Origin of the sequence: Hymenobacter psoromatis (genome assembly GCF_020012125.1) — a bacterium.
Taxonomy (GTDB): Bacteria; Bacteroidota; Bacteroidia; order Cytophagales; family Hymenobacteraceae; genus Hymenobacter; species Hymenobacter psoromatis.
The window spans coordinates 4237027-4352369 of the sequence record NZ_JAIFAG010000001.1 but is presented as its reverse complement, the minus strand read 5'-3'; the positions used below and the strand labels follow the sequence as shown (position 1 = coordinate 4352369).

90 protein-coding genes, 3 tRNA genes, 2 pseudogenes and 1 riboswitch (2 of these 96 only partly in view) are annotated in these 115343 nt (G+C 62.2%); of the genes and pseudogenes, 59 read left to right on the top strand and 36 right to left on the bottom strand.

From position 1 onward, the window contains the following. Window positions 1–9, top strand: the 3' portion of a protein-coding gene (locus LC531_RS18785) for a hypothetical protein (protein WP_223653019.1). Its footprint begins 2175 nt before the window's first position; only the last 9 of its 2184 coding nucleotides appear in the window; the start codon falls outside the window, past its left edge; it ends in the stop codon at window positions 7–9. A gap of 211 nt (window positions 10–220) precedes the next feature. Here the strand turns inward: LC531_RS18785 and LC531_RS18780 are convergent, their stop codons facing one another. Continuing rightward, window positions 221–1294 carry a hypothetical protein gene (locus LC531_RS18780; protein ID WP_223653017.1) on the bottom strand — a complete coding sequence of 358 codons (1074 nt, stop codon included), beginning with the start codon at window positions 1292–1294 and terminating at the stop codon, window positions 221–223. A gap of 494 nt (window positions 1295–1788) precedes the next feature. On the opposite strand from LC531_RS18780, the pseudogene LC531_RS18775 reads away from it, so the two are divergent. Beyond that, a pseudogene (locus tag LC531_RS18775) lies at window positions 1789–1953 on the top strand (Fic family protein); the annotation flags it as partial. 86 nt (window positions 1954–2039) lie between these two features. Next, window positions 2040–3890 (top strand): AAA family ATPase, encoded by a 1851-nt coding sequence (locus LC531_RS18770; protein ID WP_223653013.1) that lies wholly within the window; start codon window positions 2040–2042, stop codon window positions 3888–3890. A 428-nt stretch (window positions 3891–4318) separates the two neighbouring features. Here LC531_RS18770 and LC531_RS18765 read toward each other — a convergent pair whose 3' ends face one another. Together LC531_RS18765 and LC531_RS18760 are read right to left on the bottom strand one after the other, a co-directional pair. Then, a complete protein-coding gene (locus tag LC531_RS18765; protein WP_223653012.1) occupies window positions 4319–5761 on the bottom strand; it encodes an RNA-binding domain-containing protein in 1443 nt (480 codons plus the stop codon). Window positions 5762–5876: 115 nt separating this feature from the next. Continuing rightward, entirely contained in the window at window positions 5877–10007 is a 4131-nt protein-coding gene (locus tag LC531_RS18760) for a metallophosphoesterase (protein WP_223653011.1), read from the bottom strand. A 185-nt stretch (window positions 10008–10192) separates the two neighbouring features. Between LC531_RS18760 and LC531_RS18755 the strand changes: the two genes are divergently transcribed. Together LC531_RS18755 and LC531_RS18750 are read left to right on the top strand one after the other, a co-directional pair. After that, complete coding sequence (locus LC531_RS18755; RefSeq protein ID WP_223653010.1) at window positions 10193–11467, top strand: Pycsar system effector family protein; 1275 nt, start codon at window positions 10193–10195, stop codon at window positions 11465–11467. 22 nt (window positions 11468–11489) lie between these two features. Then, window positions 11490–11564: transfer RNA gene (locus tag LC531_RS18750), tRNA-Arg, on the top strand. A gap of 103 nt (window positions 11565–11667) precedes the next feature. On the opposite strand, the gene LC531_RS18745 is transcribed toward LC531_RS18750, so the two are convergent. Both LC531_RS18745 and LC531_RS18740 read right to left on the bottom strand, forming a co-directional pair. After that, window positions 11668–12972, bottom strand: coding sequence for a hypothetical protein (locus LC531_RS18745; RefSeq protein ID WP_223653009.1), 1305 nt, complete (start codon window positions 12970–12972; stop codon window positions 11668–11670). A 129-nt stretch (window positions 12973–13101) separates the two neighbouring features. Then, window positions 13102–14091 carry an NAD-dependent epimerase/dehydratase family protein gene (locus LC531_RS18740; RefSeq protein ID WP_223653008.1) on the bottom strand — a complete coding sequence of 330 codons (990 nt, stop codon included), beginning with the start codon at window positions 14089–14091 and terminating at the stop codon, window positions 13102–13104. 191 nt (window positions 14092–14282) lie between these two features. On the opposite strand from LC531_RS18740, the gene LC531_RS18735 reads away from it, so the two are divergent. The 4 genes from LC531_RS18735 to LC531_RS18720 all read left to right on the top strand — a co-directional run bounded on the left by LC531_RS18735 (window position 14283) and on the right by LC531_RS18720 (window position 17504). Continuing rightward, window positions 14283–14594: a hypothetical protein gene (locus LC531_RS18735; RefSeq protein ID WP_223653007.1), complete on the top strand. Its 312-nt coding sequence runs from the start codon at window positions 14283–14285 to the stop codon at window positions 14592–14594. A gap of 327 nt (window positions 14595–14921) precedes the next feature. After that, window positions 14922–15521, top strand: coding sequence for a PH domain-containing protein (locus LC531_RS18730; RefSeq protein ID WP_223653005.1), 600 nt, complete (start codon window positions 14922–14924; stop codon window positions 15519–15521). 21 nt (window positions 15522–15542) lie between these two features. Beyond that, entirely contained in the window at window positions 15543–16748 is a 1206-nt protein-coding gene (gene kbl / locus LC531_RS18725; protein ID WP_223653003.1) for a glycine C-acetyltransferase, read from the top strand. A 111-nt stretch (window positions 16749–16859) separates the two neighbouring features. Next, window positions 16860–17504, top strand: coding sequence for a response regulator transcription factor (locus LC531_RS18720; RefSeq protein WP_223653002.1), 645 nt, complete (start codon window positions 16860–16862; stop codon window positions 17502–17504). Window positions 17505–17661: 157 nt separating this feature from the next. Here the strand turns inward: LC531_RS18720 and LC531_RS18715 are convergent, their stop codons facing one another. Then, on the bottom strand, window positions 17662–17967 hold the full coding sequence (locus LC531_RS18715; RefSeq protein WP_223653000.1) for a KGG domain-containing protein: 306 nt from the start codon (window positions 17965–17967) through the stop codon (window positions 17662–17664). Window positions 17968–18316: 349 nt separating this feature from the next. Here LC531_RS18715 and LC531_RS18710 point away from each other — a divergent pair, with 349 nt between their 5' ends. After that, complete coding sequence (locus LC531_RS18710; protein WP_223652998.1) at window positions 18317–18748, top strand: STAS domain-containing protein; 432 nt, start codon at window positions 18317–18319, stop codon at window positions 18746–18748. Between the two features lie 24 nt (window positions 18749–18772). Here LC531_RS18710 and cdaA read toward each other — a convergent pair whose 3' ends face one another. Then, window positions 18773–19582 (bottom strand): diadenylate cyclase CdaA, encoded by an 810-nt coding sequence (gene cdaA, locus LC531_RS18705; protein WP_223652997.1) that lies wholly within the window; start codon window positions 19580–19582, stop codon window positions 18773–18775. 88 nt (window positions 19583–19670) lie between these two features. Then, window positions 19671–20576: a dihydropteroate synthase gene (gene folP / locus LC531_RS18700; RefSeq protein ID WP_223652995.1), complete on the bottom strand. Its 906-nt coding sequence runs from the start codon at window positions 20574–20576 to the stop codon at window positions 19671–19673. Window positions 20577–20742: 166 nt separating this feature from the next. Between folP and LC531_RS18695 the strand changes: the two genes are divergently transcribed. The 5 genes from LC531_RS18695 (at window position 20743) to LC531_RS18675 (ending at window position 24989) form a co-directional block, all read left to right on the top strand. Next, window positions 20743–21288, top strand: a complete 546-nt coding sequence (locus LC531_RS18695; protein WP_223652992.1) for a DUF1599 domain-containing protein — start codon at window positions 20743–20745, stop codon at window positions 21286–21288. A 30-nt stretch (window positions 21289–21318) separates the two neighbouring features. After that, entirely contained in the window at window positions 21319–22458 is a 1140-nt protein-coding gene (locus LC531_RS18690) for a BT_3928 family protein (RefSeq protein WP_223652990.1), read from the top strand. A gap of 79 nt (window positions 22459–22537) precedes the next feature. Continuing rightward, window positions 22538–23599, top strand: coding sequence for an ABC transporter permease (locus LC531_RS18685; protein WP_223652988.1), 1062 nt, complete (start codon window positions 22538–22540; stop codon window positions 23597–23599). Window positions 23600–23731: 132 nt separating this feature from the next. Then, entirely contained in the window at window positions 23732–24277 is a 546-nt protein-coding gene (locus LC531_RS18680) for a shikimate kinase (protein ID WP_223652986.1), read from the top strand. A 55-nt stretch (window positions 24278–24332) separates the two neighbouring features. Beyond that, on the top strand, window positions 24333–24989 hold the full coding sequence (locus LC531_RS18675; protein ID WP_223652984.1) for a sterol desaturase family protein: 657 nt from the start codon (window positions 24333–24335) through the stop codon (window positions 24987–24989). A 140-nt stretch (window positions 24990–25129) separates the two neighbouring features. Here LC531_RS18675 and LC531_RS18670 read toward each other — a convergent pair whose 3' ends face one another. Then, a complete protein-coding gene (locus tag LC531_RS18670) occupies window positions 25130–25318 on the bottom strand; it encodes a hypothetical protein (RefSeq protein WP_223652982.1) in 189 nt (62 codons plus the stop codon). A gap of 165 nt (window positions 25319–25483) precedes the next feature. Here LC531_RS18670 and galK point away from each other — a divergent pair, with 165 nt between their 5' ends. Both galK and LC531_RS18660 read left to right on the top strand, forming a co-directional pair. After that, on the top strand, window positions 25484–26650 hold the full coding sequence (galK, locus tag LC531_RS18665) for a galactokinase (RefSeq protein WP_223652980.1): 1167 nt from the start codon (window positions 25484–25486) through the stop codon (window positions 26648–26650). Window positions 26651–26830: 180 nt separating this feature from the next. After that, window positions 26831–27889 carry a UDP-glucose--hexose-1-phosphate uridylyltransferase gene (locus LC531_RS18660; protein ID WP_223652979.1) on the top strand — a complete coding sequence of 353 codons (1059 nt, stop codon included), beginning with the start codon at window positions 26831–26833 and terminating at the stop codon, window positions 27887–27889. 78 nt (window positions 27890–27967) lie between these two features. On the opposite strand, the gene LC531_RS18655 is transcribed toward LC531_RS18660, so the two are convergent. Continuing rightward, window positions 27968–29428 carry an FG-GAP repeat domain-containing protein gene (locus tag LC531_RS18655; protein WP_223652978.1) on the bottom strand — a complete coding sequence of 487 codons (1461 nt, stop codon included), beginning with the start codon at window positions 29426–29428 and terminating at the stop codon, window positions 27968–27970. Window positions 29429–29575: 147 nt separating this feature from the next. On the opposite strand from LC531_RS18655, the gene LC531_RS18650 reads away from it, so the two are divergent. Both LC531_RS18650 and LC531_RS18645 read left to right on the top strand, forming a co-directional pair. Further along, window positions 29576–30373, top strand: a complete 798-nt coding sequence (locus tag LC531_RS18650; protein ID WP_223652977.1) for a HipA family kinase — start codon at window positions 29576–29578, stop codon at window positions 30371–30373. Beyond that, the gene (locus LC531_RS18645; RefSeq protein ID WP_223652976.1) at window positions 30351–30746 is read left to right on the top strand and encodes a DUF3037 domain-containing protein; all 396 of its coding nucleotides are present in this window, start codon (window positions 30351–30353) and stop codon (window positions 30744–30746) included. The genes LC531_RS18650 and LC531_RS18645 overlap by 23 nt, the downstream gene beginning before the upstream one ends. Before the next feature lie 112 nt (window positions 30747–30858). Here the strand turns inward: LC531_RS18645 and LC531_RS18640 are convergent, their stop codons facing one another. The 3 genes from LC531_RS18640 to LC531_RS18630 form a co-directional block, all read right to left on the bottom strand. Beyond that, window positions 30859–31821, bottom strand: coding sequence for an ABC transporter ATP-binding protein (locus LC531_RS18640; RefSeq protein ID WP_223652975.1), 963 nt, complete (start codon window positions 31819–31821; stop codon window positions 30859–30861). Window positions 31822–31909: 88 nt separating this feature from the next. Beyond that, entirely contained in the window at window positions 31910–32881 is a 972-nt protein-coding gene (locus LC531_RS18635) for a PorP/SprF family type IX secretion system membrane protein (protein WP_223652974.1), read from the bottom strand. 75 nt (window positions 32882–32956) lie between these two features. Further along, window positions 32957–37579 carry a T9SS type B sorting domain-containing protein gene (locus tag LC531_RS18630; RefSeq protein WP_223652972.1) on the bottom strand — a complete coding sequence of 1541 codons (4623 nt, stop codon included), beginning with the start codon at window positions 37577–37579 and terminating at the stop codon, window positions 32957–32959. A gap of 608 nt (window positions 37580–38187) precedes the next feature. Between LC531_RS18630 and LC531_RS23050 the strand changes: the two are divergent. Beyond that, window positions 38188–38308 (top strand): annotated as a pseudogene (locus LC531_RS23050) (IS481 family transposase); the annotation flags it as partial. A gap of 357 nt (window positions 38309–38665) precedes the next feature. Here the strand turns inward: LC531_RS23050 and LC531_RS18625 are convergent. From LC531_RS18625 to LC531_RS18610, 4 genes are all read right to left on the bottom strand, one after another. Next, window positions 38666–41188: a T9SS type A sorting domain-containing protein gene (locus LC531_RS18625; protein WP_223652970.1), complete on the bottom strand. Its 2523-nt coding sequence runs from the start codon at window positions 41186–41188 to the stop codon at window positions 38666–38668. A 410-nt stretch (window positions 41189–41598) separates the two neighbouring features. Continuing rightward, window positions 41599–41931 carry a hypothetical protein gene (locus tag LC531_RS18620; RefSeq protein ID WP_223652968.1) on the bottom strand — a complete coding sequence of 111 codons (333 nt, stop codon included), beginning with the start codon at window positions 41929–41931 and terminating at the stop codon, window positions 41599–41601. Then, entirely contained in the window at window positions 41928–42479 is a 552-nt protein-coding gene (locus LC531_RS18615; protein WP_223652966.1) for a dual specificity protein phosphatase family protein, read from the bottom strand. The genes LC531_RS18620 and LC531_RS18615 overlap by 4 nt, the downstream gene beginning before the upstream one ends. Before the next feature lie 386 nt (window positions 42480–42865). Then, window positions 42866–42938: transfer RNA gene (locus LC531_RS18610), tRNA-Gly, on the bottom strand. An 89-nt stretch (window positions 42939–43027) separates the two neighbouring features. Between LC531_RS18610 and LC531_RS18605 the strand changes: the two genes are divergently transcribed. From LC531_RS18605 to LC531_RS18595, 3 genes are all read left to right on the top strand, one after another. Next, a complete protein-coding gene (locus LC531_RS18605) occupies window positions 43028–43270 on the top strand; it encodes a hypothetical protein (protein ID WP_223652964.1) in 243 nt (80 codons plus the stop codon). 67 nt (window positions 43271–43337) lie between these two features. Continuing rightward, window positions 43338–43889: a GNAT family N-acetyltransferase gene (locus LC531_RS18600; protein WP_223652963.1), complete on the top strand. Its 552-nt coding sequence runs from the start codon at window positions 43338–43340 to the stop codon at window positions 43887–43889. A 75-nt stretch (window positions 43890–43964) separates the two neighbouring features. Next, window positions 43965–44951, top strand: coding sequence for a hypothetical protein (locus LC531_RS18595; RefSeq protein WP_223652962.1), 987 nt, complete (start codon window positions 43965–43967; stop codon window positions 44949–44951). A gap of 136 nt (window positions 44952–45087) precedes the next feature. Here the strand turns inward: LC531_RS18595 and LC531_RS18590 are convergent, their stop codons facing one another. Further along, complete coding sequence (locus LC531_RS18590) at window positions 45088–47439, bottom strand: B12-binding domain-containing radical SAM protein (RefSeq protein ID WP_223652961.1); 2352 nt, start codon at window positions 47437–47439, stop codon at window positions 45088–45090. Window positions 47440–47548: 109 nt separating this feature from the next. Here LC531_RS18590 and LC531_RS18585 point away from each other — a divergent pair, with 109 nt between their 5' ends. After that, window positions 47549–48271, top strand: coding sequence for a zinc ribbon domain-containing protein (locus LC531_RS18585; protein ID WP_223652960.1), 723 nt, complete (start codon window positions 47549–47551; stop codon window positions 48269–48271). Window positions 48272–48523: 252 nt separating this feature from the next. Here the strand turns inward: LC531_RS18585 and LC531_RS18580 are convergent, their stop codons facing one another. The 7 genes from LC531_RS18580 to LC531_RS18550 all read right to left on the bottom strand — a co-directional run bounded on the left by LC531_RS18580 (window position 48524) and on the right by LC531_RS18550 (window position 55336). Then, window positions 48524–48973: an META domain-containing protein gene (locus tag LC531_RS18580; RefSeq protein WP_223652959.1), complete on the bottom strand. Its 450-nt coding sequence runs from the start codon at window positions 48971–48973 to the stop codon at window positions 48524–48526. 25 nt (window positions 48974–48998) lie between these two features. Then, window positions 48999–49418 (bottom strand): hydroxyisourate hydrolase, encoded by a 420-nt coding sequence (gene uraH, locus LC531_RS18575; RefSeq protein ID WP_223652958.1) that lies wholly within the window; start codon window positions 49416–49418, stop codon window positions 48999–49001. 27 nt (window positions 49419–49445) lie between these two features. Next, a complete protein-coding gene (locus LC531_RS18570) occupies window positions 49446–49964 on the bottom strand; it encodes a GlcG/HbpS family heme-binding protein (RefSeq protein WP_223652957.1) in 519 nt (172 codons plus the stop codon). 428 nt (window positions 49965–50392) lie between these two features. Beyond that, the gene (locus tag LC531_RS18565; protein WP_223652956.1) at window positions 50393–50551 is read right to left on the bottom strand and encodes a hypothetical protein; all 159 of its coding nucleotides are present in this window, start codon (window positions 50549–50551) and stop codon (window positions 50393–50395) included. A gap of 44 nt (window positions 50552–50595) precedes the next feature. Next, window positions 50596–51081, bottom strand: a complete 486-nt coding sequence (locus LC531_RS18560; RefSeq protein ID WP_223652953.1) for a hypothetical protein — start codon at window positions 51079–51081, stop codon at window positions 50596–50598. Between the two features lie 101 nt (window positions 51082–51182). Beyond that, the gene (locus LC531_RS18555) at window positions 51183–53636 is read right to left on the bottom strand and encodes a TonB-dependent receptor (protein ID WP_223652951.1); all 2454 of its coding nucleotides are present in this window, start codon (window positions 53634–53636) and stop codon (window positions 51183–51185) included. Window positions 53637–53959: 323 nt separating this feature from the next. Beyond that, window positions 53960–55336, bottom strand: coding sequence for an Nramp family divalent metal transporter (locus LC531_RS18550; protein WP_416138546.1), 1377 nt, complete (start codon window positions 55334–55336; stop codon window positions 53960–53962). Between the two features lie 213 nt (window positions 55337–55549). On the opposite strand from LC531_RS18550, the gene LC531_RS18545 reads away from it, so the two are divergent. Beyond that, window positions 55550–56545 carry a cation diffusion facilitator family transporter gene (locus LC531_RS18545; protein WP_223652949.1) on the top strand — a complete coding sequence of 332 codons (996 nt, stop codon included), beginning with the start codon at window positions 55550–55552 and terminating at the stop codon, window positions 56543–56545. 85 nt (window positions 56546–56630) lie between these two features. On the opposite strand, the gene LC531_RS18540 is transcribed toward LC531_RS18545, so the two are convergent. Beyond that, window positions 56631–57269, bottom strand: a complete 639-nt coding sequence (locus LC531_RS18540) for a DNA-3-methyladenine glycosylase (protein ID WP_223652947.1) — start codon at window positions 57267–57269, stop codon at window positions 56631–56633. Between the two features lie 91 nt (window positions 57270–57360). Then, window positions 57361–57582, top strand: a riboswitch (cobalamin riboswitch). Window positions 57583–57746: 164 nt separating this feature from the next. Here LC531_RS18540 and LC531_RS18535 point away from each other — a divergent pair. Both LC531_RS18535 and LC531_RS18530 read left to right on the top strand, forming a co-directional pair. Continuing rightward, window positions 57747–59804 carry a TonB-dependent receptor plug domain-containing protein gene (locus LC531_RS18535; RefSeq protein WP_223652945.1) on the top strand — a complete coding sequence of 686 codons (2058 nt, stop codon included), beginning with the start codon at window positions 57747–57749 and terminating at the stop codon, window positions 59802–59804. A gap of 149 nt (window positions 59805–59953) precedes the next feature. Next, window positions 59954–61048, top strand: a complete 1095-nt coding sequence (locus LC531_RS18530) for a DUF5074 domain-containing protein (protein ID WP_223652943.1) — start codon at window positions 59954–59956, stop codon at window positions 61046–61048. Window positions 61049–61198: 150 nt separating this feature from the next. Here the strand turns inward: LC531_RS18530 and LC531_RS18525 are convergent, their stop codons facing one another. Further along, window positions 61199–61465 (bottom strand): hypothetical protein, encoded by a 267-nt coding sequence (locus LC531_RS18525; protein WP_223652942.1) that lies wholly within the window; start codon window positions 61463–61465, stop codon window positions 61199–61201. A 156-nt stretch (window positions 61466–61621) separates the two neighbouring features. Between LC531_RS18525 and LC531_RS18520 the strand changes: the two genes are divergently transcribed. Then, the gene (locus LC531_RS18520; RefSeq protein ID WP_223652941.1) at window positions 61622–61969 is read left to right on the top strand and encodes a hypothetical protein; all 348 of its coding nucleotides are present in this window, start codon (window positions 61622–61624) and stop codon (window positions 61967–61969) included. Window positions 61970–61978: 9 nt separating this feature from the next. Next, window positions 61979–62551 carry an AraC family transcriptional regulator gene (locus LC531_RS18515; RefSeq protein WP_223652940.1) on the top strand — a complete coding sequence of 191 codons (573 nt, stop codon included), beginning with the start codon at window positions 61979–61981 and terminating at the stop codon, window positions 62549–62551. A 51-nt stretch (window positions 62552–62602) separates the two neighbouring features. Here LC531_RS18515 and LC531_RS18510 read toward each other — a convergent pair whose 3' ends face one another. Further along, window positions 62603–62938, bottom strand: coding sequence for a four-helix bundle copper-binding protein (locus LC531_RS18510; RefSeq protein ID WP_223652939.1), 336 nt, complete (start codon window positions 62936–62938; stop codon window positions 62603–62605). A gap of 235 nt (window positions 62939–63173) precedes the next feature. On the opposite strand from LC531_RS18510, the gene LC531_RS18505 reads away from it, so the two are divergent. Together LC531_RS18505 and LC531_RS18500 are read left to right on the top strand one after the other, a co-directional pair. Further along, on the top strand, window positions 63174–64577 hold the full coding sequence (locus LC531_RS18505) for an OprO/OprP family phosphate-selective porin (protein ID WP_223652938.1): 1404 nt from the start codon (window positions 63174–63176) through the stop codon (window positions 64575–64577). A gap of 97 nt (window positions 64578–64674) precedes the next feature. After that, complete coding sequence (locus tag LC531_RS18500; protein ID WP_223652937.1) at window positions 64675–67011, top strand: S9 family peptidase; 2337 nt, start codon at window positions 64675–64677, stop codon at window positions 67009–67011. 125 nt (window positions 67012–67136) lie between these two features. Here LC531_RS18500 and LC531_RS18495 read toward each other — a convergent pair whose 3' ends face one another. Further along, window positions 67137–68456, bottom strand: coding sequence for a DASH family cryptochrome (locus LC531_RS18495; protein ID WP_223652935.1), 1320 nt, complete (start codon window positions 68454–68456; stop codon window positions 67137–67139). A gap of 80 nt (window positions 68457–68536) precedes the next feature. Further along, on the bottom strand, window positions 68537–69685 hold the full coding sequence (locus LC531_RS18490) for a hypothetical protein (protein ID WP_223652933.1): 1149 nt from the start codon (window positions 69683–69685) through the stop codon (window positions 68537–68539). Between the two features lie 136 nt (window positions 69686–69821). Between LC531_RS18490 and LC531_RS18485 the strand changes: the two genes are divergently transcribed. Beyond that, window positions 69822–71240, top strand: coding sequence for an alpha/beta hydrolase family protein (locus LC531_RS18485; protein WP_223652931.1), 1419 nt, complete (start codon window positions 69822–69824; stop codon window positions 71238–71240). Between the two features lie 79 nt (window positions 71241–71319). Here the strand turns inward: LC531_RS18485 and LC531_RS18480 are convergent, their stop codons facing one another. Then, entirely contained in the window at window positions 71320–72312 is a 993-nt protein-coding gene (locus LC531_RS18480) for an aspartate-semialdehyde dehydrogenase (RefSeq protein WP_223652928.1), read from the bottom strand. 157 nt (window positions 72313–72469) lie between these two features. Here LC531_RS18480 and LC531_RS18475 point away from each other — a divergent pair, with 157 nt between their 5' ends. Beyond that, window positions 72470–72862 (top strand): VOC family protein, encoded by a 393-nt coding sequence (locus tag LC531_RS18475; protein WP_223652920.1) that lies wholly within the window; start codon window positions 72470–72472, stop codon window positions 72860–72862. 530 nt (window positions 72863–73392) lie between these two features. Here LC531_RS18475 and LC531_RS18470 read toward each other — a convergent pair. From LC531_RS18470 to LC531_RS18460, 3 genes are all read right to left on the bottom strand, one after another. Then, window positions 73393–73815, bottom strand: a complete 423-nt coding sequence (locus LC531_RS18470; RefSeq protein ID WP_223652918.1) for an STAS domain-containing protein — start codon at window positions 73813–73815, stop codon at window positions 73393–73395. 87 nt (window positions 73816–73902) lie between these two features. Further along, window positions 73903–76254 (bottom strand): PAS domain-containing sensor histidine kinase, encoded by a 2352-nt coding sequence (locus LC531_RS18465; RefSeq protein WP_223652917.1) that lies wholly within the window; start codon window positions 76252–76254, stop codon window positions 73903–73905. A gap of 247 nt (window positions 76255–76501) precedes the next feature. Further along, window positions 76502–79531 (bottom strand): CheR family methyltransferase, encoded by a 3030-nt coding sequence (locus LC531_RS18460; protein WP_223652915.1) that lies wholly within the window; start codon window positions 79529–79531, stop codon window positions 76502–76504. 304 nt (window positions 79532–79835) lie between these two features. On the opposite strand from LC531_RS18460, the gene LC531_RS18455 reads away from it, so the two are divergent. Continuing rightward, the gene (locus LC531_RS18455) at window positions 79836–80849 is read left to right on the top strand and encodes a chemotaxis protein CheB (RefSeq protein WP_223652913.1); all 1014 of its coding nucleotides are present in this window, start codon (window positions 79836–79838) and stop codon (window positions 80847–80849) included. Between the two features lie 63 nt (window positions 80850–80912). Here LC531_RS18455 and LC531_RS18450 read toward each other — a convergent pair. Then, window positions 80913–80985: transfer RNA gene (locus LC531_RS18450), tRNA-Met, on the bottom strand. Window positions 80986–81283: 298 nt separating this feature from the next. Between LC531_RS18450 and LC531_RS18445 the strand changes: the two genes are divergently transcribed. The 15 genes from LC531_RS18445 to LC531_RS18375 all read left to right on the top strand — a co-directional run bounded on the left by LC531_RS18445 (window position 81284) and on the right by LC531_RS18375 (window position 98116). After that, window positions 81284–82537 carry a TCR/Tet family MFS transporter gene (locus LC531_RS18445; protein WP_223652911.1) on the top strand — a complete coding sequence of 418 codons (1254 nt, stop codon included), beginning with the start codon at window positions 81284–81286 and terminating at the stop codon, window positions 82535–82537. A gap of 179 nt (window positions 82538–82716) precedes the next feature. Next, entirely contained in the window at window positions 82717–83082 is a 366-nt protein-coding gene (locus tag LC531_RS18440) for a BlaI/MecI/CopY family transcriptional regulator (protein WP_223652909.1), read from the top strand. Window positions 83083–83084: 2 nt separating this feature from the next. Continuing rightward, entirely contained in the window at window positions 83085–84449 is a 1365-nt protein-coding gene (locus tag LC531_RS18435) for a M56 family metallopeptidase (protein ID WP_223652907.1), read from the top strand. Window positions 84450–84485: 36 nt separating this feature from the next. Further along, window positions 84486–85037 (top strand): hypothetical protein, encoded by a 552-nt coding sequence (locus tag LC531_RS18430; RefSeq protein ID WP_223652905.1) that lies wholly within the window; start codon window positions 84486–84488, stop codon window positions 85035–85037. A 107-nt stretch (window positions 85038–85144) separates the two neighbouring features. After that, window positions 85145–85558: a hypothetical protein gene (locus LC531_RS18425; RefSeq protein WP_223652903.1), complete on the top strand. Its 414-nt coding sequence runs from the start codon at window positions 85145–85147 to the stop codon at window positions 85556–85558. 100 nt (window positions 85559–85658) lie between these two features. Then, window positions 85659–86084 carry a TonB-dependent receptor gene (locus LC531_RS18420; protein WP_223652901.1) on the top strand — a complete coding sequence of 142 codons (426 nt, stop codon included), beginning with the start codon at window positions 85659–85661 and terminating at the stop codon, window positions 86082–86084. Window positions 86085–86193: 109 nt separating this feature from the next. Further along, a complete protein-coding gene (locus tag LC531_RS18415) occupies window positions 86194–89679 on the top strand; it encodes a DUF4175 family protein (RefSeq protein ID WP_223652899.1) in 3486 nt (1161 codons plus the stop codon). A gap of 185 nt (window positions 89680–89864) precedes the next feature. Further along, on the top strand, window positions 89865–90302 hold the full coding sequence (locus LC531_RS18410; protein WP_223652897.1) for an ATP-binding protein: 438 nt from the start codon (window positions 89865–89867) through the stop codon (window positions 90300–90302). Continuing rightward, the gene (gene ybeY, locus LC531_RS18405) at window positions 90299–90766 is read left to right on the top strand and encodes an rRNA maturation RNase YbeY (protein ID WP_223652895.1); all 468 of its coding nucleotides are present in this window, start codon (window positions 90299–90301) and stop codon (window positions 90764–90766) included. Before LC531_RS18410 ends, ybeY begins: the two co-directional genes overlap by 4 nt. 21 nt (window positions 90767–90787) lie before the next feature. Then, window positions 90788–91510 carry a GNAT family N-acetyltransferase gene (locus LC531_RS18400; RefSeq protein WP_223652893.1) on the top strand — a complete coding sequence of 241 codons (723 nt, stop codon included), beginning with the start codon at window positions 90788–90790 and terminating at the stop codon, window positions 91508–91510. Between the two features lie 169 nt (window positions 91511–91679). Next, window positions 91680–93548, top strand: a complete 1869-nt coding sequence (gene mnmG / locus LC531_RS18395) for a tRNA uridine-5-carboxymethylaminomethyl(34) synthesis enzyme MnmG (RefSeq protein WP_223652890.1) — start codon at window positions 91680–91682, stop codon at window positions 93546–93548. A gap of 60 nt (window positions 93549–93608) precedes the next feature. Then, window positions 93609–94529: a class I SAM-dependent methyltransferase gene (locus tag LC531_RS18390; protein ID WP_223652888.1), complete on the top strand. Its 921-nt coding sequence runs from the start codon at window positions 93609–93611 to the stop codon at window positions 94527–94529. A gap of 71 nt (window positions 94530–94600) precedes the next feature. Beyond that, complete coding sequence (locus LC531_RS18385) at window positions 94601–96292, top strand: Ig-like domain-containing domain (protein ID WP_223652886.1); 1692 nt, start codon at window positions 94601–94603, stop codon at window positions 96290–96292. Between the two features lie 659 nt (window positions 96293–96951). Continuing rightward, window positions 96952–97446, top strand: coding sequence for a DUF4385 domain-containing protein (locus LC531_RS18380; protein WP_223652883.1), 495 nt, complete (start codon window positions 96952–96954; stop codon window positions 97444–97446). Between the two features lie 178 nt (window positions 97447–97624). Next, on the top strand, window positions 97625–98116 hold the full coding sequence (locus LC531_RS18375) for a hypothetical protein (RefSeq protein ID WP_223652882.1): 492 nt from the start codon (window positions 97625–97627) through the stop codon (window positions 98114–98116). Between the two features lie 257 nt (window positions 98117–98373). Here LC531_RS18375 and LC531_RS18370 read toward each other — a convergent pair whose 3' ends face one another. Then, complete coding sequence (locus LC531_RS18370; protein WP_223652880.1) at window positions 98374–99777, bottom strand: inorganic phosphate transporter; 1404 nt, start codon at window positions 99775–99777, stop codon at window positions 98374–98376. Between the two features lie 154 nt (window positions 99778–99931). On the opposite strand from LC531_RS18370, the gene LC531_RS18365 reads away from it, so the two are divergent. The 10 genes from LC531_RS18365 to LC531_RS18320 all read left to right on the top strand — a co-directional run. Next, the gene (locus tag LC531_RS18365) at window positions 99932–101443 is read left to right on the top strand and encodes a glycine--tRNA ligase (RefSeq protein ID WP_223652878.1); all 1512 of its coding nucleotides are present in this window, start codon (window positions 99932–99934) and stop codon (window positions 101441–101443) included. Between the two features lie 58 nt (window positions 101444–101501). Then, on the top strand, window positions 101502–101750 hold the full coding sequence (locus tag LC531_RS18360) for a DUF433 domain-containing protein (protein ID WP_223652876.1): 249 nt from the start codon (window positions 101502–101504) through the stop codon (window positions 101748–101750). Between the two features lie 66 nt (window positions 101751–101816). Then, window positions 101817–102152 carry a DUF5615 family PIN-like protein gene (locus LC531_RS18355; RefSeq protein ID WP_223652874.1) on the top strand — a complete coding sequence of 112 codons (336 nt, stop codon included), beginning with the start codon at window positions 101817–101819 and terminating at the stop codon, window positions 102150–102152. Between the two features lie 20 nt (window positions 102153–102172). Then, window positions 102173–104608: an efflux RND transporter permease subunit gene (locus tag LC531_RS18350; RefSeq protein WP_223652872.1), complete on the top strand. Its 2436-nt coding sequence runs from the start codon at window positions 102173–102175 to the stop codon at window positions 104606–104608. A gap of 171 nt (window positions 104609–104779) precedes the next feature. Continuing rightward, complete coding sequence (gene ileS, locus LC531_RS18345) at window positions 104780–108247, top strand: isoleucine--tRNA ligase (RefSeq protein ID WP_223652870.1); 3468 nt, start codon at window positions 104780–104782, stop codon at window positions 108245–108247. 164 nt (window positions 108248–108411) lie between these two features. Further along, window positions 108412–109074, top strand: coding sequence for a lipoprotein signal peptidase (locus LC531_RS18340; RefSeq protein ID WP_223652863.1), 663 nt, complete (start codon window positions 108412–108414; stop codon window positions 109072–109074). Window positions 109075–109117: 43 nt separating this feature from the next. Continuing rightward, the gene (locus LC531_RS18335; RefSeq protein ID WP_223652862.1) at window positions 109118–110920 is read left to right on the top strand and encodes an ABC transporter ATP-binding protein; all 1803 of its coding nucleotides are present in this window, start codon (window positions 109118–109120) and stop codon (window positions 110918–110920) included. 191 nt (window positions 110921–111111) lie between these two features. Further along, entirely contained in the window at window positions 111112–113673 is a 2562-nt protein-coding gene (gene rnr, locus LC531_RS18330; protein ID WP_223652861.1) for a ribonuclease R, read from the top strand. A 127-nt stretch (window positions 113674–113800) separates the two neighbouring features. After that, window positions 113801–114772, top strand: a complete 972-nt coding sequence (locus tag LC531_RS18325) for a polyprenyl synthetase family protein (RefSeq protein ID WP_223652857.1) — start codon at window positions 113801–113803, stop codon at window positions 114770–114772. A gap of 21 nt (window positions 114773–114793) precedes the next feature. Then, a protein-coding gene (locus tag LC531_RS18320; protein ID WP_223652855.1) for a rhomboid family intramembrane serine protease crosses the window boundary here: on the top strand, window positions 114794–115343 show its 5' portion. The gene runs 95 nt beyond the window's last position; only the first 550 of its 645 coding nucleotides appear in the window; it begins with the start codon at window positions 114794–114796; its stop codon lies beyond the right edge, outside the window.

The following is a 115343-nucleotide window of genomic DNA, read 5'->3' as shown; positions in this document are numbered from 1 at the left end:
ACCCGCTAGCACGCGGCCGCCGGGGTGGCCTACGGCCAGGTAGGCGTGTACCACGGGTCGAACTACGTTGTAATGGCCTTCGCGAACGCGCTGATGGCCGAAAAGCGCGCCGCTTGCATGTGTTGCGCCACCTGCCAAAGCCTCGGAGGCCGCTTAGCGCCTCATCGGCTTTGGCAGGCAGCAACCCACTAAAACTGACGGGGTAGGCTACCGGGCCTGCTTAGCGGTTGCCCTGCACTATTTTCAGCAGGTCGGCATACGGGTCGGGGTAACCCATCGCAATGCTATCGATAGAAAACGTCTGCGGGTCGAGCGAGTCGTAGCGCAGGGGTAGTTGGGTACCCACGGGCGTGATGCGGGCCACGCGCTCCTGGGTGAGTAGCGAGATGGTGAGGGTGGCCGGGTAGGCGGGCGTGCCGTTTGCGGGCGTTATGGTAATGCCCATCTCCCACTTGGTAATGCCCTTAGCCGCCAGGGCGGCATCGCCGAGCGGCACCTCCTGGGAGCTGGTTACGAGGCCGCTGGCCTTGGCACCGTCGCGCAACATCTGGGGGCCGAGCACCAGCGGGTCGAGGCGGTTGGCCCCAGTCGGCAGCGTGTGGCCAGCCAGCAGCGAGGGCGGCACTAGGGCCAGGATAGCCGGATTATTCTGGTCAATGAACACGTAGTTGCGGGTGCCGGCGGCGGGCACCGGCCCGTGTACTACCTGCGTGAAGGTAACGCGCCGGGGCGGCTGGCCGATGGCCTCTACATCGGCCACAAACTGGGTAGCACCGCCCCCCATTGGGGTTACGCTCACCAGCTTCACTACGCCCAGCTTGCCGGTTTTTTGCAGCTCTGGCGTCAGGGCCATCATGTCCTGCGCCTGGTCGGTGGTAAGGGCAGGAATTTGCAAAGCGGTGCCCTGCGTGGCTGCCGGACTGGTCGACAGCAGCGTATTAATCTGGCCCGCCGTGCCGGGCGGGGCGATGATGACGTTGGCCGGGTTGGCCGGGTCGGTAAGTGTATACACCCGGTCGCCGGCGCGGGGGATGCTGCCCAGGTCGAATATCTGTTTGATTTCGACTTGGCGCGGAGTGCCACCCACGTTTTCCAGGTTGACTACCACCCGCATTTCGGGCTGACTATTGACAGTAACGCCGGTTTGGGAGCACGATACAACGTCGCCCACGCCCAAGTCACCCTGCCGCAGGAGCCGGCGGGAATTGCGGTAGCGCAGAAAAATACGGCCGAAAAAGACAACAAAAAAAATCGTCAGGATGATGGGCAGCCAGGAAAGCGAGGTATCAAACATAGCATTTGAAAGAAGGGAGAAAGAAATAGCTTCCCAGCTACCCAAAGCCTTCGCTTTGGCCCAGGCCGCTATTCCTAACGAGCCTTTTTGCAACGGGTTGCGCAGTTAATACCCAGCTTAACCAAGTTACTAAAATTTACGCACGGGCGCATATTCTGGCGCAAGATTTAGCGCTTCTCAACACAAACCGAAGGCATGGATTTCGTAGTCAGCGACGACCCACATACATCTTTTCAGCCTGGGCGTGGCGCTGCGGGCCAACAAAATTCCCTTCGAGTTTCACGTTGCGCCCAAAGGCGGCCACGGCTACGGCCTGCGTAAAGGCAACCCGGCCGCGGAGGCGTGGCCCGGCTTGGCGCAGAGTCAGTTGAATGGGTTTTCATAGGGGTAGGGGCTTCATGTGAAGAAAAGGCCGGTTTGCTAGGCACATGTTGCCACTCATGTAAAGCAAACCAGCCTTTTCTTTACATGAAGCCCTACCCTACCCCTACACCCGTGTCGAGTTCGTGCAGCAAAAACTGAAAGTGAGCCACCTCACCGCCGCCAACTACCTCAACCAGCTCGCCGAACCCGGTGGCCTGCTGCAAAAACACAAGCTGGGCAAAAGCAACTACTACGTCAACCAGCCGCTGTTTGAGCTGCTGGCGCGGCTGGGGTAGATGGGGGTAACTGGGTTGGTTTCCTTCAATAGCTGACACGTACTTTCGTCTCACGCCCGCCGCCCCTAACTAGCGTTTTTTTACCCATGATTACTCGACTCACTATTGATAATTTTAAGCGACTTGAACATGTTGCCTTTAACCTGACAGAACGAGTAGTTCTTATTGGGCCTAACAACTCAGGCAAGTCGTCCATTTTGCAGGCTCTTACTCTATGGGAAGCCGCAGTCCGAAAGTGGACAGGTCGGCAGATGCCTGGACCGGGTACTAAAATTACTGGGGTAGTGCTTAACAGAAAAGACTTACTTAATCTTCCGGTTCCTTCTACTCGACTTCTCTGGTTTCGCCAGCAAGTGCGTGCTCCTACCGGCAAAACCCGCACTACTCGTAAAGTTCGCATTCAAGTTTTGGTCGAAGGGATTACCACCAGCACCCCAACTATTGATGGTTCTGACAGCTCGGTCCAAGTTTTTGAACGTGCTTGGCGTTGCGGATTTGAATTCGATTTCGCCAATACAGAGTCGCTTACCTGCCGCCCTCTATTTGATGAAATTACCCAAACCTGGCTCCTCGACCCAGCCGCTACCGCTGAGCGCGTAGCCTATTTACAGCCCATGTCGGGTCTGGCCGTTCGTGAAGATTACTACGTGCCAGGTACCATCAATGCCCGTATTGGCGAAGGCAAAACTGCCGATGTACTACGGAACATTTGCTTTGGTCTATGGCGCGAGTCAGAAGAAGCTAGTTTTTATTCGCATCTTTCAGAAGAGGAAATCCGCCAGAATGGCTTCCGCGAGTCTTTACCTGGATGGAACTACTGGAATCAAGTAAAGGCCCATATGAAAACCATGTTCGGCGTAGAGTTAGGGACGCCGCAACTGATTGAAGAAAATGGTACTATTGAGCTTACTTACCGGGAGCAGGGTAATACCTACGACCTAAGTAGCGGCGGGCGCGGCTTTCTACAAACCCTGTTGCTGCTGGCTTATCTTTATTCGGCCCCTCGCCAAGTAGTGCTACTCGATGAACCCGATGCCCACCTAGAAGTCATTCGCCAGCGCGAGATTTTTGAGTTGCTCAAATCTGTGACCACAGCTTTGGGTTCTCAATTGCTCATTGCTAGCCATTCCGAAGTAGTGCTCAATGAAGCTGCTGGGGCCGACACTGTGGTGGCCGTTATAAATAACCAAACTCGAACACTCAACGAACCTAGTCAACGCAAGTACTTGCAGAAGGCACTGGCTGAGATTGGCTGGGAGAAGTATTATCTCGCTACCTTACGTGGCCACGTTCTCTACCTAGAAGGTAGCACCGACAGCCAACTGCTTCTGGCCTTAGCCCGTCGCCTCGACCATCCCGTAGCCGACTTACTGCCCGAGGCCAATATTCAGTATGTTTCCCTCAACCGACCAGCCCACGCAATTGGCAATTTCCAAGCACTAAAAGCCAATTTGCCTCATCTAAGGGGGCTAGCATTGTTTGACCGCCTTGATACAGGAATTTCTCCAGACGCTCCCGTAACCGTACTTCAATGGGAGCGCCGTGAAATCGAGAATTATTTCGCTACCCCTACTGTCTTGCGTCGTTACGCACAAGGCACCCGCCCCGACTTATTCAGTGAAAGCCGGGTGAAAGTGATGGAAAAAGCTATTGAACAGAACGTAGCACCTCGTTACTTAGCGGACCTAGATTCTACTTGGTGGCATACAGCTAAACTCTCGGATGATTTCCTCGACCCAGTGCTGGGTTATTATGCGCAACAATTGAAGTTGTCCACTCGTCTATTCAAGACTAATTTTTATGAGTTGATTCCTTTTGTTGAGCCAGCGGAGCTTGACCCAGAAGTCCGTATCAAACTTGACATGCTTTATGATTTTTTGCAACCTAGTCCACCGCTTACCCCTCACACCGTTCCTCCTGCGATTGACACTGAATGATAGATTAATAACTAACTGCCAGTGTGAGTTTTGGAAGCTGGAATATTCTGCTACTAAGCAGTGTTTAAAGGGTGAGATTCGTAGTATTGATTGCGTTTGATGATGAATTAGCAACAGGAAGCCCCGGCCGCCCCTCTGGCCGCCGGGGCTTCCTGTTGCTACTCACAAGCCGCTACACGCCAGCCAGCAGTACGACGGTCAAGAAGGACACGGAGTAGGACACGATGTCCGTGTATGCGTCCGAAGCGGACACGTAGTAAAACAGGGCTTTCAGTGCGCGGGGCCGGTTAGGCGGCGGCTGATGCTGGTAGCTACTTGGTGTGTAGGCAGCGACTTGGGTGCCAACTGTAACAAGGAGTAGTGCCAACTATGACAACTATGACAACCGTGACACCAGTAGTGTCAACTAAGCCAGCGCTCGGGCGGCCTCACTCAGCCAAGCGGTAATAGCCGTAGGTGCCGGTAGTCTCGATGAGGCCAGCCTCGCGCAATAGCTGAAAATCCCGATACACCGTGCGGGGAGTGACACCTAAGCGCGTGGCTACTTGAGGCGAAGTCAGGGACTCTCCCGCCAAAAAATAGGCTAGCTCTATGGATAATCGGTGCTCAACGCTGGCCGACAGACCCAGCGCAAGCAGCCGTTTCGAATACGGCTCCGTCACAGTCAGCCGATTGAGCGGCACCGGGGCGGCCTCGGACACCGGCACGGGAATTATCGTGCGGAAAACATCTTCCTCCACAAACTCGGCGCGGGCCCCCGGCCGGTAGCTTTTGAGGTAGCGCGTCACGTTGCGCACGCCCGAGCCCAGCTCCTCGACCCGGCCTAGCTGCACGAAAAACTTGGCAATAGTGGGGTTTTTGGGGAACGGCGAAAACCGCTCGGGGTTGATGGGGCCGTGGCCAATGGGCTTGTTGGCATTATCGACCTCCACGCGGTCGGTGTAGATGATGAAGCGGGCCGGGGTGGCGTTGGTGTACTCGCGGTGAACCAGCAGGTTGGCCACCACCTCCCGGAATATCTTTTCGCGCAGGCTCACCCGCTGCGCCCCTTCCAGGTGGAAGGAATCGGGCAGGTGCTTGGCCACGAAAGCCATGAGCTGGTCGTAGGCATCGAGCAGGTTGGTGCGAATGTCGAGCCGGTCGTCGTAGCGGTCCAGGTCGTGGCGGCGCACGAGGGCATCGATGCGGAAGTGGGGTAGGATATCCTGAATTACTTCGTCGCGGCCCAGCAGCAGGGCGGCGGCCAGGGTGTAGCCCTGCTCGCCGGTCAGGAAATCGGTTTTGTAGAGCCCGGCACTCCGCAGTAGCTCTTTGTCTTCGAGGGCCAGCCAGGGGTGGTCGGGCCGGTAGCTGCGGATGAGCGTGCGCGCCCGGTCGAGCAGGCCCGGCTTGAAAGCCGAAGCCCCCAGAAATGGGAAAATGCGCGCCTCCGAAAAGTAGCCGCTTTTGCGGGCGTAAAGCTGGCTGATGTGCGTGTCGTCGAGCACCCGAAAGTCGCCCTCGTGCCCGCGGTCAAACACCACGCCGCCCGAGCGATGCACCTGGGAGCTTTGCGGCACATACACGTACAGCAACAGCAGGCCACGCACCCGTACCGGTTGCAATTCGAGCAAGAACACCGGTTGCAGCTTGTTTGGATTATTGCTGAGGGACGCAAAGTCACGCTGGAGCGCGTCAGACGCTTCTTCGGTTATCCCTACCGGCGTGCCATCGTTGCGCACGCCAAGTACCAAATGGCCACCCTGCCGGTTCAAAAAGGCGCAGACACTTTCAAATATATCAGTCGGCAAGCCGCTACGCGCTTGCTTAAACTCCAGGTTAAGGCTCTCGGGCTGGCTTAGCAGGCGCTCTATTATATCGGGAGTGGTCATGCAGAAGCCAGAATAATCATCCTCACTAACAAAAAGACAAAATTATAAAGAAAAAGTCCCGGCCGCCATGCTGGCAGCCGGGACTTTCTTTTACCCGCTCAAACCCCTACCCCCCTCAAAACAGGAAGTCGAACCCCACGAACACCAGGCACTCCTCGCCCACTGAATAGGTGGCGTTTATTACGGCCTGGTCGAGGATGTTGACGAACGCGCCGCCGCCAAAGCCGGTGTGGAAGGCCGCCAGGCCGGTGCGGGTATCGTTGCCGGAGTACACGCGGCCCGCGTCGGTGAGGCCCATGATGCCGAAGGTGCCGGGGAAGAGGTAGGCATTGAACTTGAAGAGGTGCAGGCGGGCCTCGAAGTTGCCGTAGAGCGCGTCGCGGCCCGCGAAGCGGGTGCGGCGGTAGCCGCGCAGGTTGGTGGTGCCGCCCAGGGTGTTGGCCTGGTAAAAGCGGTAGTCGCCGATGTTGTGCTGGTAGCCTACCCGGCCGGCGTAGGTGAGGCGGAAGGGGAAGTTGGGCGTGAGGTACGCCTTTAGCTCGGTGGCCAGGCGGCCGTAGCGCAGGCCATTAGTACCAAGCTGGAAATTGTACTGCGCCTCGTTGTGCCACTTGATGCCGATGCGCGGGTCTTTGGGCGTGGACTGCGCCCCGAAGTCGAGGTAGAACAGGCCGCCCAGGTAGGTATTAATCTGAAAATCGGAGCGGCGGATGCCGAAGCGCTCGTTCTGGTACGCGCCGCCGGCCGCGTTGATGCTATCGGCGATGACCGCGCCGATGGGCGACTCCTGCACCCGGAAGCGGTCGAGCTGCGGCCCGAAGCCCACCTTGCCGAAGGTGAAGAGCTTGCGCTCCAAAGTCGGGGCCAGGTAAAGGCGGTCGAAGCGCACCCGGTAGTCGCGGTTCACCGAGCGGTTTGTCGGCCGGTCCTCGTGCTCCACGGCGTAGTTCTGGGTATTATTACCGATGCCGAAGAAGTTATACAGCAGCTGCGGGCCGTAGAACTGCGCCGCCACGTGCAGGTCGGTTTTGCCCCCGAACACGCTCGTAAACTGCCCCATGTAGCGCAGGTTATACGCCTGGCGGGCGGGGGCGTAGTTGGCTTCCAGCGTCTGCTCCGAGGCAAAAGGCTCGCGCCGGAAGGCGTAGCGTCGGTGCGTCACGCCACCCCCAATTAGCAGGCCATCGTCAATATTATACCCCAAAAAGAGCGCCGGCCCGGTGTAATTGAGGCGGTAGTCTTTGAGGTCGAAGCGGTGCGGGTGGTCGTAGCGACTCACCTCTACCCCCGGCTCCAGGCGCAGGCGGGCCTCACCGCGCCGGTTCAGGATAACGTTGCCCGTGTCGGCATCGTAAATCTGGGTGCGGTGGCGCACGCCCGCCACCCTGGAGTCGTCGGTGATAGTATCGCGCCCCGTGCCGCCGACAATCCGGATTTTGTGGCCCTGGCGCTGGTCGCCGGTCAGCGTGTACACGTCGTGCCCACTGATGCCGTAGAGGCGAATCTCGTCCGTCTTGCGGTCGAAGGTGCGGTCGTAGAGCACCTTGCTCAGCTTACCCTGTTTGCTGATTTTCTGCACCAGCACCCGCGTCTGGTGGTGGGGTAGGCGCGTCACGGTAAACTGCTCGTTCTTCTGCGAGCCGCGCACCTCCACGGTGCGGGCCAGCAGGTCGGCGTACTTGCCGGCCACGTCGGGCAGCAGGGCGCGGCGGCTCTTGAGCTTGGCCACGATTTCGGCCCCGTGCAGGGCGTATATCTGCTTGGGCCAGCGCTCGGCGAAGGCTTTTTCAATCACCGAATCCGGGAGCTGGGCCTGCATGATTTTGGCCTGCTTTATCCACTCCGCGCGAGTCACGGCGCTCAGGTACAGCCGGTCGTTGCTCAGCCCGGTCTGGTTGAGGCCCTTGTAGTCGCCGTAGTCGTAGCCGAAATTCTGCAAGTTGCGCACCCCGAACTTCTTGGAGGCCAGCGTCGGCAGCACGCCATCACCCTTGAAAAAGGCAATGTCGCGGTCCTCCGGCACGGCGGTGTAGGTCTTGTCGCCGTCCTCGTTCTTGTGCTGCGCCCAGCGCCACTGGTCCTCGTGGCGGTCCCAGTCGCCAATCCACATATCAAACAGCCGCGAGCGCGCAAACGCCGCCTGGTCTACCTGGTTGTCGTTGTCGTCGAGCAGGTTTTCGAGCATCTTATCGGTGCTCACCAGCTTGGTGGCGAAGCCCAGCGAGGCATCCTGGCTCTGGCTGCCCTTAGCATCTTCTTCGAGGGCGGCGGGCGTGTTGGCAAATTTCTCGCGGTACTGGCCCAGGGCCGGGTCGTTGGGCACGTACACGTAGTGCGGGTTCAGGTGCAAAATGCCCGCCGCCGTGGCCAAGGGGGGTAGCACGAACGCCGCGTAGGGGTGCTGCGCCGACACCTGGTCCTGAAGCACGGCCAGTGCCAGGCCGGTGCGGAAGCCCTCGGGCAGCACGGCCGCGGGGTCTTTGTCGATGCCGCGCACGCTGAAGTAGCGGCCCGCCTCGTTGCGCACTTTTAGCGAGGCAGTTTGCTTGCCGCCGCCCATTTTATACGGAATGAGGCCGCCCTCCGCAGTCTGGATATCGAGCACCGGGAAGGTCACCGGCGTCGCCCACTCGGCGCGGTAGTGACTACCCAGCAGCCAGTTGTGAAACTTACCGTGCTGGTTGTAGCTCGGGTCCACGGCCACGGTCACGGTGCTGTTGCGGTAGTCGGGCCGCTTTTCGGTCGAGGTTACCACGGGCGCGCCGGTGGGCTGGGCGCGTTTCAGGGAATCTTCGGCGGCGGTCAGGGCGGCCCGCGAAGCGGCCCGGTCCAGGGCATCCTGGCTTTGGTTGCCCTTGCGGGTCTGGGCCAGGCCGGCCGGGGCGCGGGTGCCCTGCACCGGGCCGGGGTCGGGCTGCAAAGGGCTGATGGGCGCGCCGGGGCCGCCAGTCTTGGCGGCGGCCGGGCCGCGGTCCAGGGTCTTGTACACGCGCTGGCGGTAGGCCAGATGGGCAGTTTTGCCGTGGTCGCTGTCGGTGGGAATTACGTACTCGACCCACACCTGGCCGTCGGCGTAGTAGTTCAGCCGGGCAAAGCCCTTTTCCTTGTCCGAGAACAGGGCCCCGCCGCCCGGCCCGTCCTTCACGTGCTGCGTTTTGCAGCCCGAGCCGCTGGTGATGAAGTGCGCCCGCGCACCCTCATCCTCAAAGTATTGCAAGTTGTGCTCGTGCCCGTTGGCGTAAATAATATTCGGGTACTTGGCAAAAATGGCCAGTAGGTTTTTCTTGTAATCCTGGTAGGCGGGGTAGGCCAAATCCTGCGAAATGCCACCGTACTTGCGCGCCAGCGGATAAATGGAGCCAATGCCCGGCAGCGGCAAAAAGGCGTATTTAGCCACTATGCTGAGGGGAAATACGTGGTCGGCGAACGTGAAGTACCCGCCGTGAATACCATCCGAGTACAGCGGGTGGTGCGTCACGATGAGGATGTGCTTATCCTTGTTGCGCTTGATGATTTCTTCCAGCTGCGCGTACACCTCGTCCTCCGTATCGGCCCCGCAGGCGTCGCCGTAGGGCCGGTTTTGCTGCTCGGTGAGGAACCACTGCGAGTTGAGGGCAATCATTACCAGGTCGTCGCGCAGCCGGATTTCGTAGGGGCCGGGGCAGCCGTCGCGCGGCACCATAAAGTCGCCGGTGTAGGAGAAGGCCGCCGAATCCTGGGCCAGGTAATGCTCGGCGTACACCTGCTCGCGTACCACCTGCGCCAGCCCGTCCTTCGAGCCCTGAATCCAGTCGTGGTTGCCGGGTGTCATGTACTTCTCCCCTTTGTAGCCTCGCAAGATATCCAGCTGCTCATTGAGGCGGCTCTCGGCCGTTTTGCGGTCGTAGGCATCCTCGGGCGGCATGCCCTGGTTATAAATATTATCGCCCAGGAAGATGGTGGCGCTATTGCGGCCGGCGTGCAGCATCTCGCGCCGCATGAGATTGAGCGACGGCTCGCCGCCCCGGCCGGCCGAAATGGGGCTGCCCACGTCGCCAATCAGAAACACTGAGTAGCGCAGGCGGCTGGAATCGGGCGGCAGATTTTTTTCCCAACCCAGGGCCTTGCCCCGGTAATTCGGCTTGGGGTTGAGGGGGTTGACGTCGGACTCGCCGGCCTCGCCCAATTCCTCCAGCTGCGCGGCGGCGGTCAGGGGTAGGGCGGCAAGCAGGCTCAGGCAGAACAACAGGCGTAGCAGTAGCGTCATGAAGACAAAATTAAGGCGGATGCGGGCGGCGGGGGTAGGGTACGGGGCTTACCCCCGCCCGGCGCTGCACGAAACGGGCGCAAAACGCGCAACGGTGGGCGGGGACAAGCCCCGCACCCTACTAATTTTGCCTTCTCCTACCTCCTAGCCCAACCCGGCCCGGCGTTTGTTTCTTGCGCTGACTTATGGCAACCCCTACCCTCCCGGCCGCCGCCGAAGCCGCTGCCTCTACTACCAAGCCGCCCCGCTCGGCGGTGTCGGCGCTGGTGCAGCGGGCGCAGGCGCAGGTTGAGTCCCTGCTCCGGGCCGGCCTCAGCCCGCGCCTCACTTACCACACGCTGGCCCACACGGCCTACGTGGTGAAGCAGGCGCACGCCCTGGCCGATGCCGCCGCCCTACCCCCCCCGCAGGCCGAAGAGCTGCTGCTGGCCGCCTGGTTTCATGACACGGGCTACCTCGATACCTACGACGGCCACGAGTACCGGAGCATGGAGCGCGCCGCCGCTTGGCTGCGCGAGCAGGGGGTAGCCCCCACCCGCATCGAACTGATAAAGAACCTTATCCGGGCCACGCACCGCAACGAGCCGGCCACCACGGAGCTGGAAAAGTTGCTGGTCGATGCCGATATGAGCAACCTGGCCGCTGCCGACTTCCGGGGCCGCGCCGAGCTAATTCGCGCCGAATGGGAGCTGGCCCTCGATAAATCGTACGCCGATACCGAGTGGGCCGAGCTGCAGCTCAATTTCATGCTGGCCCACCACTACCAGTCGGAGGCGGGCAAAGCGCGCTACAAAAAAGCCCTCAAAGCCAACATCGACGAGCAGCGCGCCCTGCTGAAGAAGGCCGCCAGGAAAGAGAAAAAGAGGAAGAAAAAGGCCACCGATACCTTCGCCGAGCCCAAGCGGGGCATCGAGACGATGTTTCGCACCATGTATTCCAACCACATGCGGCTTTCGGCAATGGCCGACAAAAAGGCGGGCATGATGATTCAGCTCAACGCGGTTATCTTATCAGTGATAATCACGTATTTGGGGGCTAAATCGTCGCACCTGGTGACGGGCGACGCCAACTTTGCCCGCAACCCTATCCTGGCCGTGCCGATGGGCGTGCTGCTTATTACGGCTTTAGGCTCCGTGACCTCGGCCATCCTCTCAGCGCAGCCCGACGTGACGAGCTTTAAGTGGCTGAAGAAGAACCCCGCCATTGCCACCAACCGGCGCGTTAACCTGCTCTTTTTCGGGCAGTTCACCAAGCTCAGCCTCCAGCACTTCCAGGAGGGCATGCGCGAGCTGATGCGCCAGAAAGACACGCTCTACACCAACATGGTGACCGACGTATATTACCTCGGCGAAGTGCTCGACCGCAAGTATAAGCTGCTGCGGGTGAGCTACTCCATTTTCATGGTCGGGCTCATCCTCACGGCGCTCTCCTTCGGCATCGTGCTCGCCTATAAGCTGTAGCCGCGCCGTACCTTTGGGGCTTGGCTGCGTAGTTCAAGGGATAGAATAGGCGTTTCCTAAACGCTTGATAGCAGTTCGAATCTGCTCGTGGCTACCAGCAGCAACGGCTGGCCTCCCGCGCGGGAGGCCAGCCGTTGCTGCTGGTAGCGGGCGCGTTCAGCGGGGGTAGGAGCAGGCGGCCCCTACCCCCGCCGGGTGGCTCAGGGCTGGGGGCGGGCCGCGTCGTCGGTGTTGCGGCCCAAGCGGTAGCTCAAGCCGAAGCGGGCGGCCCAGCTGCTACCAAATAACACGTTGCCCAGCCCCGTATCGTCGTGTTGGTAATAAAGCTGGCCGCTGAGGTTAGCCGTCAGGCGCTGGCGCCGCCAGCCCAGCTCCAGGCCCGGCAGCAGGGTGGGCACGGCAAAGGCATTGCCAAAAAAAGCGTACCCATAGTCTTTAATGGGCGACGCGGGCGACTGCACCAGCACGGTATTGTACTCGTAGCCAGCGCCCAGCAGCAGCTGCTGGTCGTGGGGCAGCGGAAAGAAGTGACGCAGGCCCAGCCGGGCCGTGCCCAGCGCCGCCCGAAACCCCGATACCTGATACTGGGTATTGCCCGTGGTAGGGTCGTAGCCCACGTAGTACGCGTCCTGGCTTCGAAACGAGCTGAGGCTCAGCTCGCCATAAATAGCCGTGGTGCGGCCCGGCAGCAGCAGCTCGGCGTAGAAGCCCCCGTAGGGATGGGGCAGGCAGTCGGTGCAGCTGCCCTCCACCAGCCCCGAGGCGCTGCCAATGTGGTTGTAGCGCCCGCCTGCCAGCACGCCCCCCCGCAGCGCGGTGCGCCGCCGGAGCCGGGCCTGCGCCAGCCAGCTGCGGGCCGGCGGGCCGGTAGGAGGGGCGCAGTTGCGGGCGTAGGCCTGGGCCACCGCGCCCAGCCCGCCCGCCGTAAACGCCACCCGCTGGGCCACCTGCCCGGCGGCCGGGCAGTCGATAAAGTACATGTCGAGCTGGCTGCGGTAGTTGTTGCCGTCGGTTACCTGCCAGCTTCCGGTGTCGGTTTCGCGCAGGTACTGCCGCTGGCTGAGGCGCAGCGGCGGCTGGCCGGCGCGGCGCATCTCGTAGTGCACCGCGCCCGGCAGCACCACCCGCAGCAGCTCTACCGGACCAGTCAGCAGCACATCGGCCAGCACCGAGTCGGGCTCCATAGTTACGTAGCTTCCCCGCGGCAGGTACGCCAGGCGGGTTTCGGCCGATTGGTCCAGCAGCAGCACTTCGTAGCGAAAAAACCGTCCGTTCGTGAAGCTAACGGCCCGCAGCTGACGCGGCTGAAACAGTTGGCTAGTGCCGCCAGCCGCCGGCCGAAAGCGAATAAACGTGGGCGGCTGGTCCCAGAAGGCATTTTCGATTTCACCCCGCAGCGTGTCGCCGGTGCTGCGCACCAGGTAGCCAGGCTCGTAGGTCTGGGCCAACAGCCGAGCAGAGCAGCCCAGGCAAAAGATGACGAGATAAAGTAAGCGTGCTAGCATAGAATAAACAGAAGTAACCCCTAAAAGTAGGAGTTATTTTCATGCTTTATCCATACTATCTCACCTTTTTATAGCCCCCTTTTTAAAGTCCCAGCCTCTCTGTTTACAATCCCGTCAGCCGCCTTATCCTCAAGCCGCTACCGGCTCGCGCAGGTGGGCCAGCATGTCGTGCGTCATCCTGGCCAGGTCATATTCAGGCTGCCAGCTCCAGTCCTGGCGGGCGGCCGCATCGTCGATGCTGGCGGGCCACGAGTCGGCGATGGCTTGGCGGCCATCGGGCTTGTACGTGACGTGGAAATCGGGCATTTCCTGCTGGATGCTGGCCGCGATTTCTTCCGGCGAGAAGCTCATAGCGGCCAAGTTGTAGCTGGTGCGCACCCGGATGCACTCAGCTGGGGCGTGCATCAGGTCGAGGGTAGCCTTCAGCGCGTCGGGCATATACATCATGGGTAGGCGCGTATCGGGCCGCAGGAAGCACTCGAAATCCACGGCGGCCACGGCTTGGTGGTAGATGTCCACGGCGTAGTCGGTGGTGCCGCCCCCTGGCAGGCTCTTGTAGCCAATGAGGCCGGGGTAGCGCAGGCTGCGCACATCGAGGCCGTAGTGGCGGTGGTACCACTCGCACCACTGCTCGCCGGCCAGCTTGCTGATGCCGTACACCGTGTTGGGATTCATGATGGTGGTCTGGGGCGTGTGCTCGCGGGGCGTGTCGGGGCCAAACACGGCGATGGAGCTGGGCCAGTACACCTGCGGCACCTGGTATTGCACGGCTAAGTTCAGCACGTTCAGTAGGCCATCCATATTGAGTTTCCAGGCAAAGCCAGGGTCCTTTTCGGCGGTGGCCGAGAGCAGGGCGGCGAGGTGGTAAATCTGTACCGGGCGGTACTGCCGCACCAAGGCTTCGAGGCGGGGCTGGTCTAGCACGTCGAGCAACTCGAAGGGGCCGCCAGCTAGGGCGGCGGGGTTTTGGGGCGGGCGCACGTCGGCCGCAACGACAGATTCGGGGGCGTAGCGCTGGCGCAGGGCGGCCGTCAGCTCCAGCCCGAGCTGGCCGCAGGCGCCGATAACGAGCACGTTGCCGGGAGTAGGGGGGGTAGGGCCGCTGGGCGGGGTAGTCATAAACGAAAGCTGAGGGGGTAGGGAGGGGGAGGCAGAGCAGGCTGCAAAGATACGGCCAGGCCCAAGGCAGTGTCTTGGCTATCCCGGCCCCGACCCGCTACTTTTGGTACTTGGCGCAGGCTCCGGTGGTCGGGTGCCTTTTGCCCGGCAGCTTATTCATGAAATTTACCGGCACCAGCTTTTCTTGTGAGGTGGCAATTTTCCGAGACGGGGCCGACCTGGTGGTCAGGTTCTACGACCAGGCCAAAGAGCACACCCCGGCCCAGCTGCACGACCTCGTTATTGCCAACCCCGGCTACGGCTACCTCTGCCTGAAGTTTATTGGCCCGGATGCCCTGCTAACGGGGTTTCTGGACGAAGCCGTTTTTGCTACCGATGCGCTGGTGCTCGAAGCCATTGACTGGGTTGAGCGCCTCGCCCCCGGCGCGGCCGGGGCTTACATTCCGCACCACGTGCGCCGATTTACCAGCACCAGCTTTGTGGAGTACAACGGCGAATACTAATCCGGTCAGCCTTCACAATAAAGCAGTAAAATGCTTTCTACTTGGTTGCTACTGCGCTTTCTGCTGTTGTGTCTACTTCTTTTAACTGCTCTCGCTGGCCAATTATCCCATTACCCTGTTTAATAAGCCGCGCTACCTACCCGCTGGCTACCCGGTCCTCGAATACCTTACCCCCGTGCAGCCTACCAGCTGGCAGCGCACCATCAGCATCAATTTTCTGGAGTTCAGCACCCGCATTAAGTGGATTCTAGCCGTACAAAAGCAGTAGCTAATGCCCAACGGACAGGCGTTTTTGCTGCGTGCGGCAAGGTCAGACGACCTCGGAGTATGTTAGTAGTACTGGCTCTTGTGCTTTTGCTATTTCTTTTAGGAACACCTTATGCGTTGTATTTTGATAGCCAGAAGCTTGATAAACCCATTGTGGTGTTTACCACGCGTATTTGGCGGGTTGCGTATTGTTTGCTTATAACTATTGTTTTCGCAGGTTTTTTGCTGATAATCGCTGGCCTGCTGGCAACGCGGCCCAACGTGGGGGTAGCCGGCTTGCTGGGCGCGCTGGCGCTGTTTAGCCTGGGCTGGAGCTTCCTCGTACTACGCCTGCATCTCAGCTATTGGCGACACGACCAGGATGCTACGTTGACGGTTCACCGTCAGGAGTCGCGGGCTGAGTATTGTAACAACGGTATTTTTTTACGCTTTGCCCTGGCCGATGCAGTGCAGATAACAGAATACGCTACTCGTGGCTTTAGAGGTGTTTATTCTTACCAGATTTTTATCCTGCAAGACGGCACTGAACTGCTGGTGACCTGTTTGATGTATTCTTTTCTTGGTCCCCAAGAGCTTATGCCGGCCGCTGCCCGCCATACGGTGCCGCGCACCATCTGCTGGCAACCCGGCGACGAGCTAATTTTCCCAACTTTGTTTTAAAATTATCCCCTACCCCACCCCATGTACGGTACCCTGCAAGCTGACCTTCAGCAGACGCTTCAAGAGATAAAAGACAATGGCCTCTATAAAAAGGAGCGCGTGATTACCTCGCCCCAGGGCGCAGAAATTGATACCCGCGAGGCGGGCGACGTGCTCAACTTCTGCGCCAATAACTACCTGGGCCTCAGCTCGCACCCCGAGGTCATCAAGGCCGCCAAGGCGACTATTGACTCGCACGGCTACGGGCTGTCATCGGTGCGCTTTATTTGCGGCACCCAGGACATTCATAAAGAGCTGGAAGCCAAGCTCGCCGAGTTTCTGGGCACCGAGGATACCATTTTGTACGCAGCGGCCTTCGATGCCAACGGTGGGGTATTCGAGCCGCTCTTTGATGAGCGCGACGCCATTATTTCGGACGCGCTCAACCACGCCAGCATCATCGACGGCGTGCGCCTGTGCAAGGCCCAGCGCTACCGCTACGCCCACAACGATATGGCCGACCTCGAACAGCAGCTGCAAGCCGCCGTGGCCAAGGGCACGCGCCACCGCATCATCGTCACCGATGGCTCGTTTTCGATGGATGGCACCATCGCGCAATTAGATAAAATCTGCGACCTGGCCGATAAGTACCAGGCCCTGGTGATGGTAGACGAGTGCCACTCAACCGGCTTTTTGGGCCGCACCGGGCGCGGCACCCACGAGCATCGCGGCGTGATGGGCCGCGTAGATATCATCACCGGCACGCTAGGCAAGGCCCTAGGCGGCGCGATGGGCGGCTTCACCAGCGGCCGCCGCGAGATAATCGAGCTGCTGCGCCAGCGCTCGCGGCCCTACCTATTTAGCAATACGCTGGCCCCGGCCATTGTGGGCGCGTCGCTGCGCGTGCTGGAATTATTGACCGCAAGCACCCAGCTGCGCGACCAGCTGGCCGAGAACACGCAGTATTTCCGCCAGCAGATGACGGCCGCCGGCTTTGATATTACGCCCGGCGAGCACCCCATTGTGCCCGTCATGCTCTACGACGCCAAGCTGGCCCAAGAGTTTGCGGCCCGAATGCTCGATGAGGGTATCTACGTGGTGGGTTTTTACTACCCCGTGGTGCCGCAGGGCAAGGCCCGCATTCGGGTGCAGCTGAGCGCGGCCCACACCCGCGCGCAACTGGATAAGGCTATCGCGGCCTTCACGAAGGTGGGTAGGGAGCTGGGGGTGTTGCAGCCGGCCGCCTAGCCGAGTGCCGGCCGCCATGCGACCGGTGCGGACTACCCGTTGGCCTTCAGCCGTTTCGGCTCGTGCGCCGTACACTGTCGGGCTGCTATACTCTTTGCTTTTCTATCCGTTATGAATCGGGTTTTTTTAGTCGATGACCATACCATCGTGCGCGATGGGCTGCGGGCGCTGCTGGCCCACGAGCCCGGCATTGAGGTAGTGGGCGAGGCCGGCAACGGCCAGGAGCTGCTCGACCTGCTGCCCACCACGCCCGCCGACGTGGTGCTGCTCGATGCCAACATGCCCGTGCTCGACGGCCTGGCCACTACCCAGCGCCTGCGCATCGAGTATCCGCAGGTGCGGGTGCTCATCTTGAGTATGTTGGCTCACGAGCGCTACATTGGCCAGCTCTTCGACGCGGGCGCTTCGGGCTACGTGCTCAAGAGCGCCGAAAAGGCCGAAATTCTGGTGGCTATCCAAACGGTTATCGCGGGCCGGCAGTTTTTGTGCAGCGACCTGGGCCTGAATATGCTGCGCAAGGTGCTGGCCAAAGAAGAGGAGCCCGAGGAAACCAATAAAGTCAGCCGGCTGTCGCGGCGCGAAACTGAGGTGCTTCAGCTGCTATCCGAGGGCCTTACTACTAACGAGATTGCCGAAAAGCTCTTCACCAGCAAGCGCACTATTGAGACGCATCGCCAGAACATTCTGGAAAAAACCCAGACCAAAAATACGGCCGCCCTCATTCGCCTGGCCGTGACGCAGGGGCTACTTACGTAGCCCTACCCCCCCAAAAAAGCCCGGTCCCCACGCAGGTGCGCAGGGGCCGGGCTTTTGCAAATGCCAGTATCAGCTGGCCAATTTATTTAGAAAATAGTTGGGAATTAAGAGTTAAAATCTTTTCAGAAAGGTATTTAACTCTTAATTCCCAACTGACTTACTTAGTGGCTTTTGCAGCCTTGGCGGGGGCAGCCCCGGTAGGGCGGCTGGGGCCCCGGCGGCTAGTGAGGCCTCCTTTGCGGCCGGCCTCGCGGGCCTCGTCGGCCGTCCACTTGTGGCCCTGGCCACTGGCGTGCGAAGCTTTGCCGCCTTCGCTGGCAATGCGGCGCTGCTCGGCGGGGTCCATGCTGGCAAAGCCGCGGCGGCTGGTGCGGCTGCCGTCGCCCACGCGGGCGGCCGGGCGAGTTTTGAATGCCGAAAGGGTGTTGGCAGACGGAGCTGCGGAAGCGAGGGCGTGGTTCATAGGAAAAGGAGGATAAAGGGGTTCAGCATAACAAAAGACCACTTGGCCTTCCGGATACTGAAAGTACGCATACTCGCCTGGCTTCATCTCACTAAAGGCCTTATATTTCAGATAATTACCAACTAATACGGAGCACCTCTGCGTATATTTCCCGCCCCGTTCACGCCTGGTGCCGCTGCTGCTGCGGAAAATACGTAGCTGGACTATTACGCCCCGGAACTTCCTTATTTTCTTACCAAAGCACTTTGGCAAAACACGTAGAACTACTTACTGAAAATCAGTGTTTTGTTCGTTACTTTAAGAGTAGATTCTTTTACCTTTGCGCAGCGGCTGTTTGCCTTTCTCTGCCATGAGCGATGCGTTTTTTCTGCTGATTTTACCTCTGGGCTCGCTTACTATTCATTTGGGCAGCTACCAGCGCAACGTGGGCATGAGCCTGCGTGGCAGCTGCGCTACCCCCGCCAACGCGGTGCACCTGCTGCAAGCGCTGGAGCAGGTGCTCGAAAACCGCCCCCCGCACGCCTGGATTGACTGCCAGCAGCTGCATACCCTCACGCACCTGGGCCAGCAAACGCTGCGGCGCGCCGTAGATTACGCTGGTCGCCTGGGCTCGACGCTGCACTGGTGCGGCCTGCTGCCCACCATGCAGCACGCCTTGCAAGCCACCGGCCACCCTGGCCTGCACCTGCTGCCGGCGGCCGGCTACCAAGGGCCCGGCTTTTTGTTGCCCGAGCGGCTCCAGCATCCTACCCCCATTTTGCCGCCGCTCCTGGCCGCGTAGGGGTGCTGGCGTGCGTGGCGCGGGCTAGGCGGCGGCCGGGGGAGTAGCTTGCAGCCATTCGTGCAAGCGGGCTTTTAACTCGGCGGCGGGCAGGCCCTGGTATATTTCGCCGTGGCGCACCAGGCTCATCTGGCCGGTTTCTTCGCTCACCACCAGCACCACGGCGTCGGAGGCTTCGGTGAGGCCCAGGGCGGCGCGGTGGCGCAGGCCCAGCGAAGCGGGCACCTCAGGGTTCTGGCTCACGGGCAGGATGCAGCGGGCGGCCACCAGCCGGCCCTGGGCCACTATCACGGCCCCGTCGTGCAGGGGCGAGGTTTTGTGGAAAATAGCCAGTAGCAGGCGCTTGCTGGGCTCGGCGTCGAGGCGGTCACCCGATTCGGCGTAAGAGCTAAGGTCGGAGCTGAGGCTGAAGCAGATAAGCGCACCCGTTTCCTTACCCGCCAGGCTCTTGGCCGCTTCCGTGAACGCGGCGATGCGGAGCGCGCCCGCCGCCGGCCGGCCCGGCCGCCGCCACCAGCCCAGCGGCCCGCCGCCCTCCAGCGCTACCTTGCCCACATTGAGCAAAAACCGCCGGATTTCCTGTTGAAACAGGATGATGCTGGCCAGTACGCCCACGCTCATAAACTGCCCCAGAATGGCCGTGAGCAGCCCCAGCCCCAGGGCCTCCACCACCAGGTAGAGCAGGTACACGCTCAGCAGCCCCAGTGCCACGTTGAGGGCCACCGAGCCGCGCAGCAGCTTGTATAGCTGATACAGCAGCCCGGTCACCAACAGCACGTCGGCCACGTCGGTCAGGCCGATGTGCAGAAAGTGAAAAGGGTAGGGAAGCGTCAAATTTAAAGTAATTGAGTAAGCAAAGAACGGCGTGATTCCTTACAAGTTCTCAGTTGCTGGTTCCAGGCGTTTGTCTTGGAACCAGCAACTAAGAACCAGAAAAGCCCGAAACCAGCGCTATCGTTTGCCGGGCCTCGGCCACATCGTGCACGCGCAGCAGGCGCGCGCCGCCTTGCAAAGCCAGCACGTGCAGGGCAGTGGTACCGTTGAGGGCTGTTTCGGGGCCCAGGCCCAAGGGCTTGTACACCATCGCTTTGCGCGAGAGGCCCACCAGCAGGCCGTGGCCCAGGGGGCGCAGCTCGGGCAGGCGGCGCAGCAGCTCATGGTTGTGGGCGGGCGTTTTGGCGAAGCCGAAACCAGGGTCGAGCAGCACGTCGGGCCGGGGCTGGCCGCCGTTGGCCTGGCGCAGCTGGTCGAGCTGGTCGCGAAAAAACCGTAGCAGCGTGAGCACAATATCGTCGTCGTACTGCGCCAGGCTGCGCATGGTTTGGGGCGTGCCCTTGATGTGCATCAGGCAGTAGGGCACTTGCAGGCGGGCCACGGTGGGCAGCATATCGGCATCGAGGGTACCGCCGCCAATGTCGTTCACCATGTCGGCCCCGGCGGCCACGGCGGCGGCGGCTACCTCGGCCCGGAAGGTATCGGCAGAAATAAACGCGGCGGGAAACTCGCGGCGCAAAGCCGCCAGGGCGGGCAGCAGGCGGGCTTTTTCCTCGTCGGGGCTGATGTCGTCGGCTCCCGGCCGTGAGCTGTAGCCGCCCACGTCGAGGGCGGCGGCCCCGGCCGCGAGCATGGCTGCGGCGCGGCGCAGCAGGGCGGCCTCATCGGTGGGGCTTAGGCGCGAGCCGGGGTAGAACGAGTCGGGCGTAACGTTGAGAATGCCCATCACCTGCGGCCGGCGCAGGTCGAGCAGCCGGCCGTGGGGGCTTTTTAGTAAGTGCGTAAAGGAGTTGGTGAGTAAGTCGGCCGGGAGTAGCGCGGGGGCAGTGGGCATCAGCTGGGTGGGGAGGGGTAGGGCGAATGGGGGTTAAATATCCGGCATTGCGGGCGAACTTGCACGGGGTTTCGGCGCGGGTACCAGCTCGCGCAGCGAACGCCGAGGCACACTGCGCCCGCGCCTCCATTCTATTTACTCCCTTACTCCTCTACTTACTTACCGCTTGCAGACCCCCGAACACTACGACCTGATTCTGAGCCGCTGCCGGGCGCTGTTTTTGGCTAAAACGCACGACTATGGCACGGCCTGGCGCATCCTGCGCCTACCCTCGGTCACGGACCAGCTCTTTATCAAGGCCAACCGCGTGCGGACCATTCAGGAAGCGGGCACCCAGAAAATTGCCGACGGCGTGGACGAGGAGTTTGTGGCCATCATCAACTACTGCCTCATTGCCCTGATGCAGCTGCGCCTACCCCCCGCCGCGCCCCTCGACCTGCCCGCCGCCGAAGTGGCCGCCGCCTACGACCACGAAAACGCGCTGAACCGCGAGCTGCTGCTGGCCAAAAACCACGACTACGGCGAAGCCTGGCGACAGATGCGCGTGAGCAGCATTACCGACCTCATCCTCATGAAGATACATCGCATCAAGCAACTCGAAAACCTGGGCGGCGCGGCCCTGGCCAGCGAGGGCGTAGAGGGCGGCTATCGCGACATGCTCAACTACGCCGTGTTCGCGCTGATACTTTTGGAGGAAGTTTCTGGTTCCTAGTTTGAAGCCAGAAATATTTAACTCTACCTTATGCCAATCGACATTCCTAAGCCGATGCGCCAGATTACCCGCTTGTGCTGGGCGATACTGGGCCTGCTGTTTATTTTTTCGGGCCTCATCAAGCTGAATGACCCGGTGGGCACGGCCTATAAGCTGGAAGAATACTTTGAGGTATTTGCCGGCGACGTGCCCGCACTAAGCTGGCTTTTTGACCCGCTCAAAGATGCCAGCCGCTTTTTGAGCGTGGCGCTTAGCTCGCTCGAAGTCATTCTGGGCGTGGCGCTACTGCTGCGCTGGTACCTGCGCCAAACGCTGTATATCCTGCTGGCGCTGCTCGTCTTTTTCACGTTCCTGACTTTCTACTCGGCGGCGTTTAATAAGGTGACGGACTGCGGCTGCTTCGGCGATTTTATTAAGCTCACGCCCTGGACTTCGTTTGGCAAAGACGTATTTCTACTGGTGCTGTGGGCAGTGGTATTCGTGGGGCAGAAGCACCTGCGGCGCGTATTTGTGCGGGGCACGCCGGGGCTGATGGCCATGACCTTTGCCAGCGCGCTGGCCATCGGCATTGGGGTGCGGGCGCTGGGGCACCTGCCGTATTTTGACTTTCTGCCCTACAAGGTGGGCAATAACATCCCGGCGCTCATGAAGCCCGCCGAGGCCCCGCGCTACCAGTACACCTTCACCCGCAATGGCCAGACGCTGACGGCCAAGGAGTTCCCGACCGACACGACCTGGAAATACCAGGATATGAAGGTGCTGAACCCCGAAAAGTCGAAGCCCCTCATTACCGATTTTGTCATCACCGACCCCGACGGCAACGACGTGACGCAGCAAGTGCTAACCGGCAACAAGCTGATTCTCATCGTGCAGAACACCAACAAAACCGACCGCGAGCGCTTCGAGCAGTTCAACCAGCTCTTTGCCGCGGCGGCCAAGTCGCGCAAGCACATCGACGTGCTCACCATCACGAGCACCAGCGCCGGTAAGTTCGACTCGTTTCGGCACGATGTGAATCTGGCTACCCCCTACTACTTCGCCGATGCCACGGTGCTCAAGTCCGTCATCCGCTCCAACCCCGGCCTACTGGTACTGCACAACGGCACCGTGATGGCCAAATATCACTACCACGACATCCCGGCGCTGTATCAGGTCGAGAAAGCGCTATAGGTTGGGGCTTGAAATCGTCTGTCATTGCGTGCGCAACGCAGTGGAGCGCGGCAATGACAGACGGCTTTATTAAGAACCCATGCTCACTTTTCTTCTTCGCCGCCTGGGTCAGGGCCTGCTCGTACTGCTAGGCGTGGCCACGACGGTTTTTTTGCTCTTCAACGTGCTGCCCGGCGACCCGGCGGCCCTGCTGGCGGGGCAGCGCTCGGACGTGGCCACCCGCGCCGCCATCCGGGCCGACCTGGGCCTCGACCAGCCGCTGCCGCAGCGGCTGCTGGGCTACTTGAATGATGCTTCGCCGCTGGGCGTGCACCCGCGCGACTCGGCCGGGCGGGCGCGCTACGGGGGGGTAGGGCTGCTGCCGCTGGGTCACGGGCGGGCGTTGGTGCTGAAGTGGCCCTATCTGCGGCGCTCGTTTCAGAGCAACCAAGACGTGCTGAGCCTCTTGCTCGACCGCTTTCCGGGCACCTTGTGGCTGGCGGTGGCGGCCATGCTGCTGGCCACCGTGGGGGGGGTAGGGCTGGGCGTGGCGGCGGCCCTGCGCCCGCAGTCGTGGCTGGATAGGGTGCTGGTCACGGGTTCGGTGCTGGGCATTTCGGTGCCCTCCTTTGTGGCGGGCATTCTCATTGCCGTCAGCTTCGGCTTTTACTGGAGCCGCTGGACGGGCCTGAGCCTGACCGGGCAGCTCTACGAAACCAACCCCTTCACCGCCGAGCGCCACCTGGCCCTGCGCAACCTGCTGCTGCCGGCCGTGGCGCTGGGCGTGCGCCCGCTGGCCATCATCATGCAACTCACCCGCTCGTCTATGCTCGATGTATTGAGCCAGGACTACATCCGCACGGCCCGCGCTAAGGGCCTGAGCCCCGGCCGCACCGTGCGCCGCCACGCCCTGCGCAACGCCCTGAACCCGGTGGTCACGGCCGTGTCGGGCTGGCTGGCCTCGCTCATGGCAGGCGCGTTTTTCATCGAGTATATTTTCAACTGGAAAGGCCTGGGCACCACGACCTTGCAGGCCGTGCAAAACCTCGATTTCCCGGTCGTGATGGGCGCTACTCTCTTCGTGGCCGCCCTCTTCGTGCTGGTCAATATCGGGGTAGATATGCTCTATGCGCTGCTCGACCCACGGGTGAAGGTGGGGTAGGAAACCGTTTGTCATTGCGAGCAGAGCGAAGCCATCTTCCCTTGTTGTTCGCATCAGTGAATTTGCTACCCTGACGAAAGGAAAGATGGCTTCGCTCTGCTCGCAATGACAAACGATATTAATTCCCAAGAAATGCACCTATACCTGCTGGGCTTGCCGGGCGCAGGCAAAACCACGCTGGGTCGGCAGCTAGCCGAGCACTACGGCCGCGAATTTCTGGACCTGGACGCGGAGATAGTTGCCGCGGCGGGGCAGTCCATCCCAGCCATTTTTGCGGCCGAGGGCGAGGCGGGCTTCCGAGTGCGGGAGGCGGCGGCGCTGCGCGCCGTGGCCGCCCGGCCGGGCCCGCCGCTGGTGGTAGCCACAGGCGGCGGCGCGCCCTGCTTCCACGATAATATGGCCGTGCTGCGGGCCAGTGGCTTCACGCTGTGGCTCGATGTGCCGCTACCCGAATTGGCACGCCGCCTGGCCCGCACGCCCCACGGCCGGCCGCTATTGGCTACCCCCCTACCGCCCGGCCAAACGCCCGTGGCGGCCCTGGTGGCTCACCTCACCCGAACCTTGGTGGCCCGTGAGCGGTTCTACGCACAAGCGCACCTGCGCTACGCCGGAAGCGCTATGGTGGCGGCCGTGGCGGCAGCGTTGGCGGCGGCCGGCTTTGCCCCTACCCCAACCTAAACCACCTGGCCGGCGTAAATTTGTTGGATTACTCCCTGATATTATTCGCTTTCGTATGGAGATGGACACTGTAGCGGCCCGCCCCGCGGCCCCGGCCGCGGCTCCCCGGCCCAAGCATAAAGGCTCGGCGCAGCTCTTTAAAAACCCGGTGCTGGAGCGGCTTTCGCACACGCACATCGCGCTGCCGGTCAGTATTTTCGCTATTACCACGCTCATCAGCTTATATTATGGCTTCACGCACGGCTTCCTGTCGGGCTTGTCGGCGCTGGGGCTGTTTGTGGGCGGCTGGCTACTATTCACGCTGGCCGAATATGTGGTGCACCGCTACCTCTACCATATTGCGGCTACCTCGCCGGGCCGGGCCAAGTTCCAGTACACCATGCACGGGGTGCACCACGAATATCCCAAGGACAAGACCCGGCTGGCCATGCCGCCCATCCTGACGGTGTTCGTGGCTTCGCTGCTGTTCTTTATTTTCCGCTTCGTTTTTGGCACCTGGGCCTTCGGCATTCTGGCCGGCTTCACGTTTGGCTACGCGCTGTACCTGTTTGTGCACTACGCCATTCATGCCTACTCGCCGCCCAAAAACTTCCTCAAAGTGTGGTGGACGCACCACGCCCAGCACCACTACCGGCAGGATGAAATTGCCTTCGGCGTGAGCAGCACCCTCTGGGACCACGTTATCGGCACCATGCCGGGGAAGAAGGATTAATTCAGCAGGGTGCGGGGCTTGCCCCCGCCCGGCGTTGAACGATGCAAATAGGCTTTGTTCAACGCCGGGCGGGGGCAAGCCCCGCACCCTATCAAATCAATAAAAAGGGCCGGCTTCTTTGCAGAAGCCGGCCCTTTTTATTATGCGTTGCCACCACCACCGCCGCTCATCTTACTGACCAGCCACCAGATGACGAGCACGACCAGAAATACGCCGATAACGCCGACCCAGAGGCCACCCTTAAAAATATCGCCCGCCACTGAACAGCCCGTGAGCGTGGAGGCCAGCACGGCGAACATAAACAGCAAAGAAAAACGCGAAGTAGTCATTGGAATAGGCAGAAGGTAAAGTAAATATGAGCTTCTGCCGCACGGCAGATTTCATAGCTTGGCTTACTATAATCTGCGTAAAAAGGTTGACCTGTGAATGGTTGCCTGCTTTTTGGTGAGTAGGCGAGCCCGACATCCCGGCATATCTACCATTTTTGCATTCCCATGACCTACTCCGAGCTTTCGACCGCCTTTGCCCATCGCTTCGGCGAGGCCCCGGCGCTGGTGCTGCGCGCACCCGGCCGCATCAACCTCATCGGTGAGCACACCGACTACAATGACGGCCTGGTGCTACCGGCGGCCATTGATAAGGAAATTCGCTTCGCGCTGCGCCTCAACGGCAGCGACCGCATCCGGCTGGTAGCCCTCGACTTTGACGCTACCTATGAGGTAACCGTGGCCGACCTTGCGCCCCTACCCGGCGGGCACTGGGCCAACTACCAGCTGGGCGTGGTGGCGGGCCTGCTGAAGCGCGGGGCGCAGGTGCCGGGCTTCGACTGCGCCTTTGGGGGCGATATTCCGAGCGGAGCGGGCCTCTCATCCTCGGCCGCGGCCGAATGCGGCGTGGCCTGGGGCCTGAATAATCTGCTCGACTTAAAGCTGGATACGATGACGCTGGCGCAGCTTTCGCAAACCGCCGAGCACGAGTACGCCAAGGTAATGTGCGGGCTCATGGACCAGTTTGCCAGCCTCTTTGGCCGGGCCGGGCACGTGGTGGAGCTGGATTGCCGCTCCCTGGAATACGCTTATTTCCCGTTCGATACCAGCGCCAGCCGCCTCGTGCTCTGCAACTCGGGCGTGAAGCACGCGCTGGCAGACACGGGGTACAACACGCGCCGCGAGGAGTGTGCGGCAGGGGTAGCGATTTTGCAAAAGTACGACCCAGCGATAAAATCGCTGCGCGATGCTACCCTACCCGCCATTGAGGCGGCGAAGGCCGAGCTGGGCGAAGTAATTGAGAAGCGCTGCCGCTACGTGGTGGAAGAAAACCAGCGCGTGCGCGACCTCACGGCCCGCCTGGCCGAGCACCAGTCGCTGACCGAAGTGGGCGAATTACTCTACGCCAGCCACGCTGGCCTGCGCGACCTCTACCAGGTAAGCTGCAAGGAGTTGGACGCGCTCGTGGAGTTGTCGCGCCAGGCCCCCGGCTGCTACGGAGCCCGCATGATGGGCGGCGGCTTCGGCGGCTGCACCCTGAACCTGGTAGACACTGGTCGGGTAAAGGAATTTCTGGCTTACATGAAGCAGGGCTACCACGACCAGCTGGGCCGCGAGCTGGAAACTTACGTTACCAACTTGGCCGATGGGGTAGGCGAGTATCTGGGAGATTAACGTTCAAATTTTCAGGAAATGAAAGCTAAACAGAACGTCATGCAGACCGAAGGGAAGCATCTCGTTTGCTTCGTCGGGAGTATTGTTTCAACGACGTGAGCGAGATGCTTCCCTTCGGTCTGCATGACGTTCTGTTTAGCTTTCGTTTCCTCACATCCTAGCTTTATAATCACCCTCAACATGGATTTAACATCCCAACCCCACCGCCGCCACAATCCGCTGCTTGATGAGTGGGTGCTCGTATCGCCGCACCGCGCTAAGCGGCCCTGGCAGGGCCAGCAGGAAAAGCCGCAGCCCGATACCCGCCCCGCCTACGACCCCACCTGCTACCTCTGCCCCGGTAACCCCCGCACCAGCGGCGCGGTGAACCCGCAGTATGAGCACCAGTTCGTGTTTGACAACGACTTCCCGGCCCTGCTGCCCAACGGCGAAACGGGCTCGTTTGAGGAAGGTGGCCTGCTGCGGGCCGAGGCCGAAACCGGCCACTGCCGGGTGCTGTGCTTCTCGCCGCGCCACGACCTGACACTGCCGGAGATGGAGATTCCGGAAATCCGGCGCGTGGTGGATACCTGGACCGAGGAATTCCGCACGCTGGGCGGCGACCCGAACATTAACTACGTGCAGATATTTGAGAACAAGGGCTTTATGATGGGCTGCTCGAATCCGCACCCGCACGGCCAAATCTGGAGCCAGCGCACCGTGCCCGACCTGCCCTCCAAGGAAACCCGCACCCAGAAGGGCTATTTTGACCGGCACGGCCGCACCATGCTGGCCGATTATTTAGCTATTGAGGAGAAAACCAAGGCCCGCTTCGTGGTCGAGAATGACACCTGGGTGGCGCTGGTACCCTTTTGGGCGGTGTGGCCCTTTGAAACGATGGTGCTGCCGCGCCGCGCCGTGCAGGACCTCACGCAACTAACTGAGCAAGAGCGCGACGGCCTGGCCGATATATTGAGTCAGCTCACCATCCGCTACGACAACCTCTTTGAAATCAGCTTCCCGTACTCGGCTGGCTTTCACCAGCGGCCCACTGATGGCCAGGCCTACCCCGAGTGGCACCTGCACATGCACTTCCTACCCCCCCTGCTGCGCTCGGCCACGGTGAAGAAATTCATGGTGGGCTACGAGCTGCTGGCCAACGCGCAGCGCGACATCACCGCCGAGCAGGCCGCCGACCGGCTGCGGGCGCTGCCGGGCGTGCATTATAAAGTGGCGGCGGCGGCAAATATTCTGCATTAGCCGTTGCTCCTAATCATTGGCAAAATGAATTTAGTTGTTCAGGGCTCAGGAAATTTCTTCATCAAATACCGAGTCTAGTTATCGCACACTCAGATGTTGCGTAGGCAGTGAGCCAACCAACTCACCCCGACCATTATAAGTCACCAAATGCAGCACATACAGGCCTGCAGAAAGGCCCACAGTAGACAGTTCAGTATGGATACTACTTTGGCTAGCTGCTAGTGTTTGCTGATTCACTAATCGACCGGTTTCATCGAGCAGTATAGCTTGTACCTGGGCCACAGTGGTGGGTAGGCCAGTAAGAGTGAGGGTAGTCGCGGCAATAGCTGGATTGGGATGCAGCGTGGCATTAGCACCGGGGATAGCGGCTTGGGCGGCTAAGGGAGTGGGAGTAGTATTAAGTAAAACACTGACCGAAGCGTCATCAATATTGGCTGTCAATACATCAAGTTTACCGTCTCCATTAACGTCAGCTACCGCGACACCTGCAATTCTAGTATAGGCTGCCACTGAATAAGTAGTAGCGGTTTGAAATGTACCATTGCCGTTGCCTTGCAACAGCGCAACTATCTCACTAAATTCATCGCCCATAACCAAGTCAAGCTTGCCATCCCCGTTCATATCGGCAGCAATAATATCGTCAGACCCAGAAATAAGAGCTGGATAAGTAATACAGGGTTGAAAAGTGCCATTGCCATTACCCAGTAATACTCCAACCGAATTTGTTCCTCCATTACTAGAAATTAAATCAATATTTCCGTCTTTGCTTACGTCAGCAGCGGTGATACTCGATGGCGTGCTATTACTCTTTGTTGAGTAAATAGTGGAGGCTTGGAAAGTGCCACTGCCATTACCTAGTAGCACTCCAACCGCATCACCAAAGTAGTTTGCTGTAAGTATGTCAACTTTATTATCCCCGTTGACATCGGCTACGGCAATATTTGTTGGAGAGCTTCCGGGAGTGTTGCCGGTTGAGTAAGCGACTGAATTTTTAAATGTGCCATCGCCATTGCCCAATAGTACATTGACTGTATTTTTATCGTTATCAGGTATGAGTAGGTCAAGTTTGCTATCTCCATTTACATCAGCTACCGCAGTATTTAGGGGCTCACTATATATGCCCGTCGAGTAGGTAGCGGATATTTTAAAAGCCCCATTACCGTTACCAAGCATTATCTCAACGCTACTACTAATTGCGCTGACCGTTATTAAGTCACACTTACTATCTCCGTTTACATCAGCCACCGCAATTTTAGTAGGTTGATGGTAACGCCCTGACGGATAGGCAGAAATGGCCTGAAAAGTACCATTGCCATTCCCTAGCAATATCCCAACCGTATTATCACCTGAATTAGTTGTGAGTAAGTCAAGCTTACCATCGCCATTCACATCAGCAGTGGCAATGCTAGACGGACGGCTCAATATATCTGCTGACGTTGGGTAGCTGACTAGCGAAGCAAAGCTTATCTTTTGGGCATATCCTGTGCTGGCCAGCAGCAGCAGTCCACTTAGACCTGGGAGTGTAAAACGGTTTACCATACGAATGAAGTTGAGATTACAGGTTGCAAGTTAGTTCATTGACCTAACATTTATCTTCTTTAAAAATATTAAAGCATTTTAATAAGAATTAAAATGCTTTAATATTTTTACTTATCACGCGAGTCTGCTAGTTCTATCCCTAATCGCATGCTCCCCATTCTCCTCACCCCGCGCACTGTGGCCGTGACGCGCTACGTGACGCCCTTGCGCGAGGGCGGCTCGCTGCCGGCACTGGTCGAGGCCGACGATGGCTTCCTGTACGTGCTCAAGTTTCGGGGGGCGGGGCAGGGCGTGAAGGTGCTGGTGGCCGAGCTGCTGGTGGGCGAGCTGGCGCGGGCGTTGGGCCTGCGCGTGCCCGAATTAGTCTTCTGTGAACTGGACGAAGCCTTCGGCCGCACCGAGCCCGATGAGGAAATCCAGGACCTGCTGCGGGCCAGCACCGGCCGCAATCTGGCGCTGCACTTCCTGTCCGGGGCCAGCACCTTCGACCCACTGGTGACCACCGTAGAGCCGGCGCTGGCCGCCCTCATCGTGTGGCTCGACTGCCTGACGCTGAACGTGGACCGCACCGCCCGCAACACCAACATGCTGCTCTGGCACCGCGAATTATGGCTTATCGACCACGGCGCGGCGCTCTACGTGCACCACACCGGGCCAAACTGGGTGCAAACCGCCACCCGCGCCTTTCCGCAGGTGAAGGACCACGTGCTGCTACCCGTCACCACGGCCGAGGCCCTGGCGGCTGCCGATGCGGCGGGCCGCGCCCGCCTCACGCCGGCCGTGCTGGCAGGCATCATCGCCGCTATCCCCGACGAGTGGCTGACGGAGCCCGACCAAACGCCCACCGCGCAGCGTGCGGGCTACCAGCAGTTTTTGGAAGCGCGCCTGACCGTTTCCGCCACTTTCACCCAGGAAGCCGACCATGCCCGCCTCGCACTTGTTTGAGTACGCCGTGCTGCGGGTGGTGCCCCGCGTGGAGCGCGAGGAGTTTCTGAACGTGGGCGTGATTCTGTACTGCGGCAGCCAGGGCTTTCTGCAAGCTACCTGCGAGCTGGACGAGGCCCGCCTCGCGGCCTTCGCCGGCGCGCACCTCGACCTGCCCGACGTGCGCGCCCGCCTGCGCGCGTTCGAGCGCATTTGCGGGGGTAGGGCCACGGGCGGGCCCATTGGGCAGCTACCCATCGCCTCGCGCTTCCGCTGGCTCACGGCCCAGCGCAGCACCATTATTCAGACCTCGGCGGTGCACCCCGGCTTGTGCGAAGATGCCGCCGCCACGCTGGCTAGGCTGCATTTACAATTAGTAATAATTAGTAATTAAGAATGAACGTCCTACTGACGAAGGAAGCATCTCTACTGCTTCATTGAACGGCGCAGATGAGGCGGTAGAGATGCTTCCTTCGTCAGCAGGACGTTCTTTAATCAACCATTAATTACTGAACACTCATCCCTACCCCCTCCCCCACCGCGAAGCCCGCGGTGCGGGCCCGCGCCCGCACCAGCGTGCCGGCCGGCAGCTCCACTTCCAGCTCGTAGTAGCTGCCAGAAAACCGCACGGCGCGCACCGTGCCAGCCACCCCGCCCTGGCCGGGCGGCGCTAGGCGCAGCTGCTCGGGGCGTAGCAGTAGGTCGGCCTCGGGCGCGGCGGGGGGGGTAGGGGCCAGGGCCTGGCGGTCGGGGCCGCGCAGCAGGTTGTAGTCGCCGAAGAGGCCGGCCGTGTACTCGTCGGCTGGCTGCTGGTAGAGGTGCTGGGGCGAGCCACGCTGCACCAGCCGGCCGCGGCGCAGCACCAGGATTTCATCGGCCCAGGCGAGCACGTCGGCCGCGTCGTGCGAGACGAGCAGGCAGGTGGTTTTCAACTCACTACCTACCTCCTCAATAATGGCCTGCATGGTGCGCTTGTGGCTGCGGTCGAGGTTGGAGAAGGGCTCATCGAGGAGCAGCAGGCGGGGCTCGCCCAGCAGCAGGCGGGCCAGGGCCACGCGCTGCTGCTCGCCACCCGAGAGCTGGTCGGTGCGCCGGACCAGCAGGTGGTCGATGCGGCAGAAAGTAGCTAGCCGCGCCACCTGCGCGGCGGCCCGCGGCTGGGCGTAGCGCAGCACCTGCTCCACGCGCAGGAACTTGGGCAAGTCCGATTTTTGTGATAAATAGGCCACGCCGGGGTGGCCCGGTACCAGCGCCACGGCCGGCCCGCGTACCCGGCTGCCCGCTATCCGCACCTCGCCGGTGCTGGGCTGCGCCAGCCCGGCAATGAGCTGAAGCAGCGTGCTTTTACCGGCCCCGCTCTCGCCGGCTAAGGCCAGCTTCTGGCCCGCGGGCTGCGCGAAGCTGAGCGGGTGTAGCACCAGCGCGCCGTGCTCCTGAAAGCTGAGGTCCGTAACCGTGAGTAAGTCCATGCGAGAAAATTAAAAGTGATAAATTAAAAATGCAAATAGTTCATTTTTAATTTATCACTTTTAATTTTTGATTCTCCCCCTACCCCCCTTACCAAAACTTATTAACGCACACCTCCTGGTTCTTTTTCTTCAGCCGCAGGCCTATCAGTACCTCGTGGCTGCCGCCGTTGTAGCCGGCCAGCTGGGAGGTGCCGGCATCGTAGGAGTAGCCGATGGTGAACTGCTCGTAGCTGACGCCCACCATCGCCACCACCGCGTCTAGAGCGCGCCACGAGGCCCCGAACCACAGCAGGTCCTTGTACTTGATTTTGGCGTTGAGGTCCACGGAGAGCGGGGCCGGGCTCACGGCCTTCACCAGCACTGAGGGCACCAGCGACCAGTCTTCGGTGAGCGGCAGGCGCACCCCGCCCGTCAGGAAGTAATGCCGCCGCAGCGAGTTGCCGGGCGCGCCCGCGTCGAGCTGACCGGGGCCGTAGGAGAAGTTGAGCCGGTTGCCAAAGAGCTGCGAGCCCGCTAGCCCCACGTAAAAATTAGGGCTGTACACCCACAAGCCGGCCGACGAGTCGAACACCCGCGAGGCGGCGCTGGCCCCCACGGTGGTGGGGTCGTAGAAGTGCAGCAGCTGCCCATCCACGGCAAACTGCTGCATACCCACCGACACGCCCAGGGCCGCCCGAATGGTGCGCGTCAGGCGCAGGTTGTAGGCGTAGGAGCCGTAGACGCTGGTGCGGCTGGTGGGGCCGGTCACGTCATTATACACCAGCCCGCCGATGGCGTGAAAGCCCCGCTGGCGGTCGCGCAGGGGGCGCTTGGCGGTACCGTGCCACCGGCCCAGCGCCGAGCTGGCGCTGAGGTAGTAGGTTTTGGGCGCGCCCTCCAGCCCCACCCACTGCGTGCGGTAGCTGGCCTTGATGTCGATGTAGTCCTCCACACCGGTTGCGCCGGGGTTCAGGATGTAATTATTGTTCATGTACTGGCTGTACTGCGCCTGCTGCTGGGCCAGGGCCGGCGCGGCGGCTAGCAACAGCAGCACCGGCAGCAGCGATAAAATTCTCTTCATAACAATAAATACCTTAATTCTTGACCGAGAAGAAGTTGAATTCGCGTGGGCCAGCACCGCCGGCTGGCCTTTTGATTAATAGAGAACTGTGATGGAGCCGGCGTAGGAACGGCCCAGCGGGCCCTTCGTGACGACGACGTAGTAGTAGGTGCCCACCGGGGCGGGCTGGCCGTTGATGTCGCCGCGCCACTCATTGGCCCGGCTGTAGTTTTCGGCCGAGAAAATCCGGCTGCCCCAGCGGTTGAACACGCTCACGGTGTTGTCGGGGTACTGGTCAATAAACTCAATCTGCCAGGTATCGTCGCGGCCGTCGCCGTTGGGCGTAAAGGCGTTGGGGATGCGGATGGCCGGGTGCACGGTCACGGTCACGTCGTCGGAGGAAGCGCAGCCCCCCGAACCGGCCGAGAGGGTGTAGGTGGTCGTTACTTCGGGCGCAGCCAGGGGCCGCAGCGGGTTATTGCCCGGAAAGGTGAGGCCCAGCGCCGGGGTCCAGGTCACGGGGTAGGTGCCATCGGCGGTGCCTTCCAGCACCACCGACGAGCCGGCCAGAATATCCTTATCGGGCCCGGCATTCACCACCACCGGCGGCTGAATCTCCACCACGATACCGTTGGAAACCACCGTGGCGGGCTGGCCGCAGGCCGTGGTGGTGCTCAGGCGCAGCGTCACGGTTTGGCCGGCGCGCAGCGTGGTGGTGCTGAAAACCGGGGTGGTGGCTCCGGCCACGTCGCGGCCGTCCACCTGCCACTGGTAGGCGGGGGTAGGGCCAATGTCCGTTACGCTAAGAATGCTGAAGGTGAGCGGCGCGCCCAGGCACACCGGCCCGCCCGGCTGCACCGTGATGGCCAGCGTGGGCTGTGGGCTCGGCGTGCGCGTGATGGTGACGGTAGCCGTGGCCGGGCCAGTGCTGCACAGCACCGTGGGCGTGACCACCACCCGCACCTGGTCGCCGGTGACCAGCGTGCTGCTGGTAAACGTCGGCCCGCTGGCCACGGCTGCGTTGTTCACAAACCACTGGATGGTAGGCGCGGGTCCCGCGTTCGTGACCACGGCCGTGAAGGTAAGGGCCGTGCCGGGGCACTGGATGGGCGGGGCCGCCAGGGTCACGGTGGGCGTTAGCACGGGCTGCACGCTAATTGTCACCACGTTGGAAACGTCCGTCGAGCAGCTGCCGGTGCCCGAGGTTACCCGCCGCCGGTAGTAGGTAGTAGCCGTAAGCGCTCCCGGCGCAAACGTGGGGCTGGTCGCACCCGCGATGGCGGTCCAATTGGAGTTATCCGCCGAGGCTTCCCACTGATACGCAAACGTGCCCGTGCCGCCGCCAGCATTGCCGGTGCTGCTGAGGGGGGCAGGCGTAGCGCCCGCGCAGATAGTCTGGTCGGCCGCGATGCTGCCCGCCACCAGCCCCGGCAACACGATAATGGCGACGGAATTTGAGTATACCGGCCCGCAGAGCCCGGAGATTACCTGCCGCCGGTAGTACATGTCTCGGGTGAGCGGACCCGGCGCGTAGCCGGCATCGGTCGCGCCCGCGATATCATCCCAGTTCGCATTATTCCCCGACGACTGCCATTGGTAAACAAACGTGCCCGTGCCGCCACCCGGCCCGGCCGTGCTAGTCAGCGAAGCGGGGGTAGCGCCGGGGCAAATGGTCTGGTCAGAACCGATGCTGCCCGGCGTCACGGCCGGCGTCACGGTGATGGTTACCACATTAGATACCACTGGCGCGCAAGCCCCGTCCGCATTCGCCCGGCGGCGGAAGTAGGTCGTGGCCGTGAGCGCGCCCGGCGCATACGTGGGGCCCGTAGCCCCGCCAATGGGCGCATACGCGCTGTTATCGGCCGAGGCTTCCCATTGGTAAGCGAGGTTGCCCGCACCGCCCGCGGCATCAGTTGTGCTGGTGAGTGGGTTGGCGCTACTCCCCGCGCACAGCGCCTGGTCGGCCGCGATGCTGCCCGCGCTCAGCGCCGGGGTCACCGTGATAGCAACCGAATTAGAAATGACCGGCGCGCAGGCTCCACCCGCGCTCGCCCGGCGGCGGAAGTAGGTCGTGGCCGTGAGCGCGCCCGGCGCATACGTGGGGCCCGTGGCCCCGCCAATGGGCGTCCAGGTCGCGTTATCCGGCGAGGAGTCCCACTGGTAGGCTACCGGGCCCGTGCCGCCGCTGGCATCGCTGGCACTGGCGAGGGGGGTAGGCGTGGCTCCGGCACAAATGGCCTGGTCGGCGGCAATGCTACCCGCCAGCAAGGCGGGTGTGACGGTGATAGTGACGACGTTGGAAATCGCCGGGGCGCAGGCCGCGCCCGAGCTTACCCGCCGCCGGAAATACGTCGTGGCCGTGAGCGCGCCCGGCGCATACGTCGCGCCGGTGGCCCCACTGATGGGGGCAAACGTGCTATTGTCGGCCGAAGATTCCCACTGATATACTACCGTGCCCGCGCCGCCCGCAGCATCGGTCGTGCTGGTGAGCGGCGCCGGGGTAGTGCCCGCGCACAATGCTTGGTCGGCGGCAATGCTACCGGCTAGCAGCGCCGGCACCACGGTGATAGTGACCACGTTAGTGGGCGGCGTGGTGCAGGGGGTAGAGAGCACCTGGCGGCGGAAGTAGGTAGTCACCGTGAGCGGACCGGGCGTGTACCCAGCCGCGGTAGCACCAGCAATAGCCCTAAACGTGCTATCAACGTTGACCGGCGACGATTCCCACTGGTAAGTAAACGTGCCGCTGCCGCCCGTGGCCGGCGCGGTGCTGGTGAGCGGGGCCACGGGGCTACCCGCGCACACGGTCTGGTCGGCGGCGATGCTGCCGGTCACCAGGGCCGGCAGCACGGTAATGGCTACTGAGGCCGTGAAAGTAGGGGTGCAGTACGGACCGGAGCCGTCGGGCAGCAGCAGCAGCGCCCGCCGATGAAAATAAGTGGTGCCGAGCGGCAGGTTTGCTGGCAGGTAGCTGGCACTGGTAGCCCCAGCGATAGCCGTGAAAGTGGTATTATCCGAGGACGACTCCCACTGGTAAACGAGCGGCAGGCCAGAATCGCCCGACGCATCGGTGGTGCTGGTCAGGATAGTCGGCGCGGTGCCGACGCACAGCGTCTGCGGGCCGGCAATGTTGCCCGGCGCGGGGAGGTTTGGCACCCGAACACCGCCCGAGCTTTCGCGGCAAAAGCACGCGGTCGTGATACGCAGCGTCACGGTGTAGTCGCCGGGCGTAGCGTAAACGTGCACCGGGTTCTCCTCCGCCGAGATGGCCCCGTCGCCAAACTGCCAGGCGTAGGTTTTCCCGTCAAAGTCAATGGGCGGAGCCGTAAAAGTGATTTGCCGGCAACCCGTTATCTTATAGCTAGGCCCCACGCGCAGCAGCGAGCTTTGGTTGAAGTTGACCAAGCCCAGGCTGCTCAGGCGGCCGCCTAAGGTCAGGCTATCGTCGGCGTAGCGGACTTTCGCCCCCAGCGAGTCGGGGTAGGGAATGAAGCCCAGCGCGGGCTGGTTGTTGCGGGCCACGTAAATCTTGCCGTCGGGCGCGGCCTGTAAGGAGCCCAGGTCGGCGGGCATCTTTTGCTTGAGCGGAATAATCTGCTTGGTAACCGGCCCGTTGCCGCTGATGTCGAATTGCAGCAGCTGGGGCGGGTTCATCACCGTAGCGTAGAGATAGCTGCCGGGCGAAAACCCTACCCCATAGTATTTCCCCGCCCCCTTGTCAACTATGTAAGGCACCATTGGATTCGCACTAACCATGCCCGTGCCGGTATCAAACCCAAACAGTTCGACGGTGCTGCTGCTGTCGCCCAGCACTTCGCTGTAGCGGGCTAGGGCCAGCCGCTTGCCGTCGGGCGTCACCTTCATCTGGCCCTTGTAGCCCACCGGCGACACACTCGGCGCGTGCAGGCTGCCGATAGCCGAAATAATGGGGATAGTATCCACGCCGGTCGTCAGACGCACGCGGTAGGCCAGGAAGGCATCGCCGCGGTTGTCGTTGCCGGTTTTGGCAGCGCCCCAGCCGTGCGCGATGACCCAGATGTCGCAGCCGTTTTTGTGAAACACGCCCGTTAGCTTCTCCGCCGTGCCGCGGGCCAGGTGCTTGTTTTTGGTAGCAGCAATGACGGTGCCCGGCCCACCGCCCCCCGGAATGTCTATTTCCGAATAGTTCAGGCCCGCGGTGCTGTCTAGGGTGAAGAGCAGGTAGCGCGTCGGCTGCCCCGTCATCACGATGCCCGGCATCCTGATGGGGAGGGGGCCGTCGGTGCTGAAGCGGCTGCCCGCCAGCCCCGTGCCATTGGTCATCACGGTGCCGTCGCCGTTCCACACGGTTTCGCCGTTGCTGTAGAAAAGGATTTTGCCATTGGCATCCGACATCACCCCCGAGCCGGCAGGGGCATCCATCGCCCCATCGGTCAGCACCTTGGGCGGAATGGAGTCGGTGGCTTGGTTGAAGTCGAGCCCCGCCTTGAAGCCGAAGTACCAGGTGTTGGCAAACTTCTCGTCCGCTGCGCATTCCGGCGGGGCGGTGGGGGCCGTTTGCGCCCGGCTCGTAGTGGCCACGCCGCTCAGCAGCAGAAGAAGCGCCAGCCACCAGCCGCTGGCCGCCCGCAACCGCCCGGCCAGGACCCGGCCGCTCACACCGGCCGGCGGGCTGGGGGTAGCGAGAGGCAGGGCAGAAATACAAGTAGGAGATAGGGCAGGATGCGATAGCTCTGCGAGCATAGAGAAGCAGGTAAAAGAGCAGATAGACAAGTGAGTACCCAGAAAGAAAAGTACCCCGCGCTACCCCGAAGGAACGAAGTCGAATAGCTAGTCATTGCGCTAAAAAAGCGTTCCTAGCCAGCTTCAGTAAAGCTACGCACGGCCGGCCGGTTTATCCCCAGCGCTACCCGAATAGGCATGAGTGCCGCCTGAAGGCATTCGCTTGGGGTCGGTTTAGTCAGAGTGGCGGTCGGAGCCGGGCGGTAGTTTAGCAGGATTTAGGCTCCGCTGAAATTTCAGGACTGTCCCTGTTCCCTACCGGCCTCCTTCTGCCAAACCATTAGCCAGATAAATCAACGGCGAAAGCAGACCCTTTAAAGACCAAGCGCGCTGCCCGAAGCAGGAGCGCGAGCTGCAATGTTCGCGCTCCTGCACGCTGACTCGGAATCTGCTGTAAACTGATGTATAGCCCAAGAATGTGATGGGAAGTTTTTTATTACCAAACTCCGCCAGCACTTAGGGCATCATTGCCTCACGGCAGCGCCCGCAAAGCGCATAAGGCTTAGCTAAGGGCCACGGAGTCATTGTGAAGATGGGGGCCAAGTGATGCCCCCGGAGCAGACCCAACCCCACTTGATGACCGTCTCTACGCTTTGCAGGAAACTATCCCGCAGCTCGCGCGCGCAGCTCCACACCGCCTATTCCAACGCCACGGCAGTAAGTCGCCTGCCGGCCCCAGCGGAGAAGAAAAAGGAACTTAAGGACTGATGTTACGCCGGGGGCAGTAGCGCGATTTACAAAAATCGCGCTACTGCCCTGGAGCCGCTTTAATTGAGCAACTGTGCAACAACAGTTGAGGACTACCCCAGTGACTATTTGCACATTGGCTTAGCCGAAGTGCATCCCGAAGGAGGAAAAGTGTACTGCCCAAATGCTTCAGGCGCATTTTCGTCGCCATTGACCGCACCAGTAGGCTGGCCTTTGCTGAACTCCTGCTACTCGCTATTACTACGCCTAGCTACTTAAGAGCAAGTTGGTTGAGCATGGTGATAGAATATAACTCGTGTTATATAGTAATATTTTACTATATTATAATAAAAATTCTGCCTAGTGCTGCACTACCAGCTTGCGGTACACGATAGCCTGATTAACGCGAATATTTAGCACGTAAGTAGCTGCCGGCAAATCCACTACCGAAATATGTAGCGCGGAGCCGGTACCGCTGGCCTGCCGTACTGCCCGGCCCAGCACATCGTAAACAACTACACTGAGCTGCGTGCTGGCCGAACCCACGTCCACAGTAAATTCTTGCTGAGCGGGTATTGGGTAGATGCTAAGTGGGAAGGACGCCGCAGGGGTAGTCGCCAGGGGCAGGCCAACTGGGGCACCCCCCGTGAGCCCCGGCACAAGCAAGCAGGTTAGACCTTGCGTTAGGATAGAAACAGGCTGTAGGTACGAGAACGATTGCGGGTCTAGGGCGGAGGCCCCTACCAGTAAGCGCCCGCCAGCCTGAATCACCAGGCAGCTGGCTTCGGGGTGTAGAAATACCTGGTCGGCAAACGTATCATCGACCTGCCCGCTGGCTAGCAAGCGCGCAATACCCCGGTGCGCCTGGCCCTGGATACTGGTAAAGTAACCCGCGCACAAAATCCGGCCATCATCTTGCACAGCTACCACCTTAATGCTGGAAATGCCATTTATAAGCACTACGCCGGCATCGAACGAGGCATCTACCGCCCCCGTAGGTAGGAGGCGCACGATATCTTGGTGCGGAGTGCCATCAAAGTCCGTAAACTCACCCGCTACCAGGATGCCGCCGTCGGGCTGCACGGCCAAGGCGTGCAGGTAGTGTGGCACGCTGGTAGGCCGGCCGGTAGGAGCCCCCTGGGGCGTTAGCTGCCAACTAGTCGTCAGGGTGAGCGCAGCCAGCCGTTCGTCGCGCTGCAGTACGAGCGCATTTACCCAGGGAACGTAAGTGCCAAAATTGCCCGTGAAGCCGTCGTCGAGGGCACCCTGCGAGGTGAGGCGCAGTAGCTTGGCTTTCGGCATCGAGAAGCTGCCGCCAACTAGCAGGCGGCCATTGGGGTAAGCGGCCAGCGAGGAGACGCTTGCGTTCAGGCTTGGGGCCACAAAGGTGAGGTCCTGGCTGCCGCTGCTAGTGAGCCGTAGCAGGTAGCGCCGGCTCGGTGCGGCCGACTCATAAAAATCACCCCCCACGTAGAGGGTGCCCTGCGGCCCAGGGGCCAGGGCCTGCACGGTGCCTTCCAGGGGCGGCAGCGCCTGTGTGGCGGCTACGTCTACGGTGCCATCGGCCCGCAGAAAAGCCAAATTGCGGGCTGCTATTCCGTTGATAGTGTTGAAATTGCCGCCCACCAGCAGGCGGCCCTGGTCTAGGGGAAGCACGGCGGCAATGCTGCCGATGTTCTCGACCGGCAGCGGGAAGGGGGAAACCTGCCCCGCGGCCCCTACCTGCACTATGCCAGCGGGCTGATGATTGAAAAGCGTGAATGCGCCGCACGCCAGGGCCTGGCCATCGGCCAGCAGGCACAACGCAGTAACGACGCCGTGCCAATCTGTATGATAGGGGGAGGACGAGTCCAGCGTGCCGGTGGGCGACACCCGCACCAGCCCTGGGCAGGGCTGCCCGTTGGCTTGCTGAAAGCTGCCCGCCAGCAAAATGCTACCCGAGGGCTGAACAACCAGGTGATGGTCGCTCTGAGGATTAAAGGCTAGGTAGGAATAGGTGCTGGAAGCAAAGGTGTTATCGCGGCTACCGCTGGCCGACAGACGGAATAGCCCTTGCCCGGTATCCGGGCTAATGGCATTAACGACCACCTTGCTATCGGGCTGCACGGCAAAGCCATCAAAAAAAGCGGCGGCCGGAATGGCGGCCTCGAAGGAAGGGTCCGGGCGGCCATCGGGCAGTAGGCGCACCAGGTGCGCGTGGGCAACTCCCCCGTAGCTGGTAAAATCACCGCCGACCATAATCCTCCCATCGGGCTGCACCTGGATGCTCGTCACGGCATCACTGAAGCCTCCCGGCGCTAGCACGAAGCTGGGGTCAAGCTGCCCCGTGGGCAGCAGCCGTGCCAGCCGGGGCATGGCCGCCCCGTTGACAGTGGTGAAGCTGCCCCCGATTAGGAGCTTGCCATCGGGCTGCACCTCGCCCGCGTTGGCCTCGTCGTCGAGGCGGAGGCCAAACTGCCGGTTGAGCGTGCCATCCGGGTGCAGGACGACTACCCTTCCTTGGCGGTACAAGTCGAATTCACGCACGCCAAAGCTGCCCCCGACCAATAAAATATTGCCATTGGGTAGCACGCGCATAGAGCGGGCAGCCCCGCCAGCCTCCAGCCAAGTGGTACCAAAAGTTTGGTCGAGGCTACCATCCAGGTTGACGCGAATAAGTCCCTTCACTAAACTGCCTTTGTAGTAAGCTGGTGGCACCAGCGAAATGATAAGGCGGCCATCGGCCTGCTGCACGGCATTATTAGTGGTAACTGGCGAGCTAAGCCGCGTGGGCGCAAAGCCCGAATCCAGGCTTTGCGCCTGGGCCACCACCGGCCAGCTGCAAATACTTACCAGCAGCATCCACCAAGCTACGGGCAACCGAAAGTAAATGGGTAGCGTCATGAGTTTACGTGAAAAGACGAGTCTAAAGTACGCATATGACCGGTGGTGCGGTGCGAAGGTTGCGTACCAAAGCCGCCATAGTAAAGCAAGCGTCCGTTTTGTTCGGTTATCCTGCTAATGAGGTGGTTGGGTACAAACGGACACCAAACCAAAGCAGGCTGAAAAGCTAGTGGCGTTCGACTTCGAGCGGGGTGCAGCAGCCCAGGACGGCGGGCAGCCATTGCGTGTTGTAAAGAAGGTTTGGGACGAGCCGCGCGCACCCACCTACCCGACGCGGCTGGTGGCCGCAGTAAAAGCCGCCGCGGTGGCGCAGTCCGCCAAGCTCAAGGCTGACAACGCATCAATTAGCCTTCAACCAAATAAGTTAAACCTACTGATATCAGCGCAGCAGCAGCAGCAGCGCCCCGACACTACCGGCTAGCCGCTGCCAGCGAACGGCCCGCCAGCCCAGGGTCCCGGCCCAGAAAAGCCGCCAGGGCCGCATCAAAATCGGCCAGCGGCGGGGGCTGCGGGCTGAGCAGCGCAAAAAGCTCCGCATCCAGGGCTACGCGCCAGGCCAGGTATTTTTGCAGCCCAGCCAGCCCGAATGCCAGCAGCGCGGCCCCCACCGCCAGGGGCTGCTCCGCGCTGGCAGCCAGCACCAGCGTGCCTAGCAGCAGCACCGACGAGCACCCGTCGAGCACCCGGCCCGCCCGTAAGAACCCGCGTACTACGCCGGGCGCTAGCGCATTACCCAAGCTCATGCGGCGGTTTTTAAGTAGTCGTTATCAATAGGTTGGCTGGCCAGAAAGGCTACCAGCGCCGCCCGGTGGGCGGGCCCCAGCACGGCGCGGGGCTGGGCCGCCCGCACCCGCGCCACGGCGGCGGTGGTAGCGGCCAGCCCGTGGCGCAGCAGCCAGGCCGCTACCACCACGGCGGCCTGCGAGTGACCTAGGGCGCAGTGCACCAGCACCGGCCGGGGTGTGCGAGCCACCAGTTCATCGAGCGCCGCCACGGCTTGCGCCAGTTCTTCGGCCGAGGGAACTATCAGGTCGAGCAGCGGCACGCTACGGGAGGGTAGCGTCGTGCGGCGGCCGCTAAACTCGGCGGCCACGTCCAGCACCGCCCCGATGGGTAGCTGCGGCCAGTCGGCGCGGCCGGGGGCCCAGCCCAGCCAGATGCCGGGTGCCACCACCACAGCCGGGGCCCGGCCGCGCGTGAGCCAGCGTGACGACCACCACGTCCCCAGCCGGTAGGGGGCCAGCAGCAGGCGGGCCGCCCAGCTTTGCCGCCCGTGGGTTTTCTGAAACACGGCTACCCCGTAGCGGGCGTAGGCCAGCGCCAGCAGCAGCAGCTAGGCCCAGCCCTCGAGGGCCGCGGCCAACCCTAGGCACCCAGCGCTGGCCAGCCCGTAAGCCCCGGCTAGCCGGCGACGCGGGCCGGCCGCCGGGGCGGCGAGCCGCCCGGCCGGCGCATCGGGGAAGAGATATACGCTGACTACTGCTACGGCGACTGGGGCAGCTACCTGGGTGGACTCAAAGTTGGGCAGCGAGTCGTGGTGCTCCGGCTCCGGAAACTCGTCCGAATTAGCCCTTCTGCAAACAGCACATAGGGTGGCACGCCCACTTGAAAAGAGTTTGTAGGCACCAAAACCGAAACAGCCACCCAGACTCTCATCTAAGTGGCTGCTACTAACTGAGCGAGAAACGAGGCTCGAACTCGCGACCCTCAGCTTGGGAAGCTGATGCTCTACCAACTGAGCTACTCTCGCGGGGGTTTTGGTGGGGCAAAGGTAGGGCGGGCCGGCCAAACGGCAAGGCGCGGAACATCGGGCCGCCGCCCGTAGTTTAGAGGTTAGCTATGGCTCACCGTCCTACTTCCCGCCGCCTTCTTTCGCCTGCTTCGCGCCGGGTGGTGGCGGCTTTGCTCATCGCAGCGGGCATCTTGCTGGTTATCGCGGAGTTGCTGCGGGTGTACGTACTGGTGGTAGACTGGCGCACGCTGGGCGTGCTGGGGGCCGGGCCGCTGGCGGGTGTACTGCTGGGGCTGGGCGCGGGCCTGCTCACGAGCTACGCCGGCTGGCGCGTGGGCCGCGCCGGCTGAAGCTGACCGAGCTAACCGAGGGGGGTAGGTGGCGCGAATGGCCGGGCCGGCCCACCTTTGCGGGCACATGTCGTTTCCGCTCCGCATTTCCGTGGCCAAGGCCAACCTGGCCACCGCTACCCGCCTGGCCGCGCTGGGCCGCCAGACGTTCACCGAAACGTTTGCCGCCACCAACACTCCCGAAAACCTGGCCGCCTACCTGGCCCAAGCCTACGGCCCCGAGCTGCAGCTGGCCCAGCTGCAAGACCCCGCCACCACCTGCCTGCTGGCCGAGATGCAGGGCCAGACCGTTGGCTACGCCCTGCTCACCGAGAATTCGACCCTGGGCCTACCCCCCGACAAAGCCGGCATTAAGCAGCTGGAAATCAAGCAGCTCTACGTGCTGGAAGACTGGATTGGCACTGGCCTGGGCAAAGCGCTCATGCGCCGGGTGCTGGAAGTGGCTCCGGCCAGCGCCTGCACCGCCGTGGTGCTGGGCGTGTGGGAGCACAACGAGCGGGCCAAGGCATTTTACCAGCGGTTCGGGTTTCGGGAGGTGGGCGAAATCGCCTTCCGAATGGGCGACGACGTGCAGCGCGACCTCATCTACCGCAAGGGCTTAGCGGGGCGCGTTAGTTAAGTTAAAATCGGTTGTCATGGCGAGCGCAGCGCGGCAATGACAACCGATTTTAACTCTCAACTCTTTTCAAAACCTATGGCGCAGATGCAGTTTTTGGCTGAAAGCCGCCGGCCAGCCCCCCGGCGCGGCTGGCTACTGGGCCTAGTGCTGCTAGCCGGCCTAGCCGAGTGCCAACCGCGCTCGGGCCCGGCCGAGGGTACCGCCCTACCCCTCCCTACCGGGCATTACGCGGGTGGCCTGCAAGTGCCCGGCCGGCCCGAGCTGCGCGCTACTCTGGAGCTGCGCCACCCCCGGCCCGGCCACTACGAGGCTGAGCTGCTGCTACCCCGGCAGCCAGCCCTGAGTTTCGTGGCCGATACGCTTACCTTTCAGCACGATACGCTGCGGCTGGCGCGCCCCGGCCGCGCCGGCCAAATCCTGACGCTGGGCCGCCAGGGCGATTTCTGGCGCGGTACGCTGGGGCTCGACTCGGTGCGCTACCCGCTGCTGCTGGTGCGGCGCGGGCCGCCCGCGCCGGCCGCCTACCGGGTGCGGCGCGATGGGCTAGCCGGCACGGGCGGCCCGGTACTGCTCTTTAGCCCCGCCGACGAAAGCCGGCCCGGCCCGGCGCTGGCCCTGCTTCCTAACCCCCTTCCCACCGCCAATGGCCCAGCCTGGGCCGACGCGCTGGCTCGCCAGGGCTTCATGGTGCTGCTCCTACCCCCCGCCGACACCCTGAACGCCCTGGCCCTGCGCCACGCGCTGGCCTTGTTGCGCCGCACAGCGGGCGTCGATACGGCGCGGATAGGGGCCTGGCTGACGGGAACGCGAGCCGCCGGACTGCCGCCGCAGGCCGGGCGGCTCACTTTCGTGGTGGCCCAAAATATCCCTACCCCCCCGCTGGCGGCGCGCCGCGCCTGGCGCGCGCTGGCCCAACAGGGCCGGCTGCTGGCCGTGTATGACCAGGACCAGCCCAAAGCGCTGGCGGCCGCTATGCGGGCCGTGCTCGGCGCGCATAGCGTGCGGCGGGGAGCTGACTCGGTGCTGATTACGCAAGTAAGCAGCTGGCTTCGAGCGCATTGAGTAGCGCGGACTCTGTGAGGCCGCGTGTGGCTCCGTTATTTATGCTGCGCGCAGCGCCCTGACTGAATAGCTGCTAGCAAGCTCGCACGTGGTAATAGTGAATAACATCCTTACGCGCGGACTCGCAGAGTCCACGCTACACCAGCAGCAGGCCCTTTTCGCGCAGCAGTTGCCAGGCGGAGCTTTGCAGGAAGCTTTCCCAAGGGCCGGCGGCGGGCGGGAAGGTGGCGGCGGCTTCTTTGAGCAGAATCTTGGTGTCGTAGTCGGCGCTGAGGCGTAGTAGCAGCTCGTGCAGCCAGGGGCCGATGGCCTCGGTGGTTTTTACCTCAAAATCCTCGGCTTGCTCGTAGCAGGTGAGGATGGCGCGGGTCGTTTTTTTGTCTTTGGGAGAGTTACCACCGCTGGTTTTGAAACTCAGTTCGGGCGGATTGCCGAGCCAGAACAGGCGGCGGTTGGGCTGCGCAAAATCGGGCTTATCGGCCTCCGTAAGCGCCTGTTGGATGAGCTGGCGCGGCACCGTGGGGCGGGGCACTTTGAAATCAAACCAGAAGCTGAGCGGCTCGCGCAGGGCCACGCCGTGCATGTAGTTGTAGAGGCTTTTGGCCAGGCCGGGGCCGAAGGTTTCATGGTCGGCCCCCAGCGGGTCGTCGTGCCAGAGGTCGTTCCAGGCGAAGTTGCCCGGCTCGGGGCCGGTGGCGGCCACCTGGTACTTCGCGGGGTTTTTGCCCACCGGCGAGTGGGCCGTCATCGAGAAGCGGTGCCAGTAGCCGCTCTGCACAATGCCGGCCTCGAAAAGCTGCCGCACAACCTCCAGGGAATCAACGGTTTCCTGGGTAGTTTGAGTGGGGAAGCCGTACATGAGGTAAGCGTGCACCAGCACCCCGGCCTGGGTGAAGCCCCGCGTGACGCGCGCCACCTGCGCAATGGTCACGCCCTTCTCCATGAGGGCCAGCAGCCTATCCGAAGCCACTTCCAGCCCGCCGCTAATGGCGATGCAGCCCGCGGCGGCCAGCAGCCGGCACAAGTCGGGCGTGAAGGTCTTTTCAAACCGAATATTGCCCCACCAGCTGATGCTGACGCGGCGCTTCAGTAACTCCACGGCCAGGTCGCGCAGGGCCAGCGGCGGGGCGGCCTCGTCCACGAAGTGAAAGCCGGTCTGGCCGGTCTGAGCCACAATTTGCTCGATTCGGTCTACCAACAGCTCGGCGGGCGCGGCCTCGTAGCGGCCGATGTAATCCAGGGTGACATCGCAGAACGAGCAGCGCTTCCAGTAGCAGCCGTGGGCCACGGTGAGCTTGTTCCAGCGGCCGTCGCTCCAGAGGCGGTGCATGGGGTTCAACACCTCGATAACCGACAGATAATCAGTTAACTTAAGGTCTGAATAATCGGGCGTACCCACCTCGGGGTGCGGAATGTCAGGGTGCGGGTAGTTGAGGTACTCGACCTGCCCGGCTTCGTTGCGCAGGAAGGTACGTTGAAGCTGGCTTTTATCAACTAAAAGGCCGTCATGCTGAGCTTGTCGAAGCATCTCTACCGCTTCATCCGCGTCATTGTGGTGGTGCGGACTAAGCGGTAGAGATGCTTCGACAAGCTCAGCATGACGTTCTGCAAGCTCAGTCTGACGTTCCTTTTGGCAGGTCAGCTGTTCCAGCAGCCGCAGCCACGGCCCCTCGCCATCATCGAGCGTGAGGTAGTCGATATAGTCGAAAAAGCGCGGCTCGTTCAGCGTGCGCAGCTCGGTGTTGGGGTAGCCGCCGCCCATCACGGTCACGGTGTGCGGGCTGGTTTGCTTAATGCGCTGCGCCAGGCGCAGGGCGGCGTAGAGGTTGCCGGGAAAAGGCACCGTGAAGCCCACCATATCGGGCTGCGCTTCGGCCATGAGCACGTCCAGCAATTCCAGCAGCATGGTATCCACCAGGTTGGGCGCGGCGTGCAGGGCGGCGTGCAGCGGCTCGAAGCTGGTGGCCGACATGGCCAGGCTTTCGGCGTAGCGCGAGAGGCCAAACTGCGGACCCACGGTTTCCTTCACCAGGTCGGCGAGGTCCTCCACGTACAGCGTGGCCAGGTGGCGGGCCTGGTCGGTGAGGCCCATCGTGCCGAAGGCGGTTTCGAGGTCGGCCACGTTATCAAAGCGGCTGGCTTCGGGCAAAAAGCGGCCGTGGCAGATGCGCGGGGCCAGCGTGAGGTCTTTGTTTTGCAAAAACCGGATGGCCGGCCCGATGGTGGCCTCGTAGCGGCGGCGCAGGCGCAGCATCCGCTGGGCATTGTCGCTCAAGCGGTAAGCGCCGGCTTCAATCTCATCGAATACCCGCGTTAGCCCTTCTTTCGAGAATAATCTGAGCACCAGCTCAATACTCAGGTCGGCCTGGCGCACCTCGTAGCCCCTACCCCCCAAAAAGCCCTTGATGTAGGCCGTGGCCGGGTAGGGCGTGTTGAGCTGCGTGAGCGGCGGCGTGAGGAGCAGGATGCGGGGCGAAGGACGAGGCACGGGACTACAAACCTACGCGGGGGGTAGCGGGTTCGGCCGCGCCGCATTTTGGGGTTGCTAATTAGCTGCCATCAGCCGTTTCTTTGGGCGGCTCATTAACCAGCTCTTCATGCTTTTCTTCTTCGGCATCGGCACCACCACCATCAGTACGCAACGCCTGGAAGGGCTGGCGTGCCACTACTGCGGCACGCTGGGCGCGCTGCTGCTCACCATCTACTCGCGGTATTTACACCTCTTCTGGATTCCAGTTATCCCCCTCGGCAAGCAGAGCCTGACCCAGTGCACGCACTGCCAGCAGCAACTGCGCGAGGGCCAGATGCCCCCGGCCTACCGCCAGGCCGCCGACCAGCAAAAGCAGCGCGCCCGGCTACCCATCTCCAACTATCTGGTGCTGGCCATCATGGGCGGGCTGCTGGCAGTAGTCGCGGTGATAGGCGCCTTCAGCGACCCCGTTATCAAGGCTCCCACAGCGCAGTCGGGCGCGGTAGTTGGGGCCAGCTCGCAGGAGGAGAAGGAGGAAGAATCCGCGCCGGCCGCCAGCGAGGAGAAGGACGATACCAGCCAAAATGCCGCCCGGCTGGCCGCGCCGCAACCCGATGACCAGTACGTGGTGCGCTACGCCAACGGCACGCGCCTGGGCCTGCGCGTGGTGCGCGTGACCCTCGACAGCCTCTATCTCAAAGGCAGCAGCTACCAGCTAGCCAGCGCCGCCGAAGCCCTCGCCCGGCCCGATTCGCTGCGGAAGCACGAGCTACCAGAAACCAACCCCATGCTCCGCACCGACCTGCAAAAAATGAGCGAAGCGGGCATCCTGACTATCGTGCGTCGCTAGGGGGGTAGGGATTGAAGCAGCCCGATGCGCCGCACAAAGCCCTACCCCCCCTACTTCCTAAGCCCCTAATCCAGCGTCTGCTCGCCGCCATTCACGAACAATATCTGGCCGCTGACCTAGCTCGACACCGGGGCCGCGAAGTAGCGCACCGCGCCGGTAGTGCAGCGCGGGCAAAGGGAGTGAGCATGGCTGACAATGGCCTAAAATTGAGTAGGTAGCTGACGCTGAGCTGAAAAGCCATCAGCCAAAACCCTAAAAATACACGGCGTGAAACACGGCCAGCGAGGCGCGGCGGCCCACGTTCAGCAGCAGCGTATCGCCTTGCAGGGTGTAGTTGTCGGCTTGGTTGAGCACTGCCAGCAAGGCGGTCTCCTGATTGGGGCCGGGGCACGCCTTGAGGGTAGTGAGCAGGTTGGTGAAGCGCAGGCGCAGCTGGTCGGCGCGCAGCTCGTAGCTGCCATTCAGCACGTTGCAGCCGCCGAAGCCCGCCACGCGGCTGCTGTCTTTGAGCATAAAATACGCCTCGCGCTCCTGGCCGGGGGCCATCGTCACGGGCTGGCCTACCAGCGTCACCAGCTTCCAGTACTTGTTGGTGATGCCTTCGGCGCGCGGGACCAGGGCGGCGGCGGGGGCTTGGTGGGTGGCTTCGCAGCCCGCCAGCAAGGCGGGCGCGAGCAACAGGGCCAGCAGGGTTTTTTTCATAGTCAGAAAGCCAAGAAACTGATTATCAACTACCCCGATACGTGGAGTAGCCGAAGGCCGACAGCGTAATCGGCACGTGGTAGTGCGCCCCATCGGTGAGCTCAAACACCACTTCAATGAAGGGGTAGAAGGAAGTTTGCTGCTGCGCCGCGAAGTAGGGCTTGGTCAGAAAGGTGAGCCGGTAGGTACCGGTAGCAGGCGTCTTTTGGCCGGCGGTGGGCAGGAAGTCACCGATGCGGCCGGCGGCATCAGTTTGCTTTTCGGCCACCGCGGCCCAGGTCTTTTTGGTGGCGTCATACTTTTCGAGGCGCACCGTGACGCCCGGCGCGGGCAAGCCGCGGCCGATGTCGAGGATGTGGGTGCTGAGCTGGTAGGCGGGCGGCGTTTGCTGCGCCAGGCCCAAGAACGGCAACAGGCTCAGGAGCGCGATAAACAGGGTTTTCATGCGAAAAAAATACAGAAGAAAAATAAATTAAGGCGTAGTAATGCCGGCTTCGGGCAGGGAAGCCGCGCGGCCGATGAGGTCGTCGTTTTCGGCCCCGCCGCCGCCGGCCACGCCCACCGCCCCAATCACCTGGCCCTGGTAACGCAGCGGCACGCCACCGCCCAGCAGCAGCAATTCGGGCAGGTTGGCCAGGTTCTGGGTGTCGGGGTTGGCGCGGGCGTTGCGGCCCAGCAGCAGGGTCGGCGTTTTGGTAGAGAGGGCGGTGTAGGCTTTGCGGCGGGCGGCCTCGGTGTTGTGCGGCCCTACCCCGTCGCCCTGCGTCAGCAGGATGGTTTGCCCGCTGGCATCGACCACCGCCACCGATACCTGCTGGTTGATAGTGGCCGCTTTGGCGCGGGCGCGGGCGGCCAGCTCCAGGGCAGCGGCCAGCGTGAGGCGGGCAGTAGGAACCAGGTAGGCGGCCGGGGCCGCTGGCCGGGTAGCCTGCGCCGCCGCCGTGCCCGACAGCAGGCACGCGCCCAGCAGGCATAAAATAAACTTTTTCACTAACTATGCTTTGATGAAAATTAGATGAAGCGCAGGTATACGTGCGCTTGGACGCAACGTATGGAATTGCCGAAGCATCTAGTTGATTTCCAAAGGTAAATTTTTGCTGGCCAGCTTATTCGCTGCTGTTGCGTTAGCGATACCGGGCTGAGCGAGCGATGCTATGCGCGGCGCTCGCTCAGCCCGGCCGCCAGAGCAAGGGGCCCCGTCAGGCCATCCGAGCGCCCAATTACGCTGGCTTGCTAAAAGGCCGAACTGGTGAGATGCGCATTAGGGAGGGGGGTAGGGAGCACGGGAAAAAGCGAGGGGTAAGAAAACGTAAAGGCCCAACGGCCAGAAGCCGCCGGGCCAGTCGGCTACGGGGGGGTAGGGCGCGGGCTGGAAGCCCGTATCATGCACGCGCTTGTATATCAGCGCTTTGAATCCGTCTACATTCTTGATTTTCTGGGCTTTCGGGCTTTACCAGAACTGCCTGGCATCAACGCGTCGAAGCGGGTGCTGAGGCCGTGAATCAGGTCGTGCACGTGGTTGGGCTGGCCTTTGGTTTCGCCGATGTGCTGCTCGGCCTGTTCACCAGGAGTTGGCATGAGTGAAAAATAAATAATACGAATATATAATTATTTTTTAAGAGCTAATTAATAGCCGGCGTGGCCCGCACTAGGTGCAGGTCCTGGGCCCAGTGCTGGATTTCGGGCGCGTGGCGGCGCACGTAGACGCTCAGCTTCCCGGCCTGCTGCCCGGCAAAGTAGAAGTCGGCCAGCGCGTAGAAGCACAGCTTGTATTCGGTCAGCAGCGGGGCGCGCTCGGCGGCGGGCGTGCCCAGGTTGCTGACGCAGCCGCGCAGCCGCGTGAGGGCGGTGAGCAGGGTATTTTCGGCGGCTTCGGCTTCGCCCAGGCGAGCCAGGGCGGCGCTCTGGCCACGGCTGGCGGCGGCGTAGTGACGCACCAGCAGGGCAGCCGGCGGCGTGAGGGGCCGGCCGGGGCTGGCCATCAGGCTTAGGCCCGTGACCACGGCCGCGTACTGGCCCGTCGCCTGCTGGTATTGGCCGTGAGAAAGGGCGGCTTCGGCCTGGCCCAGGCAAACTTGGCTTTCGTGGTAGCTCATGGGAGTAGACATTAGAAGTGAGTAGGGTGCGGGGCTTGCCCCCGCCCGGCGTTGAACGATTGGCGCTGGATTCGTTCAACGCCGGGCGGGGGCAAGCCCCGCACCCTACCGAATTAAAACGGCACCACCACCTTCACGCTCAGGTTGCGGCCGGGGCTATAAATGCCCAGCCGGCCGTTGGGCGAGGCGCGGTAGTATTCGAAGTATTTGAGGCGGTTGAGGTGGGCCTGGTAGGCCACGTTGAAAATATTGTCGCCCTGCAACACGAGTTGCACGGCCTCGCGGCCACCCTTGGTGCGCAGACTGGTGCCTACCCCCACGCCCGTGAGCACGTAGCCGGGGGTGCGGGTTTCGGCGCCGTCCACGGCGTAAAAGCGGTTTTGGGTGGCCGTGGCATCCAGCGTAAAGCGCAGGTAGCTGGCCGTGAAGGGTGTGCCGGCCCGCTCGGGCGCGGTGAAGCGTATTTCGGAGCGCGACGACGGGGCCGGAATCAGGGGCAGGTAGCGGCCGGCATTACCTACCCGCGCTCGTAGCTCGGGGTTTTGGTTGAGGCCGATGACCAGGGCCGCGCCGGTGCGCAGGCTCACCCAAGGCAGGGCCGTGGGGTGAATATTGAAGGCCACCTCGCCACCATAGAGGTCGGCCTGCGCCTGCTCAAACTGGTAGGTCGAGTTGCCCACCGGGTCGCGCAGGGGCTGGCCGTTGGCGTCATACTGCTTGGCCTGGTAGATAAAGTTGTTGACGTGGTTGTAGAACGCCTCCGCGCTGCCCTCAACGTCGGGCGACTTATACAGGATGCCAATATCCTCCTGCACGTTGAACTCGGGCACGAACGAGCGGTTGCCCAGGTAGATAATGTGCGCGCCGGGGTCGAGGCCGTTGGAGCCGATTTCGGGGATGTTCGGGGCGCGGTAGCCGCGGGAAATGTTGGCCCGCAATACTAGTTTTTCGCCCAGGGCATAGCTCCCCCCCAGGCTGGCTGACAAGCCATTGTAGGTGCGTTGAAAGGCTGCAAACTGCAAGCTGGCATCGGGCGCGCCCGGCCCGGCGGGCTGGTCGAAGCCGGTCGCCGAATTGGGCGCAATGTAGTAGTCGCCCCAGTGCACGTGGCGGGTGTCGTAGCGCAGGCCGCCGGTCAGCTCCAGCGCGCCGAAGGCCTTTTTCACCAGCCCGAAGCCGCCCAAATCGAACAGCTTAAAGGGCGGAATGGGAAAGTCGGTGGCGTTGAGGTGGCGGTTGTCCTGGCCCATGCCGTTGGCCCCTACCGTAAACTCGTAGCCGTGCACGGCATCGAAAAGGTAGCGCGCCTGGTAATTAACGGTCGTCAATTGCAGGTCGAGGCCCGGCTGGTCGGCATTGGTGGGATGGTCAAATTCCTGGCGGTGGTTTTGCTGCACGCCCAGCAGCGCCCGCAGCTCGCCCGGCCCGAAGCGCGCCTCCGTGGTGCCAAACGCCCGGTAGTGCCGGATGCGCTGGCTCAGGTCGCTGATGCCGTAGCTTTTCAGCTCGTGCTCGCTCACAATGGGGCGGTCCTTAATAGCGTCTTTATCCGCCTCAAACACCTGGCGAGTAAAGCGCCGGCTCAGCGAGTCGCGGCTGCCATCCGGGATTCCCTGGCGGTCATCGAAGGTGGTCAGCCACAGGTGCGCGCCGCCCCACTGCTTCTGCACGCCCACCATGCCGGTCAGCTGCAGCTCCCGGAAGCCCGTGTTGTACACCAGCCCGTCCACGGGGTTGCTGTAGTTATGGGCCTGGCGGCGGCTGGCGCGCACCAGCGTTTGGAAGCCGTTTTTCTGGTAGCTGAAAGCCAGCGAGTTACCAATCATGCCATTCACGCCCTGGTATTCGGCCAGCGCCTCGCCGTGCACCTCGCCTTCGGGCCCGCGGGGCAGGCCCGGAATCAGGTTTACTACCCCCGCCACGGCATCGGAGCCGTAGAGCAGGCTGGCCGGGCCTTTCACCACTTCCACGCGGTCCACGATGTAGCCGTCTACCTCAATGCCGTGCTCATCGCCCCACTGCTGGCCTTCCTGGCGCAGGCCGTTGAACATGGTCAGCACCCGGTTGTAGCCCAGCCCCCGAATGAAGGGCTTGCTGATATTGGGCCCCGTGGTCACGGCGCTCAGGCCCGGAATGCCCCGCACCGCCGCGTCAATGGCATTGGAGTTGGCGTTGAGGCGAATTTCCTTTTGCGACATGGCCGAGATGGGCACCGGCGAGCGCCGGATTTCGGTGGCCCGGCCCACGCCGGTCACCACCACTTCGGCCAAAGCTTTTCCTTCGGATGCGAGCCTGATAACTAACGACTTATCAGTTGGTAGCGTGACCGTGGGGGTAGCCGTGGCGTAGCCTACGGCGCTCACTTGCAGTTTTTGGGGGCCGGCTGGCAGGTTGGGCAGCGTGAAGCGCCCGTTTTCATCGGCCGTGGCACCTTGGGTCAGGGCCGGTACGGCTACGCTGGCAAAGGGCACCGGCCGCCCTTGGGAGTCCAGCACCAGCCCGCGCAAAGGCGTCTGGGCACGGACTAAAAACGGGATAAAGAACAGAAAGAGAAGAAGTTGTTTCATCTGATTAATCAATTAAAAAAGGCATGGCAAAGCCGGCAACGGCTGAAGAGCCGCTTGAAAAAAGAATCCGGGTTGGAAGGAAAGTGAGGGGTAGGGGCTACCCGCAACCGGCACCAGGGGGTAGGGCCGGTCAGCTCCGGCCCAGCCGGGCCACGAGGGTCAACTAAATGCGTAAGCTTTTATGCCATAAGTAGTTGTAGGCTACCTAATCAGGTTGGGCAGGGCAACACTGTTCCCGTCCCTGCATCCGATTGGGTTGCAGCGGCCGTAAAGCAGGAAAAAGGTGGTAATCAGCAGCCTAACCGAAGGGACTGCGCGGCCGGCTATTCATTGCCGGCAAACGTCTGATAAAGCAGAAAACCGTTCAATACCAAGATGATACCGGCCACTACCCAGGCCGTGATGCGCAGCCAGGGCCGGTTCACGAACACGCCCATCTTGAGCTTGTCATTCGTAAAAAGTACCAGCGGAATAACGGCAAACGAGAGCTGCAATGACAGGATAACCTGGCTAAGCACCAGCAGCTGGCCGGTGCCTTTTTCGCCGTAGTAGAGCGCCACGATAAAGGCTGGCACCACGGCCAGCAGCCGCGTGACCAGCCGCCGCAGCCAGGGCCGCAGCTTGATGTGCAGAAAACCCTCCATCACCACCTGCCCGGCCAGCGTGCCGGTGAGCGTCGAGCTTTGGCCCGAGGCTAGCAGCGCAATGGCAAACACTACGCTGGCCGCGCTCGCGCCGAGCACCGGTGTCAGCAGTTTGTGGGCGTCGGCAATGTCGGCTACGTCGTCGTAGCCTTTGCCGTGGAAGGCGGCGGCGGCTGTGACGAGGATGGCCGCGTTCACGAAAAACGCCAGTGCCAGCGCCGTAGTCGAGTCGATAGTGGCAAACTTGATGGCCGAGCGCTTGCCCGTTTCGGTGGGCTCAATCTGGCGCACCTGCACGATGGCCGAATGCAGGTACAGGTTATGCGGCATCACGGTAGCGCCCAGAATGCCGATGGCCACGTAGAGCATGGCCGGGTTGCTGACTATCTGTGGCTGCGGCACCAGCCCGCCGGCCAGTCCCAGCCAGTCGGGGTGCGAGGCGATAATCTCGTAGAGAAAACAAACGAAGATGGTGAAAATCAGCGCCATCACGATGCTCTCAATCACCCGGAAGCCCTTGCTTTGCAGCACCAGTATCAGCAGCACATCCAGGGTGGTGAGGGCGATGCCCCAGGTAATGGGCAGCCCAAAGAGCAGGTTAAAGGCAATGGCCGAGCCGATGACTTCGGCCAGGTCGCAGGCGGCAATGGCAATTTCGCAGAGCACCCACAGCACCATGGCCACGGGCTTGGAGTAGTGGTCGCGGCAGGCCTGGGCCAGGTCGCGGCCGGTTACTACCCCCAGCTTCACGGCCAAGTGCTGCAAGAGCATGGCAAACAGATTACTAAGCAGCACTACGCTCAGCAGCGTGTAGCCAAACCTGGCCCCGCCCGCAATGTCGGTGGCCCAATTGCCGGGGTCCATGTAGCCCACCGATACCAGCAGCCCCGGCCCCCAGTAGGCCCGAAATTTTTGCCAGAAAGAAGCGCCTTCTCCCGGCACCGTGATGCTGCCGTGCACCTCGCTCAGCGAGATGCCGCGGCGGGGGTGGCGCCAGCCCGGCTCGGGCACAGCAGACACAGCATCAGCAACGGGGGTAGCAACGATTGGGGACACGGAATGAGGAGGTAGCGGCTGCAAAGGTAGTATATTTTTTAGACTAACCTAAAAATAATTTTAAAGCTGTCTAAATACTCCTTTTTGCCCGAAAAAGTTGCGGGCTTATAGGGTGGGATTTAGCCGGCCGGCGTTGGTAGCCGGCCGGCTAAATCCCACCCTATAAGCCCATCGGGCCGCCGTGCCGACCTTTGCGCGCCCAACCTGCCTTTTATGTCCGCTTCGCCTGGCCTCAAGCGCCGCCTGGGTCTGCTCTCGCTGGTCGTGAGCATCGTCTTGGTGCTCACTAAGTTCTACGCCTACCGCCTCACCTTATCCCAGGTAGTGCTCACGGATGCGCTGGAGAGCATTATCAATGTGTTTACCAGCGGTTTTGCGCTCTACAGCCTCTACCTGGCTGACCTGCCCAAGGACGAAAACCACCCCTACGGCCACGGCAAAATCGAGTATTTGTCGGTGGGCTTCGAGGGCGCGCTGATTTTTATCGCCGGCATATTTATCCTGTACAGCGCCACGCTAAGCTTTCTGCACCCGCACCCGGTGGCGCGGCCCGACTGGGGCGTGGCGCTACTGGCGGGCACGGCGGTGGTCAATTTTGGGCTGGGCATGTGGCTGGTGCGGGCCGGGCGGCGGGTGCAGTCGGTGGCGCTGGCGGGCGATGGCCAGCACCTCTACCTCGACGCGCTCACGAGCATCGTGTCGTCGGCGGCGCTGGTGCTGGTGCAGCTCACGGGCATCATCCGCTTCGACGCGGGCGCGGCGCTGGCGCTGGGCGCTTTTATCTTATTCAATGGCTACCAGCTGGTCCGAAGCTCCGTATCGGGCCTCATGGATGAGAGCGACCTCTCGACCGTGGCCGAGGTAATCGCCGAATTGCAGCGCCTGCGCCGACCCTGCTGGATAGATGTGCACAACCTGCGCGTGCAGCGCTACGGCGCTAATCTGCACATCGACTGCCACATGCAGATGCCCTATTACCTCTCGCTGGAAAAAGTCCACACCGAAATCCACGAAGTAGAAGAGCTGATTCGGGCGCGTTTCGCGGCCGTGGAAATTGAAATGTTCGTGCACGCCGACCCGTGCTCCTTCGCCGCTTGCTCCTTGTGCCACATGCCCGACTGCCCCGTGCGCCGCCACGCTTTCGAGCGCGAAATCGAGTGGGATATCCACAACGCCGTGAAAGACGAGCGGCACCATTTGGCGAAATAGTGAGGTGGTGAGCAATGAGTAAAAAGAACGTCATGCTGAGCTTGTCGAAGCATGACGTTCTTTTTACTCATTGCTCACCACCTCACTATTTCGCCGGGCTGGTCCACTTGCTGTCCTTCAGGCGGAAGCGCCAGGGGAGGGCCACGGCTTTCGCTCCAGCGTAGTCGAGGCCCACGCGGGAGCTGGCAATAATATTCCCCTCTTCCACAACTTCGCCCGCGTCTTCTAGCCAGATGCGGGGGCCGGTGAGCAGTTCGCCGTTGAGGGCGGGCGTGAGGCCCAACGCCTGGCTGAGCACGCCGGGGCCGGCGGTGAGGTTGTGGGCCAGCTTGGGCAGGCCGCGGCGGCGCAGCATAACGTTCTGGCCCTCCAGCGGCTCGATGGCGCGGATAAGCACCGCGTCGGGGTGCTCCGCGTCGTGGGTAGTGATATTGAAAAGCGTGTGGACCCGGTACACGGTGTAGAGATAGGCGTGGCCGCCGGGCTGGTACAGGGCCTGCGCCTGCCGGGCCTTGCGCTGCAAATGCAGCGTGATGCTGGGGTCGCCCTCGTGCCGGTAGGCTTCGGTTTCGACGATGCGGCCGGTAGTTAATTCATTATCAATACGCGTGCAAACGCGCTTACCCAGCAGCTCGCGGGCAATGGTGAGCACGTCGGGGCGCTGGTAGAATTCGGGGGGTAGGAAATTTGTCATGGCGAGCGTAACGAAGGGGAGCGCGGCCATCGCACCCGAACGAGTCGCCCAGGTATCGTTCGGGTGCGATGGCCACGCTCCCCTTCGTTACGCTCGCCATGACGAACGGTTCCCTACCCCCTACCTTTGCGCCCGCCACGGTGACCAGACTCCTACCCACGGAGCGAGGTTGAAAAGGGAATCCGGTTCAAAGCCGGAGCTGTCCCCGCAACTGTACGCGCTACATCGGGGTGGGCACCCCACGCCACTGCTGGTTTTGGTTATCCCTTGATAACCAGGCTGGTGGGAAGGCCGCCCACCCGGCAGCGCAAGCCAGGAGACCTGCCAGGGCATTCACAGGTTCAGCGCGCGCGGAGGACGCGCGGAGAACGAGCATCCCTACCCCACCCCGGCTTCGCGGCCGGGGGCAGGCGGGGGCGCTTGGCCTCAGCCCCGACGGGGGTTTCCGGTTTCGGCCGGGAATTTTGACGGGGTTTTGGACTGAATTTTCGCCAGAAAATTTAGTTCGTGTTGGTTTTCAAGTTTTTAGCACAATTCTTTTTTGACCTTTCGGGCCGGGGGCGCGGCTGTGCCCTGGCGGCGCTGCTGGCCGCCGGCCCCGCCGCGCACGCCCAAACCACGCCCGGCCGCCCTACCCCCCCCGCCCGGCCCGATACGCTCACGACCCGCGCCCACCGGCTGCCCGAGGCGCGGGTGCGCGCCGTGCGGCCCAGCCGCTTCGCGGTGGGCACCACGCGGTGGACCGTGGACTCGCTGGCCCTCAGCCAGTACCGCAGCGGCACCGTGGCCGACGTGCTGCAAGCCCGCACGCCGGCCTACATCAAAAACTACGGGCCGGGGCAGCTGGCGTCCATCAGCCTGCGGGGCACGGCGGCGCGCCACACGGCCGTGCTCTGGAATGGCTTCAATATCAACCTGCCCACGCTGGGCGAGGCTGATTTTAACTTACTGCCGCTGAATGGCTTGCGCGAGGTGGTGGTGCAGCCCGGCCCGGCCGCCGCGCTCTACGGCAACGGGGCCATCGGTGGCACGGTGCTGCTCGATACGCAGGCCGATTTTCACCCTACCCCCCTGCGCGCTACTGCCCAGGCCGATGCCGGGGCCTGGGGTCTGCGCGCCGGCAGCGCTACGGCCCAGGCGGCGGGCGGCCGGGCGGCGTTTCGGGCCGCCGCCAGCTACCGCCAAGCCGATAATAATTATCCCTACCTCAACCCCGAAATAACCGGCCTAGTACGCCGCTACGCCCAAAACGCCGCCCTGCTGCACCAGTGGAGCCTCAGCCAGGACCTGACCCTGCGCCTGGGCCCGGCCGGCGAGCTGACGGCCGGCACCTGGCTCACGGATGCGGACCGCGAGATTCAACTCGCGGCCGGCGCGGCCAACGACCACGCCCGCGAGCGCGACCAGAGCCGCCGCCTGCTGCTGGGCTACCGCCAGGTATTACGCCACGGCGGCCAGTGGGCGGTGCGCGCCGCGTGGTTCGATGACGTGCTGAACTACGCTTCCGACCAGGTGGCGCGCAGCAACTCGGACGTGAAGACGAACCAGGTGCAGGCCGAGTACACGCGCCCGCTGGGCCAGCGCGGCACCCTGCGCCTGGGGGCCGAGGCGCAGCACTTTGCCGCCCTGGCCGATGGCTACGGCGGCACCATCAGCGAAAACCGCAGCGCGGCCTTCGCCCTGCTGCGCTTCGACCCGCGCCCTACCCTGCACCTCACGGCCAACCTGCGCCAGGCGCTGCTGCCGGCCGGCTTCGCGCCTTTAACTCCCACTTTAGGAGCCGAGTGGACGATTTTCTCCCAGGAAAAATTCAGCCCCGATTCTATCCCTCATTTACTCACTTCCTCCCCTACTCACTTACTGACCGCCAAAGCTAACCTAGCCCGCACCTACCGCGCCCCGACCCTGAACGAGCGCTATTACCGGCCCGGCGGCAACCCCAACCTACGGCCCGAAAACGGCTGGGGCGGCGAGGCCGGCCTCAGCTACCAGCGCCCGCTGAGCCGCGTGGCTACTCTCACCAGCGAGTTGACGGCTTACTCCCAAACCGTGAATGAGTGGGTGCAGTGGCTGCCCGACGCGCGCGGCATCTACAGCCCGCGCAACCTGCGCCAGGTACGCAGCCAGGGCCTCGAAGCGGCCGTGGGCCTGCGCGCCAGCCGGGGCCGCTACGCCGCGCACGGCCGCGCCAGCTACGCCTTCACCTCGACCCAGAAAACCCAGGGCGCGGCCGACGACCCCGACCCCACCGGCCGGCAGCTGGCCTTCGTGCCGCTGCACCAAGTGGCCCTGACCCTGGACCAGACGCTGGGGCCCTGGCAGCTGGGCACCACCCTGGGCCGCACCGGGCTGGTGTATGCCGACAACTCGGGCACGGGCTACCTGCCGGCTTTCTGGCCGCTGGCGGCCACGGCGGGCTATACGTTGCGCCGGGCGGGTGGGCCGCTGGCCTTCACGGTGCTGGTGCAGGGTAGCAACCTACTCAACCTCAGCTACTACACCTACTCGGCGCGGCCGGCCCCGCCGCGGGCGCTGCTGGCCAGCCTGCGCGTGGGCTGGCGGTGAGTTTTTGAGCGACTGGCTAGTAGCGAGGTCTTGAAAGCGGAACCTGGCTGCTAGCTTTTCTTCTGGAAGTCAGTCTATTACGTCTGAAATGAAACAGTCTATTGTTTGACAAACCCAATAATAAATCCTTTTACCCTTTCCTTTTTTAGATGAAAAACCCGTTCTCTGCTTACTTCCGCCCGGCGTTGGCGCTGGCTTTTAGCGGCTTGCTGCTGGCGAGCTGCGAATCGAAAAACAATAATGTGACCCCTACCCCCTCCGCTGGCCCCGGTACCAACGTGTACGTGACGAACGAGGGAGGCTATGGCAAGTCCACGGCTTCGGTGACGCTTTTTGATAAGACGGCAGCCAAGGTGTCGGCCCCCGATATTTTCCAGGCCGCCAACGCCCGGGCGCTGGGCGACGTGGCGCAGTCCATGACCATTTATAACAACTTTGGTTATATCGTCGTCAACAATAGCAACAAGGTGGAAGTGGTGACGCTGCCCGATTTCAAGTCGGTAGCCACCATCAACGGCCTAGTGCAGCCGCGCTACATGGTGACGGCCGGCACCAAGGGCTACGTGACCGAGTGGCTGAGCGCCACGGCCGGCCGGGTGTCTATTATTGACCTGACTACTAACACTATCACCGGTACCATCGCCACCGGCCTCAACCCCGAGAAGCCGCTGAATAACAACGGCATCCTCTACGTCCCCAACTCGAACGGGAACACGGTGACGGTGATTGACCCGAACCAGGGCAAGGCGACGGGCACCGTGACCGTGGCCGACGGCCCCGCCAGCCTGGTTGCCGACAAGAACGGCAGTGTGTGGGTGCTGTGCGGCGGCATCACGAAGTACGACCCCGTGACCTACGCCGTCATTTCGTCTACACCGGGCGCGCTTTTGCATTTCAATACCGGCTCGAACTCCGTGCAGTCCGCGCTGCCTTTTGCAGCGGGCGATTCGCCCAGTAAGCTGCGCGTCAGCACGACCGGCGACCAGCTGTACTACACGCTCGGCAATAGCGAGTACCAAGTGGATGTGACGGCCACGGCCCTGCCCGCTAAGCCGCTCATCCAGCGCAATTTCTCGAAGCTATCCGCCTTTTACGGCTTCGATATTGACCCCAAAGACAATACGCTCTACGTGCTGGATGCCTCGTTTTCGGCCGCTAGCCAGCTGATTCGCTACCGCGCCAACGGCACGGCCATCGACTCGTTCAGCACGGGCATTGGCTCGAATGGCGCGGCCTTTTATTAATCGCCGATTTTGCGGATGAAGCAGATTTCGCGGATTCGGGTGGTGCTCGATAGCCGCATTAGACTTTAGAAAAAGGCCCCTCTTTCCGCGTGGAAGAGGGGCCTTTCTACGTGTTGGTGGCGAATGCAAGCGCCAGCAAAAGCTGCGGTGTTAGTCCGCGATTCCGTCGTGGTTGGCATCCGAAGCTTTGTCGGTATTTTTATATATTTCCTTGCCAGTGCGCTGGTGGCTGGAGGTGCGCAACAGGCCAGCGGCCAGCGAGTCGCCATTGGCAGTGCCTTGCATGGTAGGCGCTTCGGCTTGCTTGAACGCGCCATCTTCCACGTTGACACTGCCGGGCTTGGTGCTAGTGCCGCAGGCGGCGAGAGACAGCGACAGGGTGGTGAGCAGCCCCAACAGGCGGTAGGTACGGGTCATGAAAAAAGGGAAATAGGGCCGCCCGGCTGGCAGCTAGTGAACGAAAGCGGGAAGGTAGGGCCCAATCGGGTACCCCACCCTTACTACCGTAAAAGCACGGTGCGGGTTGCTGCCCACCGAGCGGCAGTTGGGGCGAGGGCGGTAAATTTGCGCCTCATGGCCCGTCCTACCCCCCCGCCTTCGCCGCGCCGCACGCGCCTGCGCCGCCGCTTGGCCGCCTATCCCTGGCGGCGGGTGGGCGTGCTGGCCGCCGTTAGCTTTGTGCTGAGCAACCTTTTGATTATCTACCTGTTTGGCTTCAGAGACCGGTTTTTAGGCCGGCTTAGCGCCACCTTTTTTGTGGGGTTTTGCCTTTTATCCGTTACTTTTCTAGTCGTAATTCCGTTTATTGGCTGGGCTAGCCGGCAGTGGTTTGGGGCGGGCTGGGCGGGTAGCACGCCGCCTACCCCCCGCCGCCCGACCAGCCGGCCCGCACCCCCGCAGCGTTCTTCTACTTTATCTTAAATTTAGTCCGTGAAAACTACTCTGTTGCATATCAAGAATATGGTTTGCCCGCGTTGCGTCGAGGCGGTTCAGAATTTATTGGTAAAAGCCGGCTACGAGCCCACCAGCGTCACGCTGGGTACGGCCCAGCTGGCGGCCAATACGCCCGTTGACCCGCGGGTGGTAGCTCCGCTACTACGCGAGGCGGGCTTCGACGTGCTGCTCGACCGGGCCGAGCAGCTGACCGAGCAAATTAAGGGTGTGCTGCAAGAGTACCTGGAGCACCTGCGCACTGCGCCCGCGCCGCTCACCACCTCGGCCTTTCTGGCCGACCGCTTCGCCACTACCTACTCGCACCTGAGCAAGGTATTCTCGCGCACTGCCAACCTCACCATCGAGAAGTACCTCATTCGCATGAAGATAGAGCGCGTGAAGGAGCTGCTTAGCTACGGCGAAATGACGCTGGTGCAGATTGCCGACCAGCTGCGCTATTCCTCGGGCCAGCACCTGAGCAACCAGTTCCGGCAGGTGACGGGCCGCTCGGTGAGCGAGTTTCGCCGGATGCTCCAGCCCGACCGCTTGTCGCTGGACGCGCTGGGCTAAGTACTTGTCCCTGCGAGCATGTTGCGCAGCATGCTCGCAGGGAAAGCCTTTTTATGCCTGGTAGCTTTTGCAGGCCGCTAAGCAGGCTTTGCAAGCCTCGGCGCACTGCTGGCAGTGGTCGTGCTGGTGCTTGGCGCACTCGTCGTGGCACTTCTGACACAGCTCGATGCACTCTTTCATGATATGGGGCGCGTGAGGCGAGTTGCGGGCGATAAAGGCGGCTGTGACCCGGCAGATATCGGCGCAGTCGCGGTCAAGGCGAATACAGGGAACCATCATCTTTATATCGTCTTCCGAGAGGCAGGCGTCGGCACAGTATTCGCAGGCGGCGATGCAGCGGGCTAGGGCATCGAGCAGAGCGCGGTTTTCAACGGGGGCATTTTTCATAAAAACTGGGAAAAGGAATCGGCGGGCCACGGCGGCCGGCCTACTTCTGCTTGTACGCGAGCCACGGGCGGGACGGTGGTGCAAAGTGCGGGCGGCCCGCGTGCAAAATCAGGGGGTAGGCGGGAGGCAGGCCGGAATTATGTACGCCTGGGGCCCTAACCTTACCGGCCGCAACACCGACTATGGGAGGCTGGCTCGCGTTAAGAGGGAGGCGTGATGTAACTGCCTACTCCTTATGAAAATAACTACTTTCCTGAGTTCGCTGCTAGCGGCCCTGGTGGCTACCCCCGCGCTGGCTCAGCACGCCATGCCGGGCATGGCGATGCCCATGCCCGCCGACACGGCCCAGCACGCAGCCGCGATGCCGATGGGCGGCATGGGCGCAATGAGCCACGCCTACTCGCGCAACCTGCCCATGAGCCGCAACGGCTCGGGCACGGCCTGGCAGCCCGACCAGACCGCCATGTACATGTGGATGCAGCACAAGGGCCCCTGGATGCTGATGTACCACGGCGCGGCCTTTGGGCGCTACACCAGCCAGAATTTCAACCACGACGGCGCGCGCGGCCACTCGAACACCGTGGACGGTCCCAACTGGTTTATGACGATGGCCCAGCGCCGGGTAGGCGAGCGCGGCCTGCTGAATTTCAGCCTGATGCTGAGCCTCGACGCGCTGACCGAAACGCGCGGCGGCTACCCGCTGCTGTTCCAAACTGGGGAATCCTATAAAGGCCAGCCACTCATCGACAAGCAGCACCCACACGACCTGTTTTCGGGGCTGAGCGTGGGCTACACTTATGCTTTTTCCAAAGATGTGGACCTGACGGCCTACCTGGGCTACCCCGGCGAGCCGGCCGTGGGGCCCACCGCGTTTATGCACCGGCTCTCGGCCATGCCTAACCCCGACGCGCCGCTCTCGCACCACTGGACCGATGCCACGCACATCACCTACGGGGTGGCCACGCTGGGGCTGCGCTACAAGCAGTTTAAGCTGGAAGGCAGCAACTTCACGGGCCGCGAGCCCGACCAGTACCGCTACGATTTTGACCGGCCCCGCGCCGACTCGTGGGCCGGCCGCCTCAACTGGAACCCTACCCCCACCCTGGCGCTGCAAGTGAGCCACGCTTACATCAAAAGCCCCGAAGACCTGCACCCCGACGAGAACGTGCACCGCACCACGGCTTCGGTGCTGCACAGCCGCAGCTGGGGCGAGCGCCACTACCTGGCCTCGTCGCTGGTGTGGGGCATGAATAAAACCCTGGGCAAAGGCCCCGAGCACGCCGTGCTGGCTGAAACCAACCTTACGCTGGGCCGGCCTACGTTTTACGGCCGCTACGAATACGTGCAGAAGGACAGCGAGGAGCTGGATTTCTACATCTCCGGGCCCGCTGACCAGCTGCTGGGCCGGGTATTTAACATTCACGCCCTCACGCTGGGTAGCAGCTACCGCCTCACCACGCTGGGCGGCCCACGCGGCCCCGAGTTGAGCGTGGGCGGCCAGCTCACGGGCTATTTCCTGCCGCAAGGGCTGCAAGGCGACCGCTACGGCGTGGGCTACGCGGGGCCCGGCTACGGCCGCCTACCCCTCTCGGCCTCGGTGTACGTGCGCCTGAACGCGCCCTGGATGCGGGCGATGTAGGGGGGTAGGGGCCAGTCAGGGCAAGGCCCCGTTGGGCATTTGGTAATACCTTGCGCCCCTGAAAAGCCCGGCCTTTCGCGGGTTTTCCGTCCTTCTTATGCACACGTATTTTCCGGGTTTCCTGGCGGGCGCGCTGCTCGTTTCGAGCGTTGCGCTGGCTCAGCCGCAGCCCGCGGTGACGGCGCAGGACTACGCCCGCGCCGAACAATTTTTGGGCTATAACACCCAGCCGCTGGTAGATGGCAGCGCCGGCCCACCCACCTGGCTGGCGGGCGACCGGTTCTGGTACCGGGTGCTGACGGCGCGGGGCAGCGAATTTGTGCTGGTAGACCCAGCCCGCAAAACCCGCACCGTGGCCTTCGACCCGGCCAAGCTAGCCGGCGCGCTTTCGGCGGCCAGCGGCACCGCCTACGCGGCCGACCGGCTGCCATTTCGTGACCTCGATTTTTCGGATGATGCGAAGGGCTTTGCCTTCGCGGCCGGCGGCAAAAGCTGGAACTACGACATTGTGAGCGGGAAAGTGAGCCCAGGGGCCAAGCCCGCCGCCGCGCTCAACGCCAATGCCAGCAACGAGATTAACTCGCCCGATGGCCGGCTGGCCGCTTTCATCAAAGACTATAATCTGTGGGTGCGCGACACCAACACCAACCAGCTCACCCAGCTTACCACCGACGGCGCGAAGGACTACGGCTACGCCACCGACAACGCCGGCTGGACCCACAGCGACCAGCCGGTGTTGCGCTGGTCACCCGACTCGCGCAAGATTGCCACCTTCCGGCAGGACCAGCGCCGGGTGAGCGATATGTACCTGGTAACCACCAATGTAGGTGCGCCCAAGCTGAAAACCTGGAAGTACCCGCTGCCCGGCGACTCGGTTATTGCCACCATCGAGCGGGTGATAATTGAGGTGCCTACCCCCCGCGTGGTGCGCCTGCAAGTGGCCCCCGACCCGCACCGCGGCTCGCTCTCGGATGATATTTCCAGCAGCGGCACCTTCGACGACGTGGACTGGAGCCCGGACGGTAGCCAGCTGGCCTTCGTCTCGACCTCGCGCGACCACAAGCAGGAAAAAATGCGGGTAGCCGACGCCGCCACCGGCGCGGCGCGGGAGGTATTTTCGGAAACCGTGCCCACGCAATACGAGTCGGGCCAGGGCGCTATCAACTGGCGCTACCTGCCCAAAACCAAGGAAGTTATCTGGTATTCGGAGCGCGATAACTGGGGCCATCTTTACCTCTATGACGCTACTACCGGCCAGGTGAAGCACCAGATTACCAAAGGCAACTGGGTAGTAACTAAGTTACTGCGGGTGGATGAGCAGCGCCGCCAGCTCTACTTCCTGGCCGATGGCCGCGAGCCGGGCAACCCCTACTTCAGCCACCTCTACCGCATCGGGCTCGATGGCAAGGGCCTGACCTTGCTCACGCCCGAGGCCGGCAACCACCAGGTGGTGCTGTCGCCCTCGGGCCGCTACTTCGTGGACACGTACTCGCAGCCTGATAAGCCCGGCGCGACGGTGCTGCGCGCGGCCGATGGTAAGCTGCTGCTGACCCTGGAGAAAACCGATATTTCGCGCCTCACCGCCACGGGCTGGAAGCCCCCTACCCCCCTCATGGTGAAAGGGGCCGACGGGCAAACTGACCTCTACGGACTGCTATTTACGCCCACCACGCTCGACCCGGCGCGCAAGTACCCGATTATCAACTATATCTACCCAGGGCCGCAGGGCGGCGGCGTGGGCAGCTGGTCATTCAGCTCCGCTCGCAACGATAACCAGGCGCTGGCCGAGCTAGGCTTCGTGGTGGTGGTAATTGAGGGCAGCTGCAACCCGCTGCGCTCCAAGAGCTTTCACGACGGCTGCTACGGCAACATGGCTGAAAACACCCTCTCGGACCAGATAGCGGGGATGCGCCAGCTGGCGCAGAAGTACCCATACATTGACTTGGCGCGGGCCGGCATCTGGGGGCACTCGGGCGGCGGCTACGCCACGGCGGCGGCCATGTTTCGCTACCCCGATTTTTTCAAGGTGGGCATCTCCGAATCGGGCAACCACGAAAACCGCAACTACGAGGACGACTGGGCCGAACGCTACATCGGCCTGCTCCAAACCAACCCCGACGGTACCACCAACTACGACAATCAGGCTAATACTACCTTCGCTAAAAATCTGAAGGGCAAGCTGATGCTGGCCCACGGCCTGCTGGACGACAACGTGCCGCCCGCCAATACCCTGCTGGTTATCGAGGCCCTCACCAAAGCCAACAAGAGCTACGACCTAGTAGTATTTCCGAACGCCCGGCACGGCTACGGCATCTACTCGCCCTACATGATGCGCCGCCGCTGGGACTACTTCGTGCAGAACCTGGCCGGGGCCGAGGCTCCGCACGACTACCTGATGCAGCCCCATCCCGACCCGCGCAATGCGGGGCAGTAGCGGGGGGTAGGGGCGGAAGCGGCCGCGCCTATCCACACGAGCGAGCGGACCGCAGAATATGGCGGGGCATCAGGGCCGGTGGGCGGCCACGTGCGTCGGAGGCGGGCGACCAGCTGAAGCTTACCCTACGTGCGCAGCCAGGTGCGCACGTATTTGCCCTGGGGGTCGTAGCGCTTGGCCTGCTGGGCCACGTCGAAGGCGGTGTCGCGCACGTCGGTGCCGGTGCCAGCGATGTACTTCCAGTTGCCCCAGTTCAGGGCCGGGTCGTGGTCAAGGAGCTGGTGCTCAAACCAGGCCGCGCCCCAGCGCCAGTCCTGGTGCAGGTCGTGGATGAGGTAGCTGGCCACGTTCTGGCGGCCCCGGTTGCTCATAAAGCCCGTGGCGGCCAGCTCGCGCATGTTGGCATCCACGAAAGCATTGCCGGTGCGGCCGGCGGCCCAGGTATCAAACACCGCCCGGTCGCGGTTCACCGCTTTGGGCACCTGCCCGCGCAGGCTGGCCCAGCCAAACAGCGCCCGCCCCGCCCGCTGCGCCAGCAGCAGAAAATAGTCGCGCCACAGCAGCTCCAAGCGCAGCTGCGTGGCCCCTTTGCTGCGCGCGCCGTGCGCAACATCGTGGGCATCAATGGCCGCCCACACCTGGCGGGCCGAGAGGCTGCCGTTGGCCAGCCACGCCGAGAACTTCGTGCTGAACGCCTCGCCCAGCAGCTCATTGCGCGTGTCGTTGTAGCGGCCAATGAGCTGGCGCGCCACCGCATAGTCGTGCAGGCGGGCCAGGGCCGCCGTTTCGCCGCCGCCCTGAATGGGGCGGGCCGTGCGGCGGTCGGGCACCGGCACTGCCAGGACGGGCTGGTGCAGAGCGGCCGCCAGTTGCGCCGGGCTGGGCAAGGCAGCCGGCACCAGGCCGGCGGGCAGCGGCGGCAGCTGGCGCGGCGGGGGTAGCGGCGCTCGCACCTTCATCCTATCGGCTACGCCAAAGCGGAACTTACTAAAGGAGAACGGGATATCACGCACGGCAACGGGCAGGTCGGCGGGGTCGAGCAGCGAGCGGGTCTCGAATAGCCGTAGCGGCACGGCCGGGCCCAGCGCCGCCGCCAGGGCAGTTTCGGCGGCTTCTTCTTCGGTGGTGTGCTCGGCGCTGGCCCACACGGCGCGCGCCCCCAGCTGCCGCGCCAGGACGGGCAGTACCTCGGCGGGCCGGCCCACCACGAAATGCACACCCGAGCCCAGCGCCACGTAGCTGGCCCGCACATCGGCTAGCGAAGCCAGCAAAAAGGGCAGGCGGTGCGGGCCTACTTTAGGCAGGCCCAGGTACGCATCGGGCCCGAACACGTCGGGGTCGAAGCAGTACACGGGCAGCAGGGCGGGGGTAGCGGGCGGCAGCGCGGCCAGCACGGCGTTGTCGTGCAGGCGCAGGTCGTTGCGCAGCCAATAAATAATGGGCATAGGACGGGAAGAGGGTAGCGCGAGGGTAACACGCGGCGGCCGCAACCTTCCCGGCCGGGCCGCCACTTTCTCCGCTGGGGCTACGGCGGCCCCGGCTCGCCCGGCACCTCCGCCCACAGCAGCAGGGCTTCAGACAACGGGCTTACGTCCAAGTCAATAAATCGCACGCCGTAGCGCAACTCATTATTTTCCACGATTTCGCGGCTACCGAGATGGATAACGCGGCGCAGGCGCTGGGCATTGCGGCCGTCGCTCAGGGCCACGGCATCAGCGCAGGCGAAGGCCGTAGCTGGGATACCGTAGCCCAGAATGAGCGGCCCACTATCGACATCGCCCGCGCCGGTGTGGTAGTCGCCGGGCTGCTCGCGGTAGAGGCGCACTACCCCCAGGTTGGTGCTGCTGGCCGCCTGGTAGCGCTGATACTGCTGCCGGGCAAAAGCTGAATCAACTCCCACCAGAAACCAGATGCTCCAGCCCAGCATGGAGCCGCGCGGGCCTTCGCTGGTCTTACCCCCCTCATTTACCTGTGAGGCCAGCAGGCCAGTTTCGGCGTCGAGCCAGTGGGCTCGGGCCCGCGCCGCCCAGCGTCGGCCCGCCGCGTAGGGGCTGCCCGTGAGGCGGCCGTGCAGCGCCAGCGAAGCCAGGGCCACGGTATTGTCGGGCAGCCAGCGCCGGCCGGGGTAGGAAGCCAGGTTGCCGGCCGGCTCCTGAGCGTAGCGCCGGTAGAGCGCCGCCGACAGCGCGTCGTGCAGCGGACCGTAGGGCGAAGCGGGCTTCAGCTGCCGGTGGCAGCCCAGCATCAGGTTCAGGTGGCCCAGGTAGAGTACCGAGGGGGGTAGGGAATCGAGGCCTGCCGGCTGGCCCGGCAGCGGCCAGCCGGCGGCGAAGGGATGGCGCAGGGGAGCCGCCAATACCGCCTGGATAGCCAGAGCGATATAATGAGCGGCTTCGGGCCGCAGGGCAGGGTTTTGCTGCGCCAGGTTGGTCAGCGCGTAGGTGGTGAAGGAGAGCGTGAACAAGCCCCACTCCGGGTTTTGCTGCGTCAGCTTGCCCAGGGCCGTGCCCGGCCCGCCGCCCTCCCGGATGATGCGCTCCAGGTAGTTGAGCCGCGCGCGCACGTTGGCTGGGGGCGGCGGGGCGTAGGCCGGGCGGCTGAAGCTGAGCCACACCAGCGCCAGCAGGGTCAGGGGCAGAAGCCAGCGGGCGCGGCGTTTCACGGATGGGGTCATAGTGGCGCAATTTCAGGGGGTTGCGGCCGGCCCTTACGCCGGCCCTTACGCCGGGGCGGGACGGCGGAGTTTTGCTGAAAGTAATTCACCACCAGCACTTAGTCAGCTCCCACTTCACTCCTTTACCTTCGGCCCCATGAAAACTGCTACCCTCTTGCGCACCGCCGCTGCCGGCCTGCTGACCTCGGCCGCCGCCGCCCAAACTCCTGCCGCGCCGGCCGGCCTTTGGCAGGGCAGCCTGAAAGTTGGCCCTAGCTCCGAGTTAGCTTTATTTTTTGACCTGAAAGGCCAGGCCCCTACCCTGACCGGCACCGTGAGCGTGCCCCAGCAAACCACCGAAAAGCTGCCGCTGAGCAGCGCAGCCGTGCGCCACGACAGCCTGCTGCTAGGGGTCGAAGTAGTGCATAGTCGCTTCGCCGGCAAGTTTTCCAGCGATGGGCAGCAGATAGCCGGTACCTGGTTTCAGGGCGGCGCGCAGCTGCCCCTGACCCTGCGGCGGGGCACCGTTGCGGCCGAGGTGGCGGCCGTGCCGCGCCGCCCGCAGGAGCCGCACGCGCCCTACCCCTACCGCAGCCAGGAGCTGACTTTTCCGAATAAAAAGGCCGGCTTCGACTTGGCCGGTACTCTCACGCTGCCGGCTGGCAAGGGGCCGTTTCCGGCCGTGGTGCTGGTGACGGGCTCGGGGCCGGAAGACCGCGACGAAACCGTATTTGGCCACCAGCCTTTCCTGGTGCTGGCCGACTACCTTACGCGCCGGGGCTGCGCGGTGCTGCGCTACGACGACCGGGGGGTAGGCCAGTCAAAAGGCACATTTAAGGGTGCGACCACGGCTGACTTTACCACCGATGCCCTGGCCGCGCTGGCCTACCTGCGCACCCGCCCCGACATCCGGCCCCGCCAGGTGGCGCTGATGGGCCACAGCGAGGGCGGCCTCGTGGCCTGGGAGGCGGCGGCCCAGCCCGGCGGCCCCGACCTGGTAGTGTCGCTGGCCGGCCCCGGCGTGCCCGGCGATGCCATCCTGCTGCGCCAGCAAGCCGATATGGCCCGCGCCGAGGGGGCCGACTCGGCCAGCATCGGCGGCAACTTCCGGCTGCACCGGGCGCTTTTTGCCGAGCTGCGCAGCCTGCCAGCCGACTTGCCCGCCGACCAGCTCATGGCCAAGCTTACCCCCCTCATAAAGCGCCAACTGCCCGGCCTTAGCGCCGAGCAAACGCAGCAGCAAGTGACCCAGGCCGCCCGCGCGTTTACCGACCCGTGGATGCGCTCCTTCCTGCGCACCGACCCCGCTACCTATCTGGCAAAAGTGAAATGCCCCGTGCTGGCCCTTAACGGGGCCAACGACCTGCAAGTGGCCGCCGACCAGAACCTGCCCGCCATCGCCCGCGGCCTGCGCGCCGCCGGTAACCATGACGTTACTACGCGCACTCTACCCCAGCTCAACCACCTCTTCCAAACCGACCCCGCGGCCAAAAGCCAGTACGCCAGTATCGAGGAGACATTTGCGCCCAGCGCGCTGCAAGTTATTGGCGACTGGCTGAGCGCCCACACGAAGTAGGGTGCGGGGCTGGCCCCCGCCCGTCGTTGAACGATTCGCATCCGTTTCGTTCAACGTCGGGCGGGGGCCAGCCCCTCACCTACACCAATCCCTTCGCCACTAAATACTCCGCAATCTGCACGGCATTCGTAGCGGCGCCTTTGCGCAGGTTATCGGCTACTATCCACATATTGAGGGTGTTAGGCTGCGTGTCGTCGCGGCGCAGGCGGCCTACCAGCACGGCGTCGCGGCCGTGGCTGTCTTTGGGCATGGGGTAGCGATTGTTCTGCACGTCGTCTACTAGCTCCACGCCGTCCGTTTTGCTGAGGATGTCGCGCACGTCGGCGAGGTCGAAGTCGTGGGCAAACTCGATATTTACCGACTCGGAGTGGCCGCCCAGCACGGGCACGCGCACGCAGGTAGCGGTGACGCGAATGCCGTCGTCGCCCATGATTTTCTTGGTCTCGTTCACCATTTTCAGCTCCTCCTTGGTGTAGCCATTGGGCTGAAACACGTCGATGTGGGGCAGCACGTTCAGGTCGATGGCGTGGGGGTAGGCGGCGGCGGTCACAGGCTGGCCGGCGCGCTCCTGCATGAGCTGGTCCACGGCTTTTTTGCCGGTGCCGGTCACACTCTGATAGGTGCTGATAACGAGGCGCTGCACCCGATATTTTTTGTGTAAGTCATTCAAAGCCACCACTAACTGAATGGTTGAGCAGTTGGGGTTGGCGATGATTTTATCATCCTTCGTGAGCACCTGGGCGTTCACCTCGGGCACCACCAGCTTCTTGCCGGGGTCCATGCGCCAGGCTGAGGAATTGTCCACCACCGTGGTGCCGACTTCGGCAAATTGGGGCGCGAACTCCAGCGACACGCCGCCGCCGGCCGAGAAAATGGCGATGGCCGGCCGCGCCGCAATGGCGTCTTCCATGCTCACCACGGGGTAGTCTTTGCCCTGAAAATGAACCAGCTGGCCCACCGATTTAGCCGAGGCTACGGGCAGCAATTCGGTCACTGGAAACTGACGCTCGGCCAGCACTTTCAGCATTTCGGTGCCCACCAGCCCGGTAGCACCCACAACGGCAATCTTCATGAAAAGAGAATTTTAAGCGGCGGTTTCCTGCACCAGCCGATGAACCGGCCAAATATCGGCAGAAATGCGGGAGTGTCGACCGGCTTTTACGGTGCCGCCGCGCCAACCCGAACGCGCGCACGGCAGTAGAAAGGAACAACAATCCTTTTTTACCATCATGCCCATTCAACCCAAAACCAAAGGCCTAGCCCACGTAGCCCTGCGCACGACCGATTTTGCCCGCACGAAAGCATTTTACCACGACCTACTGGGGTTTCCGATAGCAATTGAAAATGCTGATTTAGTGGGATTTATGGTTGGCTCCGTGTTTATTGGCTTCAAGCAGGCGACGCCCACCTACCCCGGTGGTAACATCTTCACACCCTTCAACGTGGGCCTCGACCACATCGCCATTGCCTGCGACGACGAGGCCGAGCTGCACCGCGTGGCCGACGCCCTACAAGCCGCCGGGGTCGAGAATACCGGCATCAAAACCGATACCGTGCAGCCCAAGCAGTACGTGGCCTTCAAAGACCCCGACCGCATTCAGTGGGAGTTTTACATGGCCTGAGCCGGGCACGGAGCAGCGGGCTAAACGCCCCGCTACCCCGCGCTTCGGGTGCTTGCTTCGGAGTGCCGCCGCCGGGCCCTACCCCCCTTCACGTGCCTGTACCCGCTGCGCTTACTGCTCCGCTTTAATTAGCCACGCCCAACTGGCAGCAACGTTTGCCCACGATGAGGTGCGTACTTACTGCAAAAACTTAGCTCATCCCCCACTACTCGCGCCGGCCGCACCGCAATGACGTCCTTCATGCTCACTACTGGGTATTATTTCCCCTGTAAATGAACCAGTTGGCCCACCAATTTAGTCGAGACCACGGGCGATAGCATCATAACCGGGAGCTGGCGTTCGGCCAGCACGTTCAGCATTTTGGTGCTCACCAGCCCGGTGGCACTCCCCTACCCACGGTACACCTTATGTTACGGCAGCAGGCCGTAGAGACGCGACCTTTCGCGTCTTTTTCCGCGCGTGAACGACCCTAATGCCGAGAGACGCGAAGGGTCGCGTCTCTACCGCGCCAACCGGTGCAGCCGGTCGCTTTACATCCCAAACGTGCGGGTATACAGCGCCTTCGGTACGGCCTCTTGCAGCAGCGCGCCGGGGCCGCGGTAGCTGGCGGTGGGCAGCAGGCTCAGCAGCAGGTGCAGGCCGGTGTCGGCCAGCTGGGCCAGCACCGGGGGTGTGAGGCCGCACCAGTGCAGGCTGGTGCCGGCCAGCCGCGCCCGCTGGTGGGCATCAAAAATGGCGCGCTGCCCGTGCCAGCTCACTGAGGCCAGGCGCTGGCAGTCGGCCCACACGAACGGCTGGTGGTAGCCCAGCACTTCGGCCACGGCCTGCTCTAGGTGCTGGGCGGCGGCGGCCCCGGCGCAGTGCCCGCGCAGGCTGAGGCCGGCCGTGGTCTGGTAGTTGCCGGCGTGCACCACGAAACCGGGGGCAGGCAGGTAAGGGGATAGTGTTGACATAGAAGGGTAGATAAGAGTACGTTGGGCAAATCTACGCCTTTGCTAATCAGTAACCTAACGCGAAAAACACGTATTTTCTTCTCGGCATCAATCCCCCTTCGCCAGCTCGGCCGGCACCGGCAGTTGCAGCAAAAAGCTGGTGCCCTGGCCCGGCCGCGATTGGCTGCTGAACGTGCCACCCAGCAGCCCGAGCCGGGTGCGAATGCCCGCCAGACCAATGCCCGTGCGCGCAGCTGCCCCGCCGGCGTCGAAACCCACGCCATCGTCTTCCACGCTGATGTAGACTTGGTGGTCTTCCCGGCTCACCTCCACGAATACTTCCTGGGCCTGGGCGTGCTTCATCACGTTGTTTACTAATTCCTGCACAATGCGGTACACAGCCGTGGCCAGCAGGGCGGGGAGGGGTTGGTCGAGGCCCCGCAGGTTGAGGTCGACGGCGAGGCTGGCCGGGATGCGGCTCACCAGCTCTTGCAGGGCCACGGCTAGGCCAAAGTCTTCCAAAATACTGGGCGTCAGCTCAAAGGAAATACTGCGCGTGGCCCGAATGGCCTCGTTGAGTAGCTCCTTACCGGCGTGCACGGCCTCGGAGGGGGGTAGGGCGTCGAGGTGCAGGCGGGTGGCGTAGAGCAGCTGGCCCACGCCGTTGTGCAGGGCCTCGGCAATGCGGCGGCGCTCCTCCTCCTGGGTGGTGAGGATGGCCGAGAGCACTTCCTGCTGCTGGCGCAGCCTGAGGTGGGTAGCTTCTTCCTTGAGGCGCTCCGAGTCGGTGATGTCGATGGCGAAGACCACGGCCTCCTGCTTTTCGTGGTCAAAAAAGCCGCAGCACTGAAAATACACCGGCCGGCCCGCGTGCTCCAGGCTGGCCACGTAGCTCTGGCGCTCGCCGGCCAGCAGCCGCTGGAAGTGCGGGGCCAGGCTCGGCAGCACCTCCGCGGCCAGCTGGCCGCGCATGCAGTTATCGGTCATGCCCAGGCGGTGCAGGCCCTGGCCTATCTGCTCGCGGTAGCGGCCATCGAGGCCCTGGCGGCTCAGCACCACGGGCAGGTGCTGCAGGATGTTGTCGAGCAGGCGGTTTTTGGAGCCCAGCTCCTCTTTCACCGCGTACTGGGTCGTCACGTCGCGCACCAGCCCCGTAAAGCGCAGGGGCTGGCCACTAGGCTCCTCGTAGCTGAAGCGCCCCAGCGCCGCCACGTGGCGTACGTTGCCAGCGGCCCCCAAAAGGCGGCATTCTACGTCGAAGATGGCCTGCTCATGCCGCGCCACATTCAGGGCCTGCGCCACGCGGGCCTGGTCGTTGGGGTGCAGGGCGGCCTGCAGCTGGCCGAAGGGCCCAGCCGCGGCGGCTGGCTCTTCGGCCAGCCCGAATATTTCGCGCGCCCGCGCATCCTGGTACAGCTGCCCGCCATCCTGCTCCCAGCCCCACACGCCGGTGTCGGCGGCGGCCAGGGCCAGCTGCAGGCGGCTTTCGCTTTCGCGCAGCTGCTGCTCGCCTTTTTTGCGGGCCGTGATGTCGCGCCAGGCGGCGTGCAGCAGAGAGCGGCCCGCTATCAGCACGGGGTTGAAGGACAGCTCATCCCAGCAAGCTTCGCCGGCCGGGTCGTGGCGCAGCAACTCGAGGCGGCACCAGCCCTGCGCCTGGGCCACGTGCAGGCTCTGGGCCAGCACGTCGGCGGTGGGCCGGCCGGCGGGCTGGGTATCGGGCCAGAAATCGAGCAGGCAGCGGCCCAGCACCTGGCTTTTATCGGGGCGGCCCAGCAGGCGCAGCGCGGCCGCGTTCAGGTCCACGAAGCAGTCGCCATCGAGCAGCACCATGCCGTCGCGGGCCTGCTCGAAGGTGGCCCGGAAGCGCACTTCGCTGGCGGCCAGCGCGTCGGCAGCGCGGCGGCGGGCCGTCACGTCGAGCAGCACGAGGCGGTAGCTGGTGGGGGGTAGGGTTTCGTCGTCGCTTTCGGCGGTAGCCACGCCTTCGAGCTGGGCGAAGAAGGTCGTCTCATCGGCGCGGCGCATGGTCAGCTCGCAGCTCTGGTGCCGGCCGGGGGCCGCCCACAGGCGGGCCAGAAACTCGGCGAAGCGGTCGCGCTCGGCGGGCACCACAAACAGCGCCAGCCGCCGCCCGCGCAGGCGCAGGCGCTCCTGGCCCAGCAGCTGGCTGGTGTGCAGGTTGAGCTGCTGCACCGTGCCCGCTGCCGAGAGCGTGCAGTAGCCCACGGGCGCGAAGTCGTACAGCTCCACGTATTGCTGGCGGCTGCTTTCAGCATCCGTCTGGGCCAGCAGCAGCTCTTCATACTGCATTTCCAGCTCTATCTGGTGCACTTGCAGCTCCTGCACCAGCCGCTGCACCTCGGGGGCGGTGGTGGGGGGTAGGCTCTCCGAAACCAGCCGCCGCCGCTCGGCGCGCTGGCGCAGGGCGCGCAGTGCCTCCTGGGGGTTGGGGGTCATGCGGTGAATGGGTGAAAAAGTGAAGTAGGGGGTAGGGCCGCGCGGTAAGCTTGAGCTTACCGGAGGTTGAAGTCAGTAGGAGGCAGGGAAGTTACACCGTTTGTTCAACTTGTCCTTCCTCATCCGGCAAGCTGAAACTCACCGCATGGCCCTACCCCCCTACTTTACCGAATTCCTAAACCGCTACCCCACACTCAGTAAGCTAATGCTTGCCCTACTTTTCCCTACCCCACCTTCATTCCCCAACTCACCGCACGCCCAGCAGCACCTGGCCGGTGGGCTGGCCCTGGTGCAGCAGGCGGCGGCCGTAGAGGCGGGCGGCGCGGCGGCCCAGGCGCGGGAAGTCGGCCTCGAAGGGCAGGTCCTCAAACTCGGAGGCGGCGGTAGGGTCCAGCAATTGGTGCAGGGCCGCGAGCAGGGCGGGCTGGTTCCAGGCCCCGCCGGCCAGGGCCGCCAGGGGCTGGCCCGGCAGCTCGGCCTGGTTTTCCTGGAAAGCCTCGGCGAAGGCGCAGTTGGCAGAATACACCCGCAGGTCGGCATCGAGGGCCAGCAGGGGTTCGCGCACGGTATCAGCCATGCTCTGGCTGAAGCGGGCGGCCTGGTGCGAGTGCGCTTCGAGCTGCTTGAGCCGGGTGATATCGGTGAAAGTGATGACGACCCCGTTGATATAGTTATCGAGCGAGCGGTAGGGCAGAATGCGCATCGTAAACCACTCGCCGCCCAGGGTCTGGATATTCACCTCCACGCTGGTGAGGCGGGCCAGCACCAGCTGCACGTCGCGCAGCAGGTGCTCGTAGCGTAGGCTGCTGGTGAAGTGCGCCAGCGGCCGGCCCACATCGGCGGGCAGCAAGCTGACGATGCGGCCCACGGGCGGCGTAAAGCGCTTTATTGCCAGGTCATTATCCAGAAAAATAATGGCGATTTCGGTGGCATCGAGCAGGTTTTTCATGTCGTTGGCCGTCTGGCTCAGCTCCTCGGTCTTGGCCAGGTACTGCATGTTGAGGGTCATCAGCTCCTCGTTGAGGCTCTGCATCTCCTCCTTGTTGGTCATGGCCTCCTCGTTGGTGCTTTGCAGCTCCTCGTTGGCGCTTTGCATCTCCTCGTTGGTGCTTTTCAGCTCTTCCAGGCTGCTTTCCATCTCCTCTACCGTGACTTGGAGGCGGTGCTTGGTGTACTGCAGCTCCTTGGTGAGGGCTTCCGCCACGGTGTCGCGGTGCGGGCCGTCGGGGCCGGGGCTGGCTTTGGCGTGGCGCACCCGGCGGGGGGTAGGCTGGTCCTCAAACACCACCAGCAGCAGGCCGACCAGCGGCTCGGGCTCGGTGAGGGGCCGCACCGTGAGGCGCAGCAGCTGCTGGCTAGCCTCGCCGCGCACCTGCACGTTATCTACCACCACCGGCCCCTGGATTTGGGTGGCGCGCAGCACGGCCCCGCTGATTTCAAACTTCAGCCCGTCGTAGGCCATCTCAAACAGGTTCATGCCGCTCAGGCCGGGGGCGGGCTCCAGGTACTTGCCGGTGCGCCCGTTCACGAACAGGATTTCGCCCTTGCCGTCAATCACCACCGCCGGCGGGGCGTAGGCGAGCAGCAGGTTTTTCTGGATGAGGGCGGCAAACGAGTTGGTCTGGCGGTGGTTGGCGGCCGAAGGCGACATAAGGGCAATGGTGCGGGGGGTAGCCGCGGCGTGCCGCCCCAGCGAAAAGGGAAACTTGATGAGGTGCGGCAACCCGGCCGCCGTAGCCGTGCGCCGCAGCAGCTTCCACTTCACATCGAGCGGCTGAAAAAGGTCGTGGTAGCCGGTAATGTTTTCGCTGGGCCCCAGAAACAGCAGGCCACTGGGGTTCAGGGCGTAGTGAAACACCGGCAGCAGGCTTTTCTGCAATTCGGCGTTGAGGTAGATGAGCAGGTTGCGGCACACCAGCAGGTCGAGCTTGATGAAGGGCGCGTCCTTATTAATGTTGTGCAGGGCAAACACCACCACGTCGCGCACCTCCTTGCGAATCTGGAAGCCGCCGTCGGTTTTCTGAAAAAAGCGCGCCAGCCGCGCCGGGCTCACGTCGGCCACGATATTGTCGGCGTACTCGCCGGCGCGCGCCCGCACAATGCCCTCGGCCGAGATGTCGGTGGCAAAAATCTGGAGCTTGAGGTGGCGGTTGGGCTCCACCTCATCCAGGCATTCGAGCAGGGTCATGGCCAGCGAGTAGGCCTCCTCGCCGGTCGAGCAGCCGGGGGCCCACACCCGCACCGTGCTCTCGGCGGGCTTGGTGGCCAGCAGCGCCTGCAGGTGGGTTTGGAGGCTGGCAAAGGCTTCCGCGTCGCGGAAAAACTTGGTCACCCCAATCAGCAGCTCGTGAAAAAGCTGCTCCACCTCGGCGGGGTTTTCCTGCAAGTAGCGCACGTAGTGCGTGAACTCCTTGATTTGGTGCGAGTTCATGCGCCGCTCAATGCGCCGAAACACCGTGTTGCGCTTATAAAAGCTGAAGTCGTGCCCGGTTTGGGTCCGAATGAGCAGAAATATCTTCTGGAGCGCGTGGGCCGGCTGGCTAGCCGAGCCCGCCTCCGGGTCGCGGGCGGGCCGGCTGTCGAGGGGCCGCCGCACGTAGTCGAGCAGCTGGGCGGGCAGCAGCTCGGGACGCAGCACAAAGTCCACGAACTCGGTGGCCAGCGCGGCGCGCGGCATGGCATCGCAGAGGGCCGTTTCGGGGTCCTGGGCCATCACCATCCCGAAGTTTTCCATCACTAGCTTCAGGCCCACGGTGCCGTCGCTACCCATGCCCGAGAAGATGACGCACACCGCCCGCTCGCCCGCATCTTTGGCCAGGGTTTGCAGAAAAAAGTCAATCGGGTGGCGGCGGCCGGCGGGTTGGGTCGGCTTCAGCAAATACAAGCTGCCGTGCAGCAAGCTCAGGTCGTGGTCGGCCGGAATAAGGTAAACGTGGTTGGGGCGCACGCGCTGCCCGTCGTGGGCCTCAGCCACGGGCAGCGGCGTAAAGCCCTGAATCACCTGCGTAAGCTGGGTGCCGTCGGGCGGGTCGGGCAGCCGGTGCACCACCACCACGAAGGCCAGCCCGCTGGCGGGGGGTAGGCGGCTGAAAAACCGCTCCAGCGCCTCCAGCGCCCCCGCCGAGCCGCACAAGGCCACTACCGGAAACTTGTCGGCCGGCTCGGGGCGGCCGTTGCGGCTGCGGCCGCCGGGCCGGGCCGGGCGGTTTTGCTCGGGCGTAACGGACTCGGCGGCGATGGGGGCAACCTCGGCGGCCGGCTGGGCGGGAGTTTTCATAGGGGGTAGGCCGGTGCGCCCACTAGGTTGAGCACCAGCTTAATTTTTTGCAGCTCCGCAAGCTGGGGCGTAGGGCGCGCACCCCAGCTTGCGGAGCTGCGCCGGTAGGCGGCAGCAAGGCGCTAGGTGCCAGCGCCCCCGCAGTTACCCTGGGGCCCCGCGGCGCGTACGGGCCATTAAAAACGGCTTTAATTACCCCCTAAAGTACTACCCCGGCTGCTTAATCTTTATTTTTAACGGGCTCGTATGTCTGAAACTACTACCGCAACATCTTCGCTTCATCCCGCTTTTTTCTCTTCTCCTTGTGACTCCTACCCACCTGATTGTGATTGGTACTTCGGCGGGCGGGATGCCGGCCCTCACGCGCCTGGTGGCGCAGCTGCCAGCCACGCTGCCCGCCGCCGTGCTCGTGGTGCAGCACCTGGCCCCCGACTCCACGGGTGAGCCGCTGGTAGCCCGCCTCGCCAGCCACACGGCCCTACCCTGCCAGCTGGCCCGCGACCAGCAGCCCCTGCTGGCCGGCCACCTCTACCTGGCCCCGCCCGACCGCCACCTGCTGGTGAAGGCCCACCACCTGCTGGTGACCAAGGGCCCGCGCGAAAACAACTTCCGCCCCGCCGCCGACGCCCTCTTCCGCTCGGCCGCCGTGGCCTTCGACTCCCACGTTATCGGGGTGGTGCTCACCGGGATGCTGCACGATGGCACCGCGGGCCTCGATTTCGTGAAGCGCTGCGGCGGCGTGGCCGTGGTGCAGGACCCCGCCGAGGCCGAGTACCCGAGCATGCCCGAAAGCGCCCTGCGCCACGTTAGCGTAGACTACACCGTGACGCTGGACCAGCTGGGGCCGCTGCTGCTAAAGCTGGTAGCCGCGCCCACCCACCCGCCCACCCCGCCCGATAAGATGGAGATTCCGCCCGACCTTCAGCTGGAAGCCGCCATTGCCGAGCGCGTGGTGGGCACCACCGGGCAAGTAGACCAGCTTGGACATCAGGTGCCGCTCGCCTGCCCCGGCTGCGGCGGCTCGCTCTGGCAAATGAATGCCGGCAGCGTGCTGCGCTACCGCTGCCACACCGGCCACGCCTACTCCGCCGAGGCCCTGGCCGACATCTCGCGCCAAAACCTGGAAGAAAGCCTATGGGTGGCCCTGCGCATGATGGAGGAGCGCAAAAACCTGCTCAGCAGCCTCGCCAGCCACGGCGATGGCAGGTCGGCTACTTCCTACCAAATCGAGCGCATCGAGGACATGAAAGGCCACATCGACCGCCTACGCGAGTTTCTGCTCAACAGCAGCGCGGGCGGCGGCCCCACCGAGGGGTAGGGCCGGGCGCATGGCTGAGGACAAAAGAAAAGGCCGTTGCTGAATCAGCAACGGCCTTTGTAGTAGCGGGGACTGGACTCGAACCAGTGACCTTTGGGTTATGAGCCCAACGAGCTACCAACTGCTCCACCCCGCATTGTTTGGGAGTGCAAAGGTACAAAAAATTTCGGTTTCCGCAAGCTTCCTATAGAATAAGACCCTCGCTTCGGCCTTGATTACTTGATAATCAAGGCCGAATTTTTTAAAATGCTCAACTACCGAGTGCGTCAGAAGCGGAATTAGGCCGGGCAGCGGCTCGGCCTACCTTTGCCAGCAACTAACGAGCGCTACCCTACCCGAGTGGGGTAGAAGCAGGGAAGCGGCGAAACCCGCCGCTTCAGCTGGCCGCCCGCCGGCAGCCTGACCCGCCTACTCCCCAACCTCCTACCCTACCTATGTCGCCCCAACGCCCGGCCGCCCTGGCTTTCATCTTCGTCACCATTCTTATTGATGTAATTGGGCTAGGCATCATTATTCCGGTGCTGCCGGCGCTCATTGAGCAGCTCACGGGCGAGGGCGTGAGCCAAGCCGCGCGGTACGCGGGCTGGCTCTCGTTTGCCTACGCGGCGGCGCAGTTCGCGTTCGCGCCGGTGGTGGGCGGGCTTTCCGACCGCTTCGGGCGACGGCCGGTGCTGCTGGCTTCGCTGCTGGGGCTGGGCTGCGACTACGTGTTTCTGGCGCTGGCCCCGACGATTGGGTGGCTGTTCGTGGGGCGCACCATCGCGGGTATTACCGGGGCCAGCTTCACCACCGCCACGGCCTACATCGCCGACGTAAGCCCGCCCGAAAAGCGGGCCCAGAACTTCGGGCTGGTGGGGGCGGCCTTCGGGCTGGGCTTTATTATCGGGCCGGTACTGGGCGGGTTATTCGCGCACTACGGGGCGCGGGTACCGTTTATGGTGGCGGCCGGGCTAAGCCTGTGCAATTTTCTCTACGGCTTTTTCGTGGTGCCCGAGTCCTTGCCGGTGGAGCGCCGCCGGCCCTTCGAGTGGGCGCGGGCCAATGCCGTGGCCTCGCTGGTGCGGCTGGGCAAGTACCCCAAAATCATCGGATTGGTAGTGGCGCTGGTGCTGCTGTACCTGGCCGGCTCGGCCACGCAGTCGGTCTGGACGTTTTACACCATTCTCAAGTTTGGCTGGACCGAACAGCTCATTGGCTACTCGCTGGGCGCGGTGGGGCTCGGGGCGCTCATTGTGCAGGGCGGGCTGGTGCGGGTAGCCATCCCAAAGCTGGGCGCGGCGCGGTGCGTAGCGCTGGGCATCGTGTTCTATACCATTGGCTTTGTGCTGTTTGCGTTTGCCAGCCGGGGCTGGATGATGTTTGCCTTCACGGCCGTGTACGCGCTGGGCGGGCTGGCGGGGCCGGCCTTGCAGGGCAGCATTTCGGGTCAGGTGCCGCCCACTGAGCAGGGCGAGTTGCAGGGCGCGCTCACCTCGCTCATCAGTGCCACCGGGGTAGTGGGGCCGCTGCTGATGACCAGCCTCTTCGCCTGGTTTACCCGGCCGCAGGCCCCGGTTTACTTTCCGGGCGTGCCGTTTCTGGCGGGGGCCGTGCTCACGCTGGGGGCGCTGCTGGTGGCGGCCGGGCCGCTGCGGCGGCTGCCGGGGGTAGGCGCGGTGCCCACCGTGGCGGAGGCGCACGGCGGCTAAGCCTTGCGCGTTTATCGGCGAACGAGCAAGGCTTTTTACAAAAAGTTTTATTCCGGAAAAGCCTCTTCTAAACATCAGGAGAGGCTTTTTTATGCATAATACCAGGTAGGAGAGGGGTAGGGCATAACCACTTATTACGAATAGTTCGTAGTATTACGAAAAATTCGTAATACTCAAAGATGGAACGCCTCACCCAACCCGAAGAAGACGCGCTGCGCGCGCTCTGGCACACCGGCCCGGCCTTCGTGAAGGACGTGCTGGCGCGGCTACCCGCCCCGCACCCGCCCTACACCACCGTGGCCAGCACCCTGCGCAACCTGGAGCGCAAAGCCTACGTGAGCGCCGAAAAGCTCGGCAATTCCTTTCGCTACGCGGCGCTGCTGAGCGCTGAGGACTACCAGCGCCGCTCGCTGGGCGCGCTGGTGCGCGAGCATTTCCGCGACTCATATAAGGAGCTGGTTTCCTTCTTTGCGAAGGAGGAAAAGGTGAGCGCCGCCGACTTGCAGGAGATTATCCGACTCATCGAAAACCAAAAGCCGGAGTAGTCATGGCGCCTACCCTCCTGTATCTACTCAAGGCCAATGCCGTGCTGATGCTCTTCGCGGCGGCCTACTACGGGCTATTGCGCCGGCTCACGTTCTTCACCCTGAACCGGGCTTATCTGCTGGGTGCGCTGGCATTTGCGGCGGTGTATCCGGCGCTGCCGGTGCCGGCCCTGCTGCCGGCCGCGGCGGCGCTGCTGCCGGCTTCGCTGGCGGCGGTGGGCGGGCCGGCGGCGGGCGGCGGCGCGGCCCCTACCCCTGGTTTTGACTGGCAAGCAGCGGCCGTTTGGATTTACGCGGCGGGCACCGGCGTGCTGATATTACGGCTGCTGGGGCAGCTGCTGAGTCTGGCGCTGGTGCACGGGCGCTCGCGGCCGGCCGTGGTGCTGGGGCAGGCGGTGCGGGTGCTGGCGGGCGCGGGCGGGCCGTTCTCATTTGGCAGCGCTATCTACTTGAGCGAAAGCGTCCTGGCCAACCCCACGGCCCTACCCCCCGCCCTGCGCCACGAGCAGGCCCACGTGCGCCAGTGGCACACCCTGGATGTGCTGCTGCTGCAATTCGCCACCGCCCTGGCCTGGCTGAACCCGGCCGCCTGGCTGCTGCGCCGCGCCGCCCTCGACAACCTCGAATACCTGGCCGACCGCGCCGCCCTGCGCGCCGGCCTCGACCGCCGCGCCTACCAGTACAGCCTGCTGCACCAGTCGCCGGGCGGCGTGCCGGCCCCGGCCCTGGCCTTTCATGTTGAATTTCTCACCCTCAAAAACCGCATTGCCATGCTGAATCAACCTGCTTCCTCCACGCGCCAATTGGGGCGCTATTTTCTGGCCGCACCACTCGTAATGGCGCTGGCCCTGGGGTATTCCTGCTCGCAAAAAGCCGCGGCTCCTTTGCCCACTGCCACAATTACGGATAGCCAAGTCACAAAAATGCCAACGGCTATTATCTACATTGATGGCCAACGCCAAGACTCTACTGCCCTACGCAAGATTAACCCTGCGGACATTGCGAGTATTAATGTGGTAAAGGGAGAAGCTGCCCGTGCATATGTTCCAACTGCTGATAAGCAGGGGATTATCTTCGTAACTACCAAGCAGAATAAGGACCGGGCCGACGTAGTTGCTTTCAATGAGAAACAGCAGTTGCGCGGCGCGACTGATGTCAATACGGTGGCCCTGAAAGCTGCAATCCAACTGGCACGGTTGCCCGCCAATGCTGCTTACTACCTGAATGGTCAGGCTTCCACCCGCGAGGCTATTGCCCGACTTGATTCTACAACCATTAGCAAAGTTGACATGCTAGGAGGTGCGCAGGCCGCGCAATTTGCGCACGATGCCAAGGTACAAACGGCCATCATGGTTAAAACTAAATAGTCCTTTCTTTTCTCACCCTTTACACACTTATTTTCCATGTTCTCTCCACTCGTTTTAACTACCCGCCCACTTGGGCGATACCTCCTAGCCGCGCCGCTGGCGCTGGCCCTCACGCTAAGCGGCCTGGCGGCCCAGGCCCAGGTGGCCCCTACCCCCGCGCCAGCCATGAAGCCGGCCCCTACCGATATAGCTTATTACGTAGATGGCCAGCCAGTTAGTGAAGCTGAAACGGCGAAGCTGGACCCGCAAGCCATTGCTAACATCGGTGTAGTAAAGAGCGCGCAGCAGCTGCAAGCCCTTGGCCGCAGCACGGCGGCGGGAGCCGTGCTGATTACGACCAAGGCTAATGCTGACGCACCGGCCGTGCTGGCATTCAACAAGCAGTTTCCCAAGACACCAGCCACGCCGGAGCAAACGGCCGCGATGGCCGCCGTGCAGGCGTATATGGTTAAGACTTACCCCAATGCCAAGCTGCAAATAGTGGGACCCGACAAGCAGCGGGCCGACCACTACCGAGCATTTTTTGAGCAAAACGGCCAGCGGATGCAGCTACTTTTTGATGCTAATGGCCAGCCGGTGAAGGAGTAAGCGGCCGGGCAGCCAGCTTAGCGCCGAGAGAGGGGGTAGGGAGCTATCAGCAGCCTACCCCCTCTCCCGGCGTTAATTTTGCTAGCGGCTGCTGCCCTACCCCCCCTATGCCCACCGATTCCGCGTTGCCCGAGCTGCTTCACCTTACCTACCGCGTCGACCTGGCAGTGCTCATTGGCCGCTGGGGCTACCAGGCCGCCGAGGCCGAGCTGCCCGCCGAGTATGCTCGCCTGGAGGCCGCCGCCCTGGCGCACGAAGCGCGGCACTGGCTTCAGGATATCCGCCGCCGCTCGCTCAACTACCCCGATACCTCGCGCTGGCTGCTAAGTGAGTTTTTTCCCGGCATGGCCCGGCGGCTGGGCGGGCAGCTGCGGGTGGCCTACCTGGTAAGCCCGGCCTTGCAGGCCCACATCTACGCCGAGCCGAGTTTTGTGCCGCTGGCAGCCTACGCGGGGCGGCCCTTCGCGGTGGGCTTTTTTGGGGATGAGGGCGCGGCCATTGAGTGGCTGCTGAGCCCCTAGCTGGGATGAATTTGGGTTGGTAGTTGGTTCGTTATATTTGAGCAGTAGGGTACGGGGTAAGCCCCGCATCCTACTGCTTTTTTGCTACTCAATATATTATATGCTGTTTCGCCAGCTCATTTTCGCGGGTGGGGTAGGGAAGCGCTGCCTGATGCTGGTGGTAGGGCTGAGCCTGGCAGCCGCGGGCGCGGCCAGTGCGCAGGTACAGGGGGCAGGCGTTCGGATAAGTGAGCCACCCGTGTCGGATGCTAAATCAGTCCACATTATGCTGGATGGCCCGCCACAAAAATATCCGCCGCCAGCCTATTATGTGGATGGGCAGCGGTTCGATTCGACAGCGTTGGGCATCATTAACCCCAACGATATCGAGAGCATTGATATTTTGAAAGGTGCTAAAGCGCTCCAATTGGCCCCTGACGGCGGCCAGTGGGGAGTAGTAATTATCACGACTAAAGCCGGCCAGCACACGCGGGCCGTGCGCGCCTTCAACCGCCGCCTGAAACAGCTGAGCCGCCGCAAGCCGTAGCGCCCGCCGCCCCGGCCGAACTACCGGCCTACCCCCCGGCGTTGGGCGAAGCGGGCGTAACTTGTTGCGGCACGGGCCACCGCTAGGCGCGCCCGCTTTTCTTTAGCCTATGACGATGGTAGCGGACCGGCCGGCGGCTGGGGTTTCTTCAACCGATTTTCCGGCCCTGGCCCAGGTGCGGGCCGAGCTGGAAGCCTATAAGCGCAAGTTTTACCTGAGCCTGCTGGTGCGCGGCGGCTTGGTGGCGGCGGCCCTGCTGCTGAGCTTATTCGTGGTCTTTAATACCCTCGAATACTTCCTGTACCTACCCCCCGCGGTACGGGCGGGGCTGCTGTTTAGCTTCCTGGCGCTGGTGGTGTACGCGGTGGGGCGCTGGCTGTGGCAGCCGCTGGCCGCGCTGGCCAACCTGCGCCGTTTGCTGAGTGATGAGCAGGCCGCCCGGCAGGTAGGCGACCTGTTTCCAGCAGTGCAGGACCGCCTGCTGAACGCCTTGCAGCTGCAAGGCCAGGCCCGTGGCAACGAGCTGCTGCTGGCTAGCCTGGAGCAGCGCGCCGCGCAGCTGCACGGCGTGTCGTTTGCGCAGGGCATTGATATTCAGCAGCAAAGCCGGCCGCTGTGGAAGTACGTGCTGCCGCCGCTGGCGGTGCTGCTGCTGGCGCTGGCCTTTTTCCCAAACTTCATCACGCAGCCTACCAGCCGCATTTGGCACTACCAGCGGCACTACTCGCGGCCCGCGCCGTTCGATTTTGTGGTGAAGAATAAGCGCCTGACGGTGTTTAAGGGCGAGAATTTTGTGCTCGATGTGGCTGTGGCGGGCAAGGCCGTGCCCGCCACGCTGAGCCTACTGCCCGCAGGCGGCCCCGAGCGGCCGCTAGCCCCGGTGCCGGGTCGCCAGGGCGAGTTTCGGTTCACCTTTGAGCAGCCGGCGCAGGACGTGACGTTTCAGCTGAGCGGGGCGGGCTTCGTGTCGGAAGAATACCACCTGACGGTGCTGGAACGGCCCGATTTGCGCGAGTTTACGGTGCGCGTGGCCTACCCTCCCTACCTCGGCCGGCCCGCCGAAATTATCCGCAACGGCGGCAACCTGACCGTACCTGAGGGCAGCGAGCTACGCTGGGAGTTCAGCACGGCCGCCACGGAGGCGTTGACGTTGCACTTTGATAACCCGGCCGAGCTGCTGCGCGCCACGCACCAGGGTGAAAGCTTCGTGGTGGAGCGCCGGGTACTGCGCTCGCAGCCATACCAGGTGGACTTGCGCAACGCGGCCAGCGCCAACGTCAACCCCATCAGTTACCAGCTGACGGTGGTGCCCGACGCGCCGCCGACCCTCACCGTGGAAGCCTTTCCTGACACCACGGCTCGGCGCTACCTGGCCCTGGGCGGCACCGCCACTGATGACTACGGCCTCACGGCGCTGCGCCTGCACTACGCCGTGCAGCGCGCCGGCACTAACCAGAACATCAAACTCTTAACTTTTAACTCTAAACTCTTAACTCTCCCCACGGCGGCCGGCGGCACCTACGCCTACACCTGGAACCTAACCGGGCTGAGCCTGCGGCCCGGCGACCGACTCGAATACTACGTGGAAGCCACGGATAATGACGGGATTCATGGGCCGAAGAGCACGCGCTCGCGACCGCTGGAATACCGCCTACCCACCCGCCGCGAGCAGGACCAGCAGCTGGCGTCGCAGGCCACGTCGGTGGCCAGCCAGCTCAGCTCGGCGGCCAAGCAGAGCAAGCAGCTGGAGCGCGAGCTGGCCAAAAGCCAGGATAAGCTCAAGACCAAGCGCGAGATGAGCTTCCAGGACCGCAAGCAGCTGGAAGATATGCTCGACCAGAAGCAGCAGCTCGACCAGCAGGTGCAGCAGATGCAGCAGAAGTTTGAGCAGCTGCAACAGCAGCAAAACCAAGACCCCAAAAGCGAGGAGCTGGCCCAAAAGGCCGAGGAGCTGAAAAAGCTGATGAAGGACCTGCTCGACCCCGAAACCAAGAAGCTCTACGACCAGCTGCAAAAGCTGCTGGACCAGCAGAAACAGCCCGACGCCGAGATGCAGAAGCTGCTGCAACAGCTCGAAAACAAGGAAAATACGTTGCAAAAAGAGCTGGACCGCGCCCTCGAAATGTTCAAGCAAATGCAGTTTGACCAGAAAGCCGAGCAAACCGCCGACCGCCTGGAACAGCTGGCCAAGGACGAGCAGAAACTAGCCGAAAAAACCGAGCAGAACGCCAAGGAAAACCCGGATAACAAGCTCAGCAACAAAGAGCAAGAAACCAAAAATCAGGAGTTGCAAAAGGAGCAAGCTGAAAAGCGCCAGGAATTTGAGGACCTGAAAAAAGACCTTGCCGACCTCAAGCAGCAGGACAAGGAGCTGGGCGACCAGAACGACCTGGACGAGCAGAAGCCCGACCAGCAGCAAACCGACCAGGACATGCAGGACGGCGAGCAGCAGCTGAGTAAGAATCAGAATAAAAAGGCCAGCCAGAAGCAGCAGGCCGCCGCCCAGCGGCTGCAGAAAATGGCCCGCAAGATGAAGGACCAGCTGAGCGACGACGAGCAGCAAAAGAAACAGCAGAATATCGACGACCTGCGCGATATTCTGGATAACCTGGTGACGCTCAGCTTCGACCAGGAGAAGCTGATGAAGGACTTCCGGGCCGTGGACCAGAGCGACCCGCGCTTCGTGCAGCTGGGCCAGACGCAACGCAAGCTGCGCGATGACTCCCGCGTGATTCAGGATTCGCTGTACGCGCTGGCCAAGCGTGAGCCGCGCATCCAAAGCTTCGTGACCCGCGAGGTGGGCGAGATGAACGGCCGCATGGACGAGAGCCTTACTCACATCAAGCAGCGCGACGTGCCCCGCGCCACCAGCACCCAGCAGCAGGCCATGACGAGCGTTAACAACCTGGCCCTCATGCTATCGGATGCCCTCAAGCAGATGCAGCAGGACATGCAGCAGATGCAGGGCCAGGGCCCGCCGCAGCCAGGCAGCGGCAAGGGCAAAAAGAAGGGCAAGGGCAGCTCGCCCGGCCCTGGCAGCATGAGCAAGATGCAGCAGCAGCTCAACCAGCAGATTCAGCAGCTGCAGCAGAGCGGCAAAACTGGCCGCGCCCTCTCGCAGGAGCTGGCCCGCCTGGCCGGCCAGCAGCAGATGCTGCGCCAGGCCATGCAGCAGATGGACCGCGGCCAGCCAGGGGGCAAACCGGGGGGCAAGGAGGGCAAAGGGGCCCAGGGTGATAAAGACGGCAAGGACAAAGACGGTCAGGGCGGCGGCAACGCCGGCGAGTTGAAAAAGCTGATGGAGCAGACCGAGACCGACCTCGTGAACAAGCGCCTCACCGAGGAAACCATTCAGCGCCAGCGCCAGATACTGACCCGGATGCTGGAAGCCGAAAAATCGGCCCGCGAGCGCGACCAGGATACCAAGCGCGAGGCCCAGGCCGCCCAAAACCACCCGCCCGTTTTTCCGCCTGCCTTCGATAAGTATAAGCCGGCCGGCCAGGACCAGCAGACCGAAATCTTACGCCGGCCGCAACCTACGCTAACGCCTTACTACCAGCAGAAAGTAAGCGAGTATTTCCAAAAAAATCAGTAAGTACTGCGCAACCCTCGCGGCGGACCTACGTAGAGGCGGGTTGCTAGCTTACTGCCATAGTTCAGGTTATCAGCGCGCCAGGTGATGGCCCTCGACAGCTGCGCGCGAGCCGGTACTTTGGCGGTGTTTTTCCACTTCTGTCGTCTCGTTTATCGCGCCGCACTTCTATTCCTTGCCGCACTTTTATGAAGCAGGTTAAAATTCAGATTCCGTCGCTCGTGGAAAATATTCGCGTCGTGGAAAGCTTCATTGACAACTCCAAAGACACTTTCCAGATTGAGGACGACATCTACGGCAACATTATGGTGGCCGTAACCGAGGCCGTTAATAACGCCATCCGCCACGGCAATAAGTTCGACAAGGATAAGAACGTCTACCTCTCGCTCTACGTGAACCCCAACCAGCTTAAGTTTGAGATTGAGGACGAAGGCGCGGGCTTTGACTACAACAATCTGGACGACCCTACGGCCCCCGAAAACCTCGAAAACCCCGGCGGGCGCGGCATTTTCCTCATCCGCCACTTGGCCGACGAAGTGGAGTTCAGCAAAGAAGGCCGCCGCCTGGAGCTGACGTTTGCCCTGCACCCCAGCGCCTCCCACACCTCTGAGCAAGCTGCCGCATGAGCGTAGCCGCCGTGGCCGGAGTTCGCTACTTTGAAGCGCCCGGCATTGAGTTCGTAGTCGAAGACGTGCCCGAATTCGGCCTGCGCGACGCCGAAGACCTGGTGGCCTGGATTGAGCGCATCGCGGTGGTGCATGAGTACCGCATTGCGCAGCTCACGTTCATCTTCTGCTCCGACGACTACCTGCACAAGCTCAATCTGGAGTATCTCAACCACGACACGCTTACCGACATCATCACCTTCGACAACGCCGACGATGCCGACGTGCTCGAAGGCGACATTTTCATTAGCGTAGAACGGGTAGCTGACAATGCCAAAGACCTGGCTATCAGCTTCCGCGATGAGCTGCACCGGGTTATGATTCACGGCGTGCTACACCTGCTCGGCTACCACGACAAAGACCTGCTGAGCCAGACAGCCATGCGCCGCAAGGAGGATTACTGCCTCTCGCTGCGCGAGTTTTAGCGTAAGGCGCATTTTGCCGGCATGAGTATCGCGCAGCCCCGCATCCCCGGCGACGTGCTGGACTACTACTTGAGCCTGGGTTACTACCGCATGTACCAGGACCTGTTTACCTGCCAGTTTTTGCCGGTGGGCACCCGCCTGTACACGGTGCACTGGCTGCGCCTGGCGCTGGCGCGGGTGCAGCCCGGCCCCAAGCAGCGGCGGCTACGGCGGCTCAATGAGCGGTTCGCGGTCATGGTCAAGCCCTTCCAGCTCACGGCCGAATACGAGGGCCTGTACGCTCGCTACCACCAGGCGCTCGATTTTGACGCCGCGCCTTCGCTCGAAGCGCTGCTGCTCGATGGCGCGGCCTACTCCGTATTCGACACGCGGGTAGTAGAAGTGCGCGCCGAAGGCCAGCTGCTGGCGGCTGGCATCTTCGACCACGGCACGCGCAGCATCGCGGGCATCGTCAACTTTTACGACCCCAACTACCACAAGTACAGCCTGGGCAAGTATCTGATGCTCTGCAAACTGGACTATGCCCACCGTCAGCAACTGGCGTATTACTACCCCGGCTACCTGGTGCAGGGCTACCCCAAATTCGACTACAAGCTTTTCGCCGGTCCCGAAGCCACGGAGATTTTTGACGACCTCAATAGCCAGTGGCTACCCTTCAGCTGGGAGGAGGTAGCCCGGCAGTCGGCGGCGCTACTGACGGGTGGCTTGCCGGAGCTTGGGCCGGGGCAGGGGGGTAGGGAATAAACTCATGCTTCGTTCCGGGTACCTGAGGCAGTAGGGAAGGGGTAGGCGGCACAGCCGGTTTTGTGGCGAACTTTGTGTCAATTAGTAGGCATCAATGAACAATTATCAGCCCCCATACGCTTGATACTTGGCGCACTGCTACTTGCTGATTGCTAACTGCTGACCGACTATGTTCTCCGATACTGAATACGACCTGATTGTAGTGGGCGCGGGCCACGCCGGCTGCGAGGCCGCCGCCGCCGCCGCCAACCTCGGCTCGAAAGTGCTGCTGGTGACGATGAATATGAATACCATCGCCCAGATGTCGTGTAACCCCGCGATGGGTGGGGTAGCAAAAGGCCAGATTGTGCGCGAAATCGACGCGCTCGGCGGCCAGTCAGGCCTCATCACCGACCGCACCATGATTCAGTTTCGGATGCTGAACCGCTCCAAAGGCCCCGCCATGTGGAGCCCGCGTGCCCAAAGCGACCGCATGCGCTTCGCCGAAGACTGGCGTCTGACGCTGGAGCAGATTCCGAACGTGGATTTCTGGCAGGAAGCCGTGACGGGTTTGCTTATTGAAAACGATGCCTGCGTGGGCATTACCACCGCGCTGGGCATCGAGTTTCGGAGCAAAACGGTGGTGCTCACCAACGGCACATTTCTCAACGGCCTCATTCACATTGGCGAGAAGAACTTTGGAGGGGGTAGGGCCGCCGAACGCAACAGCTGCGGCATTACGGAGCAGCTCGTGGAGCTGGGCTTTAAGGCCGGGCGCATGAAAACCGGCACCCCGCCCCGCGTGGACGGCCGCTCGCTCGACTACTCCAAAATGGAAGTGCAAGATGGCGACGCCACCCCGAGCCGCTTCTCGTACCTCGACACGCCGCCGCTCACCGGGCAGCGCCCGTGCTACATCACCTACACCAACGAGCGGGTGCACAACATCTTGCGCGAAGGCTTCGAGAAATCGCCCATGTTTCAGGGGCGCATTAAGGGCCTGGGGCCGCGCTACTGCCCGAGCGTGGAGGACAAAATCAACCGCTTCGCCGACAAGGACCGCCACCAGATTTTTGTAGAACCGGAAGGCTGGTCTACCGTGGAATGCTACGTGAACGGCTTCAGCAGCTCGCTGCCCGAAGACGTGCAGTACCGCGCCCTGCGCGAAATCGCGGGCTTTGAAAAGGCCAAGATGTTCCGGCCCGGCTACGCCATTGAGTACGACTTTTTCCCGCCCACGCAGCTGACTAATACCCTCGAAACCAAGCCGGTGCGGAACCTCTGGCTGGCTGGCCAAATCAATGGCACCACCGGCTACGAGGAAGCCGCCTGCCAGGGCCTGATGGCCGGCATTAACGCCCACCAGCGCGTGGCGGGCAAACCCGCTTTCACGCTGCGGCGCGACGAGGCCTACATCGGCGTGCTCATTGATGACCTTATTAACAAGGGCACCGACGAGCCCTACCGCATGTTTACGAGCCGCGCCGAGCACCGCATTATGCTACGCCAGGACAATGCCGACCTGCGCCTCACGCCGCTGGGCCACGCCCTGGGCCTGGCCAGCGACGAGCGCCTGGCGCGGGTGCGCCAGAAGGAGGCCGACACCGCCGCCGCGCTGCAAGTACTGGCCAGTTTCGGCATTGAGCCGGCCACGATTAACGGCTTTTTGGTGGAGAAGGGTTCGGCCGAAATTCATGAAAAAACCCGCGCCCTCAACCTGCTGCGCCGGCCCAGTATTGAGCTGCCCGAACTAGCCGCCACGCTGCCCGAGTTGGCCGAAAAGCTGGCCGCGTTCAGCGAAGATGCCAAAGAGCAGGCCATTATCCAGACCAAGTACGAAACGTATTTGCAGAAGGAGCAGCAGCAGGCCCAGCGCATGCGCGAGTTGGAAGACTTCCACATTCAGGGCCGCCTGAACTACGGCGCCATGCCGGCGCTCAGCCACGAGGCCCGCGAAAAGCTACTCAAGATTCAGCCTGAAACCCTGGGCCAGGCTTCGCGCATCAGCGGGGTGAGTCCGGCCGACGTGTCGGTGCTGATGGTGTATTTGAATCGGTAGAGGGGGTAGGGGCTTACGCCAAGCCTTGCGAACTTTGCCGCGCGTATTTTTTTGTTGCTTGTGCCGTTAGAATCTTTAGACACCACTGAGTTTCTGGCCGCCTGCCCGGTATGCGGCGGCACCAATTTGCCCGCCAAGCTGCAAGTGCAGGACAAGTCGGTGAGCCAGGAGACGTTCACGATTGCGCAGTGCGCGGGCTGCGGCTTGCAGTTTACCAACCCCCGGCCCAATGCCGACCACATTGGGCGGTACTATGAGTCAGCGGCTTATGTATCGCACAACAGCGGGGCGCGGGGCCTGGTGAACCGCGTGTACCGGGTGGCGCGCTTCTTCACCATGCGGCGCAAGGTGGCGCTTATCACGCGGCTGAATGGGGGTAGGGCGGGGCAGTTGCTCGACTATGGCTGCGGCACGGGCCACTTTTTGGCGCGCGCCAAAAGCGCGGGCTGGCAGGTAACGGGCCTGGAACCCAACCCCGGTGCCCGCCAGGATGCCGCCGCCCGCGTGGGGCAGCCCATGCTGGAAGAGAGCGCGCTGGCCACCCTACCCCCCGCCAGCTTCGATACCGTGACGCTGTGGCACGTGCTGGAGCACGTGCACGCCTTGCAGGAAACGCTGGCGCAGCTGGTGAGCGTGCTGAAGCCGGGCGGGCACCTGCTCATCGCGGTGCCCAACCCCGATAGCCTCGATGCCCAGCACTACCGCCAGGACTGGGCCGCTTACGACGTACCGCGCCACCTCTACCACTTTGTGCCGGCCACCATAAGCCGGCTGCTGGCCGGCCACGGCCTGCGCGTGGCCCAAACCCTACCCCTGCCCCTCGACGCCTACTACGTGAGCCTGCTCTCGGAGCAGCTGCGGCCCGCCAGCCAGGCGCAGGGCCGGCTGGCCGTGCTGCGGGCGGGCTTCCGCTCCAACCAGTACGCCGCGCAGCATAGCGGGCAATATTCGAGTCTGCTCTACGTAGCGCAGAAGGGGTAGGGACGCGGGATTCGCGCCGTCGTAGTTCGGCGGCCCGGCTACTTTTACTGAGTTTTTCGCTTCTTCCGTTAATGAGTTTTCGCGCCGCCGTTCGTTTTTTGTGTAGCACCAAGGCAAAAGCGACGGAGCGCGGCGCGGGTGCGGCCCTGGTGCTGGCGGGGCTGCTGGCGCTGGGCAGTTGCGCGTCCATCAGCTCGCCGCAGGGCGGGCCGCGCGACAAAACGCCGCCGCGCCTGGTGGCCACCTCTCCCGACAGCGCCGCCCGCAACGTGAAGCAGCAGTTTATTAAGCTCACTTTTTCGGAGCCGATTCAGCTCAAGGAGCTATCCAAAAACCTGCTCATTACCCCGCAGCTCGCGCCCGAAAACTCGTACTCGGTGCGCCCGGACCGCGACGCGGTAACCCTCTTGTTCAAGCAGCCGCTGGAGGCGAATACCACTTATTCGTTCAATTTTCGCAAGGCTGTCGTGGATGCCAACGAGAGTCTGCCGGCCAAGTATCAGGCCCTGAGCTTCAGCACCGGCGCTACCCTCGACTCGGGCGTGGTGCGCGGCACCGTAACCGACTTGCTCAGCGACCGCCTGGCGAAAGACGCAGTGGTGGGCCTCTACCGCCCCACCGATACGGTGGGCGTGCGCCGGGCCCAGCCCTACTACCTTACCCGCACCGACGACAAGGGAGCATTTCAGCTCAATTTTGTGCGCACCGCTCCTTACAATATCTACGCCTGGGCCGACAAGAACAACAACGGCCGTTTCGACGACGGTGAGAAGATAGCCTACCTACCCGGCCCGATTTCCGTGACGGACACGACCGCGCCCCGCGCCCTGCACTTGGTGCGGCCCGACCGCCTACCCCCCCGCCGCACCGCTTTCGAAACCACGGCCACGCAGGCCCGCCTCGCCTTTAATGAGGGCCTGCGCACCGCCCGGCTGGCCCCGCTGGGCAGTTCCGAAGCCGCCGATACGGCCGCCGTGCAGCGCGCCGCCGAGCTAACTGACCTGGGCCACTCGGTAGTCATCTACAAAACGCCGGAGGTGGGTGATGGCCGCTACCTGCTGGTGGCCACCGACAGCGTGGGCAACACGCGCCGCGACACCCTCAACCTGCGGTTTCCGGTGCCGACGGCCGTGAGCAAAAAGGCCCAGCCGCTGGCGGGCACTACCCTGGTGGGCAGCCCCCGCTCGGTGTACCGGCAGGGGCAGCTGAAATTTCGCTTTTCGGTGCCGGTGCGGCTGGTGGCGGGCAAAAGCCCCGGCACGCTCAGCGAAGACTCCCTCAAAACCCACGCCCTGCGCGTGCCCGACGAGGCCAGCCTCAGCCCCAGCCGTACCGAGCTGCTAGTTAATATCGATACCAAGGCCCTGAAAACCGTGGAGATACGCCTCGACAGCACGGCCCTACTCACCATTACGGGGCAGAGCCTGGGCCTGCGCCGCCCCGTGCGCCTGGCCGTGACCGACCAGGACCCGAGCGGCGTGCTGCTGGGCACTATCCAGAGCAAATACCCGCGCTTCGAGCTGCAGCTGCTCGATGAGAAATACCAGGTGCTGACGCAGCTGAACTCGCCGCGCGGCACTTACCGCTTCGACCACCTCGCGCCCGGCAAGTACCGCCTGCGCGCGCTCATCGACCAGGATGGCGACGGCCACTGGCGCGGCGGCGACCCCAACCTGAAGGTGGCTCCCGAGCCGGTATACCTCAACCCCAAGCTCATCCAGCTTCGCGCGGGCTTCGAAATAAAGGAGGATTTGAGCTTCTAGAGTCGCGTCTCTACCTTCCTCGCGATACGGCCGGCCTGAGGGAATGAAAGTGGATAACTTAGAGCCGTTTGCAGTTACTAAGGGCCTTTTTTAGTAGTTTTACACGAGTTATCCACTGGGTTATCCACTGTGAGCGGCGGGCGGGAGCTTTTTTGTGGATAAGCGTGGGGATAAGGAGTAGGGCGCGGTGCATAAGTTGAGCACAACTTTTTTTGGTAATCCGGTCCGGCTGGCAGTTCAGCGGCGCTGTGGATAAGCGTGGATAACCTAGCGGGGCTACGCACACTATCCACACACCCCATCTACTGTGGATTGTGGATTCGTGGATAAGTAGTGTTGATAGTGGAAAAGTAGTTTAAGCTATTCATAATCAAACAACTATTATCCACAAGGCCTGTGGATAGGCGGTGCATAAGCCCATAGTTACCCACCCGTTATCCACGCAGTGGATAACTCTCCCAGGTTGTCCACTTATCCACTGCCCTGATGGATGGAAACAAAAAGAGATTTTTAAAAAAGAAATTAATTCACAATTTGAGTTTGTGGAAAACTCACGGTCCATTTTTCGTTTCTGGTTTTTCGCTGTTCGCTGAATAACGGCCGGCCCAACCCGAAAGGCCAGTTTGCCGAAAAACGAATAATCAAAAACCAAAATCGATATGCCTTTCGACTACGACCTGAATTTTGCGACCACTGACTTTCGGGCGCACCCCGAGCTATACCGGGTAGGGAGGGGCGAGCAGGGCGTGCTGCTGGTGCAGCCCTACAAGGGCGAAATCCTGCCCCACTGGCGCTTCAAGGATGCGGCCAGCGCCCGCGCGTCGGCGGCCGCTATCTGGGCGCTTTTCGAGGACTATTTGGCGCAAGAGGACTTCGTGGGGGCCGACATGGCCCGCAAGTTTTTGCAGATGGGCTTTACCCGCGCCCGGCGCTACGCCAACCACGCTGGCGGCAAGAAATACGCCGGCCCGGTGCCCGCCGACAAAAAAGGCCAGAGCGGAGCCCACGGCCGCCCCGAATTGCCCCGTAATTCACATCCTGATGTGGATAAAGTGGAAGCTGCCGCCATTTTTAAAGCCAAATGGGACGAGGCCAAAGCTCTGCCCGCGTACCAGCACCAGAAAGCCGCCTTCGAGGCCAGATACGGGAAGTGAACGGGCGGTGGGCTTTCGCTTGCCGAGAAGGGGGTAGGGTAGGCCTTCGCTTACCGGGCATGGGACGCGGGTGCTGCAACGGCAAGCTGAAGCGTAGCGCACATTCCTGCCAGGCGGCAAGCTAAAGCTTACCCTACGCTTTACCTTTGCCTTCCTTCTACTATCATCCCTACCCCCCATGAACACCCCGACGACCACCCCCAGCAGCATCGAGGAAAACGAAATTATTCTGGGTACCGGCATGGGCCCGCTGCGCTTCGGCACCACGATGGATGAGGTGCGCACCCTGGTGGGCGAGCCCGAGGAAATTGACGAGTCGGAGGACGAGGATGACTTCGAGCACCAGGCTTGGAACTACTACGAAGACGACCACCTGCTCTCACTTTATTTCGACCGCGAAGACGACTTCCGCCTGAGCTGCATCGAAACCGATAACCCCGGCCTGCGCCTCTTTGGCGAAGTTATTTACGGCCGGCCGCTCGACCAGGTGAAGGCCCTCATGCAGCGCCACGGCCAGGCCGCGCCCGAGCTGGAAACGATGGAAGGTGGCGAGGTGCGCCTCTCCTACGAGAAGTCAATGATTGATATGTATTTTGAGGAGGGCCTGCTGCAATTTGTCAATTTTGGCGTCTTCATTGATGACGACTTGGTAGTGCAGTGGCCAAAGTAGGGTTGCTGGCTAAAAGCCAGCTAGTTCCCCTAATTGTCCAGCAATCGTAAAAGTTATCCACAAAAAGGCCGTTTTTGGCTGTGGATAAGTTGATAACTCGGTGAAGCAGGGATTATTCCTGTGTTACCAAAAGGCCCGCTGGCCAAGCAGCCTAGTAAAAAAGCCAACCCTAAATGGGTTGGCTTTTTCTGTAAGGTGCGGAGCTTATCCCCGCCCGTCGTTGTATAAATCCAGCGCCAACTGTTCGACACTAGCCCCTACCCCGTGAACGAGCGGAAGAGCAGAAACAGCAGCCCCGAGAGCACCATCGTGACGGGCAGCGTAAGCACCCAGGCCAGGGCAATGCTGCGCACCATGCTGGGGTTGATATTCTTGACGCCGCGGCTGGCCACCATGCTGCCCGCGATGGACGAGGTGAGCACGTGCGTAGTAGAGGTGGGTAGGCCCGACTGCGTACTCAGGCCAATCATGGCGGCCGCCACCAGCTCCGAGCTGGCGCCCTGGGCGTAGGTAAGGTGCTCCTTGCCGATGCGCTCGCCAATGGTTTTGACGATGCGCTGCCAGCCGATAGTGGTGCCGCAGGCCAAGGACAGCGACACCATCAGCAGCACCTGCCAGGGCGCATAGTCGGTGAAGGTTTTCATCTCCTCGATGGCCTTGGTGTAGGTAGCGCGGTCGGCAGTGCTGAGGGGTACCTGGTCGGAGCCCAGCAACTTTTTGCCCCGGTTGGCGAGCAGCAGAATGTCGCGCCGAATCTCGAAGCGGGCCTGCTTGGGCAGCTGGTCTACCTTGGTTTTGCCGGCGAATACGCGGTCGAGGTCGGCGGTTTGGAGGCGCACGGCGGCCAGCATCTCTTGGTCTTTAGTGCTCAGTACGCTAGGATTCAAGCGGTTGATAACATATTCGACCCGGCCGAGTGCGTCGCGCAGGTCGAGCGGATTCTTATTAGTATCCAGGGCAAAATGAATGGGTACGATGCCGATGAGAATGAGCATAATCAGCCCTACCCCTTTTTGCCCGTCGTTGGAGCCGTGAAAAAAGCTTACCAGCGTGCAGGTGGTGATGAGCGTGAGGCGGATAAACAAAGGCGGCGGCTTGCGCTTGTGAGGCTCCTTAAATAGTGCTTTGCTCGGAAAAAACCGCTTGAGCAGAAACATCGCCAGGATGGTAAAGGTGAAGCCCAGGATGGGGCTCAGCAGCAATGCCAGGCCGCTTTCGCCGGCCTTGCCCCAATTCACGGCCGCGCCCTGCCCGCCGGGCAGCAGTGAAAACGCAATGCCTACCCCCAGGATGGAGCCAATAAGCGCGTGCGACGACGACGACGGAATGCCGTAGTACCAGGTGCCGATGTTCCAGATGATGGCCGCTACAATGAGCGCGCCTACCATCGCAATGCCGTGGTACACGTTCTGGTCCACTAGGCTTTCGACGGGTAGTAGGTACACGATGCCCATCGCCACGCCAATGCCGCCCGAGAAGACCCCGATGAAGTTCCAGAAGGCCGACCACACCACCGCCACCCAGGGCCGCAGCGTGTTAGTGTAGATGACCGTGGCCACGGCGTTGGCCGTGTCGTGGAAGCCGTTAACGAATTCAAACGCGCAAGCGGCAAGCAAACAAGCCGCTAGTAGTAGTAATACATGGGGTTCAAGTCCGAACATAAAGAGGGGCCGGGGTGGGTAGCCGGCTCTGCAAAATTAGGCCGAGGTGAAGCTACTGGTATGTTACCGAATCGTGACCACAGATTCAAACGGATTTGGCATACCCATCTCAGCCACTAAATCTGTTTGAATCTGCGGTCTAACTTTGCTGCTTATGAGCAAGCCCACCACTGCCCCCGAAAGCACCCAGCTAAAAGACATTGTTGCCCACGCCAAGGAGTACGGTTTCGTATTCCAGTCCTCAGAAATATATGACGGCCTCGCCGCCGTGTATGACTACGGCCCCAACGGCGTGGAGCTGAAGAATAATTTGAAACGCCTGTGGTGGGAGGCCATGACCCAGCTGCACGGCAACGTGGTGGGCATCGACGCGGCCATTTTTATGGACCCCCGCACCTGGGAGGCCAGCGGCCACGTGGCGGGCTTCAACGACCCGCTTATTGATAACCTCGACAGCAAAAAGCGCTACCGCGCCGACGTGCTCCTCGAGGACCGAGCCGCCGAATACGAAAAAGCCGGCGACCCGGCCCGCGGTGCGGCCCTCACCACCGAGCTGGGCCGCTTGCTGACAGCCAATGACCTGGCCGGCGTGAAACAGCTCATCCTGGACGAGAAAATCACGGACCCGCTCTCCGGCTCCGGCAAGTGGACCGACGTGCGCCAGTTCAACCTGATGTTCAGCACGCAAGGCTCGGCCGTGGACTCGGACGCGCCGCCGGTGTACCTGCGGCCCGAAACGGCGCAGGGTATTTTCGTCAATTTTCTGAATGTGCAGAAGTCGGCGCGCCTGAAAATCCCGTTCGGTATCGCGCAGATTGGCAAGGCGTTCCGCAACGAAATTGTGGCCCGGCAGTTCATCTTCCGCATGCGCGAATTTGAGCAAATGGAGATGCAATTTTTCGTGCGCCCCGGCACCGAAGGTGAGTGGTACGACACCTGGAAGGCCGCCCGCCGTCGCTTCCACGAGGCACTGGGTCTACCCCCCGAAAAGCTGCGCTTCCACGACCACGACAAGCTGGCCCACTACGCCAAGGCCGCCGTGGACATTGAGTTTGAGTTTCCGTTCGGCTTCAAGGAAATCGAGGGCATCCACTCGCGGGGCGACTTCGACCTGACCCAGCACCAGACCCTGAGCCGCAAGAAGCAGCAGTACTTCGACAACGATATTGACCCGAGCACCGGCAAGCCCTACGGCAACTACGTGCCCTACGTAGTCGAAACCTCAGTGGGGGCCGACCGCCTGTTTCTCGCTACCCTCTGCCAAGCCTTTCAGGAAGAAGAGATTACCGAAGGCGAAGGCGCGGAGCAGACCACCAAAACCCGCACGTTTCTGAAGCTGTCCCCGGCCCTGGCACCCATCAAGGCCGCCATTTTCCCGCTGGTGCGCAAGGACGGAATGCCCGAAAAAGCCCAGCAGATTTTCGACGACCTGCGCTTTGATTTCCGCCTGGTCATCGAGGATAAGGACGCCATCGGCAAGCGCTACACCCGCCAGGACCTTATCGGCACGCCCTTCTGCATCGTGGTGGACGGCCAGACCCTGGAGGACGATACCGTGACGGTGCGCGACCGCGACACCCGCCAGCAAGTGCGCTTGCCCATCAGCGCGTTGCGCGGCTACATCGGCGAGGCTGTGAGCTTCAAGAACGTGCTGGCGAAGTTGTAAGGGCGCACCTTTTGCTGAACATGCGTCGTTTAGCCGTTACTCACTAACTTCTTTTATTATGCTGCGCTACATTCACGACCGCATTACCGTTGACCCTGACCTGTGCGGGGGTAGGCCCACCATAAGGGGCAAGCGGCTGACCGTGCAAACGGTACTGGAGTTTTTGGCGGCCGGCGATTCGCCTGAAGAAATTTTGGAAGACTATGAGTTTCTAGAGCTGGCTGATATTAAGGCTTGCCAGCAGTTTGCGATGAAAACGGCGTTGGAAACGCTGAGTCACCGGGTGTATTTGCCAACGGCGGCGTAATCACAGACAGGTTCGATTGGCAAGTGGCGATTTTCCGGCCCCCTGTCAACTCACTTCCTTTGGCACATGAACAAATTCCTGATTGATGCCAACCTGCCTAAGCGGCTCCGCTTCTGGCGCGACGATGCTTGTTTATTTCTCCCTGATAATGAATGGCACGATAGCTTAGTTTGGCGCTACGCTCGTGATAACAACTTAATTATTGTAACCAAAGACGGCGACTTTGAGAAAATGGCGCTAACTATTGGCCCACCCGTTGTAATTCTATTGTGCGTGGGCGCAGCCTCACGTCGAGAATTGTGGGGCATCTTGCAGCAGTGGTGGCCCGCCGCCCGCTTGGCTAGTCAGCAACCCAATTGCCGGCTGGTACGCATCTTTCCCGATTGTATTGAAGTAGTCTGATTCGCTAATTACCTAAGCTTATGTGGGGACATATCGCCCTCTTTATCATCAAGTTCCGCCGGATTTTGCTGATACTTATTGCCGTTTCGACCCTGGGCATGGCCTGGATAGCGAAGGACGTGCAGATGACCTACGACTTTGCCCAGGTCGTAAGCCCGAAGGACCCGGACATGGTGTACTTCCAGCAGTTCAAAAAAACCTTCGGCGAGGATGGCAACATCCTGGTGCTCGGGATGCAGGACAGCTCCGTGTACCAGCTTAAAAACTTTCGGCTGTATGACCAGCTCGCCAATGAGTTGGTGAAGGTGCCCGGCGTATCGGGTGTGCTAGGCCTACCCAAACTCATTCAGATTGAGAAGGATACGGTGAACAACAGCTTCGTGACCGCGCCCGTTTTTGCGAAGCCGCCCACCAGCCAGGCTCAGCTCGACTCGCTGATGCGGGTGGTGAACAACATCGAGTTTTACCAGGGCCAGGTGATTGCGCCGCGCACCGGGGCCACGCTGCTGGCCGTGACGCTCGACCCCAAGTGGTTGAACTCGGATAAGCGCAAGGAGGTGATGGCGACTATCCTGGACCTGAGCGGGAAGTTTGAGAAAGCTTCGGGTATCAAGCTGCACTACGCGGGCCTACCCTACGTGCGCTCCACGATGACGAGCAAGGTATCGGCCGAGATGAAGTTCTTCGCCGGGCTGATGGTAGTGGTGATGGCCGTTATCCTCTACATCTTCTTCCGCACGTGGTCGGCGGTGGTGGTGCCCTTGCTGGTGGTCGTTATAGTGATGATTTGGTGCATTGCCAGCATTGTGCTGCTGGGCTTTAAGATTAACCTGCTTACGGGCCTGATACCCAGTATTCTGGTGGTTATCAGCGTGCCCAACTGCACCTATCTGCTCTCACGCTACCACTACGACTACCGCAAATCGGGCAACCAGATACTGGCCATGACGCGGGTTATCCGCAAAATCGGCCTCATCACGCTGGTCAATAACACGACCACGGCCATCGGCTTTTTCGTGTTCACCTTCACCGATATTGCTATTCTGTTCCAGTTTGGGCTAGTGGCCACGATTAACATTTTCGTGGCCTTCATCATCAGCTTCATCATGATTCCGGCGGTATTTACCTACCTGCCCGGCCCCACTGATAAGCAGCTGGAGCACCTCGACTCGAAGCCGCTGGTGGGCATCATCCACTTTCTCGATTTCATTGTGCTGCGGCGGCGGCGCACCATCTACATCACGGCGGCGGTGCTGGTGGGGCTGGCGGCCATCGGTATTTCGCGCATCGAGGCCGTGTCGTTTATGGTGGACGACCTACCCAAGCAAAGCTCCGTTAATGAAGACCTGAGCTTCTTCGAGGCCCGTTTTGGTGGGGTAATGCCGCTGGAGTTTGTGGTGGATACCAAGCAGCCCAAGGGTCTACTGAAGCTAGCTAACTTACAGAAAATTGACCAGTTCGATAAATTTCTGCAAGCCCAGCCCGAGCTGTCCACGCCCATCAGCATGGTCACGTTTTTGAAGGCCGCCAAACAGGCGTTCTACAATGGCGACCCCGATTTTTATAAATTACCGAATAACGATGATAAGAACTTCATCCTGAGTTACTTGGCTAATTCGCAGGGGCAGGGTAAAAACTCGACCGGCAAGCTGCTCAAAACCTTCATGGACAGCACCCAGCAGCGCGCCCGCATCAGCGTGAAAATCGCCGATATCGGTTCGCACAAGCTGGATACGCTGGTGAATAAGCGGATTGAGCCGGCCATTAAGCGCATCTTCGCCGGCACCGATATGGTGGTGCGCCGCACGGGCACTACGGTGATTTTTACGAAGGGCAACGAGTACGTCATTGGCACCTTGGGCGAGAGCTTGATGTGGGCGTTCGGGCTGGTGGCCGTGGTGGTGCTGCTGCTATTCCACTCGGTGCGCACCATCTTCTACGCGCTCACGCCCAATATCTTAACCCTGACCCTGACGGCTGGCGTGATGGGCTACTTCGGCATTGCACTCAAGCCTAGCACGGCCCTGATTTACGTGATTGCCCTAGGCATCGACGGTGACAATTCGATTCACCTGCTGGCCAAATTCCGGCAGGAGATGGCCATGTCCGGCAAGAGCGTAAGCGAGGCCATTACCAATACGCTGAGTGAGGCTGGGTCGAGCATGTTTTACACCAGCATTGTGCTCTTTATTGGGTTTAGCATCTACAGCTTTAGCGAGTTTGGTGGCACCAAGGCGCTGGGCGTGCTCATGGGCGCGTCGCTGCTCATTACCAACTTCTCGAACCTGGTTTTCCTGCCGGCGCTGCTGGTCACTTTTGAGCGGGGCGGCAGCTGGAAAACACCCAAAGCGGCCCTAGTGCACCACTACGATGAGAACTACCACGAGGAAGACGACGACATGGACCTAGACTTGCAACGCCTGAGCGTGGAGCGGACGCCGGTAAAGACGACGTAACGAGTTGATTTAAAGTAAAAAGAACGTCATGCAGACCTAAGGGAAGCATCTCGCTCGCTTCGCTGAAGTAGTAACCCCAACGTCAGCCTGCGAGATGCTTCCCTTCGGTCTGCATGACGAACGAACAAAAAGCTAACAGCTAGCAGCCATAAGCTAATAGCTAATAATACAATGACTTACCCCGAATACAAGCAGCCGCTCGACTACGCCAAGCTCGCCACCGATGTGCGGGCCTATTGGGATGCGAACGGCATTTTTGAGAAGAGCGTGAGCAGCCGCGAGGGCCAACCCATGTTCGTGTTTTACGAGGGCCCACCCTCGGCCAACGGCCAGCCCGGCATCCACCACGTGATGGCGCGGGCGGTGAAGGACATCTTCTGCCGCTACCAGACGCAACTCGGCAAGCAGGTGCCCCGCAAGGGCGGCTGGGACACCCACGGCCTGCCCATCGAGCTGCAAGTGGAGAAGGAGCTGGGCATCACGAAGGAGGATATCGGCCACAAAATCAGCGTCGAAGAATACAACCAGCGCTGCCGCGAAACCGTGATGCGCTTCAAGGCGCAGTGGGACGAGCTGACCCAGCAAATGGGCTACTGGGTGGACCTCGACGACCCCTACATCACCTTCGAGCCCGAGTATATCGAGAGCTGCTGGGCCTTGCTTAAGAAGCTCTACGACAAGGGTTTCCTCTACAAAGGCTACACCATTCAGCCCTACTCGCCCGCCGCTGGCACCGGCCTCAGCTCGCACGAGCTGAACCAGCCCGGCACGTATAAGGACGTGAAGGACACGACCATCGTAGCGCAGTTTAAGGTGGTACGCGATGCGGTTTCAGAGAAGCTGTTTGATTCATTGAATCAGAGCCTCGAAACTTATTTCTTAGCCTGGACAACGACACCATGGACTCTACCTGCTAATACTTCTTTAGCTGTTGGTCCTAAGATTCAATATTGGGTCGTTGGCTGCTACAACCCTTATACATTCAAAAAGCAGACAGTTATTTTAGCCAAAAGTCGTTTCAGCGCCTACTTCGATTTAGTTGGTCATAATGTCTCTGATTTAAGCGTTGGTGATAAAGTTTGGGTAAGAACAGTTCCGGCTCTTGACGACAAAGCGCCTTTACCCGAATACCTATCTGATGATGATAAACCGCTAGTTTACAGCAAGGGTAAGCTTGCAACTTGGCAGATATTGGGTGAATTCACAGGAGCTGACCTAGTAGGTATTCATTACGAGCGCCTGTTCGACACCGAGGCTGGTTTCCCGCACTTTGACGGCGAAGAAAACGCTTTCCGCGTTATAGTGGGCGACTTCGTAACCACCGAAGACGGCACGGGCATCGTCCACATTTCGCCCACGTTTGGCGCGGACGACTTCCGGGTGGCGCAGCTCAACGGTATCCCCGCGCTGATGCTGCCCGATAAGGAGGGCACCCTTGGCCCCATCGTGGACCGAACGGGCCGCTACGTGGCGCAGATGGGCGAGTTTGGTGGCCGCTGGGTGAAGAACTACGACGGCCACGACCAGAGCGCCGCCGACTATAAAACGTTGGACGAGAGCATCGCCATTCGGATGCGCACCAACGGCACGGCCTTCAAAACCGAGAAGTACGAGCACACCTACCCCCACTGCTGGCGCACCGACAAGCCGGTGCTCTACTACCCCCTCGATTCGTGGTTTATCAAGACCACGGCCGTGAAGGACCGGCTCATCGAACTGAACAAAACCATCAACTGGAAGCCCGAAAGCACCGGCACCGGCCGCTTCGGCAACTGGCTCGAAAACCTGGTGGACTGGAACCTCAGCCGCTCGCGCTACTGGGGCACGCCGCTGCCCATCTGGCGCACCCAGGACCGCACCGAGGAAATCTGCATCGGCAGCATCGCCGAGCTAAAGGCGGAGATTGACAAGGCCATAGTAGCCGAAGTCATGACCCACAACCCCTACGCCAACGGCGAAAAAATCGACCTGCACCGGCCGTATGTGGACGATATTTTCCTGGTTTCGTCCAGCGGCCAGCCCATGTACCGCGAGCCCGACCTCATCGACGTGTGGTTTGACTCGGGCGCGGTGCCGTATGCGCAGTGGCACTATCCGTTTGAGAATCAGGAAAAATTTGCTAAGAATTTCCCCGCCGATTTCATCGCCGAAGGCGTGGACCAAACCCGCGGCTGGTTCTTCACGCTGCACGCGCTGGCCGTGATGCTGGAAGACTCGGTAGCCTTCAAAAACGTGATTGCCAACGGCTTGGTGCTCGATAAAAACGGCAACAAGATGAGCAAGCGCCTCGGCAACGCCGTGGACCCGTTTGCGACCATCGCGCAGTACGGCCCCGACGCCACCCGCTGGTACATGATTGCCAACGCGCCGCCGTGGGATAACCTCAAGTTTGATTCGGCTGGCATTACGGAGGTGCAGCGCCGCTTCTTTGGCACGCTGTTCAACACGTATTCTTTCTTCGCGCTGTACGCAAATCTGGATGGGTTCCAGGTCAGCCCTACCCCCCTGCCGGTGGCCGACCGCACCGAGCTGGACCGCTGGATTCTGAGCAAGCTGCAAAGCCTCCTGGCCGAAGTACGCGGCCATTTCGACAGCTACGACCCCACGAAAGCCGCCCGCGCCATCCAGGATTTCGTGACGGACCAGCTCTCCAACTGGTACGTGCGCCTCTCACGCCGCCGCTTCTGGAAAGGCGAGCTAACGACCGATAAGCAAGCCGCTTACGAGACGCTGCACGAGTGCCTGAGTACCGTGGCGCAGCTCATGGCACCCATCGCGCCCTTCTTTGCTGACTGGCTCTATGGCAACCTGACGAAAGGGGAGGGGGTAGCAGAATCCGTTCACCTCACATACCTCGCCGAAGCCGATACAACGCTCATCGACCAAGCTTTGGAAGAGCGCATGGAGCTGGCCCAGCGCATCAGCTCGCTTACGCACTCGCTGCGCAAGAAGTCGGTGCTGAAGGTGCGCCAGCCCTTGCAGCGCATCTTGGTGCCGGTGCTGAATGACTCTACCAAGGAGCAGGTTAGGCTAGTAGAAGACCTTATCTGCGCCGAGGTCAACGTGAAGCACATCGAGTTTCTGGACGACACGAGCGGCGTGTTGGTGAAGTCGGTGAAGCCCAATTTCAAGCGTCTTGGCCAGGTGTACGGCCCGCGCCTCAAGGCCGTGGGCGCGCGCATCCAAACCCTGAGCCCCAGCGAGCTAAGCCAGCTCGAAAAGCAAGGCGAGCTAGCCGTAGAAGTGGAGGGCGAAACGCTCACGCTGCACCTCGACGAAGTTGAAATCCGCACCCAGGACCTGCCCGGCTGGCTCGTGGCCACTGATGGCCCGCTGACCGTGGCCCTCGACGTGACCCTCACCGACGCGCTGCGTCAGGAGGGCCTGGCCCGCGAGCTGGTCAACCGCCTGCAGAACCTGCGCAAAGACTCGGGCCTCGAAGTGCAGGACCGCATCCAGGTTGCATTAGCTGCCAGCGCGCCGGCCGAGCTGCACGCCGCTGTGGCCGCGTTTGGCGACTACATCCGCGAAGAAGTGCAGGCCCTGCGCCTGGACTTTATGCCCGAAGTGGCTGGCGGCGCGTTGCTGGAGTTTGACGACTTCTCGGTGACCGCCAAAGTAGACGTAGTAACTACCTGACTGTGAGAGGCCCGGCCGCACCTAAAAATGCGGTCGGGTTTTCTCGCGCACAACGCATTTCTTTCGCCGTTTTTAAAGGTTCTGAAACCTCCTAATTCGGTATAAAACAGTACAAAGTAACTAGAGTTTCACCAGTGCCGACCGATTCACCCGTAGCTTATTCTTTGTCGCCACGCCCGCCGGCGCGGCGCGGCAGCGTACTGCCCTTTTTTCTGCTTGCTCTGCTAGTTATTATCCTCGACCAGCTTTCCAAATACTTGGTGCATAAGCATATGCAGCTGGGTCAGATGGGCGAGATTCTGCTGATTGGGCACTGGCTTAAGCTCGACTATACGACCAACCCCGGCATGGCTTTCGGCGTGGAGCTGCTGCCGCCGCCCTACGGTAAGCTGTTGCTGACGGGCTTCCGGCTGCTAGCTGTGGGCGGGCTGAGTTATTACATCACGTATTTATGGCGGCACCGGGCGGCGGCGGGCTTCATTGCCTGCATGACGCTCATCCTGGGCGGGGCCGTGGGCAACGTGGTAGACTCGGTTTTTTACGGTATCATTTATCACAATGCGCCCTTTGGCTCGCCTACCCCCTGGTTTTTCGGGCAAGTCATCGACATGATTTACGTGGACATTTACGAGGGCTTCCTACCCGCCTCCTGGCCGCTCATCGGTGGGAAGTACGTCTCGCTCTGGCCTATTTTTAACCTCGCCGACTCGTCCATCTTTATCGGCGTGGCGCTGATTCTGCTGTTGCAAGGGCGGTTTTTCAAGCAGACGGAGCAGAATACCACGTTGGTTGCTCCGGCTCCGCCAGCTTCGGATACTGCCCAGTAAACTTGCGGCGCGGTGCTCTCCGCGCCGCTTCTTTTTGCCCCTCATGCCCTTACTCACCGTCGAAAACCTGACAGTTGACTTCCGCTCACGGCGCACGGATACCCGCGCCGTGGCGGGCGTGTCATTCGCGGTGGGTAGGGGCGAGGTGGTGGCGATTGTGGGCGAGTCGGGCTCGGGCAAGTCGGTGACGTCGCTGGCGCTACTGGGGCTGCTGCAAAAGCCGGCGGCGTACATTGCCAGCGGCACGGCGCGGTTTGAGTCGGAAAAACTGGGCGAAGTGGACTTGCTGCAACTCTCCGAAACGGAGCTGCAGCAGGTGCGGGGCAACGACATCAGCATGATTTTTCAGGAGCCCATGACCTCCCTGAACCCCGTGCTGACCTGCGGCTACCAGGTGGTGGAGGCCCTGCGGCTGCACACCACGCTCAGCAAAAAGGAGGCCGAGGCCCGCACCATCGAGCTGTTTACGGAGGCGCAGCTGCCGCGGCCGGCCGCCATTTTCAAAGACTACCCCCACGAAATCAGCGGGGGCCAGAAGCAGCGGGTGATGATTGCGATGGCGATGGCCTGCCGCCCCGCCCTGCTCATCGCCGACGAGCCCACTACGGCCCTCGACGTGACGGTGCAGGCCCGCATCCTGGACCTCATCCGCGACCTGCGGCGCGACTACGGTACGGCCGTGCTCTTCATCACTCACGACCTGGGTGTGGTGGCCGAAATCGCCGACCGCATCCTAGTCATGTACCAGGGTAGGATGGTGGAGCAAGGCTCCGTGCTTGACATTTTTACCAACCCGCAGCACCCCTACACCAAGGGCCTGCTGGCCTGCCGGCCGCGGTTGTCAATCGGCAAAAGCCGCCTGCCGGTGGTGGCTGATTTCATGCAGGTAAATGCCGCCGGGGAACTGGTGGCGCGGGTGGCTGGCGGAGGGGCAGAGTCGCTGCGAGCCGATGCTGCCCAGTTACGAAGCAATTCTGACACTGCCAAAGCGTTCCCCGTGGAACAAAAAACGGGTTTGGTAGGGGAGCCTACCCCCCTGCTCCAGGTCGAAGACCTGCGGGTATACTTCCCCATTCGCAAAGGATTTTTTACGCGCACTACCGAGTTTGTGCGGGCCGTAGACGACGTAAGCTTTACCATTTATCCCGGCGAGACGGTGGGTCTGGTGGGTGAGTCGGGCTGCGGCAAGACGACGCTGGGCCGGGCCCTACTGCGCCTTACGGAACCAACGTCCGGGCGCATTTTGTTTGAAGGCGTTGACCTAGCTCGGCTGCCGGCCGGCGAATTGCGCCACCGGCGGCGCGAGTTTCAACTGGTATTTCAGGACCCGTTCGCGGCCTTAAACCCGATGCTGACGGTGGGCGAGGCCATCCTGGAGCCGCTGCGGGTGCATGGGGTAGGCGGGCCGCGCGCCGAGCAAAGGGCCAGGGTGCGCGAGCTGCTGCGTACCGTGGGCCTGAGCGACGACGCGGAGCAGCGCTACCCCCATGAGTTCAGTGGCGGGCAGCGCCAGCGCATTTGCATTGCGCGGGCGCTGGCGCTGCGGCCCAAACTTATTGTGTGCGACGAGTCGGTGTCGGCGCTCGACGTGAGCGTGCAGGCGCAGGTGCTCAACCTGCTCAATGACCTGAAGCGGGAGTTGGGCATTACCTATCTTTTTATCACCCACGACTTATCAGTAGCGCGGTTTATGAGCGACCGGCTGCTGGTGATGAGCCAAGGCAAAATCGTGGAGAGCGGCCCGGCGGCTGAGGTCTACGCCCACCCGCAGGACCCGTACACGCAGCAGTTGCTGGCCGCCATTCCGAGCGACGACCCGGCCCACATCCGGGCGCGGGTAGGATAGGGGGCTGGCTCTACCTGCGCCCAAATGCGGGCCGGCTGCCTCAGCTAACCTCATCGGTCGGTTCAGGTCAACATCGTTTACTTATTGCCGTTTATACGGTGGGCGGGGGCCAGCCCCGCATTCTACATTTATCCCCGCGCCGCCTTCGTCAATCTTCCTCCAAGCTGTCTGGCGGCCGTCTTACCCAATTCATGAAAAACCCCCAAGACCCCGCCGCCCCCCGCGCCTCCCGCGCGAAGGCAGCCCCCGCCACTAAGGCTCCTAAAGCTGCTAAAACCCCTGCCCCCCCCGCCCCGGCCGGCTTGAGCCAAGACCTGGTGTACCGCCAGTTTGCCGATAACCCCGGCAAGGTGCTGGGCTATCGACAGCTGTCGCGCCGCCTCGGCATCACCACCAAAACGCAGCGCGAGGAGCTGTTTGCTCATCTCAAAGAGTTGAAAAAAACGGGCCGCCTGGAACTGCTGCAAAACGACGAATACCGCCTGGCCAACCCCACCGACCTGCAAGCAGCCGCCAGCGCCGCTAAGGGCCGCCAACCGGCTCGCAAAGCGCCCGCTGCCCCCGCGCCTACCCCCGAGCCGGTGCTGGAAGAAGAGTTTGGCCAGGACCCCATTGTGCACCGCCGCCGCTCAGCGGGCTTCGACCACGTGGGCGATGGCCCCGAACGCCGGCCGCACCGCGACAGCAATACTGTTATCGGCACGGTGGCGTTGGCTACCCCCCGCTTTGCCTTCGTAGTGCGCGAAGACAGCGAGGGCGATGATATCCGCATCTTCACCGACCAGCTGCGCTACGCCCTCGATGGTGACTTGGTGCGGGTGCGCCTGCGCGGTGTGCGCGACGGCCGCCTTACCGGCGACGTGGTAGAGGTGCTCAAGCGCCAGCGCGTGGAGGTGGTGGGCCGCTTGCAACTGCACGGCTCCATCGGCTTTGTGAAGCCGGATAACCGCAAGTCGTACTTCGACGTGATGGTGCCGCCCGACGGGCTGGCCGATTCGCGCAACGGCGACAAGGTGCTGGTGCGCATCACCGAGTTTCCGGACCACGAAGGGCAGGGTAAGAATCCGGTGGGTACCATTGTGCGCAACTTCGGGGCGGCCGGCGAGAATGAGGCCGAGATAAACGCCATCATGGCCGAGTTTGGCCTACCCTTCGAATTTCCGAGCGCGGTGGAGGAGGAGGCCGAGGCCATCCCGACCCGTATTTCCAAGGAGGAAATTGCCAAGCGCCGCGACTTCCGCGACGTGCTTACCTTCACCATCGACCCGGCCGATGCCAAGGACTTCGACGATGCGCTGAGCCTGCGCACGCTGGAAAATGGCAACTACGAAGTGGGCGTGCACATTGCCGACGTGACGCACTACGTGCGCCTAGGTACGGAGCTGGAGCGCGAGGGCAAGAGCCGCGCTACCTCGGTATACCTGGTGGACCGCGTGATTCCGATGCTGCCCGAAAACCTCTCGAATGGCCTGTGCTCGCTACGGCCCAAGGAGGACAAGCTGACCTTCTCGGCCGTGTTTGAGCTGGATGAGAAGGGCAAGCTGGTGGACTCGTGGTTTGGCAAAACGGTCATTCATTCCGACCGCCGCTTCAGCTATGAGGACGCGCAGGCGCGCATCGAAACCGGCGAGGGCGACCTGGCCGCAGAGGTGAACCTGCTGAACAGCCTGGCCAAAAAGCTCTCGGCCGAGCGCTTCCGCAAGGGGGCCATTAGCTTCGAAACCCAGGAAGTGAAATTCAAATTGGGGGAGGATGGCAAGCCGCTGGGCGTGTACGTGAAGGAGCGCAAGGACGCGCACAAGCTCATCGAAGAGTTTATGCTGCTCGCCAACAAGCGGGTGGCCGAGTTCGTGTTTGGCCTCAAGAAGACCAAGCCGCGCTTCACGATGGTGTACCGCACCCACGACGCGCCCGACCCCGACCGCCTCGAAAACTTCGCCCTGTTTGCCCAAAAATTCGGCTACAAGCTGAACCTGGCCAACCCCAAAAAAATCAGCACCGAGCTCAATAAGCTCAGCGAGGATGTGGTGGGCAAGCCCGAGCAGAATGTGATTCAGGGCCTGGCCATCCGCTCCATGTCGAAGGCTATTTATACTACCGAGCCGCTGGGGCACTTCGGCCTGGCCTTTGCGCACTACTCGCACTTCACCTCGCCCATTCGCCGCTACCCCGACATGATGGCCCACCGCCTGCTGGAGTACTACCTCGAAGGGGGCAAGAACGCGGCCGTGGAGCCCGTGGAGGAAGCCTGCAAGCACTCCTCAGCCCGCGAGAAGATGGCGGCCAACGCCGAGCGCGCCAGCATCAAATACAAGCAGGTCGAGTACATCGGCGCGCACATCGGCGAGGAGTTTACCGGCGTTGTGTCGGGCCTTACCGAGCGCGGTATTTACGTCGAGATTGAGGCGAATAAGTGCGAGGGCATGATTCGCATCTCCGACATTCCGGGCGACACGTTTGAGCTGGACAAGGAGAACTACCGCATCGTGGGCCGCGGCTCGAAGCGCATTATCCAGTTCGGCGACGAGCTGCAAGTCATCGTGACTTCGGCCAACCTGCTCGACCGCACCATCGACATGGAGCTGGTGGATAATCGCCCCGAGCACGTGAAGCAGCGCGAGCGCGCCGAGCGCGAAGCCGGCCGCGGTGGCCGCAGCGCTCGCAACCGCGACGGCAACAGCAAAGGCAGCGGCCACAAGGGTAGCAGTGGCGGCGGCCGGGGGGGTAGGGAAGGCGGCAAGCGCCGCCGGTAGGAAGTAGCGCGAAGTTTCCACTTCGTGCGCGAGCGCAGCGAGCAGGCGGCACCGGGTGGCGCGCACGACCATGCTCGCTGCACTCGCGCACGAAGTGGAAACTTCGCGCTACTGGTACCTTTGCCCTGTGCAATCCGACCTCTCCGCCCTCCTCCAGCAAGCCCTAGCTGAGCTTGATTACGGCCAGCAGCCCGCTACCCTCTACGACCCCATTCGCTACCTCATAGGCCTTGGCGGCAAACGCCTGCGGCCCTTGCTGACGCTGCTCGGCGGCCAGCTTTTCACCGACGACGTGCGGCCTCTTGTGAAGCCCGCCCTGGCGCTGGAAATCTTCCACAACTTTACCCTGGTCCACGATGACCTGATGGACCAAGCCCCGCTGCGGCGCGGCCAGCCCACAGTGCACGCGCGCTGGAACCCGAGCACGGCCATTCTCAGCGGCGACGTAATGCTGGTGCGAGCCTACGAATTACTGGTCGAAAACGTACCCCTACCCTTGTTGCCGCAGGTGTTGCGCCGCTTCTCCCAAACCGCCGCCGAAGTGTGCGAGGGCCAGCAGTGGGATATGAATTTTGAGGTTGAAATCAGCGTCACCATCCCGCAATACCTGGACATGATTCGGCTGAAAACGGCCGTGCTGCTGGGCTTCGCCCTGGAGCTGGGTGCGGTGCTGGCCGGCGCTGCGGTTACCGATGCGGAGCACCTGCGTCAGTTTGGCACCGACATCGGCCTGGCTTTCCAGTTGCGCGACGACCTGTTGGACGTGTACGGCGACGCGGCGACCTTCGGCAAGCGGGTGGGTGGCGACATTATTTCGGACAAGAAAACCTACCTGCTCCTCACTGCTCAGGCGCAGGCCAATGCCGCCCAGCGCGCCGCCCTGGCTCGCCACATCGGCCAGCCCGTGCCCGACGAGGAAGCGAAGGTGCAAGCCGTGCGCGCGGTGTATGATGAACTGGAAATTCGCCCCCAGACCGAGGCGCTCATCAACGACTACTTCCAGGCCGCCCTGCTGCATCTGGAGCGCTTGAGCGTGCCCGCCGCTCGCAAAGAGCCCCTGCGGCAGCTGGCCTTACAGCTGCTGGAGCGCGAATCATAAGCCGCCTACCCTACCCCTTCTATGCACCTCAATCCCGTTCTCATTCTCATCGGCCTCACGGTCCTCATCTCGGTCTATGCCTGGTCCAATGCTGAGCTGCTGCGCGCCTGGATACTTCAACCCTACGTGATGGCCCGCTCTGGCGGGCAGTGGTACCGCTTCCTCACCTCCGGCTTCCTGCACGCCGATTGGGCGCACCTGCTCTTTAATATGTTCGCCTTCTATTCCTTCAGCCCGGTGGTGCTTAATACCCTGGCTGAGCGTTACGGCTCGACAGCGGGGGTAGGGCTCTTTCTACTGCTCTACCTGGGCGGCATCATCGTCTCAGACCTGCCTACTTACTTTCGGCACCGCGACGACCCCGACTACCGCAGCCTGGGCGCGTCGGGGGGGGTAGCGTCGGTACTGTTTGCCAGCATCCTGCTCTTTCCAGTCAATGCCAATGGTGGGGGTATTATCATCTTCCCGATTCCGGTGCCTATTCAGCCCTTCTTGTTCGGTTTCCTTTACCTGGGCTACTCCTACTACATGGGCCGCCGCCGGGGCGACAATATCAACCACGATGCACACT

What these genes read in the sequence shown, in the direction of transcription:
- ileS (WP_223652870.1), top strand. Translation starts at nt 104,780, where the DNA reads ATGACTTACCCCGAATACAAGCAGCCGCTCGACTACGCCAAGCTCGCC.
- LC531_RS18580 (WP_223652959.1), bottom strand. Translation starts at nt 48,973, where the DNA reads ATGAAAAAAACCCTGCTGGCCCTGTTGCTCGCGCCCGCCTTGCTGGCG.
- LC531_RS18600 (WP_223652963.1), top strand. Translation starts at nt 43,338, where the DNA reads ATGTCGTTTCCGCTCCGCATTTCCGTGGCCAAGGCCAACCTGGCCACC.
- LC531_RS18620 (WP_223652968.1), bottom strand. Translation starts at nt 41,931, where the DNA reads ATGAGCTTGGGTAATGCGCTAGCGCCCGGCGTAGTACGCGGGTTCTTA.
- LC531_RS18505 (WP_223652938.1), top strand. Translation starts at nt 63,174, where the DNA reads ATGAAAATAACTACTTTCCTGAGTTCGCTGCTAGCGGCCCTGGTGGCT.
- LC531_RS18710 (WP_223652998.1), top strand. Translation starts at nt 18,317, where the DNA reads ATGAGCGATGCGTTTTTTCTGCTGATTTTACCTCTGGGCTCGCTTACT.
- LC531_RS18630 (WP_223652972.1), bottom strand. Translation starts at nt 37,579, where the DNA reads ATGCTCGCAGAGCTATCGCATCCTGCCCTATCTCCTACTTGTATTTCT.
- LC531_RS18645 (WP_223652976.1), top strand. Translation starts at nt 30,351, where the DNA reads ATGCCCGCCTCGCACTTGTTTGAGTACGCCGTGCTGCGGGTGGTGCCC.
- galK (WP_223652980.1), top strand. Translation starts at nt 25,484, where the DNA reads ATGACCTACTCCGAGCTTTCGACCGCCTTTGCCCATCGCTTCGGCGAG.
- LC531_RS18360 (WP_223652876.1), top strand. Translation starts at nt 101,502, where the DNA reads ATGCTGCGCTACATTCACGACCGCATTACCGTTGACCCTGACCTGTGC.
- LC531_RS18635 (WP_223652974.1), bottom strand. Translation starts at nt 32,881, where the DNA reads ATGAAGAGAATTTTATCGCTGCTGCCGGTGCTGCTGTTGCTAGCCGCC.
- LC531_RS18440 (WP_223652909.1), top strand. Translation starts at nt 82,717, where the DNA reads ATGGAACGCCTCACCCAACCCGAAGAAGACGCGCTGCGCGCGCTCTGG.
- LC531_RS18510 (WP_223652939.1), bottom strand. Translation starts at nt 62,938, where the DNA reads ATGAAAAATGCCCCCGTTGAAAACCGCGCTCTGCTCGATGCCCTAGCC.
- LC531_RS18605 (WP_223652964.1), top strand. Translation starts at nt 43,028, where the DNA reads ATGGCTCACCGTCCTACTTCCCGCCGCCTTCTTTCGCCTGCTTCGCGC.
- LC531_RS18365 (WP_223652878.1), top strand. Translation starts at nt 99,932, where the DNA reads ATGAGCAAGCCCACCACTGCCCCCGAAAGCACCCAGCTAAAAGACATT.
- LC531_RS18680 (WP_223652986.1), top strand. Translation starts at nt 23,732, where the DNA reads ATGCACCTATACCTGCTGGGCTTGCCGGGCGCAGGCAAAACCACGCTG.
- LC531_RS18400 (WP_223652893.1), top strand. Translation starts at nt 90,788, where the DNA reads ATGAGTATCGCGCAGCCCCGCATCCCCGGCGACGTGCTGGACTACTAC.
- LC531_RS18355 (WP_223652874.1), top strand. Translation starts at nt 101,817, where the DNA reads ATGAACAAATTCCTGATTGATGCCAACCTGCCTAAGCGGCTCCGCTTC.
- LC531_RS18560 (WP_223652953.1), bottom strand. Translation starts at nt 51,081, where the DNA reads ATGTCTACTCCCATGAGCTACCACGAAAGCCAAGTTTGCCTGGGCCAG.
- LC531_RS18675 (WP_223652984.1), top strand. Translation starts at nt 24,333, where the DNA reads ATGGAGATGGACACTGTAGCGGCCCGCCCCGCGGCCCCGGCCGCGGCT.
- LC531_RS18655 (WP_223652978.1), bottom strand. Translation starts at nt 29,428, where the DNA reads ATGGTAAACCGTTTTACACTCCCAGGTCTAAGTGGACTGCTGCTGCTG.
- uraH (WP_223652958.1), bottom strand. Translation starts at nt 49,418, where the DNA reads ATGAAAACCCTGTTTATCGCGCTCCTGAGCCTGTTGCCGTTCTTGGGC.
- LC531_RS18500 (WP_223652937.1), top strand. Translation starts at nt 64,675, where the DNA reads ATGCACACGTATTTTCCGGGTTTCCTGGCGGGCGCGCTGCTCGTTTCG.
- LC531_RS18780 (WP_223653017.1), bottom strand. Translation starts at nt 1,294, where the DNA reads ATGTTTGATACCTCGCTTTCCTGGCTGCCCATCATCCTGACGATTTTT.
- LC531_RS18475 (WP_223652920.1), top strand. Translation starts at nt 72,470, where the DNA reads ATGCCCATTCAACCCAAAACCAAAGGCCTAGCCCACGTAGCCCTGCGC.
- LC531_RS18720 (WP_223653002.1), top strand. Translation starts at nt 16,860, where the DNA reads ATGAATCGGGTTTTTTTAGTCGATGACCATACCATCGTGCGCGATGGG.
- LC531_RS18585 (WP_223652960.1), top strand. Translation starts at nt 47,549, where the DNA reads ATGCTTTTCTTCTTCGGCATCGGCACCACCACCATCAGTACGCAACGC.
- folP (WP_223652995.1), bottom strand. Translation starts at nt 20,576, where the DNA reads ATGCCCACTGCCCCCGCGCTACTCCCGGCCGACTTACTCACCAACTCC.
- LC531_RS18415 (WP_223652899.1), top strand. Translation starts at nt 86,194, where the DNA reads ATGACGATGGTAGCGGACCGGCCGGCGGCTGGGGTTTCTTCAACCGAT.
- LC531_RS18540 (WP_223652947.1), bottom strand. Translation starts at nt 57,269, where the DNA reads ATGGCCGCGCTCCCCTTCGTTACGCTCGCCATGACAAATTTCCTACCC.
- LC531_RS18480 (WP_223652928.1), bottom strand. Translation starts at nt 72,312, where the DNA reads ATGAAGATTGCCGTTGTGGGTGCTACCGGGCTGGTGGGCACCGAAATG.
- LC531_RS18380 (WP_223652883.1), top strand. Translation starts at nt 96,952, where the DNA reads ATGCCTTTCGACTACGACCTGAATTTTGCGACCACTGACTTTCGGGCG.
- LC531_RS18410 (WP_223652897.1), top strand. Translation starts at nt 89,865, where the DNA reads ATGAAGCAGGTTAAAATTCAGATTCCGTCGCTCGTGGAAAATATTCGC.
- LC531_RS18555 (WP_223652951.1), bottom strand. Translation starts at nt 53,636, where the DNA reads ATGAAACAACTTCTTCTCTTTCTGTTCTTTATCCCGTTTTTAGTCCGT.
- LC531_RS18625 (WP_223652970.1), bottom strand. Translation starts at nt 41,188, where the DNA reads ATGACGCTACCCATTTACTTTCGGTTGCCCGTAGCTTGGTGGATGCTG.
- LC531_RS18740 (WP_223653008.1), bottom strand. Translation starts at nt 14,091, where the DNA reads ATGACTACCCCGCCCAGCGGCCCTACCCCCCCTACTCCCGGCAACGTG.
- LC531_RS18690 (WP_223652990.1), top strand. Translation starts at nt 21,319, where the DNA reads ATGCCAATCGACATTCCTAAGCCGATGCGCCAGATTACCCGCTTGTGC.
- rnr (WP_223652861.1), top strand. Translation starts at nt 111,112, where the DNA reads ATGAAAAACCCCCAAGACCCCGCCGCCCCCCGCGCCTCCCGCGCGAAG.
- LC531_RS18470 (WP_223652918.1), bottom strand. Translation starts at nt 73,815, where the DNA reads ATGTCAACACTATCCCCTTACCTGCCTGCCCCCGGTTTCGTGGTGCAC.
- LC531_RS18435 (WP_223652907.1), top strand. Translation starts at nt 83,085, where the DNA reads ATGGCGCCTACCCTCCTGTATCTACTCAAGGCCAATGCCGTGCTGATG.
- LC531_RS18770 (WP_223653013.1), top strand. Translation starts at nt 2,040, where the DNA reads ATGATTACTCGACTCACTATTGATAATTTTAAGCGACTTGAACATGTT.
- LC531_RS18640 (WP_223652975.1), bottom strand. Translation starts at nt 31,821, where the DNA reads ATGGACTTACTCACGGTTACGGACCTCAGCTTTCAGGAGCACGGCGCG.
- LC531_RS18715 (WP_223653000.1), bottom strand. Translation starts at nt 17,967, where the DNA reads ATGAACCACGCCCTCGCTTCCGCAGCTCCGTCTGCCAACACCCTTTCG.
- LC531_RS18335 (WP_223652862.1), top strand. Translation starts at nt 109,118, where the DNA reads ATGCCCTTACTCACCGTCGAAAACCTGACAGTTGACTTCCGCTCACGG.
- LC531_RS18545 (WP_223652949.1), top strand. Translation starts at nt 55,550, where the DNA reads ATGTCCGCTTCGCCTGGCCTCAAGCGCCGCCTGGGTCTGCTCTCGCTG.
- LC531_RS18530 (WP_223652943.1), top strand. Translation starts at nt 59,954, where the DNA reads ATGAAAAACCCGTTCTCTGCTTACTTCCGCCCGGCGTTGGCGCTGGCT.
- kbl (WP_223653003.1), top strand. Translation starts at nt 15,543, where the DNA reads ATGTACGGTACCCTGCAAGCTGACCTTCAGCAGACGCTTCAAGAGATA.
- LC531_RS18730 (WP_223653005.1), top strand. Translation starts at nt 14,922, where the DNA reads ATGTTAGTAGTACTGGCTCTTGTGCTTTTGCTATTTCTTTTAGGAACA.
- LC531_RS18685 (WP_223652988.1), top strand. Translation starts at nt 22,538, where the DNA reads ATGCTCACTTTTCTTCTTCGCCGCCTGGGTCAGGGCCTGCTCGTACTG.
- LC531_RS18370 (WP_223652880.1), bottom strand. Translation starts at nt 99,777, where the DNA reads ATGTTCGGACTTGAACCCCATGTATTACTACTACTAGCGGCTTGTTTG.
- LC531_RS18660 (WP_223652979.1), top strand. Translation starts at nt 26,831, where the DNA reads ATGGATTTAACATCCCAACCCCACCGCCGCCACAATCCGCTGCTTGAT.
- LC531_RS18520 (WP_223652941.1), top strand. Translation starts at nt 61,622, where the DNA reads ATGGCCCGTCCTACCCCCCCGCCTTCGCCGCGCCGCACGCGCCTGCGC.
- LC531_RS18595 (WP_223652962.1), top strand. Translation starts at nt 43,965, where the DNA reads ATGGCGCAGATGCAGTTTTTGGCTGAAAGCCGCCGGCCAGCCCCCCGG.
- LC531_RS18420 (WP_223652901.1), top strand. Translation starts at nt 85,659, where the DNA reads ATGCTGTTTCGCCAGCTCATTTTCGCGGGTGGGGTAGGGAAGCGCTGC.
- LC531_RS18485 (WP_223652931.1), top strand. Translation starts at nt 69,822, where the DNA reads ATGAAAACTGCTACCCTCTTGCGCACCGCCGCTGCCGGCCTGCTGACC.
- LC531_RS18385 (WP_223652886.1), top strand. Translation starts at nt 94,601, where the DNA reads ATGAGTTTTCGCGCCGCCGTTCGTTTTTTGTGTAGCACCAAGGCAAAA.
- LC531_RS18495 (WP_223652935.1), bottom strand. Translation starts at nt 68,456, where the DNA reads ATGCCCATTATTTATTGGCTGCGCAACGACCTGCGCCTGCACGACAAC.
- LC531_RS18650 (WP_223652977.1), top strand. Translation starts at nt 29,576, where the DNA reads ATGCTCCCCATTCTCCTCACCCCGCGCACTGTGGCCGTGACGCGCTAC.
- LC531_RS18460 (WP_223652915.1), bottom strand. Translation starts at nt 79,531, where the DNA reads ATGAAAACTCCCGCCCAGCCGGCCGCCGAGGTTGCCCCCATCGCCGCC.
- LC531_RS18490 (WP_223652933.1), bottom strand. Translation starts at nt 69,685, where the DNA reads ATGACCCCATCCGTGAAACGCCGCGCCCGCTGGCTTCTGCCCCTGACC.
- LC531_RS18745 (WP_223653009.1), bottom strand. Translation starts at nt 12,972, where the DNA reads ATGCTAGCACGCTTACTTTATCTCGTCATCTTTTGCCTGGGCTGCTCT.
- LC531_RS18760 (WP_223653011.1), bottom strand. Translation starts at nt 10,007, where the DNA reads ATGACGCTACTGCTACGCCTGTTGTTCTGCCTGAGCCTGCTTGCCGCC.
- LC531_RS18670 (WP_223652982.1), bottom strand. Translation starts at nt 25,318, where the DNA reads ATGACTACTTCGCGTTTTTCTTTGCTGTTTATGTTCGCCGTGCTGGCC.
- LC531_RS18755 (WP_223653010.1), top strand. Translation starts at nt 10,193, where the DNA reads ATGGCAACCCCTACCCTCCCGGCCGCCGCCGAAGCCGCTGCCTCTACT.
- mnmG (WP_223652890.1), top strand. Translation starts at nt 91,680, where the DNA reads ATGTTCTCCGATACTGAATACGACCTGATTGTAGTGGGCGCGGGCCAC.
- LC531_RS18765 (WP_223653012.1), bottom strand. Translation starts at nt 5,761, where the DNA reads ATGACCACTCCCGATATAATAGAGCGCCTGCTAAGCCAGCCCGAGAGC.
- LC531_RS18465 (WP_223652917.1), bottom strand. Translation starts at nt 76,254, where the DNA reads ATGACCCCCAACCCCCAGGAGGCACTGCGCGCCCTGCGCCAGCGCGCC.
- LC531_RS18565 (WP_223652956.1), bottom strand. Translation starts at nt 50,551, where the DNA reads ATGCCAACTCCTGGTGAACAGGCCGAGCAGCACATCGGCGAAACCAAA.
- LC531_RS18425 (WP_223652903.1), top strand. Translation starts at nt 85,145, where the DNA reads ATGCCCACCGATTCCGCGTTGCCCGAGCTGCTTCACCTTACCTACCGC.
- LC531_RS18525 (WP_223652942.1), bottom strand. Translation starts at nt 61,465, where the DNA reads ATGACCCGTACCTACCGCCTGTTGGGGCTGCTCACCACCCTGTCGCTG.
- LC531_RS18350 (WP_223652872.1), top strand. Translation starts at nt 102,173, where the DNA reads ATGTGGGGACATATCGCCCTCTTTATCATCAAGTTCCGCCGGATTTTG.
- LC531_RS18445 (WP_223652911.1), top strand. Translation starts at nt 81,284, where the DNA reads ATGTCGCCCCAACGCCCGGCCGCCCTGGCTTTCATCTTCGTCACCATT.
- ybeY (WP_223652895.1), top strand. Translation starts at nt 90,299, where the DNA reads ATGAGCGTAGCCGCCGTGGCCGGAGTTCGCTACTTTGAAGCGCCCGGC.
- LC531_RS18430 (WP_223652905.1), top strand. Translation starts at nt 84,486, where the DNA reads ATGTTCTCTCCACTCGTTTTAACTACCCGCCCACTTGGGCGATACCTC.
- LC531_RS18375 (WP_223652882.1), top strand. Translation starts at nt 97,625, where the DNA reads ATGAACACCCCGACGACCACCCCCAGCAGCATCGAGGAAAACGAAATT.